The organism is Parabacteroides sp. (assembly GCF_977054455.1).
Window position 1 is genome coordinate 1 of sequence record NZ_CDRTCT010000009.1, and the last position, 115343, is coordinate 115343.

Here is a 115343-nt window from a genome sequence, read left to right on the forward strand (position 1 = left end):
AAATTGTCCGCTTCCAACATTAATACTTTATCGGGTTTTTGAAATGCTAATATCGCCATGGAAATCAATTATTATTTAGAATACAATTCTACGATCAACTGCTCTTTAATGTTTTCAGGAATGTCAGCTCTTTCCGGCAGATGCAGTAATTTTCCGCTTAAAGAAGACTGATCCCATTCGATCCAAGGATACTTGCTGTGGTTGAATCCTGACAGTGCGTCGGCAATCACTTCAAGAGATTTGGATTTTTCTCTAACACCAATAACCTGACCGGCTTTTACAGAGTAAGAAGGAATGTTCACAACCTTACCGTCTACTGTAATGTGACGATGAGAAACCAACTGACGGGCGGCAGCACGCGTCGGGGCGATACCCAAACGGAATACTACGTTGTCCAGACGGCCTTCCAGTAACTGCAACAGCACTTCACCGGTAATGCCTTTTGAACGTGATGCCTTTTCAAACAGGTTTCTAAACTGTTTTTCCAATACACCGTAAGTGTATTTGGCTTTCTGCTTCTCACGAAGCTGGATTCCGTACTCAGAAGTTTTTCTCTTGCGGGCATTTCCGTGCTGTCCGGGAGGATAGTTCTTTTTTGAAAGAACTTTATCCGGTCCGAATATTGCCTCACCGAATTTACGGGCAATTCTTGTTTTAGGTCCAGTATATCTTGCCATTTTTTTATTGTTTTAATGTTCTGTTCTGAATCTGGAACCGTGCAGCCGCGACTACAGAGAGGATAAGGTCTTTGTGTAATCTATTCACAATTCCGGATTCAATGTTCAAGAAACTATAGTTAATTATACTCTTCTCTTTTTCGGAGGACGACAACCATTGTGAGGAAGCGGCGTAACGTCAACGATTTCCGTTACTTCAATGCCTGCACCGTGGATAGTTCTGATAGCAGACTCACGTCCGTTACCCGGTCCCTTTACGAATACTTTTACTTTTCTCAAACCAAGATCGTAAGCTACTTTTGCACAATCCTGAGCGGCCATCTGGGCGGCATACGGAGTGTTCTTTTTAGAACTTCTGAATCCCATCTTACCAGCGGAAGACCAACTGATTACCTGACCTTCGCTATTAGCAAGAGATACAATGATGTTGTTAAAAGAAGAATGAATATGAGCTTGACCGTAAGCGTCAACTTTTACGTTTCTCTTCTTTGCTGCGACTGTTTTCTTTGCCATATCAATTCTTATTATTTAGTAGCTTTTTTCTTATTTGCAACAGTTTTCTTCTTACCCTTGCGAGTACGAGCGTTGTTCTTTGTGCTCTGGCCTCTCAAAGGCAAACCAATACGGTGACGAACACCTCTGTAACATCCGATATCCATCAGACGCTTGATGTTCAGCTGAACTTCAGAACGAAGATCACCTTCTACCTTGTACTCAGCGCCAATGACTTCACGTACTTTTGCAGCTTGATCGTCTGTCCAGTCTTTTACTTTGATATCACGATCGATCCCTGCTTTATCTAAAATGGATTTTGAAGCGCTACGACCAATACCGTAAATATAGGTCAAGGCAATTTCTCCTCTTTTATTTTGTGGCAAGTCTACACCAACTATTCTTATAGCCATATTACTTACTTAAATTATTTTGCAAAAATAATAAATTATCCTTGACGTTGTTTATACTTAGGATTTTTCTTGTTAATTACGTATAAGCGTCCCTTTCTTCTAACGATTTTGCATTCGGGAGTACGCTTCTTCAAAGATGCTCTTACTTTCATATCTTGTTGTTTTTTTTATTTATATCTAAAAGCAATTCTACCTTTCGATAGATCATACGGAGACATCTCAACTCTTACTTTATCACCGGGAAGGATCTTGATGTAGTGCATCCGCATCTTCCCTGAGATATGAGCAGTGATTTCATGTCCGTTCTCTAATTCTACACGAAACATTGCGTTCGACAATGCTTCCACTATAACTCCATCTTGTTCAATTGCTGACTGTTTAGCCATATAAAATCAAATCAAATTAAATTGCGTTATTACCTAAAACTTCTTCTAAAAACTCGAATGAAGACAAGATCCGGGGACCTTCGGGACGGATCGCGATACAATGCTCGAAATGAGCCGAACACTTTCTGTCTTTCGTACGGACCGTCCAGCCGTCTTTCTCAAAAGCGACGTTCTTGCTTCCCATATTGATCATCGGCTCTATGCAGATACACATACCGCTGCGCAACAAGGGACCGCAACCGGGACGCCCGTAATTGGGGACTTCCGGCTCTTCGTGCATCTTACGTCCGATACCGTGACCGACCAGCTCCCTGACAACAGAGTAACCTTTCGATTCGCAATACGACTGTACGGCATGACTGATGTCTCCGAGGCGTTTGCCTTCGATGGCATGCTGGATTCCCAGGTAAAGCGATTCTTTTGTCGCCTTCAACAAGGCTTTCACTTTGGGATCGACTTCGCCCACACAAAAAGTATAAGCCGAATCGCCGACAAAACCATTCAACACCGTACCGCAGTCGACAGATATGATATCTCCCTCTTTCAGTATTGTCTTCGAAGAAGGAATACCATGTACAACCTGTTCATTCACGGAAGCACATATGGAATTAGGAAAACCTCCGTATCCCAAAAACGCCGGAACCGCACCATTATCTCTAATGAATTCCTCGGCAATCTTGTCGAGTTGAAGCGTATTGACACCGGGGGCGATATGTTTGGCCAATTCGCCAAGCGTCTTGCCCACCAGTTGATTCGCCGCACGCATCAACTCAATTTCTTCATCTGTTTTTAAATAGATCATTCTAATTAATAAGCGCCAGCTGCGCCTGCACGACCTTTAATTCTTCCTGACTTCAACAAACCGTCATAATGACGCATCAGCAAATGACTTTCTACTTGCTGCAGTGTATCCAACACCACACCAACCAGGATCAACAAAGATGTTCCGCCAAAGAACTGGGAGAACGCCATACTTACACCGGCGATCCGGGCAAAAGCAGGCATGATAGCCACTAATGCGAGGAAGAATGCTCCCGGCAAAGTAATACGGTCCATGATGGTATCCAAATAATCCTTGGTACTCTTTCCCGGCTTAACACCCGGAATGAACCCGTTGTTTCTCTTCAGATCATCCGACATCTGAGTGGGATTGATCGTGATAGCTGTATAGAAATATGTAAACAAGATAATCAGTACAGCAAATACGAAGTTGTACCAAAATCCGGTATTGTCCATAAACGCAGCTACGAAACCAGACTGTTCGCCTGTGCTTGAGAAACCAACAATTGAAATGGGAATAAACATGATTGCCTGGGCAAAGATGATGGGCATCACGTTCGCAGCATTCACCTTAAGAGGGATGTACTGGCGGGCACCACCATATTGTTTGTTTCCAATGATCCGTTTTGCATACTGTACGGGCACCTTGCGAGTACCTTGTACCAACAGGATAGCACCTGCGATAACCAGCAAAAGGAACAACATTTCAAACAAGAACATAACCAGACCACCGGTTTTCTCACTTGTTCTTGAAATAAATTCTTCGAACAAAGAGTGCGGCAGACGGGCTATAATACCAACTAAAATGATAAATGAAATACCATTTCCAACACCTTTATCTGTAATTCTTTCACCAAGCCATAAGATAAACATACTTCCAGCAGCTAAAATAACTGTAGAAGAAATAGTGAACCATATGCCTGCAGGCAGAGCTGCTCCGGCGGCTTTCAGCTGTACACTTAAGTTAACAAGATACGTCGGACCCTGGAACAGAAGGATCATGACTGTCAGATAACGGGTCCACTGGTTGATCTTACGACGACCACTCTCACCTTCTCTCTGCAATTTCTGGAAAGAAGGAACTGCAATTGCCATCAACTGCATTACAATGGAAGCGGAGATATACGGCATAATCCCTAATGCAAAAATAGAAGCATTAGAGAAAGCACCACCAGAGAACATATCCAACAACGCCAGCAATCCGCCTCTTGTCTGTTCCTGCAAAGCGGTCAACGCTTTAGGATCAATACCCGGAAGAACGACATACGTACCGAAACGGTATATAGCCACCAATAAAAGAGTGGTGAGGATCCGATTTCTCAGATCCTCAATCTTCCAGATATTCTTTATTGTTTCAACTGCTCTCATAACTTAGAGTTTAACAACAGTTCCACCTACTGCCTGGATAGCAGCTTCAGCACTCTTAGAGAAAGCGTGAGCTTCCACCTCAAGTTTAGCTGTCAAGTTGCCTTTAGCAAGAATCTTAACCAACTGGGAAGAGGAAATGAAACCAGCTTCGATCAGTTCGTTGATGCCAATCTTTGTGATCTGCAAAGCATCAGCCATTCCTTGTAATGTAGAAAGATTGATAGCTTTATATTCAACGCGGTTAATATTCTTGAAACCAAATTTAGGTAAGCGTCTCTGTATAGGCATCTGACCACCTTCGAAACCGATTTTCTGCTTGTAACCGGATCTTGATTTCGCACCTTTATGACCTCTTGTTGAAGTTCCTCCTAATCCTGAACCCGGACCACGGCCGATTCTTTTTCTGGTCTTGGTAGATCCTTCAGCAGGTTTTAAATTTGATAAATTCATATCGTATAATTTATTTTTCAACCGTTATTACTTTACTACTGAAACCAAATGTTTCACTTTCTCAACCATACCCAGAATAGCCGGAGTAGCTTCATGTTCTACTACCTGGTTCATTTTCTTCAGACCCAGTGCATCAAGAGTTCTCTTTTGGTCTTTCGGGCATTTAATTCTACTTTTTGTCTGCTTAACTTTGATAGTTGCCATAACTTATTATCCTCCCTAATTAACCTCTGAATACTTTTTCTACTGCAACACCTCTGTTCTGAGCAACCATCAACGGGCTTCTTAACTCACTCAAAGCGGCAATAGTTGCCTTTACCAAGTTGTGAGGGTTAGAAGAACCTTTTGACTTAGCCAAAACGTCTGTGATACCTACACTTTCCAATACGGCACGCATAGCACCACCGGCTTTGACACCGGTACCGTGAGAAGCCGGCTTGATCAGCACCTGAGCGCCACCGAACTTAGCCAACTGTTCGTGAGGAATGGTTCCTTTGTGAACAGGGACTTTGATCAGGTTTTTCTTTGCAGCTTCAACACCTTTTGCGATAGCTGTCGTTACTTCACCGGCTTTACCCAAGCCCCAGCCAACGATGCCGTCTTCGTTTCCTACTACGACAATAGCAGCAAAACTGAATGTACGTCCACCCTTGGTTACTTTAGTTACGCGGTTGATTGCAACCAAACGGTCCTTCAACTCTATGTCGTTGGTCGACTTAACTCTATTATTAACTCCTGCCATCTTCATTAAAATTTAAGGCCGCCGTTACGTGCAGCATCAGCTAATTCTTTAATTCTCCCGTGATACAGGTAACCGTTACGGTCGAAAACTACAGCCTGTACACCAGCTTCCTGGGCAACTTTGGCGATCTGTTCTCCAACCTTGGCAGCAATCTCCTTCTTCGGAGCCTTAACATCCATCTTCAAGGAGGATGCGGCAGCCAGAGTCTTACCTGTAGTATCATCTATAACCTGTGCATAGATTTGCTTATTGCTTCTAAACACAGTCAGGCGCGGACGTTCAGGAGTTCCTGAGATCTTACCGCGTACACCTGCTTTTATCTTTAATCTTCTTTCTTCCTTCGTTGTCATGATAATTTCAGTTTACGTAGATTACTTACCTGCTGATTTACCAGACTTTCTGCGAATTTCTTCACCCACGAACTTGATACCCTTACCTTTATACGGTTCCGGCATTCTGAATGAACGAATCTTAGCACAAATCTGTCCCAGTAATTGTTTATCAGCCGATTCAAGGATAATAAGAGGATTTTTATTTCTCTCTGCCTTTGTTTCAACTTTCACTTCTTTAGGCAACTGCATGTAGATGTTGTGAGTATAACCTAAAGAAAGATCTAACAGCTGACCTGTATTTGTCACACGGTAACCGACACCGACAAGTTCCAGTTCTTTTTTGTATCCTTCTGAACAACCGATCACCATGTTGTTGATCAGCGAACGATACAAACCGTGCAGCGCACGATGGTTCTTTTCGTCTGTCGGACGTGTCAGATGAATGATTCCATCTTCCAAAGTCACATTAATATCAGGATTCACAGCCTGAGTCATTTCGCCTTTGGGACCTTTTACAGTCACTACATTATCCTTAATGGTAACCGTAACACCGGCCGGTACATGAATTGGTAATTTTCCTATTCTTGACATTCTTCTTTCCTCCTAATTAATAAACATAACATAATACTTCACCACCGATCTTCAGATCACGGGCTTCTTTGTCTGTCATCACACCTTTGGAAGTAGAAAGAACGGCAATGCCTAAACCATTCAATACTCTCGGCATTTCCTTGTAACCAGTGTACTTACGCAAACCAGGGGTAGAAACTCTCTCAAGTTTCTTGATTGCATTTACTTTGTTTACCAAGTCATACTTCAAGGCAATCTTAATTGTACCCTGAGGACCATCTTCTACAAACTTAAAATTAAGAATGTAACCCTTGTCGAAAAGGATCTTAGTGATCTCTTTCTTTAAATTTGACGCCGGCACTTCAACAACTCTGTGCTTCGCTTTGATCGCGTTACGCAATCTTGTCAAATAATCTGCAATAGGATCTGTCATATATAAATGAATTAAATTGATCCGGCCACCCGGACAATATTTAAATTAAAAAAACTCTTACCAACTTGCTTTCTTTACACCCGGGATTAAACCATGAGATGCCATTTCACGCAGTTGAATACGAGAAATACCGAACTGGCGTACATAGCCTTTCGGACGACCTGTAATTTTGCAACGATTGTGCAAACGTACAGGAGAAGCATTTTTAGGTAAAGCCTGTAAAGCTTCATAGTCACCTGCTGCTTTCAATTCTGCTCTTTTAGCAGCATATTTAGCTACGAGCTTTGCTCTTTTCACCTCACGGGCTTTCATTGATTCCTTTGCCATAACTACTTAGTCTTTTTTTGCATTTTTAAAAGGCAACCCAAATTCTCTCAAGAGAGCATACCCTTCTTCGTCTGTTTTCGCAGAGGTCACAAAGGTAATATTCATTCCCAATATTTTGGTAATATTATCGATATTTATTTCAGGGAAAATGATTTGTTCCTGAATTCCGAGGGTATAATTGCCTCTTCCGTCCAGTTTGCTTTCGATTCCCTTGAAGTCACGAATACGAGGAAGAGCAACGCGAACGAGTCTTTCCAGGAATTCGTACATCTGTTCACGACGTAATGTCACCATTACACCGATCGGCATTTTCTTACGCAACTTGAAGTTTGAGATATCCTTCTTTGAAACTGTCGCAACAGCCTTCTGGCCAGTGATTGCAGACAATTCGCTGATAGCGATATCGATAATCTTCTTATCAGCAGCAGCCATACCCAAACCTTGATTGATAACAATCTTCTTCAGTACGGGAACCTGCATTACGGTTGTATAACCGAACTCTTTCGTCAAAGCAGGAACAATTCTGTCCTGATATTCTTTCTTAAGACTGGCAGTATTGCTCATTACTTAATTTCCTCCCCTGATTTTTTAGAATAACGCACTAAAGCACCTTTTTCGTCTAACTTACGACCGATACGTGTCGGCTTACCGGATTTCGGGTCAACAACGTTCAGGTTAGAAATATGAACAGGAGCTTCTTTCTTTTCAATACCTCCTTGAGGATTCTTTGCATTAGGCTTAGTATGCTTCGATACCATATTAATACCTTCTACAATGGCACGGTTGTCTTTTACGAGTACTTCCAAAACACGACCTGTCTTACCTTTGTCTTCGCCGGCATTAACAAAAACTATATCGCCTTTTTTGATATGTAATTTGCTCATTACTTTAAGTTTTACAAAATTAAAGCACTTCTGGTGCAAGTGAAACAATTTTCATGTTTGTTGCACGAAGTTCTCTGGCAACCGGACCAAAGATACGGCTTCCACGAATATCACCACCGGCATTCAACAACACGCAAGCGTTATCATCGAAACGGATGTATGAACCATCCGGGCGGCGAATCTCTTTTTTAGTGCGAACAATGATAGCCTTAGAAACAGCACCCTTCTTCACATCACTCGACGGGATTACACTCTTGATTGCTACTACGATTACATCCCCGACAGTGGCGTAACGTTTTCTTGTACCGCCCAAAACGCGAATACACAACGCTTCTTTTGCACCACTGTTATCTGCTACTACTAGTCTTGATTCTTGTTGTATCATGTTACTTAGCCCTTTCGATTATTTGAACTAATCTCCATCTTTTTGTTTTGCTCAAAGGACGAGTTTCCATAATCTTTACAGTATCGCCGATACCGCATTCATTCTTTTCGTCATGAGCATGATATTTCTTCGTCTTACTAACGAACTTTCCATAAATGGGGTGTTTTTCCTTCCATTTAATAGCAACTGTGATGCTCTTGTCCATCTTGTTGCTGGTAACCACGCCCGTTCTTTCTTTTCTTAAATTTCTAGTTTCCATCAGGCTCAATTATTTGTTGTTAAGTTCTCTCTGGCGCAATTCTGTTCTCATGCGCGCAATCATCCTGCGTTGTTGTTTAATCTGAGCAGGGTTTTCACTCGGAGAAATGCTGTGGTTGATTACTTTCTGATCGTAAGCAGCCACTTCAGCATCAATTCTTTCTATTAACTCCTTCGTGCTTAATTCTCTAATTTCTGCAATCTTCATAACAAATTACGCATTTTGATTAGCCATATCATAATCACGTCTCACAACAAACTTTGTTGTTACCGGAAGCTTTTGTGCTGCTAAGCGCAAAGCTTCTTTAGCAATATCAAAAGGAACCCCTTCGATTTCGAAAATCAAACGACCTGGAGTAACAGGCGCAACAAATCCTTCGGGATTACCTTTACCTTTACCCATACGTACTTCAGCAGGCTTCTTTGTGATGGGTTTGTCCGGGAAAATACGAACCCAAACCTGACCCTGACGTTGCATATAACGAGTTACCGCGATACGAGCAGCTTCGATCTGACGACCGGTAATCCATTTATTTTCTAACGCTTTTATACCAAACGAACCGAATGCCAGCTGGTTGCCACGCTGAGCTTCGCCCTTCATGCGACCTTTCTGCTGTCTTCTGAACTTGGTTTTCTTTGGTTGTAACATCTCTTCTTAAATTCTAACGTTTAACGATTAGCTTTCTTTCTCTTGAAGTTCTTATCTCTGCTGCCGCCGGCATTCTCATTTCTACGACCTGAATCTTTAGTTGCAGCGAATGAAGGAGCAAGATCTCTCTTACCATAAACTTCACCACGGCAGATCCAAACCTTAACACCGATCAAACCAACCTTCGTCAACGCTTCAGCCAAAGCATAATCAATATCTGCTCTGAATGTGTGCAACGGAGTTCTTCCTTCTTTATACATTTCTGAACGAGCCATTTCAGCGCCGTTCAAACGACCAGAGACTTGCACTTTAATACCTTCGGCACCCATTCTCATGGTAGAGGCGATAGCCATCTTGATAGCACGACGGTATGCAATTTTTCCTTCAAGCTGACGAGCAATATTGTTTGCAACGATAACAGCGTCCAATTCAGGTCTTTTTACCTCAAAGATGTTGATCTGAACCTCTTTGTCGGTAATTTTCTTCAACTCTTCTTTCAATTTATCAACTTCCTGACCACCTTTACCGATGATAATACCCGGACGTGATGTGCAAACTGTGATTGTAATCAACTTCAGCGTACGTTCGATAACGACGCGAGATACACTAGCCTTAGCAAGACGAGCATTCAGGTATTTACGGATTTTGCTATCTTCCAGCAAAGTGTCTCCGTATTTTTTGCCGCCATACCAGTTGGAATCCCAACCACGGATGATTCCCAAACGATTACTAACCGGATTAACTTTTTGTCCCATCTACAAATTAATTTTGACTATCGTTTTTACTAAGTGTATCAACAAACAGAGTTACATGGTTCGAACGTTTACGAATTCTGTATCCTCTTCCCTGAGGAGCCGGACGCATTCTCTTCAATGTAGTAGCGCAATCTACGCTGATTGAAGATACGCACAACTCTCCAGCTTCTGCTTTACGTTCATTTTTCTGTTCCCAATTGGCAATAGCTGAACGAAGCAATTTTTCTACTCTTGCTGCAGCTTCCTTGTTAGAAAACTTCAAAACACCAAGTGCACGGAATACTTCCATCCCGCGGATCATGTCTACAACGAGACGCATCTTGCGGGGAGAAGTCGGCACGTTCCGCAATTTAGCGAAGTACATGGTCTTCTGAGCTTCTTTTCTTACTTCAGCTGATATTCTTTTTCTAGCACCCATTTTATTGATTCTTTTTATTTTCAGATTCCTGAATTCCTGTTACTACCGATTATTTTTTCTTGTTACCGGCGTGACCACGGAACGTACGAGTAGGAGAAAACTCTCCCAGTTTATGACCTACCATGTTCTCGGTTACAAAAACAGGAATAAATTTATTTCCATTGTGAACTGCAATAGTATGGCCTACAAAGTCAGGCGAAATCATTGAAGCTCTTGCCCATGTCTTAACGACAGCCTTCTTTCCTGACTCATTCATTGCCAAGACTTTCTTTTCAAGCTTTACATTAATATACGGGCCTTTTTTTAGCGAACGACTCATAGTTTACTTAATTAATCAGATTATTTCTTTCTTCTTTCAATAATATATTTTGAAGAATGCTTCTTCGGAGCTCTTGTCTTCAAGCCCTTAGCATATAAGCCATTGCGAGATCTAGGATGACCTCCGGAAGCACGACCTTCACCACCACCCATCGGGTGATCAACCGGGTTCATAACAACACCACGGTTGTGAGGACGACGACCTAACCATCTAGAGCGACCGGCTTTACCTGATTTTTCAAGACCATGGTCTGAATTACCTACACTACCAATTGTAGCCTTACAAGCAGCAAGAATCTTTCTGGTTTCGCCAGAAGGCATCTTAATAATTGCATAATCGCCTTCTTTCGAAGTCAACTGAGCAAAAGCACCGGCTGAACGTACTAACTTAGCACCCTGTCCCGGACGAAGCTCAATGTTGTGAATAATAGTACCAACGGGAATATTTGCCATAGGCAAAGTATTACCTACCTCAGGAGCGGCTTCGCTACCTGAAACCACTGTCTGGCCAACTTCCAATCCGTTCGGAGCGATGATATAGCTCTTTGCTCCGTCTGCGTAATACAACAGTGCGATACGAGATGTACGGTTAGGATCATACTCGATAGACTTGACTGTTGCAGGAATGCCATCTTTGTTTCTCTTGAAATCGATAAATCTGTACTTTTGTTTGTGACCGCCACCAAGATAACGCATTGTCATCTTACCAGTGTTGTTACGACCACCTGTACTCTTCTTACCTACTACAAGAGACTTTTCTGGTGTACTTGCAGTGATTTTATCAAATGCACCAATAACTTTGTGTCTCTGCCCCGGTGTTGTGGGCTTTAATTTACGTATTCCCATTTCTTTTTTTAGATATTACTAAAGAAATCAATTGTTTCTCCTTCTTTCAACGTTACGATAGCCTTCTTAAAAGCTGATTGTTTGCCATTGATAATACCGGATTTGGTATAACGACTTTTCTGCTTTCCAGAGTAGTTGATGGTGTTAACATCAACTACTGTAACATTATACATGTCTTCAATGGCTTTTTTAATCTCTAACTTGTTGGCATCAGGAGAAACACGAAAACCATAGCGATTATCCATTTTTTCTGTAATCGCTGTTTGCTTCTCAGTTACTATAGGTTTAATAATAATTCCCATTTTTCTACTCCTTATGCGTTAAACAGTTTTTCAATAACAGCTACAGAACTCTCAGTCAATACCAAATTAGCAGCGTTTAACACACCGTATGTATTTAGCTCTGAAGCCGTTATGACATTTGCCTTCTCTAAATTTCTGGCCGACAAATATACGAAATTATTTTTCTCTGATAAAACCAAAAGTAACTTTCCGTCAGCCACTTTCAGATTCTTAGCAATCGTTACGAATTCTTTAGTTTTAGGAGCTTCCAAAGTGAAATCTTCTACCACCACGATTGCGTTATTCTTTGCTTTATAAGTCAAGGCAGACTTACGAGCCAAGCTTTTTACCTTCTTGTTCAATTTGAACTCATAATCTCTCGGTTTCGGACCGAATACACGGCCACCACCTACCAATACCGGAGAGTTGATGTCGCCACGACGAGCTCCACCACCACCCTTCTGGCGGATCAATTTACGAGTACTACCAGAAACTTCACTTCTTTCTTTAGATTTGTGAGTTCCCTGACGCTGATTAGCCAAATACTGTTTTACATCCAAGTAAATAGCATGATCATTGGGTTCAATGCCAAAGATAGCATCGTTCAATGTTACCTTTCTTCCGGTATCTTCACCTTTAATATTTAATACGCTCAGTTCCATTACTTTTCAATTAATAAGATTGAACCTTTTGCTCCTGGAACAGATCCTTTAACCAATAAAAGATTGTGTTCCGGCATCACCTTGATCACTTGCAGGTTCTGAACCGTTACACGTTCATTACCCATTTGGCCGGCCATACGCATGCCTTTGAATACCTTTGCAGGGTAAGAACAGGCACCGATACCACCGGGAGCACGCAGACGGTTATGCTGACCGTGAGTAGTCTGACCTACACCACCGAAACCATGACGCTTTACTACACCCTGGAAACCTTTACCTTTTGATGTACCTACTACATCAACGAAACCTGCATCTTCCAAATAATCTACAGTGATTACATCACCGAGCTTATATTCGGTTTCAAAATTCTTGAACTCGGCCAAGTATCTCTTGGGAGTTACACCTGCCTTTTTGAAATGGCCCATTTCCGGCTGTGTCGTGTGTTTCTCTTTTTTATCTTCGAAACCCAACTGTACAGCTTCATAGCCATCATTTTCCAAAGTCTTAATCTGTGTAACTACACAAGGACCCACTTCGATAACAGTGCATGGAAGATTTTTTCCCTCGGCACTGAAAACGGATGTCATTCCGATTTTTTTTCCTAATAATCCTGGCATTTCACTAATTTGTTAATAAACTTACACTTTAATTTCTACTTCAACACCGCTGGGCAACTCCAGCTTCATCAATGCGTCAACCGTTTTTGCAGTCGAGCTGTAGATGTCGATTAATCTCTTATAAGAAGAGAGTTCGAACTGCTCACGAGACTTTTTGTTAACGAAAGTCGAGCGGTTCACAGTAAAGATACGCTTATGCGTAGGCAGAGGTATCGGGCCGCTAACAACTGCACCGGTAGCCTTAACCGTCTTTACGATCTTCTCGGCAGACTTGTCTACCAGAGAATAATCGTAAGACTTTAATTTAATTCTGATCTTTTGGCTCATATCTATATATATGTTTCTAAATTATTTGATCAAATCAGCACGACCCTGTACTTCCGTCAATACCTGCTTAGCGATAGAAGAAGATACCTGAGCATAGTGTGAGAACTGCATTGAAGAAGTTGCACGACCTGAAGTGATAGTACGCAAAGCTGTTACATAACCGAATGTTTCGGCCAGAGGAACTTTAGCTTTTACGATACGAGCACCCGTACGGCTTGTTTCCATGCCTTCAACTTGCCCACGACGTTTGTTCAAGTCGCCGATTACATCACCCATGCTTTCTTCCGGAGTAACAACTTCCATCTGCATGATCGGTTCCATCAAAGCAGGACCTGCCTTTTCGGAAGCGCTCTTGAATGCCTGGATTGCACAAATTTCGAAAGACAACTGGTCAGAGTCGACCGGGTGGAATGAACCATCGATCAATGTTACTTTCAATTTATCCAACGGATAGCCGGCAAGGATACCGTTCTTCATTGCTTTTTCGAAACCTTTCTGAACAGAGGGGATGAATTCCTTCGGAATGTTACCGCCCTTCACTTCATCGATGAACTGCAGAGTACCTTCGAAGCTTTCGTCAGCCGGTTCGATACGAACGATGATATCAGCGAACTTACCACGACCACCGGACTGCTTCTTGTAAACCTCACGAAGTTCAACCGATTTTGTGATAGCTTCCTTGTAAGTAACCTGAGGTTTACCCTGATTACATTCAACCTTGAATTCGCGACGCAGACGGTCAACGATGATATCCAAGTGCAGCTCACCCATACCGCTAATGACAGTCTGGCCTGTTTCTTCGTTAGTCTGTACACGGAACGTCGGGTCTTCTTCAGCCAGTTTAGCCAATCCCATACCCAGCTTATCCAGGTCTTTCTGAGTCTTAGGCTCTACTGCGATACCGATAACCGGATCAGGGAAGTCCATTGATTCCAATGTGATCGGATGGTTTTCGTCACACAATGTATCACCTGTACGGATATCCTTGAAACCAACACCAGCACCAATATCACCACAACCGATAACTTCCATCGGGTTCTGCTTGTTTGAGTGCATCTGGAACAGACGAGAGATACGTTCCTTCTTACCTGAGCGTGTGTTGTAAACATAAGAACCGGCTGTTAAGGAACCGGCATATACGCGGAAGAAGCACAGACGACCTACATACGGGTCTGTTGCGATCTTAAACGCCAATGCAGTCAACGGTTCTTCGAACAACGGCTTACGGACAACAACCTTTTCAGGATCATTAGGATCAGTACCTTCGATAGCAGGATTATCTTCAGGAGAAGGCAGGAATGCACAAACTGCATCCAGCAACGTCTGAACCCCCTTGTTCTTGAAAGAAGAACCACAAGTCATCGGGTTGATCTGCATTGCCAAAGTACCCTTACGGATAGCAGCGTTGATTTCATCTTCTGTGATAGTTGAAGGATCATCGAAGTATTTTTCCATGATAGCATCATCGCATTCAGCCAGAGCTTCCAGCATCTTGTCGCGCCATTCTTCAGCTTCAGCCTGCAAATCAGCCGGAATTTCTTCCACGCTATATTCAGCACCCATTGATTCGTCGTGCCAGAAAATAGCCTTCATCTTAATCAAGTCTACCACACCCTTGAAAGTTTCTTCAGCACCGATAGGGATCTGGATAGGACACGGATGAGCCCCCAGAATTTCCTTCATCTGACGGATAACTTCGTAGTAGTTTGCACCCGAACGGTCCATCTTGTTCACATAACCGATACGAGGCACATTATATTTGTCAGCCTGGCGCCATACGGTTTCAGACTGCGGTTCCACACCACCTACAGCACAGAAAGTAGCAACAGCACCGTCCAGTACGCGAAGAGAACGCTCGACTTCCACTGTAAAGTCCACGTGTCCCGGAGTATCAATCAAGTTGATCTTGTATCTGTTACCCAGATAGTTCCAGAAAGTAGTCGTTGCAGCAGATGTGATTGTAATACCGCGTTCCTGCTCCTGGGCCATCCAGTCCATCGTAGCAGTACCATCATGCGTTTCACCGATCTTATGGGTCAGACCTGTGTAAAACAAGATACGTTCAGAAGTAGTTGTTTTACCAGCATCGATGTGAGCCATGATACCGATGTTTCTTGTAAACATTAATTGTTTATCGTTTGCCATAATTCTTTCTTAGCCTTTATAATTAAAATCTGAAGTGAGCGAATGCACGGTTAGCTTCGGCCATACGGTGCATATCTTCTTTTCTTTTGAATGCTCCACCCTGGTTGTTGAAAGCATCTACAATCTCTGCAGACAGCTTGTCAGCCATAGTCTTACCACCTCTCTTACGTGAGAAGATGATTAGGTTCTTCATTGAAATTGATTCTTTACGATCGGGGCGAATTTCAGTAGGTACCTGGAAAGTAGCGCCACCGACACGGCGGGATTTCACTTCGACTTGAGGAGTAATATTGTCGAGTGCAGCTTTCCAAATTTCGAGAGCGGACTTTTCTTCGTTAGGCAATTTGGCCTTAACTGTTTCCAAAGCGGAATAGAAAATTTCGAAGGCAGTATTTTTCTTGCCATCATACATCAAATGGTTAACGAATCTCGTAACCTTAACATCACCGAAAACAGGATCCGGGAGGATCTGTCTTTTCTTTGGTTTTGCTTTTCTCATTTTGTTTTCAAAAATTTCGTTCTTGTTTCTTGGTTGCCTTTAATACGTCTTCAACGGTTCCGCTGAACCATTTACTCAACCTTATAGCCTATCCAAATAACTCAAACCAGCTTTAATACTTAAATTTAAATTCTCAGTTTGAAGGGATGTAACTAATTACTTCTTCTTTCCTTTAGCTGCAGCAGCTGCCTGTCCCGGTTTCGGACGTTTAGCGCCGTATTTGGAACGTCTCTGAGTACGTCCGTTTACGCCTGCAGTATCCAAGGTTCCACGTACAATGTGATAACGTACACCAGGAAGGTCCTTCACACGACCGCCGCGAACCAATACGATTGAGTGTTCCTGCAGGTTGTGTCCTTCTCCCGGAATGTAAGAGTTTACTTCTTTTCCATTTGTCAAACGAACTCTCGCTACTTTACGCATTGCAGAGTTAGGTTTCTTCGGAGTTGTCGTGTAAACACGTACGCAAACGCCACGTCTCTGCGGACATGAATCCAATGCGGGTGATTTACCCTTTTCCACCAAAGTTTCCCTTCCTTTTCTAACTAATTGCTGAATTGTAGGCATTTCTTTTCTTTTTTAAACTTTGAATGTGTTATTATTATAATTATCTATTTCTTTATTTTGAGCTGCAAAGGTACACATTCTTTTCGGACTATCAACAAGTTGCGCCTTCTTTTTCGTGCACTTCACGCTAAAACGCTGCAAAGGTACGCATTTGTTCCCGTTTCACAAGACGCATCTTTTATCCATTTACAAATAATTAACAGTTATTTTTCCTTACAAGACCGGACAAGCCGGTCGGCCGGCTCCCTTCCTTGAAAAATCGGACAGGCATCGGATAAAGAATCGATGCCTGTCGGATTCGCGTTCGATGCCCATCGGATCGAGAGCGAATGGCTATCCGAAGAAGGTATCGCCCCCTCCAACCGATTATTTGAAACGTTTCTCCAATTCTTCATCCGTCAATTTCGAGATAATGGTCTTTCCATCGGGAGTCAGGTTCGATTCCTGACAGGAAAAAAGAGAAGCGAGCAAGTTATCCATTTCTTCTCCGGAAAGGAGTTTTCCCGGACGGATAGCAGCCGCTTTAGCCAGAGAAAGCGCCAGCGAAGCACAGATTTCCTCCTGCACTTCGCAGCCGGTCTCGATCGCACGGTCCACCATATTGCGGATCAAAGAGACCGGATCAAGATTCTCCACACCGGCAGGAAGACCGTTGATAGCATAGCTGTTGTTCCCCAGGTCCGTCAGATCAAAACCGATAAACCGCATATCTTCGAGCAAGACCGGCAAGGCAACGGCTTCGCCGGCGGTGAACTCGACAATCTCAGGGAAAAGGACTTGCTGGGAAGCCCCTCGCTGTTGCCTGATGTTCGCAATGTACTGGTCGAACAGAATGCGGACATGGGCGCGGTGCTGGTCGATCAAAGCCAAGCCCGACTTCAAAGAAGTTATGATATATTTTCCTTTATATTGGTAACAAGGGTTGGACACATCATTGAACAAACTGCCCGAAGCATCCTCGACAGCCCCTTCGTCCGCCTCGATGGCCGGTTCCGAAATATCAGAAGCCAAGAGTGTTTCGACCAATGCCGGATCCTGCCCTATGGCAGTCCGGTCTTCCTCGAAATCATTATAAAGCTTGGACCAGTCGAACTCCGGTTTCTTATAAGAAGAGGTTTCGAAAGGATTATACCCGGAATCCACCTGCACGCGGGGAGCTTTATAAGGAGCCGCTTCCTTCACCGGATTATACACCGGGATATCGATAGCGCCCTCCACATCGAAATCGATGGTCGGGATCGCACTGGACTTGGCCAACGCTTCACGGGTCGCAGCCATCAGGATTTGCCAGATCGGCTGCTCGTTCTCGAACTTGATCTCCGTCTTGGTCGGATGGATATTGACATCTATCGTCGCCGGGTCGAGCGTGAAATAGATGAAATAGTTCGGTTGCTCGCCTGCCGGGATCAGTTGCTCGTAAGCCTGCATGACCGCTTTGTGAAAATACGGATGCTTCATGAAACGTCCGTTTACAAAGAAATACTGCAAAGCCCCCCTCTTCTTCGCCGAATCGGGCCGCCCCACAAAGCCGGAAATCGTCACCAGCGAACTTTGCGCATCCACTGAAAGAAGTTTCTGGTTCAGCGTTTTTCCATATACATTAATAATACGTTGCCGCAAGCCGGACTCAGGCAGGTTGAATATCTCCGTGTCATTATGGTAAAGAGACAAAGCGACCTGCGGATTGACCAATGCGATCCGTTCGAACTCATTGATGATATTCCGGAACTCCGTCTCATTCGACTTCAGGAACTTCCGACGTGCCGGGACGTTGAAGAAGAGATTCTTGATTGAAAAAATACTTCCTTCGGTACAGGCATCCGGTTCGACGCTCTCCAAATCGGAACCCGAAAAAACAAGATGCGTCCCCAGCTCGGCACCTTTCAGGCGTGTACGAAGTTCCACTTGCGAAACCGCCACTATCGAAGCAAGCGCCTCGCCGCGGAATCCCATCGTATGGAGGGAAAAAAGATCATCGGCAGTAGAAATCTTCGAAGTCGCATGCCGCTCGAAAGCCATCCGGGCATCCGTCTCGGACATACCCTTCCCGTCATCGATCACCTGGACCAATGTACGACCGGCATCCTTTATATTCACCTGAATATGTCCGGCACCGGCATCCACCGCATTTTCCACCAACTCTTTCACGACAGAGGCAGGACGCTGGATAACCTCGCCCGCCGCTATCTGATTGGCGATACTGTCAGGAAGTAAATGAATTATATCGCTCATTACATAAACAAAACCCAAAACAAGGCTGCCAATACGACTGCCGCAAGCAACAATTTCATATTCTTATAAGTACGACTCCGGCGGTCATCACCTTTATCGCGGCTTTTCTTCAAATGCGAAGTACCTTCTATAAAGCTGCCTTTGATCTCTGCTTTATAATCTTCTGCGCTTAACTGGTCGTCCATGCCGATCTCGCGCTTCACCTTACGGATGCGATCTTCCATCGCCTCCTTGTGAGGATCCCAGTAGATCGGCTTGTGATCGAACTGGCGAGGCTTCCGCACATTATAAAATGAGAATAATGCCATAGTCTTTTATTGTTTGAAAATTCTTTGCTAATGTACGAATTTATTGCTTCTCTTAGGTGATTCCGCCGCTTTTCTTTTCACCACCTCGTAAATGTCATCCTTATCCTTCGGACGCAGATAGTCGAACCAATAAAAATCTTTCAACATCTTTTGGTCGGGCTTGAGGTCCGGGATCGGAGTCATGCTGCCGACCGGACTCGGCCAGATTTTCAATTTATCCAGCTTGTTATCTTTCACCCAGATCGTCAGGAACCCGCTCTTGGTTTCGTTCATCCCGACTTTCGCCCCATCCTTTTCCAACGGATAGAAAATGGATTCGGCATTTCCCGCCACATCGATCCGGCTGAGCGCCTGCCCCTCAAAATAGGCCTTCAGGTCGTTCCCCTTCAACTGGTTATAGTAACTCGAATCGACATGCTGCGCCGCAAAAGCGAACTGGATCACATGGGCATACTCGATCGTACTGTCATTCATATAAATGGCGATCGTATCGCCATACAATTGATATTGTTCGTTCCAGAGAACCGGCTCCGTGTACATATATAATACGGAGTCGCGCGTGTTGAACTGCATGGAGTCGCACACGCCCTGCATATCGGTCCGGTAGAAACGCACACCGTAAAAGGCCTTGATCTCTCGATAAGCAGAATCGACGGTCACCATCTGCAACGTATCGGCATGTAAGAACAAGGTGTCGCCTTGCGAATACTCAAGGAAGCGGGCGCTGTCGGTAGCAAAAGCATATCCGGTCTGTTCATTATAATAGCCATATTCGCCTTGGAGCGTCACATGCTGGGCCGTATCGACCAGGCTCATGTTCCCGTAAACCTCTCCCATGCCCGTATCCCGGTTGTAGAAGATGGAGTCGCCGACCAGGATCTTCTCTCCCGATTCAACCTGCGAGCGGTCCAGCAGAAGGGAGGTGTTGTTCACCGTATCATACCATCCTCTCGAAGTGTGGATCGTGCCGCTGTCCGAAACAATGACAGACGACCCCAAGATGGTAGCGATCTTGGATTCCGTATCATAATGCAAAGTATCGGAATACAACGTGAAATCGGGATTCTCAAGCTGCACGCTGTCATTGAACACAGCCAGCTTCGTCCCCGGAGAATATTGCCCGTAGAAAGAGGAGAGCTGATTGAGGGAATCCACGATCAATCCGCCTTCAAAATAATATCCGATATTCGGAATGCGTTCATAATTGAGGCTATCCGTGAAGAGCGTCACCTGCCCGTTCTCCATCCGGACATTCTCGCGCAGATAAGCGACCTGCGTGTTCCCGTCATAAAAAAGATAATCCCCGTAGACAAACAGGGTGTCACCCTGCTCCATCCTGACATTGCTGAACGCTTCGAGCGAATTGGTCTGCTCGAAGAAATAAGCGCTGTCGCAATACATATATGAACTGTCATGCCGGAAACACACATCGCCGTTCAGGATCTGCGCATCCGGCTTCACGGCCTTATCAAAGGACAACGTATTGGAATGGATCAGGTAGACTTTCGTTTTTTTGGCCGGGACGGTATCCGCCGCGACCTGCAAGCTATCGGTAGCCACCAGGCTGTCCACCGGGGCGGCCGTCACGTCCTGTGCGCTCATGATAATCGTATCTGCACGCACAATGCTATCTTGAGCCTGTGCAAAAGCACAGACCGTCAACAGAAAAAACAGGCCTGTTAAAATAAATCTATTTACACTCCTCATTCTTTAATCCAGCCGGGATACTGGAAGTCACAATTACGCCAGCCGTCGCTGATACGCACGTATGTGCTTTTCTGCTTCTTAATGATCCAGTCATGCAGCAACTCTTCCCGCTTCCGGGATTCGACGATCGACTTCAAAGCCTGATAGTCATCCGATATGTTTGCCTTATGCTGATCCACTCTGGCTTTCAGTTTTACAATAGCAACAATTTCCTTCTGCTTGTCGTTGATCATGGTGAAAGGTTTGGAGATATCGCCCACCTGCATCGTGTAGACCACCTTGCCGATTTCCTGCGGCAACTCGGACATTCCGAATTTCGGAGTGCTATGATTGTCACTTTCATAGTTCTGGTTCACCATCAAACCTTTATTATTTCTCGTGTCCTTGTCGGCAGAGATAAAAGTCGCCGCTTCCTCAAATGTGAATTTCTTTGCCGTCAAGTCGTTGTACAACGAGTCCATGCGCGTCATGCACTCGTTCAATTCCTTGTCCGAAACTTTCGGCTTCAGCAGGATATGGCGGCAGTTGATACGGTCGCCACGCTTTTCGATCAATTGGATAATATGATATCCATATTCGGTCTGCACGATCTGGGAAATCTTTTTCGGATCTTTCAGATTGAAAGCGACGTTGGCAAACTCAGGCAACAAACTGGTCTTGCCCAAAAATCCCAACTCGCCACCTCTTTTGGCCGATTCCGGATCTTCCGAATACAAACGGGCCAATGTCGAGAACTCATATTTCCCGCTGTTGATATCATCGGTAAACTGGCGAAGACGCGCCTTGATGGCATCCGTCTCTTCAAACGGGATCTTCGGTTCCATCGTGATGATCTGCACCTCTACCGTTGTCGGGATATTAGGCAGACTGTCTTTAGACAACTGACTGTAATATTTACGGACTTCGGAAGGCGTCAGCTTGATCTCACCGATCAGCTGGCGCTTCATCTGTTCCACGGTCTGTTGCTCCATGATCATTTCCTTGCGCTCGTCCTTCAGCTGGGAAATCTTTTTACCGAAATATTCCTCCAACTTTTCCTTGGAGCCCAACTGATTGATTGCTAAATTGATCCAACGGTCCGTTTCCTGGATCACCTGGCTTTCGCTCACTTCCACACTATCGATCTTCGCCTGGTTCAGGAACAGTTTCTGAACGGCCATCTGTTCGGGGAGCACGCAATAAGGATCACCGTCGAAACGCTGCCCCTCGTTTTGCAGATACAAACGCTGGCTCTCGATGTCCGAACGCAAAATCGCATCATCTCCTACCACCCACACAATTTCATCGATCACATTATCCTGTGCATACACCACACAAGATAAACAGGCAAGAATGAATACTGTTAAAATCTTTTTCATCATGTACTTCTCTATAAACTGCCGATCACGGTTCCGCGTAAAACTTGACGTCACCGCTCCTGACTGCGTCATTATATAATTCTTCTTCAAATTTCTTCAAAAATTCCACCTTGCGCAGATTCGTCAGCATCTCTACGATCTGCGCACTGGCATAGTCATAAGGCGCCACACTTCCCACAGGCAGATATTCCTTAATATTCAACAGATAGCAATATGTACTATCCGAAACTTCGACAAACTTGTTTGCCTTCAGGAAGTCATTTGCATTCGACACATGCACCGGAATATTATCCATCACCTGGTCGAAGTCCACCCATTTGTCGTAAAAGTAGTCATAAATACTGGCATTCTGCACACTATACTTCTCAATTTTTTCTAAAGAAGCCTCAGAAGTCGATCTATACCATCCCTTTACATCAGCGATCCCGGGGGCATCCACCGGGATTTTCAGGAAGAGGCCTTTCACCAAAGCCTTGTCCAACACAAACTTTTTCTGGTTTTCTTCGTAATAACTCAGCTTGTCGCTTTCCTGAAATTCGGAAGAAAGCCTTTCTCTTATCAACTGCTCCTGATACCGGTAACGGATCAGCGAATGACGGTATTCCTCCACCAGCTTATCCACTTCCGCCTTGTCCTCCCCCTCCAAGTTGCGCAAGGCCACATCGTAGACCAACGCATCCTTCACCCATTTCTTTTCCAGGCTTTCGGCGAGCAACATGCTGTCAGCCGAGGATAATCCGCGCGGGATCAACTGTTTCACCTCCGAACGTCCGAGCGTCCGGTCCTTCACTTTTACCAGCACATCCGCATCATCCGCAGGCTGCGTTCCCTTACAAGAACACAGCAAAGATACGAATGCTATAAAAATGAAGCAATATCTCATATAAAATTCTCTTTATTATTTCTTTGTCATTTTACTCACTTTCTTCACCAGCTTCCAGTTTATCGTCACCGGATATTTCTGATTCAGCCGTTCGATCCACTCGGCCTCCGCCTGGGCCTGTTGGTCCATCGGCTTGTTCCAGATTTCCTTATTACTGATGTCGAACAGCAGGATGCCATCCCGATATTCTTTCATAAGAAGTTCGAACTCCGGATGTTTTGCCGTCAGATTCTTACGTTCGGCAGTGGTCACGATGTCGCGGATAAAAAGGTCGTAAACTTCCTGCATGAAATCTCCCGCATACGATTTCGTTGAGAACGGGCAACGCTGTATATAATAAGCGAACTCGCTCTGGGGGAAATCCGTGCCATTCAGATGAAACAAGGTCTTGTTCATCTCTTTCGCCTTCTCGTAGAAAGCAGGATCGGACGGGAAATAGTCGTTGCACAAGGCTTGCAGTTCGGCGTATGCTTCGGGATAGAAACGATAGCCGTACTCTTTCTTCATCCGCTCGTCGAACGCTCCGTAATATTCGAAGTTCCGTTCCCCCTGCGCCATCTGGCGGGACCACCCTTTTTTCTTGTCATCGAAAGACGGAATGCCTTTCTTCTCGATCAGCCTTATGATGTGATAGCCGAAACGGGTTTGCACCGGCCGTGACAATTCCCCCGGAACGTTCAAGGCGAAAGCAGCCGCTTCGAACGGTTCCACCATCTCGCCGACACCGAAAGCAGGCAACTCGCCTCCCCGCTTGGCCGAACCGGCATCGGATGAATATTCTTTTGCCAACCCGGCAAAGTCCGCCCCGTCTTTCGCTTTCCGGTACACTTCTTCCGCACGCGCCAACGAGTCGGTGAGGACATGCGCCACACGCACCAGCCCCGGATTCTGTTTCCGGCTGTGTATTTTTATGATATGGAAGCCCATAGTTGTCCGGACCGGCAAGGAGACGGAACCGACGGGCATCGAATAAGCGACATTTTCAAAAGCCTTAACCGTCTGCATCGGCAGCAGGCAGTGTACATATTCATAACCGACATTTTCCTTATCGGCATCTTTCAGCTCGTTGCCGACAGCGGCAAAGTCCTCTCCCGCCTGAATGCGGTTATAAGCCTCGATCGCTTTCTGATAGACAGCAACCGTATCTTTCGACAACGTACGCTGCGGCAAACGGAACAAAATATGGCTCAGTTCCAGCACTTCGCCATACCGGTCATATACGGCACGCACGGCCGCTTCCTCTCCGTCCTTATCCGACAGATAACTTGAAGTCAATTGGGCCCGATAGCCATCCAATTCATCTTTGAACGCTTTCGTCTTGTCCAGTCCCAAATCTTCCGCTTCCGCCACTTTCAGCTTGAAGTTCTTGAACAACTCCACATAGGCGTTCACGGATTTACGGTCGGACAGGTTAACTTCGCTATTCTTTTGCGCAATAAAAATAAATTCATCCAAGGGAATCTGCTTTCCGGCAACCGTCATCACAACCGAATCGGCCGGAACTTGTGCATTTCCTGTCATACAAGCGAATACCAAAGATAATACAAGCAACTTCTTCATTAATCCTTCTTTTACCATATCACGATATCGTTTACAAAAATAACACTAATCTAACGGAGATGCAGCCTAAAAAGTACATTGTTCCGTTAAATTAGTGTTTTTTATCAAATACGCTACCATTCAATGTCTGTCACACCTTGTCCGAAAGATCAGCCAACCAACCGTAATTATCGAGAGTACTCATCAGGCAGGCCATATTCACCTCATTCATCAGGAAAGAAATCAATCCGGGAACACACAAGAATGAAATTGGAGAAAAAATAAACAAATAAAAAGCTGATAGCCACCGATAAGTTAACTATATTTGTCAGCAGAAAAGAAGTTACATGCAAAAAAACGACGACATAAAACTCAATTTCTGTCTGAATCCTCTCTCTTTTTTATATGGGGTTGGGGTATGGGTACGAAATCGACTTTTTGATTGGGGTGTTTTACATTCCCAACAATATTCTATTCCTGTGATTTGCATAGGGAACTTATCTGTAGGTGGAACGGGCAAAACTCCCCATACAGAATATATCATTCGTTTACTGAAAGATAAATACCGAATAGCAGTTTTAAGCCGGGGGTACAAAAGAAAAACATCAGGGTTTATTCTTGCCAATCCGGAAAGCACCAGTTTAGAGATCGGGGATGAACCTTTTCAAATGAAAAACAAATTTCCGGATATACTTGTAGCTGTCGATGCTAATCGCCGCCGGGGGATCCAAAATCTTTTATCCCTACCGGAAAAAGACAAACCTGAAGTGATCTTGTTAGACGATGCATATCAACATCGGTATGTGCGCCCCTCACTTTCGATCGTGTTGAGTGACTACCATCGTTTGTTTTATCATGACAAACTAATGCCTACGGGACACCTGCGCGAACCTATAAGCAATATAAACCGAACGGACATTGTGGTTGTTACTAAATGTGACGAAGATATGAAGCCAATTGATTTCCGTATTATTGAAGAAAATATGAAGTTGCGGGCTCATCAGTTACTTTTTTTCACCCATATTGTTTATGGAGAAGTCGAACCAGTATTCCCCTCAGATGCTCGTTCCTTAAACCATAAGAATATCAGGAAAGATGATGATATTTTATTGATATCGGGAATTGCGGCTCCCACTCCGTTTATTCGTAAGGCAGAAGAGTATTCAAACAAAGTGGTACCGATAATTTTTCCCGATCATCATACATTTAGCAAATCGGATTTCAAAAAGTTGGAGGCGACATTCGAAAGGATGACTTCACCGGGAAAACTGATTCTGGTGACAGAAAAAGATGCAGCACGTCTAAAAAACAATCCGCTTGTTCCGGAAAGTTGGAAGAAATTTTTATATTATCTGCCGATTGTAATCCGGTTTTGCAATGAGCAGAACTTTGATGAGACAATAAAAAAACATATCATCACATTCAAAAAAAATAGTATTTTACAAAACAAATATGAGCAACAGAACAGAAATATCAACATTAGGTGAATTCGGTTTGATCCGCCACCTGACTGACAGAATTGAAATAAAAAACGATAGTACGATAAAGGGCGTAGGTGACGATGCCGCAATCCTTTCCTATAAGGATAAACAAGTGCTTATCACCACCGACCTGCTATTAGAAGGTATTCATTTCGACCTGACTTATGTACCGCTAAAACATCTCGGATATAAATCGGCTGTTGTAAATTTCTCCGATATCTACGCAATGAACGGCCTGCCCAAGCAGATCACTGTATCGCTTGGCATCTCCAAACGTTTTTCTGTTGAAGATGTAGAAGATTTTTATGCCGGGCTAAAGTTAGCCTGCGATGTGTATGGGGTCGACATTGTGGGAGGAGATACTTCTGCATCTCTCACAGGACTTTGCATCAGTATCACTTGTATTGGAGAAGGAGAAAAAGACAAGGTCGTTCTTCGCAGCGGAGCCAAAGAGACGGATTTGATATGTGTTTCCGGTGATTTAGGAGCCGCTTATATGGGATTGCAGTTACTTGAACGCGAAAAGCGGGTATTTAAAGGTGAAAAAGATTTCACACCGGATTTTACAGGCAAAGAATATCTATTGGAACGCCAGCTAAAACCGGAAGCCCGTAAAGATATTGTCGAGATGCTTCATTGTGCTGGGGTTATCCCTACAGCAATGATGGACATATCAGACGGTCTTTCTTCCGAACTTTTACATATATCAAAAGAAAGCAATGTTGGATGTCGCATATATGAAGATAGAATTCCTATCGATTATCAAACTGCTGCGATGGCTGAACAATTTAATATGAACTTGGTAACCGCAGCTTTAAATGGCGGTGAAGACTATGAACTACTTTTCACTGTTCCTCTCACCGATCATGACAAAGTCTCTGAAATGAAAGGTATTAAAATAATTGGTCACATCACAAAACCCGATCTCGGTAACTACCTGGTAGGTCGCGATGGAGGCGAAGTCGAATTAAAAGCACAAGGTTGGAATTCTCTGGAAGAATAAAAATTCAATAAAAAGTCGCTCTATCTATTGCAAGATTCAAAAAAGTCCGTATCTTTGCACCCGTTAAACAAAACAACGGTGCCATAGCTCAGTTGGTAGAGCAAAGGACTGAAAATCCTTGTGTCCCCGGTTCGATTCCTGGTGGCACCACTTTGTAAAAATGCTAATTGCTAATAATAAAGCGGTTAGCATTTTTACTTTATCTCGATTCTTGAACATTGATACAGTTTTGATACCACACACAATATCAAGCATCTCGTACATCGACATGTCTACTGTATATTTCCCGTCTTTCAGACAGTAGTAACAGAAGATACTTCTTTAAGATAATGATTTTCTATTTGGCAATCTTTTGATTTCTAAAAGGCGTTCTATATCACTAAACAACACGGTATTTTTCAACTCAAACATAATCCACTTACCGTCATGATAAATAGTAGCTTCATCATATAATGTTTGTACTTCTTTTGAGAACAGTTCTCGTTGCATTTCAAATTTATCACGTTCTCCTTTGCCTAATATAACCATAAAGCCAAAGGAATTTTCTTTAGCGTATAAAGCGCAGAGAGTTTTTCCACCTCTGCGATACTTATATTCATATTTCCATTTTTTCCCGCCACTGTTCCACAACCGTTCCATCTCATACTTATGCTCAATTAAAAGACAGAGGGTATTCCATATTTGATAAAGTCCTTTTCCTATCAAAGACTCTATAACTTCCGGAGTAGGTATTTGAAAGTCTTTCTCCATGACAAATTGTAACAACTTGATTTATATGGCAAAATAGCTATTTTTTTATTTATTCAGTTATCTAAAAGGTTGCCCTACATCGACCGGCTTTATAGCCGGAATGCGGACAACCTTTTATAAAATATAAGTATATTACAAGTCTTTACTATTCTCCCCTACTGTAATTCGGAGCCTCCTGCGTTATTGCCACATCATGCGGATGGCTTTCCAAGACTCCCGCATTCGTGATACGCGCAAACTTGGCATTATGCAATTCGCCGATATTATGCGCTCCGCAATATCCCATTCCGGCACGTAATCCGCCTACCATCTGGTAGATGACTTCATACAACGAGCCTTTATACGGAACGCGGGCAGCAATGCCTTCCGGAACCAGCTTTTTCACATCGTCTTCGACATCCTGGAAGTAGCGATCTTTCGAACCTTTCTGCATGGCCTCCAACGACCCCATCCCACGGTACGACTTGAACTTACGCCCGTTGAAGATGATCGTTTCGCCCGGCGACTCTTCGACACCGGCCAACAAGGATCCCATCATGACGGAAGATCCTCCGGCTGCAATCGCTTTCACGATATCACCCGAATAGCGCAGGCCGCCATCGGCAATCAATGGGACGCCTGTGCCCTTAAGCGCCTTCGCCACATCGTAGATGGCAGACAGTTGGGGAACACCCACACCTGCAATCACGCGGGTCGTACAAATGGAACCCGGACCGATACCCACTTTTACGGCATCCGCACCGGCTTCAACCAAGTATTTGGCAGCTTCGCCCGTTGCGATATTACCGACCACACAATCGATATGCGGGTACTGGGATTTGATCTGCTTCAACACGTTGACAACCCCTTTGGAGTGTCCGTGGGCCGTATCGATCACCAGCGCATCCGCACCGGCTTCAACCAACGCAGCCACACGTTCGAACGTATTGAAGGTCACGCCTACGCCGGCAGCCACACGCAGGCGGCCTTTTGAATCCTTGCAGGCGGTCGGTTTATCTTTTGCCCGTGTAATATCTTTATAGGTAATCAGGCCGACCAGCTTGTTATGGCTGTCGACAACCGGAAGTTTCTCGATCTTATGCTGTTGCAGGATGCTGGCAGCAGCTTCCAAATCGGTCGACTGGTCTGCGACAATCAGGTTTTCTTTCGTCATCACCTCGTCGACCGAACGGTTCATATCCCGTTCGAAACGCAGATCACGGTTCGTCACGATACCCACCAGACAGCCCGATTCGTCGACGACGGGAATGCCCCCGATCTTATATTCCTTCATCATCCCCAAAGCATCGCCGACGGTCTTTCCTCTCGTAATGGTGACGGGGTCATAGATCATACCGTTCTCGGCACGTTTCACGCTCTGAACCTGCTTGGCCTGTTCTGCAATCGTCATGTTCTTATGGATCACACCGATACCGCCTTCGCGGGCGATCGCAATTGCCATCTTCGCTTCGGTAACCGTATCCATGGCTGCCGAAACCATCGGGATATTCAAAGCGATGTTGCGGGAAAACCGTGTCGTAAGATCGACATTCCGAGGGAGGACTTCCGAATAAGCCGGAATCAACAACACATCGTCGAACGTCAATCCGTCCATAACCACTCTATCTGCAATAAATGACATAGAACTTATGCTTTAAAATTATTATTATTTAATTTGCCATCTCCGACAGGAACTTAATACGGACGAGACGGATCTCTTCTTCCGTATAGTCGCCGCCCAATTCCTCAATGGCATCTTCCAGATCGTCCGTTTCCGAGTCCTTGAAATATTCATAAATGTCGTCGATATGGTCTTCGTCCATCACATCGTTCACAAAGTAGTCGATATTGATGCGGGTTCCGGAATAAACGATCGCCTCTACTTCGTCGAGCAGTTCGTTAAACTCCAACCCGTTCGTCATGGCAATCTCGTCTAACGCCACCTTACGGTCGATGCGCTGGATGATCGAAACCTTCAGTTTGGATTTGTTAGCAACGGTGCGGACGCGAAGGTCTTCGGGACGTTCGATCTCGTTTTCTTCCACGTGTTTCTTGATCAATTCAACAAACTCCTTGCCATATCTCTTTGCCTTACCAGCTCCGACACCCGGAATATTCTGCAATTCCTCCAATGTCACCGGATAGGTGGTGGCCATCGCTTCCAGAGACGGGTCCTGGAAAATAACGAAAGGAGGCACTTCCAGACGTTTGGACAGCTTCTTGCGCAAATCCTTCATCATCGAATAGAGGATCGGGTCGACGGCACAGGTCGCTCCACCACGTACGGGGACTTCTTCTTCCTCTTCGTCGAATTCGTTGTCCTCGGTAATCTTGAAAGAGACCGGTTTCTTGATAAATTCTTTTCCTTTATCCGTAATCTTCAACAAGCCGTAGTTTTCGATGTCCTTGGCCAGGTATCCCGCAATCAGGGCCTGACGGATAACGGCATTCCATCTCTTCTCATCTTCATCCGAACCGGAACCGAAAACTTCCAGTTCATTGTGTTTGTAAGATTGTATTTCGGAGGTCTCGTTGCCAACCAACATATTGACAATATATTCTGCCTTGAATTTTTCCTTTAACGTACTTATTACTTCAAGTACGGCGCTTAATAATTCCTTTGCTTCCACTTTCTTCTTGGGGTTCAAACAATTATCACAATTTCCACAATTTTCTTCCAGGTATTCTTCACCGAAATAGTGCAACAAGACTTTTCGTCGGCATACGGAAGTTTCGGCATATGCGGCAGTTTCCAGAAGCAGCTGCTTCCCTATCTCCTGCTCGGCCACCGGTTTCCCCTGCATGAATTTTTCCAACTTCTGCAAATCTTTGTAGGCATAAAAGGCGATACACTGGCCCTCGCCGCCATCACGGCCGGCTCGTCCGGTTTCCTGGTAATATCCTTCGAGGCTTTTGGGAATATCATAATGGATGACATACCGCACGTCGGGCTTGTCGATCCCCATGCCGAAAGCGATTGTAGCGACGATCACGTCCGCTTTTTCCAGCAGGAACGCATCCTGGTTGCTCGAACGCTGCTGCGTCTCCATGCCGGCATGATAAGGGAGCGCCTTGATGCCGTTTGCTTTCAGTATATCGGCAAACTCTTCCACCTTCTTACGGCTCAAGCAATAGATAATACCGGATTTCCCCTCGTTGGATTTAATATATTTGATAATCTCGCGGTCGATATTCGCCGTCTTGGGACGAATCTCATAATATAAATTAGGACGGTTGAAGGAGGATTTAAAGACAGAGGCGTCGATCATTCCCAGGTTTTTCTGGATATCGTGCTGCACCTTCGGAGTGGCTGTCGCCGTCAAGGCAATCAACGGGCGTTTGCCGATTTCGTTTATGATGGGACGGATACGACGGTATTCCGGGCGGAAATCATGTCCCCATTCGGAAATACAATGGGCTTCGTCTACAGCATAAAACGAAATATCGATTTGACGCAGGAACTCCACATTCTCATCCTTGGTCAACGATTCCGGAGCCACATAAAGCAACTTCGTCCGGCCGCTGCGGATGTCGTCTTTCACTTGGTCGATAGCCGATTTATTCAAGGAAGAGTTTATGAAATGGGCAACCCCGTCCTCTTCGCTGAAATTGCGCATGGCATCCACCTGGTTTTTCATCAGGGCTATCAAGGGAGAAATCACAATGGCCGTCCCCTGCATCATGAGAGAAGGCAGTTGGTAACACAAAGATTTTCCTCCTCCGGTCGGCATCAATACAAAGGTATCATTACCTGCCAACACATTTTCGATGATCGCTCTTTGATTTCCTTTAAAAGTTCCAAAACCAAAATGTTTTTTGAGCGCTTCCGTTAATTTATCCTTCTTCGCCATACTTATTCATATTTTAAAAACCGCCGATCAGGCCATCTGTAGACGGTTTACGTCCGATTTTTCAAACTTTTCCTTCGCATACTCCAGCGTAACATGGAGCTTCTTTTTATTTGCGGATGGCATACTGTACATGGCATCCATCATCACAGCCTCCACAATGGAACGCAAGCCGCGTGCTCCCAATTTGAATTCAAGCGCCTTGTCGACAATGAATTCGAACACGTCTTCGTCAAATGTCAGTTTAATATCATCCATCGCAAACAATTTGATGTATTGCTTGATGATCGAGTTCTTCGGTTCCGTCAGGATATTACGAAGCGTGCTCCTGTCCAACGGGTTCAAATAGGTCAAGATAGGCAGACGTCCGATGATTTCCGGAATCAGGCCGAACGATTTCAGGTCGGTTGGCGTGATATATTTCAGCAGATTGTTACGATCCACCTGCGCCGTGTTTTCGTTTGCGGCGTATCCTACGACACGGGTATTCAAACGCTGGGCGATTTTCTTCTCTATTCCGTCGAAAGCGCCACCACATACAAACAGGATATTCTTCGTATCCACGGCAATCATTTTCTGTTCCGGATGCTTGCGGCCTCCCTGCGGGGGCACGTTCACAATGGAACCTTCCAAGAGTTTCAGCAAGCCTTGCTGCACGCCTTCGCCGCTCACATCACGGGTAATAGAGGGATTGTCGCTCTTACGGGCGATCTTGTCTATTTCGTCGATAAAGACGATACCGCGTTGCGCCGCCTCCACGTCATAATCGGCCGCCTGCAACAGGCGGGTCAAAATGCTTTCTATGTCCTCCCCCACATAACCGGCTTCCGTCAGGACCGTCGCATCCACAATGGCGAACGGTACATGAAGCAGTTTGGCGATCGTACGGGCAAGCAGCGTTTTGCCTGTACCCGTAGCACCCACCATAATAATATTCGATTTCTCGATCTCGACATCATCCGATGTCACTTTCTGGATCAAACGTTTGTAGTGATTATACACTGCAACCGACAGATAACGTTTCGCGTCGTCCTGTCCGATCACATATTGGTCCAGAAAAGCCTTAATATCCTCCGGCTTCGGCAGGTCTTTCTTGTTCAACCCGAAAGAACTCCCTTTGCCAGGCATTTGTTCTTTTACTATTTCGTACGCTTGCTGTGCACATTCATCGCAGATAGCACCCGAGATTCCGTTAATCAACATATTAACGTCCCGGGCACTGCGCCCGCAAAACGTACAGCTATCGCCTGTTTTGGCCATTCCGTATTTGTTTTTTAAAAGGGGCTTTTGAGACAGCCCCTTACATTAATATTATTTGTTACGAACCAGGACTCTATCAACCATACCGTAGGCCAAGGCTTCTTCTGCCGTCATCCAGTAGTCACGGTCGCTATCGTGTTCAACCTTTTCATAAGGCTGGCCGGAATGAGTCGATATAATCGTGTAGAGTTCCTTCTTTACTTTCAGGATTTCACGGGCTGTGATCTCGATATCCGAAGCCTGTCCCTGCGCACCGCCTAACGGCTGGTGGATCATCACGCGGGAATGAGGCAACGCCATACGCTTGCCTTTCGTTCCGGCTACCAGCAATACCGCAGCAAAAGAAGCAGCCATGCCCGTGCAGATAGTCGACACGTCACTACTGATAAACTGCATCGTGTCATAAATGCCATATCCTGCATAAACAGAACCGCCGGGCGAATTGATATAAATTGAAATATCCTTGCCGGGATCGCTTGAATCCAGATACAACAACTGCGCCTGGATTACATTTGCCGTATAATCGTCAACCTGTGTACCTAAAAAAATGATACGGTCCATCATCAACCGTGAAAAAACGTCCATCTGAGCAACGTTCAATTGGCGCTCTTCGATAATCGTCGGAGATATGTAACTGCTGGTTATATTCATATAACTGTCCAGCGCGTTACTGTTCATCCCTAAATGCTTCGTTGCATACTTTCTGAAATCTTCCATAATCTATAGTCTTATTGTGTTGCCGAAAAGTCATAAAAAAAGGGATTCCCCTCTTACTTATCGGAATAACAAAGTTATAAATAAATTTCTGAAAGAAACAACTTATTTGCTGTCCGATAAGATATTTTTTCGAGAGAAAGCCCTTTTTAGATAAAAAAAGCAGCTACTGCTGCTTTTTCTGGTCGTTTTATTCTTCAAAAAGTTTATTGAACTCGTCGGCTGTCACATCCTTAGTATCCAGCTCGACCTGTCCTTTCAACCAGCCTGCCAGTTTTTCTTCAACCGCACGGTCGATGATATTCTGCAGCGTCTGCTTGTTTTTCAAAATGTCTTTAGCATAGTTAGCCAATATGTCTTCCGGCACGGAAAGCATTCCATACTGGGCGAACTGTGCTTTCGCTACACGTTTGGCGAAGTCTTCGATGTCAGCATCTTCCACTTTCAATCCGTTTTCCTTCACCAGATTTTCTTTGATCAACTGATATTTCAAATCTTCTATGATCTGAGGATATTCTTCGTCGATCTTTTCTTTCGTGTTCTTGTCATTGGCAACCAGCAACCAACGTTTCAGCAGGTCTTCAGCAAATGCCAGTTCACCGGCTTTCTGAACCAGCAGGTCACGGGCGTCAACCAGGAATTTGAAGTCGCTCTGCGGAGTAAACTGTTCAGCCAGAGCTTCACGGATCTTGTTCTTGAATTCTTCTTCGCTGGTGACGACACCTTCGCCGAAGACTTTGTCAAACAATTCCTGGTTCAGTTCTGCATTCTTATGACGAGTCACTTCTGTGATTTCAAAACTGAAATCGCCAGTGATACCGCTAACGGCTGCTTTGTCCACTTTCAGGAAAGAAGCGATTTCGGCTTCTGCACCTTCATATGCCTTGTTCGGATTGAATACGATTACGGAGTTCTTCTTTGCACCGATGAATTTGGCTTTTTCAGCTTCATCCTTAATATACATCGGCATCAAAACGGCATCTTCAACAACGATACCTCCTTCTTTCGGAGAACCGTTTTCCAGTTCGGCAACCGTACCTTTCACCAAGTCTTTTTCTTCTACATCCTCAACCTGGTCGTATGCTCCGAAGTTAGCCTGATAAGCCTCAACTTGTTTGCCGATCATTTCGTCGTCGATATTAACTTGGTAATAAGGAACTTTGTCATTTTTGGACAGTTCGATCTTGATTTCCGGAGCCAACGCTACATCAAAACAAAATTCGAAGTCTTCCTGAGTATCGAAGTTGATTTCTTTCTGTTCAGTTTCGTTAGGCAGCGGTTCACCCAAAAGGTTCAGTTTGTTTTCACGGATATAGTTGTACAGATTTTCAGAAACCAGTTTATTGATTTCATCAGCCAATACATGCTTACCATACATTTTCTTTACCATACCCATCGGGACCATACCTTTACGGAAACCCGGTACATCTGCTTTCTGACGGAAACTGCGAAGGCTCTTTTCAACCTTGTCTGCATAGTCAGCTTTCACTATTTCCAATTTCACAATGCCTTTTGTAGCATCAATGTTTTTAAACGAAACGTTCATTCTGAATGATTTATTTAATTAATAGTCTTGTTCGAATTTTAGGGTGCAAAATTAGACTTATTCTTTTAATCTCGCAAATTGTTTGCTTAATTTGTTATAACCGAGATAAATTTAGGAGCAATATTATTTTTTTCAAGCTAAAATGTTGTTTATCTAAAATAAATGCATTCCTTTGCGATGTGAAAGGGCATTAACCTTGAACGTACCTAACATTGTTTTTTATTTCTTCATTTACTCGTTACTTGTCGAATATCTCTCACTGTTACGAAATTCCGGTTTACAACTTTCATTAAGTAACAATTTTATTTTTTTAATTTTCTATTTTTATGAACATTTATGTTGGTAACCTGAACTATCGTGTTCGGGAAGATGATTTGAAACAAGTAATGGAAGAATACGGTACGGTTGAATCCGTAAAGATCATCAAAGACCGTGAAACAGGCAAATCAAAAGGCTTTGGTTTCGTTGATATGCCGGACGATGAAGCTGCCAAGAAAGCGATCGCCGAGTTGAACGAAGCTGAATTCGAAGGCCGTCAGATGGTAGTTAAAGAGGCCCGTCCTAAATAATTACTTTTCCAGGAAAAAATAAGAAACTTCTGCTTATCTTTGGGCAGAAGTTTTTTTATGCTTAAAAATATGTTCTTAAAAGGTATATATGCCGGAAGGCCGGCCATCTTCCAATTGATCGTCCTGCTTCTGCTGGTTCTCGCAGGTGCAGTTTTCTCATCGCTGATTGTTATGGGGTCATTCTACATGATCTATGGTTTGCAGACCGAGATAACGCAATATCCCGACATGATGCGTTTGCTACAACTTTTTTCAGCTATCGGGACATTTCTCTTCCCGGCATTGTCACTTGCGTGGTTGTGCAGCAACAATCCGAAAGAATATCTGTCGATCGGGAAAATACCTAAAGGACATATTTTGTTTCTTACGTTTCTAAGTGTCTTTTTACTTTCTCCTACCATCAGTCTGACCGGATTACTGAACAAGCAGATGGAATTACCTTCTTTTATGGGGCCTGTTGAAAACTGGATGCGGTCACAAGAAGAAACCGCCGAACGGTTAACCTTGACATTGCTGGCAGGGAAGGGGATCATAACCCTGCTTTTTAACCTGATCGTCATTGCCGTGGCTGCCGGAGTGACAGAAGAATTCCTTTTCAGAGGCGCTTTACAACGGATTATCGGGAAATGGACACATAATCATCATATCGTTATCTGGAGTGCAGCCATTATTTTCAGTGCTTTCCACATGCAGTTTTTCGGTTTCCTGCCCCGTATGCTGTTAGGCGCTTATTTCGGATATTTGCTCTATTGGAGCCGGAATATCTGGATACCGGTCTTTGCCCATTTCGTCAACAATGCATTTGCCGTAATCAGCATGTCGAACGCCCGGTTGAAAGATAATGAATTTATCACCGGGGATATCTCCACAGAAAATCTGCTGCCTTACACAATTGTAGCCATTATCACGCTTTATCTGTTTCATTATTGTACTAAACACATAAAAAAACAACTCGCAGACCAATAAAAAGTCAGAAATCTTTTTTGCGAAGCACAAAGTCTTTACCCAGATATTTTTCACGCACAATTTCGTTCTCGGCCAACTGCTCGGCTGTTCCCTGGAAAAGTACTTTTCCTTCGAACAGCAGGTAGGCGCGGTCACAGATGCTCAAAGTCTCGTACACGTTATGGTCCGTGATCAAAATCCCGATATTCTTGTGTTTCAGCTTCGCGACAATGCTCTGGATATCTTGCACGGCAATCGGGTCTACTCCGGCGAACGGTTCGTCAAGCATGATAAATTTCGGATCGATAGCCAGACAGCGGGCAATCTCGGCACGTCGGCGTTCACCTCCGGACAACTGGTCCCCTAAATTCTTCCGTACCTTATTCAAGCCGAATTCGGCAATGAGGCTTTCCAGTTTTTCTTTCTGGTATTCAGGAGTCGTCTCAGTCATTTCCAGTACGGAACGGATATTATCCTCCACCGTCATTTTACGAAAAATAGACGCCTCCTGGGCCAAGTAACCGATACCGTTACGGGCGCGTTTATACACAGGAAACTTCGTGATCTCCATATCGTTCAAGAATATCTTCCCTTCATTGGGAGTCACCAATCCTACCGTCATATAGAAAGTTGTCGTTTTCCCGGCTCCGTTCGGTCCGAGCAATCCCACGATCTCTCCCTGCTTCACATTGATCGAAACATGATTTACAACGGTACGCGTCTTATATTTCTTAACGAGATCCTCCGTACGGAGTACCATTTGTTGTTCGTCTGCCATATCCAATATCTTTACCGCAAAGAAACGGAATTAATTCCTTCTATACAAATTGTTTTGAATTTACAGAAAAAACGACTCGAAATACGAGTCAACCGACAATAAGCCAACTTCCCAAATTTCGCTCCTCCGCACTGAAAGAGACACCGACTTTTATCAACTTGCGGCCATCTGCAAAATAAGGGATCAAATAACCTTTTTCATCTATTTGCCGGAGCGCATCTTCGACACTACCATCAAGTTTAAATTCAAAAACATAGATAAAGTCAGGAGTACGGACTACAGCATCTGCACGTCCCCGACAACTCTGTATCTCAACATCGGCATATTGCCCTAACAGTTTGAAAACCAAGTAAAAAACAACCTGATAGTGGCGTTCGGTCTTTTCATTCAAAGCATACGGAAAATCGGCAAAAAAGGATTTCAAGCGAGTGAGAAAAGCCTCGGTTTCGCCGGCCCACAATTCATCGTTGAATTTACCGATATAAAACGGACCGTCAGCACCAGATACCGGCGTGTAAAGCGGAATCAGAAAATTCAGGAATCCATATTTCACTTCTTCATTCGGATAGCCCAATTTATAGAGGGCATAGCGGTTATTAAATCCTTTAATTGTCAGATAACCACTCTGATAAAGCATGGGGACAGGATTCCGGTAATCCGCACGATAATCGGTCAGGCTTGCAGCCGTCACTTCGATTCCTTCCAAATCACGGAGATCATAGTTCGTCTTCTTCAACAAATCGACTAAAAAGGTTGGTGTACCGGTAGCAAACCAGAAATTAGCCAATCGCTTTTTTGATAATGCACTTAATACACTGAAAGGATTGAACATGCCTTCCACAGCATCTTCACAGAAATAATAACCATCATACATTTGAGCCATCTTAGCAAGGATTCCGTCAAAAGAAAGTTTTTCCTTTTCCGCCAATGCCCATAACTCAGGTTCGAAATTTTCAGCAATTTCCCGACAGGTCAAACCGCAAAGTTCAGCATATTGCTCATCCAAACTAATATCATTCAACTGGTTTAATGTACTAAAGACGCCTACCTGGGCGAATTTAGTGACTCCGGTTATAAATATAAACCGTATATAAGGATCGGCACTTTTCAACACCGTATAAAAAGCAGTCAAAATGCGACGAAATTCATCCTGCAAATCCGTATCATGAAAAGTCTGTAACAAAGGTTTATCGTACTCATCAACCAAAATGACAACACGCTGTCCTGTTTTTTCATAAGCTGTACGAATCACATTCATAAAACGAATGGAAGAACTAATCTCGACCGACTCTATACCATATCGTTTTTCCCAATTAAGCAGCTGTTCATTCAACTTACCCTCCAAACGTGCTCCAGAGTCATATTTCTCCGCATTCAAATCCAAATGCAGCACCGGATATTCAATCCAGTCTTTCTCCAGTTGTCCTATCGCTAACCCTTCAAACAGCTCTTTCTTTCCCTGAAAATAGGCCTCTAATGTAGACAGTAAAAGACTTTTGCCAAATCTCCTGGGGCGGCTCAGGAAATAGGGCAAGCCGGATTCAGCCAACTGATAAACAAAAGCTGTTTTATCCACATACAAAAAGCCCTCCATACGAAGTTTTTCAAAACTCTGTATCCCAATCGGTAATTTACGCAACGTAACTGTACTCATATTTCTTTATTTTCAGAATAAGACAAATGTAAGAATATAATCTTGAATAATCGATTATATTCTATAAAACAAAATACTCAAAGGCTGTGTTTCCGAACAACTCGTCCATGCGTCCTTATTGACTTACAGCCCAGTTTAGTTTAGATACAAACCAGAAGTATCAAGCAGGAAATGAACAGTTGTTCCCAGATTTGCGTTATATTTGCAGACTGTAATTGAATAGAAACATAATAAATGATGAATAAAGCATTACATCAAGTAGGTGAGTATGTCATGTTGATGGGGAAATGCATCTCCGTTCCAAACCGGTGGAGCATGTTCTTCAAGCAGCTGATAAAGGAAATATACAAATTAGGAGTCGATTCGCTCTGGATTGTCATTATCATTTCCATTTTTATCGGTACGGTTATCGCCATCCAGATTTCGCTGAACATCAGTTCACCGCTTATCCCTAAATTCACGATCGGATACACGACACGTGAAATTATCCTGCTGGAATTCTCTTCTTCCATCATGTCGTTGATTCTGGCGGGTAAAGTCGGTAGCAACATTGCCTCCGAGATCGGGACCATGCGTGTGACGGAGCAGATCGACGCGATGGAGATCATGGGAGTCAACTCCGCCAATTTCCTGATCCTGCCGAAGATGGTCGGTATGATGACTTTCATTCCGGTATTGGTTATCTTCAGTATGTTCACCGGTATTTTGGGAGGTATCGCAGCCAGCCATTCCACGGGCACAGGTATGACTCCCGCCTCTTTCGAATATGGTTTGCAGTTCTATTTCAATGAGTTCTACATCTGGTACTCCATCATTAAATCCGTCGTGTATGCGTTTATTATTTCATCCATAGCCGCCTATTTCGGTTATAATGTGAAAGGCGGTGCACTGGAAGTAGGCAAAGCCAGTACGAACGCAGTCGTTATGAGCAGTATCATGATTCTGCTGGCCGACGTGATCTTAACCAACTTAATGCTGACATAAAAAATGGTAGAAGTAAAACATATCACCAAGTCCTTTGAAGGACGCGTTGTCCTGAATGACATCAGCGCCGTCTTCGAAACGGGAAAAACAAACCTGATTATCGGGCGAAGCGGCTCCGGGAAAACGGTTCTTATCAAAAATATTATCGGGTTGATGCGTCCGGATTCGGGAGAGATTTTGTATGACGGCCGTGACTTGACATCGATGGATAAGCACGAATTGAACATGTTGCGCCGTGAAATGGGTATGCTGTTCCAAGGATCGGCCTTGTTCGACAGCATGACGGTTTTGGAAAATGTCATGTTCCCGCTGGATATGTTCTCAAACGACACTTACAAAGACCGCCTGAAACGCGCCCAATTCTGTCTGGATCGTGTGAACCTGTCGGAAGCCGGCCATCTCTATCCGTCCGAGATCAGCGGCGGTATGATGAAACGTGCCGCTATTGCCCGCGCCATCGCCCTGAACCCGAAATATCTGTTCTGTGACGAACCGAACTCCGGCCTGGACCCCAAGACTTCGTTGATTATCGACGACCTGATCCACGATATCACCGCCGAATACAAAATGACGACTATCATCAACACGCATGACATGAACTCCGTCATGAATATCGGTGAAAACATTATATTCATCAAAGAAGGCGTAAAAGAATGGCAGGGTAACAGCAAGGAAGTCATCACTTCCAAGAACAAAGCACTGAACGACTTCATCTTCGCTTCCGACCTGTTCCGTAAGGTAAAAGAGGTCGAGGAATTCGAACTGAAGGAAGAAGGACAGAAAGCAAAATAAAAAGTACAATTAAATAACGAACAGCATAAATAGAGATTGATTTGTAAAAAGCAATCATCAGAAGTCGAAAAGCCCCGAAGACATCAATACCTCCGGGGCTTTTTTGTTTATAGCTTTCGCCCTTCACAGGGTTACGGCTATTTGAACTTTTAAATTCAATATACTTTAGTATTATTAATATTAAATCTGACCGCTTGTTCGCCTGTCGCAGGGTAATTGCCGTTGTTTTGTAGAGATGCACGGCCGTGCATCTCTACGTGACGGTGGCACGCGGCCAAACATTTTAGAATTATTTGATTATAAATTCAATCTTATTTTACGATTGCCTTTACAGCTTCTTCGCCTTCAACAGCTACTACGACCACGCCCTGAGGAGCAGAGATTATAGCGTTGTCGGATGTGATGACCGTGTTGGCAACAGTCTGGCCGAGGATGTTAGAGATAACAACCTTCTTGCCGGCAGCACCAGCGATTGTTACCTGACCTTCACCGGCAATAACAGTTACTTCAGATACTTCAACGCCTTCGTTGGCAGTAGGAGCTTCAGCATCTTCGACAGCGACTTTCAAAGCATCTGCTTTTTGAGCAGTAACAACCAATGTGCCATTGACATTCTGAACATATTTATTTTCGTTCAAGATGTTGTAGTAGCCTTCGTTATCCTTGTCAACCAGGAAGTTGAAACGGAAATAGTTGATACCTTTCTTCGGTTCGGCGATCGTAGCGGTTGCTTTGCCGTCCAGTGTCAGCGTGTCACCTGCAACGACCAGAGAATCTGCACCGTAGCGAACAGCATCACGGAACTGGATTCTTGTCTTGCCATCGTAAGTGTACTGTTCTTTGTCAATTGTCGCGTCCTTGGCAGAATCGGCAGCGACATACATATACAGTCTCTTGGCAGCAACAGCTTCCGTGTCTTCTGTACCTTCAACGGCAGCGATACCCTTTGTCACGTAGTAAGACGGAGTAACCAAGTCTTTACCTTCATTGTCAGTGTAACGTGCAGTATCCAACCAGAATGTGAAGTCAACCTTTTCGTAAGCAGCCTTCAAGTCGCCTTCGCGTGCAACGGCACCGAAATTGTCCTTGCCTACGGCAACGAGGTCACCGTTGATAGCCTTCAGCTGTACATGTTTCGGAGCAGTAAACAGACTTGCAGGAGTCGGTTCGGTTGCAACGTAGAACAGGTCATTTCTTACCTCCTTATCAGAAGATTCCAAAATACCGCTTTGGGCATTTACGGTTGCTTTCTGATCGTTAAATTCGTAAGAAAGAGCCTTGCTTGTAGCACTTGCATCTTGTTCCGGTTCAGCTTCAACCAATACGTATGTATCGGCATTGTCTGTTGCAATGAAATAGAAGGCTGTCTTAACTGCGTTATATTTCTTTGTTGCACCGTTTGCATCAGTATAAGACAGTTCTTCATTATACTTGTTTTCATCCTTTGTCAAGATGTAACCGTTTCCGGCTTCATTCAGAACCAAGTATTCGCCTTTGGCGGTCTTGATATAGTACGGCTGGTATTCCAGAGTGTCGATACCTGCTACTTTTGCACCGTACTGTACCGGAGCAACAGCTGCTTCCAAGTTATACAACACTTCGTCAGCTGCCACCATGATAGAAGAGTCGTTCTTCATGTGCAAATACAGATCCTTCATGTAAGGAGAAGCAGAGTGGATCATGAATGATTTGTTTACCAAGTCATATTCAGGAGCAAACTTGTAACCGATCTGCTTTTCAACATCTTTACCAGTGTAAGCGATATTAGCGTCAACCAACATCAAAGAGTCAGTGCCGATTACGATACTGTCACTACCTAATACGTCTGTCAAACCGGAAGCAGACCATGCATCGCCTGTACCACGGTTGTAGATCGTATAGCTACCCTTTGCAGCACCTGCCGTTTTCACGAATACATACTGGCTGTACGGGTTGAATGCCTGGCCTTCTGCCAAATATTCGCTCTGTGCAACCGGGCTTTCGTTGAAGAAGAAGCCTTCGCCTTTGTTTTCTTTATTGTCACGATACTTGTTCAAGTCTTTCAGGTAATAAACCTTCGTTACATCAACATCAGCAGTACCACCGAAGTCGGGGGCAGTTTTATAAGGCTGAACCAATGGTTCGATGTAACCGGTCATAGAAGTAGCAACTGTCAGAACCTTTGTATCGTTCAATTCACGCAATGCGATAGTGGCAGCATCTGTTCCGGCAGCACGTTGGGGCAGACCTTTGATAAAGAAGGCAGTACCGGATGCTTCAGCTGCTATACGTTGCAAGCCTTCGGCTGCTTTTACAAATGCCTTGAATTTGGCTAATTTCGTATTAGTCTTATTCGCATCATCTTTTACCCATGCTTGTGCAGCTGTCAGGACACCGCCGGCTGCATTCGCTGCAGTTCCTCCATTAGCTAACGCGTTGGTTGTAAATAAAGATCCTGCAAACTTCGCATTGTAACCGTCTGCGGTTCGAGAATCTTTTACAGCTTCAGTCAACCAGTTGGAAACTGCTGTAGCCAAGTTCTTCATGGCATTGCCCGTTTCTGCGTTTGCTTCCGTATAGCCAGGTATATCGGCTGCCTGAGCGCCTGTTACTGCAGCTACATCAGCCACCTGAACGCCATACTGCTTGCTACCGTCAATAATAGCAGACTTGTAATTCTTTGCCGGTTCTCCCTTTACCGTCAAAACGATAGAGTCGTTCATCGGATAGTACTTACCTGTAAACAAGGCAGCATTGATCGGTCTTGCATACTTTGTCAAATCGGTAGGATTATAGTTTGCTTCGTTATAAGTTCCACCTGTCAAAGCAGCCATACCTGTCAGATCCAAAGACAATGTATCTGCAACCAGAGCGTGGTATGCTTTTGCAGCAGTGTCATAATAAGCCGTGTCGACCATCAACAAATATGGGTTACCGCTCTTTGTTTTCTTGTCTTTGACTGCCAAGAAAAATGCATTGTTTGCGTTGTTTTTGTAAGCCGTCCATACATTGTCCGTTAAGATGTTCTTAGCATTCTTTACGTCCTTGCCATTGTTGAAATAAACTTTGCCATCTTTCAAGACTGTTGCGAAGTCAGAAGCGGCCAAAGTGATTTCGTCTGTTGCTGTCAGTGGAACGTAAGATACGATATTGCCCGGAGCCGTTACTTTATCCACACCGCCTTTAACTGCACACAGTTTCATGCTTGCATCGAAATAGAAAGTAGAGTCACCTTTTTGTGCATACAAACCGACATCGGCTCTCCATCCCCATTCAGCATTACCGTCACCGGAAATCTTTGCAGGAGCTACAGATTGGCCTTTGCCATCAGACGTTTTTTCACCATCGGTCTGCAATTTGACACGCAGCACCTGGCTTGCAGCCTTGTTTGTAAACGTGTAGATAGGATCACTTGCCACAACACCGGAAGCGGTTGTTTTTACGGTAACCGCCCATGTGAACCCTTTATAGCCTGCAATAGTAGTAGGCTTTGCACCAAGACTCAGGCTACCGCTTGTAATCGTCAAATAGCCACCTGCCACAGGAGTTGCTGCATCGGCTGTCAAGACGTTCAACAACACTTGCTCCTTGTTTTTGGGAGTAGTGGGATCCCCGCCATTTGGTGTAAATGTCGGCCCGTTATAAGCATCATTTGCAAACGCCGACATTCCACCTGCTACCAGAGCGATAGCCAAAAGAGTAGAAAATCTCTTGTTCATAATCATTATAAAATTAATTGTTAATAAAATAGAGTATAAAAATCCAACAACTAATTTCACGAAGGGGAGAACAATCCCCCGCGAATGATTATGCACGGGCATAAAAAAACGCGGGTCTGTTGTCTATTATTTAACTGAAGGCTCTGGTAAGCCTGCCTAACAATAATAGAACAATAGCCCGCGCCTTATACGATATAACACACTCTTCCCATAACAATGGTAGATGAACTTATACGTAACCAGCGCAAGCATTTACTGTCTATTATTCCGTTAGGCTAAAAATTTACCAGATTTACAGCTAAGAATAATCTTCGTAAAATGCTTACAATATGTAAACGATCCCGCGCTCTGTGAGCCGCTGCCCACTACGGAATCACTGCAAAGGTAAATAGGTTTTCCGAATCAGCAAGAAAAAGCGCTCATAATTTTCCAAAATACATGGATTACAGAACGAAACAATATCTTTTATACAACATATCCTCCGGTTTAGGGATAAAAAGGCATATGACCGGGCTGTCATATGCCTATGGTGCTTTTGCGGCTCACCCGATAATTATTAGGGATAAATTAATTCATTATTGAGCAGAAGTGAACCATAAATGATGATTTATCAGTGTATATATGGAGGCGTCCCGTAGGCTTTCTTTTTCCGTCTGCTTCAGCAGCCGGAAAAAGAGAGGATGAGGGGGGGTAGGGATTGCTGATACTGATACCTATACCTATATAACAAGCGGTATCGGCAATCCCAAGAGAAAGGCCTAAGCGGACGGGCGTCAAGCGGAGGACGAAGCCTCCGAAGCCTGCGCTGTCTGAGCGAAGCGAGTTTCGCAGGCGACAGCGGAGTCTTTGCCCGGAGTAGACCGGACGGTTAAGCCTTGATTTTTTGGTTACTTTTGGATCAAGCCAAAAGTAACAGATAAATGTTCAAATCTTCTTAGATTATCCTCTAAATATCCCCTGGTTATTTTATTTAATTAGGGTTCATACTGCCCAGATAGCTCTATAAATCAGCATATTGCTGCGAACCCCGTGAATGCAAGATAAAAAAGGCGGATAGATCGGTAGGATTGGCTGATCGTAAACAGGGTTCACAGCCTTCACAACAAATCACTGATCATTAAGTGTTTGCCACCTGTGAATCCTATTTTCAGTTTTGTCATATAGGGGATCGGATTGGTTCCTGTCCCATAAAATATAGGTTATAGGCTAAAAAATACAGCCTTTAGCCTGTCCGGGAAAAGCCTATAGGGTAACAGGAAAAAGGTAGGCATCTATTTGGCAACCGATGCCTGCCTTTTCGGAAAGGGATAGGCACCTATTTTCAAAATACCGATGATTCGATTTTAAAACATAGGTGTCTCGTCCTGACCCAGTTTGACACTATACCTCCCTGCCTCTTATCCGAAGCGGCAAATTTAAGTAAAAAACAAAGAGCGGCACCCGATGTCTCACCGGATGCCGCCCACATATTTAATTCAAATTATGACAATCAATATCCGAACAACTCTTCCTGCGTCAGCTTCTGGATCGGACCATATTGTGACAGGCCTTTCAGATCGAGATCCTTTTCATCGCCTAATACACAATAGATATAGGTACGCCCTTTTACCCATTTTTCCTGGAATGCCTTGATTTCGGGCAATGTCATTGTCTGCGCCTTCTCGAACAGTTCTTTACGGCTGTCCGTGTTCAGACCTAAATCCTGGGCATTCAGGTAAGACCAAAGAACGTCCGATTTGGTAATACGCTCCGTACGCAAACGGGTGATAAGAGCGTCTTTAGCCAAATTGAACGCTTTTTCTGATTCCGGCATATTATTGATAATTTCGTCGAAAGCCTTCAGGGCATCGATCATCTTATCGTTCTGAGTCGCGATAAACGTACGGTAGACATACGGATATTTCAGTTTGGACGGAGTAATCAGGAAAGCACCTGCGGAATAAGCCAAGCCACGCGATTCACGCATTTCCTGGAATACGATCGCGTTCATTCCGCCACCGAAGTATTCGTTATACATGTCCAATGTAGGCTGGATAGCCGGATCGAACTTTTCGCCCCGGTTAGAGACTGCCGAGAAATAAATCTGTTTAGCATCGTACTGTGCAAGCAGGACTTTATTTTCAGGAGTTTCCTGCTGACTGAACTCGATGGCTGCCGGAACCGGTTGCAACTGGTCGGGAACATTATGATATTGTTTGATGATATCCAGAACGGCCTGCGGTTTTTCCGGACCATAATACAAGATCTTATGATCGAATGAGTTGATCTTATGAATGCGGTCCACCAGTTCCTGCGGGTCCATCTGCTGCAACTCGGCAGTTGTCAGCACATTTGTGGCAGGAGACTTGGGGCCCCAGATCGCATACTGGATCAGCTTGTTGAAATTCTGTCCCTGATTCAATTTGGCATCAACCCGTTTTTTCAGGATATCACCGGCAAGATTTCCATAAGCTTCTTTATTAACCTGTGCATCGGCCAGGATTTCCTCAAACAGAGCCATTGCTTTCGGCATATTTTCCTTTAGGCCTTCCAGCATCACATACGTGCGGTCCGAACCGGGGAATACGTTGAAGTAACAAGCCAGTTTGTAGAACTCCTCATTGATTTCCTTCAAGCTCATTTTAGATGTACCCAAATACTTCATATATTCGAAAGCGGTACCCATTGCCTTATCGTTATTCGTACCCATATCGAATACATACATCAGAGAGAAGAGATCATTGGAAGTATTCTCCTTGTACAATACCGGGATATTGGATTGGGCAGTCAGTTTTTGCAAATCCTTACCATAATCCAGGAATACCGGTTCGATCGGAGCCACTTGTGAAGCCTGTATTTCTTTCAGGAACCTACTTGAGCTGTCGCGATTCATCACGATCGGAGTGATTTTAGGTTTGTCGATCTTCTTTTCGTTCGGATCTTTGCCTTGTTTCTTATAGATAAGCGCATAGTTGTCACCGAAATACTTGTTGGCAAAATCGACGATCTGCTGTTTCGTCACTTTGCTCATGCGATCTAACGAAGCGACTTCATCTTTCCAATCGACACCGTCGATGAAAGAAGAGACAAACATATCGGCACGGCCGTCGTTACGATCCATCCGGTACATCTGCATCAGTTTATAGTTATTGATCGCAGCCTCCAACAAACCTTCGTCAAACTCCCCTTTCTTCAGTTTCTCGATTTCAGCCAGGAAAAGATCTTTCACTTCATCCAATGTCTGTCCCTGCTTCGGACGGCCGTTAATAACAAAAGCATTGTAATCTGACATTCCGTATGTTCCGGCATAGCAGCTCAGCACTTTCTGCTGCTGGACCAAATCGACATCCAATAAACCGGCTTTACCGTTATTGATAATATCGCCTGTCAGGTTCAGCAAATCCTGGTCAGGAGAAGCAGCCCCAGGAAAACGCCAACCCAATGTCACGTTTTCGGCATCGACTCCCAACACTTCTTTGACAACCGGCGCCTTAATCGGAGACTCATGCGTCACCGGCAACTTCGGCAGGTTGGGGTTCGGTTTCAAGTGACCGAAATATTTATTGATCGTCCCGATCATCTGGTCCGGATCGAAATCTCCGGACAGACAGATTGCCATATTGTTAGGGACATACCAGGTTTTATGGTAGTTCTTGATATTCGTGATAGACGGGTTCTTCAGATTTTCCTGTGTTCCGAGGACAGTCTGCGTTCCATAAGGATGATCGGGGAAAAGAGCGGTCAGGACAGCTTCATACACTTTACGTCCATCACTGGTAAGAGACATGTTCTTTTCTTCATACACAGTCTCAAGTTCCGTATGGAAACCACGGATTACATTGTTTTCAAAACGGTCCGCCTGTATCTTTGCCCAGTTGTCGATCTGGTTGGAAGGAATATCTTCCACATAGACCGTCTGGTCAAAACCGGTGTACGCATTCGTTCCGGTCGCACCGATAGCAGACATCAGTTTATCGTATTCGTTCGGAATTGCCAACTTCGAAGCCTCATAGGACACACTGTCTATCTGATGATAAATAGCCTGGCGTTCCGCCTCATCGGTAGTCTTACGATACACTTCAAAAAGCTGTTCGATCTGATCGAGCATCGGTTTTTCCTGTTCGTAATTCTGCGTGCCGAACTGCTGAGTCCCTTTAAACATCAAGTGTTCAAAATAGTGCGCCAGACCGGTTGTTTCGGCGGGATCGTTCTTACCACCCACGCGAACGGCGATATACGTTTGAATACGCGGGGTCTCTTTATTCACAGTCATATACACTTTCAAGCCGTTATCCAGAGTATAGATACGGGCTTTCAGAGGATCGTTCGGGACCGACTCGTATTTGAACGGGGAAGTCTCTGCACATGCGGTAGCCAAAAGGAGAAGAAAGGCTAACTGAAGAAACTGAATCGTTTTACGCATAAATTTTAGATTTAGATAATTACAAGCATCAAATATATGAAATTTAAAATAAAAATAGCTCCCGCCCGAAAAAAAACGGAACAAGAACCGATTTTTTTCAGACGGGAGCTAATATAGGTTCGTACAAACGGTTATATTAAAGACCGAATGCTTCTTTTACCTTATCGACATAATCCAGTTTTTCCCAAGTAAACAGTTCCACTTCGCAGATGGTCGGTTCCGGATTGTAACGAGAAGTAAATGTTTTCGTCACAACCTGTGGTTTACGTCCCATGTGGCCGTAAGATGCAGTTTCCAGATAGATCGGGTTACGCAGTTTCAGACGTTCTTCGATTGCTTTCGGACGCATGTCGAACAGGTTCCAGATCTTTTCTGCTATCTCTCCATCCGTCATTTTCACATTGGCACGGCCGAACGTATTGACAAAAATATTCATCGGTTTAGCGACACCGATCGCATACGATACCTGTACCAACATTTCATCAGCTACACCGGCGGCTACCAGATTCTTCGCGATATGGCGAGCGGCATAAGCGGCAGAACGGTCTACCTTCGAAGGATCTTTTCCTGAGAACGCACCACCGCCGTGAGCGCCTTTGCCACCGTATGTATCGACGATGATCTTACGGCCTGTCAGACCGGTATCGCCGTGAGGACCGCCGATCACGAACTTCCCGGTCGGATTCACATGATAGATGATATCCTCATTGAACAAAGCCTGGACATGAGCCGGATACTGGGCTTTCACACGCGGGATCAGTATGCACTTCACATCCTCGGCGATCTTTTTCTGCATAGCCAGATCCGCTTCTTCCTGTGTGATACCTTTTGCCGTGATAAATTCATCATGTTGTGTAGAAACAACAATCGTATCGATGCGCAACGGTTTTCCGTTATCATCATATTCAATCGTCACCTGGCTCTTTGCATCCGGACGGAGGTAAGGCATCAGGTCGTTTTCATTCTTGCGTATCTCGGCAAGCTCCCACAACAGGCTGTGTGAAAGATCCAAAGCCAGAGGCATATAGTTTTCTGTCTCGTTAGTGGCATAACCGAACATCATACCCTGGTCGCCCGCACCCTGGTTATAGGGATCTTCGCGCTCGACACCACGGTTAATGTCGCCACTCTGTTCATGGATAGAAGAGAATACGCCACATGATTTCGCTTCAAACTGGTATTCGCTTTTCGTATAACCAATTTTTTCGATCACGTTACGGGCAACATCCTGTACATCCACGTAAGCACTTGATTTTACTTCTCCAGCCAAGACAACCTGTCCGGTTGTAACAAGGGTTTCGCAAGCAACTTTAGAGTTCTTGTCATAAGCCAGGAACTCATCCAGCAAAGCATCCGATATCTGATCGGCTACTTTATCGGGGTGCCCTTCGGACACCGATTCGGAGGTGAATAAATAACTCATCGTTTTTTTAATTGAAAATTGAAAATTGAGAGTTGAGAATTAAAAGGCGTAAACCCGATAAAGTCAACAGACAATTTACAATTGACGGTTAATAAATCAAATAAATGGATTGACGAGGGGAAATTTGCTATGCCGGACGGCAGTAATATAAAGGCTTGTTTTTAGCATTTTTTCCTGTGGTTGCAAGCAATACAAATCTATCCACATCAATTCGAGCGCAAAAATACAAAACAATTGACAATTGCAATTGATAACTGCCAATTATTTTTTCTTTTTTGTGTTACGCAACGCTTTTTTATACTTGAACTCCGCTTTCATCTTGGCAGAACCCGATTTATGCGTGCCACGCAGGAAATCAGAAAACTTGATCTTTTTCTCTCCGGCATTTTCGTCTTTTCCTTTTTTCTTAAAGACCATGCCACCACCGGTCAATATCTTTTCTATATCATTCATAATCGTTCTTTTAAATCTATTATACGTTCTTTCAACACAGGGTGCACGACAAACGGAGCTATTTCGGACAAAGGATCCATCACGAACTTCCGTTCATGCATAAGAGGGTGCGGCAAGGTAAGTCCCGGTATCTGCAAAACCTCGTCCTCATACAGAAGGATATCGATATCGATCACGCGGTCATGATAGACACCGTTGCTTTTTTCCACGCGGCCCAATTCCTTTTCGATCTGCTGGGTTATCTGCAATAATTCCAACGGAGAAAGAGAAGTCTTCAATTTAACAGCCGCATTCAAGAAAAAGTTCTCCGACGCGAACCCCCACGGCTCCGTTTCATAGAAACCGGAAAGGGCGAGAACATCTCCCACCCTTTCAGCTAACAACGCCGCGGCTGTTATCATGTTCCGTCGCTTATTCCCGATATTGGTTCCCAGACCCAGGTATGCAATCGCCATAAGCACCCGTTTTTACAGGATCAACATGGCGTCGCCATAAGCGCCGAAACTATATTTTTCTTTCAATGCGACCTCATAAGCATCCATGATCAGGTCGTATCCGCCGAAAGAGGCCGTCATCATCAACAAGGTGGAGAGCGGCATATGGAAATTTGTGATCATGCTGGACGCCACACTGAAGTCATACGGCGGGAAGATGAACTTATTGGTCCACCCTTCAAACTCTTTCAGGTGACCGTCCGTACTGACAGCCGTTTCGATAGCGCGCATCACGGACGTACCGACCGCACAAATCTGTCGGCCGTTATCCTTTGCCGTATTCACGATGTTGACGACATCTCCGTTCACGACCATTTGTTCGGAATCCATCTTATGCTTGGTCAGATCTTCCACATCGATTTCGCGGAAGTTGCCCAGACCGGAATGCAATGTCAGGAAAGCGAACTGGCAATCCTTGATCTCCAGACGTTTCATCAGCTCGCGGCTGAAATGAAGACCTGCGGCGGGAGCCACGACAGCCCCTTCCTCCGTCGCAAAAATATTCTGGTAACGATCTTCGTCATCCGGTTCTACCGGACGGTCGATATATTTAGGCAGCGGGGTTTCGCCCAATGCGTACAATGCCTTTTTAAATTCATCATGGTTCCCGTCATAAAGGAAACGCAAGGTACGGCCGCGTGATGTCGTGTTGTCGATCACTTCAGCCACCATCGAATCGTCTTCACCAAAATACAATTTATTACCGATACGGATTTTACGGGCGGGATCGACCAATACATCCCAAAGGCGGAGATCTTCGTTCAACTCACGCAACAGAAAGACCTCGATACGAGCGCCGGTCTTTTCCTTGTTTCCGTATAAACGGGCAGGAAAAACCTTCGTGTTATTGAAGATGAACACATCTTTTTCACCGAAATAGCTGAGCAAGTCTTTGAATACCTTATGCTCGATCTCTCCGGTCTTGCGATTGACAACCATCATTCTGGACTCGTCCCTGTTCTTTGCCGGATGGAGAGCGATCAGCTCCTGCGGTAAGTTAAATTTGAATTTCGACAGCTTCATAATATAAATTCTATTTTTATTTTATTCTTATCATTACTACTCCTCACAATCCTTCCCGATTGCGATATTTTCATCTAAAAAAGCATCGATATCATCGGGAGACATGCATTTGTCCAGCGTGATATCTCCTATACGAGTCCGTTCGAGAGCGGTCAGATGGGCGCCCGACCGGAGAGCGACACCGATATCACGTGCCAAAGCGCGGATATAAGTTCCCTTGCTGCAAACCACCCGGATCTTGATAACCGGCAGGTCACACTCCAACAACTCCATCTCATCGATCACAAGCGTCTTGGATTTCAATTCCACCTCTTCTCCCTTGCGTGCCAGTTCATACGCCCGCTTCCCATCCACCTTGCAAGCCGAAAAAACCGGCGGGATCTGCTGGATCGTTCCCACGAACGACTGTAACACCCTCTCTACTTCCTCACGGGTAATATGTTCTGTCGGATACACTCCGTCTATCTCTTTTTCCAAATCAAAAGAAGGAGTCGTTTCCCCCAACTTCAAGGTAGCGACATACTCTTTCGTCTGATACTGAAATTCATCGATCCTCTTGGTGGCCTTGCCCGTACAAACAATCATCACCCCTGTCGCCAACGGATCCAACGTTCCGGCGTGCCCCACTTTTATCTTTTTCACCTTCAGTTTCCGCGATAATTTATACCGGAACTTGTTCACCAGGTCAAAGGAAGTCCACTTCAAGGGCTTATTGAAATATAATACTTCTCCTGCTATAAAATCCATTCTTATTTAAGTAACGTACAGGCAATCGTAACCAAACCTGCAATTGCACAATAGATGGCGAAATAAATCAGTTTTCCCTTCTTTACGATATTGATCATCCATTTACAAGCGATACATCCCGATACGAATGCAGCCATAAAACCGACCACCAATGACAGTGCCGGAATATCACCCGCTACCGCCTCGCCTTTTACCGCTTTCATGACATCCAGCAACGCTTCTCCCAAAATCGGGGGAATAACCATCAGGAATGAGAACTGTGCCAGTTTTGCCTTATTGTTTCCCAATAACAAACCGGTTGCAATCGTTGTTCCCGAACGGGAAAGTCCCGGCATCACGGCACACGCCTGAGCCAAACCGATGATGAAGGCATCCTTCATCGAGATATTCTCTTTCTGGCGGGGTTTGGCATAATAGGAAAATGCGAGCAATGCGGCCGTCAGCAACAACATACAGCCGACAATCAACAGTCCCGATCCGAAAATGTCTTCCACCGTATCCTTGAAGAACACGCCTACGATACCGATAGGAATCATAGAAATCAGGATATTGATCACATAGCGCGTTTCTGCGTTCATCTTGAACTTAAACAGCCCCCGGAATATCCATTCGATCTCTTTCCACAAAATCACCAGCGTACTGAATACGGTCGCTACATGGACAACGATCGTAAAGGCCAGGTTTTCTTCTCCCTGAATCCCGAACAAAGCAGAACCGATAGCCAGATGCCCGCTACTGCTGACCGGCAGGTATTCCGTAAGTCCCTGAATAATCCCTAACACCAAGGCCTCAAACCAACTCATTCCGCAACTTCCTTATTTTTGCTGTTCTTCAAAATACCGAAAATCATCAATATGAAACCGATCACCGTCACAGCCGGAGCCACCACAATACGGCGGGAACTGAAAATCTCAGGATTGAAACCTGCCGGATCCTGCGAACCGCCGCCGCTCATCAACATAAAACCAATCGCGATGACAGCAACAGCAACAGCGATCAAAATAAAATTTTCTTTTCCAAAAGCAAAATCTCTCTTAGCCATACATTTATATATAATATAGTTTATCAACACCCATTCGTAAATACTTGTTCACCGCAAAGACAGTAGCCGTAACCGAAAGCAGGATTCCCATTACCAACACGCCGGCATAAACAATTATCAACGCTTTAATATCCAGCAGCTGAATGAAACCGGACAATTCGTTCTGCAAATAATACAACGCTCCCGTGAGCATTAATATTGCGAGGATGGACGCAAAAATGCCACTGACCACATTATACCGCACAAACGGCCTCCTGATAAAACCGGGCGTAGCCCCCACCAGCTTCATCGTATGAATCAGGAAACGTTTGGAATAAATCAGCAGACGGATCGTATTACCGATCAGCACAAACGAGATTGTCATCAGCATCACGGCAAGGGTAAGCAAGATCAGGCTGACCCGTTTCACATTGTCGTTCACCATCTGCATCATATCTTTCCGGTAAAGCAAATCGGAAACGGAAGTATAGTTTTTTATTTTCTTTTCAATCAGTTGCAGACTGTCGGCATTGGCATATTCCGAATGCAATTTCACTTCAATGGAAGCCTGTAAGGGGTTAAAGCCCAGAAAAGTTTCGGGATTTTCGCCCAGTTCCTCTTCGAGTTCCTTAGCCGCCTGCTCTTTCGAGATATATTCGGTCGATTTGATATAAGGCAACGCATCCAGCGCCTTCTGCATCTTCTTTATATCCGCTTCTTTCTGATTATCTTTTAGTACGATCGAGAATGAGATGTTCTCCTTCACATATACGGAAAGTTTGTTTCCCAACAATCCTATCAGAAATACAAGTCCCAACAGAAAGAGCACCAACGCGATACTTATAATGGAAGTCAGACGAGAATGAAATTGAGACATAACCTTATTGTTATTAAATAAAGCGAGGAGATGCATTCAGAGAATACACCTCCCAATTTTTCTGCAAAAGAACAAATAATTTATGAAATAGTGGTTACTTTACAATTCTTTAACTACAGTCAACGAGCATGGATGGATAAAAACAAACCGGGCGCCTTCCGCATAAGTCACATCCAGATAGATTTCACCTTTCAGCCGATCGGCTATGAGCCGGCAGATGGACAACCCCAACCCGGTTCCCTGCGCATATTCGTTCAACTTTTCGAACCGCTCGAAAATCTTCTCCCGCATATCCGGCGAGATGCCGCATCCCGTATCTGTCACCACAAAGCGGACCTGCCGTTGCCCATCCTCGACTTGCACCGACAACTCGATCTTTCCTTTTTCCGTAAACTTCGCAGCATTCGAAAGCAGGTTTATCAATAACTGCTGCAAGCGAAGCGGATCCGTAATCAATTGAAAAGACTCGTAAGGGCAATCCAATAGCAAGCCGACACCCGGCGAAACACGATGCGCCACGCTTTTGACCGCCTCCTGGACGCACTGCTTCAGATCGACTTCTTTAAAGACAAACTTCATATTTCCGGATTCTATACGAGAAAGATCGAGCACGTCATTTATCAGATTCAGAAGCAGATCCGAATTATTCCGGATCGTTTCAATAAACAACACCCGCTCCTCCTTCGAGTAGTCTTCGGCTGCCAGCAATTGGGAGAACCCCACGATCGCATTCATCGGTGTCCGGATTTCATGACTGATATTCGCAATAAACAAACTCTTCGAAGCATTGGCATGCTCGGCCTCCTCTTTTGCGACACGCAACTTCTTTTCCGAATCCAACAACGACTCTTTCTCCTGCTCTATTACCTTTTTCATCCGCAATTGCCTGCGGTATAAGCGATAGAAGACATACGCCATTCCGATCAACAGGAGCAGCAACGTAGAAAGGAAAAACAATTGCCTGTTCTTTGCCGAGAGCTTCGTCTTTTGCAACTCGATTTCCTTCGATTGCAGTTTCTGCCTGTTCTGATCATACAGCGAGTAAAAGCGGTTGATCTGGTTCGTAAACGTCATGTCGTGCTTATAGCCGACCACTTCCAACAGACGTTTATAAACCGCCAAAGCGCCCTCCATATCGCCCCCGCGCACCAACAGTTCCGCCTTTAAAAGAAGGACCTCTTCATATTCATCTGTTTCAAGGACAAGATTCACATACTGCAAGGCTTTCTTACGGTCTTCGGTCAATTCATAATACCGGGCTTTGACAAAATTCAGTAAATATCCGACATACGGATCTTCTTCGGCTCCCCCATTCGCATCCGCCTTTTCCAAGCAGCTATGCGCTTCCCCGGCATTGCCCATACTGATTGCAAGATCAGCTTTATACACAAGCAATTGGCAGATATTGGCATCGATCGGATATGAGCAGTCCAATTTTTCTCCTTCTATCTTCCATTTCTCCAACAAATCTTCATACCGGGCTATATATGTTTCACACTCAGGCAGTCGCTTCAGCCGTAGCAAAGACTCGAGAATATCGCCTACATATTGCATCTTATACCCGATATTGCCGTCCTCCTTGTCTAAAAGATCGAATCCCTCCTTATATATCACCACGGCATCGCTGTCTTTCCGCAAATACTTGTAAATGCCTCCCAAGATCTCGGCACTGCAAACAATACCGTATCGGTCTTGTTCGCCCCGCGCTTTATTATAGGTTTCGAGTGCGATATCTATGGCAACTCCATATTTCCCCTCCCAAAGGTTCGATTGCGAGATATAAGTCTTCATAGTATAGTAAAGTTCCCGGTATTCTTCGCTATCGGATGCTATCGCCTCGGTCCGGGCCATCAGATCGCAAAGGGCCTCCAGCCTGTTATTGTTATAATAAAAACGTCCCATGCTCGATATGGCTTCATACATCATAGCAGTGTCACGTGAATGTAAAATCTCATGAAGCGCACTGTCCAATGTCGCAATATCCGTCGTCGAATCGGCAAACAGGAAGCTGATCTCGTCCAAAACGGCACATTTAGCACTCAAGCTGTTTTCTTTTTCAAGCATAGCTCGCAAACTATCGATTTCTGTTGCTTTCGAAAGGGAGGCCAACAGTAGAAAAAGAAGCCAGGTCAAAATATATTTCTTATCAAGCATAAGATACCTCTATTATCCTACAAAAATAGGATACTCGGCTTAAATAAACGAATCCCCGACGATAATATTACCGCCGGGGATTGTTTTTTAACTGCTTTCGGCCTTCACAGGTGTACTGACAGAAGAACTTTATTTCAATACTTTAGTATTAATAATACGATCGCTTGTTCACCTGTCGCAGGATACTTGAACCTTACGGCCCGCACGACCTTATTTAGAATTATTTGATTATAAATTTGATTTACAATCGTTTATCTTACGATAGCCTTGACAGCCTCTTCACCTTCAACAGCCACTACAACCACACCTGCAGGAACTGCGATAGTAGCGTTGTCAGAAGTGATCACCGTATTGGCAACTGTCTGGCCCAAGATGTTTGTGATAACAACTTTCTTGCCGGAGGCACCTGCAACTTGTACAGAACCGTTACCAGCGATTACTTTCACTTCAGAAACTGTAATATCATCGTTAGCAGTAGCTTCATCTGTCGTTGTTTCGAAGTAGAATACACCGGACTGACCGATCTTTTCAGCAATAGCTGCACCTGTTCCATCTTCATGCTGGCCGTTTGCTGTCTCAACCTTGGCCAAAACAGGAATACCATTTTCAGATTTAACCCACATGCCTTCAAAGGCAGCAACAGCATCACAAGCAGATTCCAACAGGAACGGTTCGCTTGCTGTCTTATCGTAAGTACCGTCAGCGTATGTATTAGTCTTACGCAAAGAGAATGTATGATTTGTATTCAGATCACCCTTAATGCTGTGACGTTTAACATATACACCTTTATTAGTAGTTGCATCAACTGCCAACTTATTCGGATCCAATACGAAACCAGCTTTTGTGTATTTAGCATGGCTACCGTTGTCTTTTACAGTCATCAAATCGTTCAAAGTATAACCCGGATTCACGATGTAGAGATATTCTTCGTCACCATCTACCTGATGGATACCTTCAACGAAGCCCAGACGAGTATAGTTGTTGAACTTATACAAGTCAGCGTTATCCATCATATTAATGCTTGAACGGATAGAATCTTCCAAGTTTACAAGGAACCAGCCAGAAGTATAACCGTTGTACGGTTTGTAGTGAGTTTCGCCATCGTCTTCGGCATTTTCCTCGCTATCCCAGTAACCGTGAACCATTGTAGGATCATCGCAAACAAAACCGTCAGGAATTGAATCCACACGAACACCGAACAAATAACGTTGCATCAGAGCGTAGTCATTAACCACTTCGTCGACATAGAGAGCAGCATTCTTTTCTACATCCATCGTACGGCTTTCAAGACCCAAATAATGGAAATCTTTGTTGATATCCTGAATCATCTGCACATTGTTGTGGTCTTTACAGTCTTCGAACAGGTAATTCTTAGCAGCCAACTGCTGATAGATCTTAATGTTGCTATTCAACTGTACATCATAATCGGCTGCGACATTTATGTACTGCGGGCGAACTTCATGAGTTGTGTAGAATGCATCTGCAACATCGTTCGGCTCGTCATTCAAATCGTTGTCACGTACATTACCCATCTTGTAACCGGCTTCAACAGCAGCCTGCATCCAACCGTTTTTAACGTCCAAATCATAAATAGACGTGCTCAAGGTACCATCATAAGCAACCGGAGTTGTAGTCGGCTTGTTGATATCCACCAATACATAACAAGTATCCATGATTGCATTATTGTCGTCCAGACGAACCTGGTTGGCTTTCAGATAGAATACAGCCAATTTCTTGTCTACGTTGTTCAGCTCAGACTGTTTAACAGCACGATAGTAATAACGGCCATCGGCAGCTTTGACAGAAGCGATATACAAACGGTTGTTATCGATCAGATTATTATCTTTCACCTTGATCACATAAGCTTTTCTATGCAACTGAACCAAAGAAGTATCTAAGTCGCCAGCCTGGTTGACAAATTCGATTACGCTACCAAATTCATTATAGATCGCGCCTTGGTTAGTCGGCAGAGTAGCTTCAGCGATTTCATAATATGTAGGTGCGGATGCTTCATTGATATAAGACATTGTATCTATAGTGCTCTGCAGATACAGCTTATCATTCATGAAGTTATTCCACTTAATCTGATAGTTGTTTTCAATACCGTTGTTCAGTTCGTCTTTCGTAAACATCTTATAACCATGTTCGCGGGTATAAGCTACGGGATCAGTAACTTTTGTGAAAGTTAACGAGTCGGCAACACGCAGCAAATCCTGACCTCCAAACATACCGGAAGAAGCAACATAATTGCCAGAATGACCACCTTCACGGTTGATAAAGCGATAGTTTACTCCATCTTTAGAATACAACTGACCTTCAAAAACGACTCCCGGATATTCACGGTTCTGAATCTTCACATATTTAGCAGAGTCAGCCTCGCCCATCTTTTCACAACCCAACTGTTCTACAGTCCACATTGCAGACGGCATCAAGTCATAACGCTGGTTCATTGCTTCAGTATCATACATCAGATTACCAGCCATGTTCTTAACGATCCACATACCTTTGGCACGCTGTCTGTCATTATGATTAGCCAAGTTGATGAAATACAAACCAGATTTTTTGGTTGCACGGTTCAGGTATTCGAACGGACGGTCGATGGTTGTTTTAACTTTGAATTCTCCTTTACCATCTTTTGCAACTGTGATAACTTCTTTATCTACTCCCGGAATCGTTGCAGCTGTCAAAGAAACAGTTTTGGAAGTATAAGATGTATAATCATTTACCAATGTATTGGCCTTTGAGTAATCTGCAGTTCTTGCAAATGAAGTTGTAGCAGCAGATTCTCTCCAATATTTATTAGCATCCCATTCGAAGTCAGCCTGGACAGCTGCATTCAACGGTTCAATTACAATACTATCGTTCGTCGGGAAATAAGTGGCACGGAAATAATAACGTGCTTTCATAAACGTATTATCTGTTGCAATCGGCTTTTTCAGAGCAAACATAACAGCCGGAGAAACAGACGGTTTATGAGTATCATCCTGATAACGAGCTGTATCAGCCAGCAAATAAGTTCCCGCTGTAGTCTGGAAGTTCAGGTTGAACTTATTAACAAGCGGATTCAACGCATTTTCAGTTGACTTAGTGAAAGCAACACCGTCCGCATTCAAAGTATTAACATTATCACTACCATTCAATAGAGCATCTGTCAATCTTAATGCATTTTCTTTAGCTGTAAAATATTGATTCAAGAAAACACCTGCACCTTGCAACTCTCTGTTCATCTTGAAAGAGAAGCTATCAGCATTCATCTTCATATCAGCATCCATACGTGTATTGAACTGCTGAGCTGTCATAAAGAACGGAGCAGCAATAACCGGTTTCATTTCCAATACATCGGTCAAATTATTCAAATTATGTCCGGCATCCGCAGTATTGGCAACTTTAGCCTTTACTAATTTCCATTTACTTCTTTCACCATCAGGATAAGCAAAACCTTTATTTCCAGGATATTCCAATCTGTCATTTAATTTTTTTGCAGTTCCATATTTGGATTTATCACCTGCAGCCTCATAAGACAGATACATAACCTGATTGTCACTTTGATCATGCAGATAAGAATAAACCTTCTGGAATTCTAATACAGCATCATTGCTTGCATTCACTGTATACCACGACCATTCGGCAATACCAGCTCTTAATTCCGAAACAGAATCATTTTTGATTACGGAATGATCAAAAGTAAGAGCAAGTCCGGTTTCCTTATTGATATAAGTAAAATAACCACCGCTCACACCATCTGGTTTTGAGTACTTTATTTTCCATAAAGAAGCATTCAAAGGAGCTTTATCCTTTTTGACTGTACGCAGATAAATCTCACCAGTCTCATAGTCACGTTCCTGAACCAGAACATCCGGATAAGCTGTATCATCATTTTTCACTTCCAACTGATAATACAGGTTACGATCAATAGAATAGACATTTTTAGTCCATACACCACCTGTAGCCAGATTATATTTTCCGGCCGCAGTAGTAGCTGCAATTACTGCATTGTCCGTGTGATTTGATGGTGCGGACTTTGTCTCAAACGTACGATAAGCACCCTGCACTGTAGCATTAGATTGATCTTTCCAGTTTTGAGCGGAAACAGACCCTGCTACCAGCGCAAGCGCCATCAGAGTAGAAAACTTTTTGTTCATAATCATTTGAATTAATATTAATAATACATATACTAAAAGTTCAATCAGCATCACGTACATCCCTGTGTTTTCGTCTTTTAACTAAACTTCTGTATTTTGACGAGAGAAAACGTACGTTTTTTTTAGTCATTTTCACTGCACAAAAATACAACTACTTTTTAAACCTGCAATCCTTTCTCCCAATTATTTTTCCTTTTCTATATTCTTTCTTATCAATTAGATAGCTTAAGATGTACGAAAAACCGTCTTTCTGATACAAACCTTTCAGAAGCCCCCGAAAAATGACAAATAAAAACGTACGTTTTCTTTAGTCATTTTGAAATTGCCTCCTATTCCTCTATCCAACAAGCATTTATATCCATAAAATCGTACAAATCAAAGCAGTTACTATATATGTACGCGTGTACATTATACAAAATTCCAAATCATAGATAATCAAGCAGATATCGCCAAACACGACCTACATCGATTTTGCCCGAAAAGACCGGTAAAATGGCCGATTTCAGAAGACTACAAAAAAAAATGTTACTATTTCTTTAAGAAAGAACTGTTATTAACATTCTCATCAAGGAGAAGAAAGAGACTTTTCCTCGCTGTTACTTAAAATATGAGTTTGTAAGTTTGGAGAAATAGGACTGACCGGTAAGAAGGAGTGAAAAAATAATTCCTATATTTGTGTTAGTAATAAAAACAATGACGTATGGACCGGAAAAAGTTACCGATAGGCATCAGCGATTATAAGATGCTGATAGAAGAGGACTATTACTATGTAGATAAGACCGATTTTATCCGCCAGATCGTAGAAGAAGGAAGTTTTATCACGCTTCTTCCGCGTCCGCGCCGTTTCGGCAAGACACTGAACCTCTCCACGCTCCGCTATTTTTTCGAGAAGACGGAAGGTAATATATATCGTCCGCTTTTCAACGGGAAAAACATCGAACAGTGGAAAGACTTCGCCCGATATCAAGGGAAATATCCGGTGATACTGATCACGCTGAAAGATTGCAAAGGCGAGACGTTTGAAGAGATGCTTTTATTGTTAGCGCGTGAGTTGCAGTCGGAATTCATCCGTCACGATTATTTACGTGAACATATCGAACAAAAAGATTATCTGGATCAGTTCGTCCGGTTACAAAATCGGAAAGCGACTTCGGATGAAATGACCGGTTCACTCAGACTGCTTTCCGAACTGCTCACTTCTTACTGCGGCACGCCGCCACTTGTACTGCTCGATGAGTACGACACTCCGATCCATGTAGCTTTCGATAAAGGATATTACGAGCGTATGATCGGTTTCATGCGTAACTTCATGAGTTTGGTGTTCAAAGATAACAAGGATATCTTCCGCGGCGTCATTACCGGCATCTTGCGAGTCAGCAAGGAATCGATCTTCAGCGGGTTGAATAATATAACCGTGTTTTCATTGTTGGACCGTCCGATGTGCACAGCCTTTGGCTTCACCCAAGAAGAGACAGATACGCTGTTAAATGATTATTCTTTAAGTGAAGAGAAAGATGCGGTAAAACAATGGTATGATGGTTATTTATTCGGAGGATTGACAGTCTATAATCCCTGGTCCGTACTAAATTACATCATGTACGATGGTACTTTCGCTCCTTACTGGGTAAACACAGGTTCGGATGTTTTGCTCCGACACCTGCTTGCCGACGGTCCGTCGCAAATACGCATGGGAATGGAGTCACTCATACAAGGTGAACCCATCCATGGCGTGATCAACGACAAACTGGCATTCCCGGATTTGCTGTCAGAAGCATCCAATATCTGGTCATTCATGCTTTTTAGCGGCTATCTGAAAGCATCCGACCCGGTAAAGGACCATGACGACCTGATGGAATACACTTTACAAGTGCCCAATCGTGAGGTAAGAACCGTTTTCTTTACCATCATTCGCAGCTGGATCAACAATGGTCCGGTCAAGAACGAACGCTTAGAACTGATGTTACAAGCATTGAAAGAAAAAAATATGCCAATCTTCCAGCGCACCCTGAACGACTTTGTTGTCAACACATTGTCATATTATGACACAAACGGCCGTGAGCCGGAAAAGGTCTATCAGGCTTTTTTGCTGGGTATGCTTGTCAGTAGCGGCGCTTACGAAGTGAGCAGCAATCGTGAATCGGGACTTGGCCGGTATGATATCCTGCTACGTCCACGCGACCTGAACGGACAAGGCGTAATCATGGCATTGAAGCTTTATGATCCGGTGTACGACAAATCCGTCGAAAGTGTTTTAGACTCCGCTCTTCAACAGATTGAAGACAGACAGTATGCCGCCACGCTTCAGGCAGCCGGCATCACCGACATCCTCAAAATGGCTATCACATTCGACGGCAAACGAGTCTGGGTAAAAATGGCCGGATATAACAATTGTTTGCATCCGACACAGATGCAAAAATAAGATACGGATTCAAATATAATCCGTACATTTGTACATTATGAAAAATAATTTTGATTATCAAGAAGTTCCATACGACTTCGCGCATTGTTTCAACACACAATGTACGCAAGCGGACAATTGTCTACGCCACCTGGCAGCAGCCAACAGTACCTCCATCCGCAAATTCCTCCCGATCGTAAATCCGGCTCGTTTCCCAAAGGAAGGAGACGAGTGTCCTTTCTTCAAATCGCAAACTAAAAAACGAATTGCTCTGGGGATTACGAACTTGCTTGATAATGTGCCGCATAAAATGGCATTGCATCTAAGAAGGCAGATGGTCGGCCACTTCGGGAAAACACTTTATTACCGCTTCCTGCGCAAAGAGAACGAGTTGTTGCCCGAACATCAACTTTTTATCGAACAACTCTTTAAACAAAACGGGATCAACGAAGAACCGGTTTTCGATTCATACAGGGAAAGCTTCGACTGGTAAAAAGTTTCAGCGATTTTTTTTCATGAAACTAAAGTTTCAAACAGTTCCCCCCTTTGAAACTTTAGTTTCATCGGAGGAAACTTTTGTTTCACCGGTCGAAACTTTAGTTTCGCGCCTTGAAACTAAAGTTTCGACCGCAGACACTTTTGTTTCTGATATTGAAACAAGCGATCGGGCCAATAAAGATCATCCCTCCACCGGCTCTCCGAACAGAGTGGCGGACGAGGCGCGGTTGATGCGTACCTTTATGAATTGCCCGACATGATAATTCCTCTTGTCGAAGATCACAACCTTATTCTGGCTGGTACGGCCGAACAACTGTTCGCGCGAACGTTTGGAGAAGCCTTCGATCAGGACCTCGAACACTTTGCCGACATCACGCTTGTTGCTCTCTTCCGAAAGCCGGTTCTGCAAGTCGATCATGCCTTGCAGGCGGCGGACTTTCTCTTCTTCACTGACCGTATCGGGAAGATGCTGGGCCGCATAGGTTCCCGGACGCTCGGAATATTTGAAAAGGAAAGCGCTGTCGTAGCCCACTTCGCGCATCAGGGAAAGCGTTTCCTGATAATCCTCTTCCGTCTCGGAATGGAAACCGCAAAACAGGTCGGTCGAGATAGCACAGTCCGGCAGGATACGGCGGATCGCGGCGATACGGTCCAGATACCATTCGCGCGTATATTTACGGTTCATCACTTTCAAGATGCGGGAACTCCCCGATTGTGCGGGAAGATGGATCATCTTACATATATTATCGTGTTCAGCGATCACGTGCAGGGTTTCATCGCTCATATCCTTCGGATGCGAAGTGGTAAAGCGGACACGCATCTCAGGCACTTCCTCGGCCACGCGCTTCAGCAAAACGGGAAACGAAATTTTCTCTCCCTCTTTCTCAAAGAGATATGAGTTTACGTTCTGTCCCAACAAGGTCACTTCCTTAAAACCTTTATCGCGCATGTCGCGTATCTCGTTCAGGATACTCTCGATATCCCGGCTGCGTTCCCTTCCGCGGGTATAGGGCACGATACAATAGGTACAGAAGTTATTACATCCGCGCATGATTGAGACGAAGCCAGAAATATGCACACCTCCCAATTTCAGCGGGATCACATCCTTGTAGGTTTCCTGCGTGGAAAGCTCGACATTGATCGCCTTTTCGCCGTGTTCGACCGCACCCACCAGGTTCGGCAGGTCCATATAGGAATCCGGACCGACAACCAAATCGGCATGGTGCACTTCGATCAGTTCCTCCTTCACTCGCTCTGCCATGCACCCGAGCACACCGATCACTAACGTTTTCTTCTTTCTTTTTAAAGACTGGAAATACTGAAGCCGCCCGTAGATTTTCTGTTCGGCATTATCGCGAACCGAACACGTGTTGACGAAAATAGCATCGGCGTCTTCAATCTTGTCCGTCACCACATACCCATCCATTTTCATGATGGAAGCGACTACTTCGCTGTCTGCCACATTCATCTGACACCCGTAGGTCTCGATGAACAACTTCTTTTCTTCCGTTACGGCTGCGGATTTTAAGTCCGCGCCATTCTCTTGATTTGCCATCTTATTTGCTAATTACTGTTAAATATGAATGTTTTTGAAAAATAATTCATCAAATGCTTGCACAGTAAAAATACCACGCCTATATTTGTATTCGAAAAACGTAAATTTTTTCATAGTTAAGGTTTTGGTTAAATCGAATAAGGGTGGCTGTGAAGTTACCCTTATTTACTTTTATACCTATTATATGTATCCTTCCTTTCACTTCTAAATAATATTTCCTACATTTGGGAAGACAAAGAAAACACTTTTCTTCTGAGGATCCAAAGAAGCCGCAAGAATTCCTTGAAGATAACTTTGCATTATCAAGACAATGAAACAAGATCTCCGATATGGAGAACTCGTTATTAAATCCTACCTTCATCGTTAAATGATACTAATTCGGATATCATTTAACAATAAAGCCGCTTGTAATGATATTCAAATGAGTATCTTTGTAATGTGTCAATCAAGTGAAATTAAAATAATGAAATACAATGAATTGGAAAGATTAGTAAAGAAGTCCGGCTGCTATGACACAGGAAAGCAACAAGCAGGCCATCCGTTATGGTATTCCCCCAAAACCGGGAAAACGTTTCAAATGAGCAATCATGATAAACAAGAGGTCGCAACGGGAACATTAAAAGCGATCAAAAAAGCGGCGGGAATCTAATCCACCTGTTTTTATATCAAAGAGTATTAACTAAACAAGTGTTCGATATGGAAAGAGAAAAAAGGAAAGTAAAAGCGATCATAGAGAGAGCTAACGATGGAACATATAGCATATATATGGATGCCGATGACATGAACTATCTGGTAACCGGAACGGGAGAAACGGCCGAAGAAGCCATTAAAACATTTCTTGCCGGATATGAAGACACAAAGCGGTATTATGAAGACAAAGGGGATAATTTTGAAGAAGCAGAATTTGAATTTGTCTACGACATGGCTTCATTCTTGTCATATTTTTCAAAGGCATTCTCTTTGGCTGGTTTATCCCGCATTACGGGAATAAACAAAGGGCAATTAAGCCATTATATGACAGGTCGACGAAATCCATCACGCAGTACAGTAGAAAAAATTCAAGAATCCGTCAAATCGTTTGCAAACGATTTAAGCCAAGTGCATTTCATTTGATTGGCACTTTCATGGATCCGCAAGGCAAGGGCGGTATGTTAAGACTTCGAATCGCAAAATATTGATATTCAGAAAAAAGTTGTATTTTTGCCAAACTCTAATAAAGGAAACATAGTGTATCCTTGTTTGGAGTGCAAACAATAATCAAAGTTTATGGATAACGCAGGTGATTGGCTATATATTGTGTTCCTGATAATTGCAGGGATCAGCAGTTTGTTCAGTTCCAAGAACAAGAAAAAACGCCCGAAACAGATATTGGGGCAACCGGACAGGGAAATCATTACTAAGGATGAAAATGTTCCCGACAAAGGTTTCTGGGAGGTTTTGGAAGAGATGCAGAATCCGAAACCCGCCCAACATCCTGTCACCGTCTCCAAACCCAAAAGAGAACAGAAAAAGCAGCAGGCAGTAAAGCCCAAGCCATTCCTTACCGCCGAAAATACAACGGAAAGGCAATCCTTTGACGGAAACCGCCTTGTCGTCCCCTCGGCCGAAGAGGAAAATCCGCTAACCGATATCGAGTTCGACAATGCCGCCGAACTGAGAAAAGCAGTTATTTACACTGAAATACTTCATCGCAAGTATTAATCTATATTCTTTTTTAATACCTTTGCGCCGCACTGTTAACTGAAAACAGAATTACTAATATAACAACAAATAATATCATGGCTTTAAAATTTATCACAGCTGAAGAAGCAGCTTCATTCGTACATCACAACGACAATGTAGGCTTTAGCGGATTTACTCCCGCAGGATGCCCTAAAGTTGTGCCGGGCGCAATTGCCAAAAAAGCAATTGCCGAACATGAAAAAGGGAACCCGTTCCAGATCGGTATGTTTACCGGCGCCTCGACAGGCGACAAACTGGATGGCGAACTGGCTCGCGCCAATGCAATCAAATTCCGTACACCGTATCAGTCCAACAAGGACCTGCGCACCCTGCTGAACTCCCACGGCGCACAGTATTTCGACATGCACTTGTCTGAACTGGCACAGAGCCTGCGTTATGGCTTCTTGGGCAAGATCGACGTGGCCATCGTCGAAGCAGCCGATGTGACGGAAGACGGCGAAATCGTTCCGACAAGCGGCGTCGGTATCCTGCCGACAATCTGCCGCATGGCCGACCGTATCATCGTCGAGCTGAACTGCCGCCACCCGAAAGAAATCCGTGGAATGCATGATATTTACGAACCGGCTGATCCTCCTTACCGCCGCGAAATCCCCATCTACACCCCGTCCGACCGTATCGGTAACGACTGTGTGAAAGTCGATCCGGCCAAGATCGTCGGTGTTGTCAAGACCGACGAACCGAACGAAGGTGGCAAGTTCTCTCCGCTGGATGACGTGACAATGGCTATCGGCCAGAATGTTGCGAACTTCCTGGTCGGCGAAATCAAAGCCGGCCGTCTGCCGAAAGAATTCGTTCCGTTGCAGAGTGGCGTAGGCAATGTTGCCAATGCCGTTTTAGGCTGCATGGGCGAAAACAAGGATATTCCGGCATTCAACGTTTATACGGAAGTTATCCAGGACGCTGTTATTGCTTTGATGAAACAGGGACGCGTCAAGTTTGCCAGCGGTTGTTCACTGTCTGTCAGCAACGAAGTGATCCGCGACATCTATGCTAACCTGGATTTCTTCAAAGATAAGATTCTGCTTCGTCCGCAGGAAATCTCCAACAACCCCGAAGTAGCCCGCCGTCTCGGCCTGGTGGCCATCAATACGGCTTTGGAAGCGGATATATTCGGTAACATCAACTCCACTCACGTATCGGGTACAAGGATGATGAACGGTATCGGCGGTTCCGGCGACTTCACCCGTTCGGCCATGTTGTCTATCTTCACGACTCCGTCTACGGCGAAGGAAGGAAAGATCAGCGCATTCGTGCCGATGGTTTCCCACTTGGATCACAGCGAACATTCTGTCAAAGTCATCATCACGGAATATGGCGTTGCCGACCTGCGCGGCAAATCACCGATCCAGCGTGCACGTTGCATCATCGACAACTGCGTTCACCCGGATTACAAACCGTTATTGGAAGAGTATCTGGCAATGGGCATCAAGGGACACACTCCCCAGAACCTGAAATGTTGCTTCGCTTTCCACGAAGAACTGGCAGCCAGCGGCGACATGCACAATGTTGACTGGAGCAAATACAACAAGTAATCGTTGTATCATATATACAGAAAAGGAAGGTATGTCAAAATATAAAATAGAGCGCAGATGACACAGATTCAACAGATAACCGCAGATTTTTATTTTATTGATTTGCAATAATCAATCTGTGTGAATCAGTCTCATCTGTGTTATCTGTGCTCTAATATACAGATTAATGACACACCCCCCTTTTCTTTAGAAGTTCCGCCTCAACCACAAAGAGAAAAAACGATCGTAAACCATGTAAAAGTTTCCTTCTTTTGTTATGAAGTCCTTTTCCAACAGCCCTCTTAAAGCCGATTGAACCGAACTGCTTGACGGCAAGCTGTATTTATGGATAAATTTTCCGGAAGTCAATGCCGTTGCTTTCCCTTCTTTACAAATGGCAATCATCAGCTCTTTCTGCTTTTCCGGCAATTGATAAAGCAACTCAGAATAGGTAAAGGAATAAGAATCCAAAATGAAGTCCACTGCCTGTTCAATCATCTCGCCACCGCACACCTCTCCTTTCGGAGTCATTGCAAAAAGAATATTCAATATCTTTTGCAGATACCAAGTGATTCCTTCAAAACGATTATACAAAGAGTCAAAGACTGTAATATCAATATTCTTTTGCGCCATCCTGAAATGATGTTGTACAAACTCCATGTATTTCTGTTTATCGATTGCCGATAAATGCAGGATAGATACACTCTGATAAAAAGGACGGGCAGGACTAATAAACATTTCACCCATCAAATGACGTTGTGAACCGGCAAATATAAAATGAGCCTTGTCGCAATGCTGGACATAAGTACGCAACAAAGCCTCCGTATTCTTTTCCGGATATTGTGCAACCTGTTGAAACTCATCGATAGCAATAATACAAGGCTTATCAGATACAGCCAAATAATGAAAAATTTCATCCAAAGTCGTTTCCGGCGACTTGATATCGCCCAATTCCAAATTCCATTGCGGCATTCCCGACATATCCAATGAAAAACCGGCCTTTAAAGAGACTAAACTATTAACAAACAACTCCCAAGCCTTTTGTCCTTTCGGTTTTAAAGTCGCCAAAATCACTTTTCCCAACTGAAAAACGAACTCTCGGAGTGTCTTGGTCGCATAAATATCAATCAGGAAGGTATAATAATTCTCCTTTATTTCTTTCAAATGGAAACAATGCTGGATTAGCCCGGTTTTTCCCATACGGCGGGTAGAGATGATGGCTACATTGTTTTCATTGACCAGCCAACGAAGCAACTCTTCGGTCTCCCTCTCCCGATCACAGAAATATTCGGGAGCGATGTAACCACTTGTAACGAATGGATTATTTAACAAATTCATGTTGTTTTCTTTTTACGCAAAGATAATTATTATCTTATAATAATCATCATAACGTAATCAGATTCCGATTTGGAGTCCTACCCTAAAAAAAGCGGTGTGTCAAAACTCCTTTATCACGATCTTTAAGGCACGGATTTCACGGATTTACACGGATAAATTTATTATCTTTCCGTGTAATCCGCGTAATCCGTGCCTAAATTGTGTCTATTGTAAGCAGGATTTTCTTTTTGACACACCCTCCTTTTTAACGCAGAAAGGCAATAAGAGCCAGTGCGACCTTATCAAGGTTGTTTGCCGATATAAGCTAAAATACCGCCATCGACATACAGCACATGGCCGTTTACGAAGTCGGAAGCATCGGAGGCCAGGAACACGGCAGGCCCCATCAGATCTTCGGGAGTTCCCCAACGGGCAGCCGGAGTCTTGGCAACAATAAAGGCATCGAACGGATGACGGGAACCGTCAGCCTGTCTTTCACGCAAAGGAGCAGTCTGCGGAGTCGCGATATAACCCGGACCGATACCGTTACACTGGATGTTGTATTCGCCATATTCGGAAGCGATGTTGCGGGTCAGCATCTTCAATCCACCTTTAGCGGCAGCATAAGCCGACACCGTTTCGCGACCGAGTTCGCTCATCATAGAGCAGATATTGATAATCTTTCCGTGTCCTTTCTTGATCATGGAAGGGATAACTGCTTTGGATACGATAAACGGACCGTTCAGGTCGATATCGATCACCTGGCGGAATTCGGCAGCCGTCATTTCCACCATCGGGATACGTTTGATGATACCGGCATTGTTCACCAGAATATCGATTACGCCTACCTCCTTTTCGACTTGTGCAACGAAAGCATTCACCTGCTCTTCATTCGTCACATCGCAAACATAACCGTGAGCGTCGATACCTTCGGCTTCATAAGCAGCAATACCCTTATCTACTAACTCCTGTTTGATATCGTTAAATACGATAGTAGCACCGGCCTTGGCGAACGCAGTCGCAATCGCAAACCCGATACCGTAAGAAGCACCTGTTACAAGTGCAACCTTACCTTCCAATGAAAAATTTACCATAATAATAATATATTAATGTCCGAAACTCATTACTTCAAGTCAGAGATCAAAGAGAAATCCTGATCTCCATAATCCAGGTTTTCACCCCCCATCCCCCAAATGAATGTATAGTTGTGGGTAGCAGCAGCGCTATGGATAGACCATTCGGGAGACAAAACAGCCTGGTCGCCTTTCATCCAGATATGACGGGTTTCATCCACTTCGCCCATGAAATGACAGATAGCCTGGTCTTCAGGGATATCGAAATAGAAATAGGCTTCCATACGACGGCTATGCACGTGCGCCGGCATCGTGTTCCAGACACTGCCCGGTTTCAGTTCCGTCATACCCATCTGCAACTGGCAGGTAGGAAGAACCTGATTGACGATCATCTTGTTGATGTTACGGTCGTTGGACATTTCCAAAGAGCCCATAGCGGCAACCACAGCGTCAGCCTTCGTTACTTTTTTATCCGGATAGTTGCGATGTGCAGTCGTAGAGTTAAAATAGAATTTAGCCGGATTCTTGGCATCCTTGCTTTCAAATGTCACTTCACGGTCACCGGAACCCAGATAAAGAGCCTCCTTAAAATCGAGTTCGAAGACAGCATCCCCCGCTTTTACGACACCCGGTCCGCCCACATTGAAGATTCCCATTTCGCGACGAGTCAGGAAGAAAGGAGCTTTCAACGGATCGATTGCTTCCAGAACCAGCACCTCGCCAGCCGGCATGGCGCCACCGACGATCATACGGTCGTACATCGAATAGACCATATTCACCTCGTTAGGAGCAAACACCTTTTCAATCAGAAAATCACGACGGATACGTTTCGTATCATATTGCTTTGCATCTTCCGGATGCGCAGCATAACGCAATTCATAATTTGTTTTCATCTTCTTATAACTGTATTATTTTTTAATTCTTAATTTTTAATTCTTAATCACTTAATCGCATGGTCCGCCCGCACCTTCTCTCCGTTCCAGGCTTTCACATTCGTCCACTCCGTATAAGGAGCAGACCAGAACTCATCCGTTTCCGGCAGTCCTAAAGGCACTAAACCAAAAGTACAAAGATAGACGCTCCCCGTATTGATATAAGACTCGGAGATTTCGATTTGTTCACCTGTAAAGCCTACACGCAACCAACCGTTCTTGTCGAAATTTGCCGGAGACTTCAACTGGCGACGAATGACGGAAGTCAAAGCGCAACGCACCTGCGCCGGTTTCACCCGTTCGGGCAAAATATGCATCAAAGCCGCTTGTCCTAACGCATGGAAAGCACCGAAGCGGTAACAGATGGAACGGCCGACAACCGGAAAAGAACCTTCGGGAGAAATAAAACGTTCCAGTATCTCGGCATAACGAGCATGACGTTTCAACTGTGTATCCAAGAAATCAGCTCCCTCGATATTATGTTTCTTCATCACGACCAGCACGTCCGTCAGCATCGGATGGATCACGAAACTATTATAATAATCCATGTGAAAATCAACCCCATCACCATACATAGCATCCCCTTTATACCATTCGTCACGGAATTTTTTCACACCATACAGCATCCGTTCCATGTCGCATTCTCCGGTAAACTCCAACAAAGCAGCTTCGACAGTCGAAGCGAAAAGCAACCAATTGCTTTCAAAAGGCTTGATGTTACGGCTCCGCTTCAATTCGGTCACCATCCATTCTTTTGCCTGCGGATCAAGATTTCCCCAAAGCTGTTTCGGGGCACGCAATAATCCCTGAGCCAAAAAAGCAGCATCCACCAAAGGTTGCGACGGTTCACCGAAAACCAGATAGTCGGGAGCCTCTGGATTAACGGCATTCTTCAAGCCTCTTACCGTCAGATCGATATATTTTTCACGGAGCTTGCCTTCCAGCGTGTTGTCCGGTCCCAGTTCCAGCCAGGGAGCGATACCGCAGACCAGACGGCCCACCGCCTCCAAATGCGAGAAGCGATGACGGTTGCCCAACGATTCGTAAGGCATATTCTTCTTCAACGTATTATTGCTCAGATTGACAAGTACGGGATCAGCAATGCGTGTCAGGTTTTCCACCCAGAACGCACGATCTTCTTTGCCGGTTGTTTGCCGGGCGTTGCCCGTAAAAGGCAGACAGATCGTACATAGAATTAGTACGGCGATTTTCAATGAATTTCTCATGGTTTATATATTCAAATTAATTTCTTCAGTCTCATCAATGCTTCTACATAATAGTAATCGGCATAGCTAAGCGGCACGTCCACCTCGCTGTTTCCAGGCAGATGGCCGGTCGAATGCTTGAGCACAAAGTTACAGTTTGTTCCCTTTTCCGCCAAATATTCAGGGGATGATAAAGAACGCACCTGCTGTTCGGCAAAGTCCAGATAGCTTTCTGCCTCGTCCGATTTATCCAACCGGCTCAATTCGATCAAGGCTGAAGCCATGATAGCGGCAGCAGAGGCGTCGCGCGGCGCATTCGGGATATTGGGAGTGTCGAAATCCCAATACGGGACTTTATCGGCAGGCATATTCGGATGGTTCATCAGGAAACGGGCAATATGCTTGGCCTGTGCCAGATATTCGGGACTGCCGGTTTCACGCGCCATCATCGTATAGCCATAGATCGCCCACGCCTGTCCGCGTGCCCAGGCCGATTCGTCGGCATAGCCTTGATGCGTCATTTTGATATGGGGTTTTCCGGTGATCGTATCATACGAAACGACATGATAACAACTATAATCATCACGGAAATGATTTTCCATCGTCGTATTGGCATGCGTAACCGCAATATCATGGAAACGGTTATCGCCGGTAGCCTTGCTGGCCCACGTCAGCAATTCGAGATTCATCATATTATCGATGATAACCGGATATTGCCATTTGCCGTTATTGGTAAAGTCCCAGGAGCGGATCGCCTTGATCATCGGGTTGAAGCGGGTACTGAGCGAGCCGGCGCCTGTCACCAGCACATCCTTGTAACCGGGATCTTGTGTCAGGCGGTAACCGTTGCCATAACTGCAATAAAGCATGAAGCCTACATCGTGATTATCCGTCACATGCTGCACTTTTTCCAAGCGTCCGGTAAAAAGTTCGGCATACTTCTTCAATTCGGGAGTAGGATTGCTTTCATACAGGTACCAGAGTTCACCGGGGAAGAAACCGCTGCACCACCAATAGCAGTCGCTCGTTTCCAGTCTGCCGTCCTTGATGCTCTTAGGCAGCCGGCCTTCCTGCTGTTCCAGTTCTTTGGCCATAAGCAACGCCTGTTCGGTCGAGGCTTTCAAACCGCGGTCAATCACTTTCGCAAGAGGTTCTTCCTGCGGCGCATTACTACAAGACGACAACAACAGTGTGGTCGCTAACACAGATAAACTTAAAAGTTTGTTCATAATTGAATAATTAGAAAGATTTTGGACAAATATAGGGATAAGTTTACAAATTTCTGCGAATTACGATAGAAAACCGATCGGTATACATAACGAAGCCCCGAAAATGTCTTTTCATCTCCGGGGCTTGTTTTAGATGTATGCTTTCTCCCTTCACAGGGATACCGGCAACATTGAACTTTTAAATTCAATATACTTTAGTATTATTAATATTAAATCCGACCGCTTGTTCACCTGTCACAGGGTAATTGCCGTTGTTTGTAGAGATGCACGGCTGTGCATCTCTATGCGTCGGCACGCGGTCAAACATTTTAGAATTATCTTTTATACCTTTAGTTATTTCACGATAGCCTTTACAGCGTCTTCACCTTCGACAGCTACAACAACCACACCCTGCGGAGCTGCGATCACAGCATTGTCAGAAGTAAGAACGGTATTAGCAACTACCTGACCTAAGATGTTAGAGATAACCACCTTCTTACCGGCAGCACCAGCGATCTGAACACCACCTTCAGCAGCGATAACGGTTACTTCAGATACGGCTACGTCTTCGTTAGAAGTTGCATAATCCGGAGCTTTCAAGGTTGCAATCATATTTTCATCAGAATCAGATTTAGCAACCAACAGACCGTTAACGCTAACTACATATTGGTTAGTTAAAGACTTCATCACATAGTTATCAGTACCGTCGATCACTTCGAACTGGAATTTGAAGTTGTCGATACCACCTAACAATAAGCCCTTAGTAGCATCAGTAGAATGTTTAGTTCCGTTAGCACCGGCAGCTACTGTGTCAGGAGCCATCACGCCAGCTTTTTCATCAAAGTTGTTTACGATCAAAGTATCTACACCGTGACGGGCAGCAGTACGGAAGTACAGACGATAAGCATCATCTAATTTATACAACTTAGCCAGATCATCTGATTTCTTAGTAGAATCCTCGCTTGCAACTGTCAGATACAATCTTTCAGCAGATGCTTCTTCAGCTTTTGTTTCTTCGCCAGCAGCAGCTTTGATACCCTGAGAGATGAAGTAAGAAGCAGTGATGTCAGCTTTGTAGTTTACAGTATCGAACCACAATGTGAAGTTGTCATTAACGAACTTGTCAGCATCCGCTTTCAGGTCATTGCCCGGTTGAGCCATTACAGCCAGATTGTTCTTACCTACAGCCAGACGGTCGTTGTTGTTGTAGATGTTATAATGAGTCGGATTCGTGAACAATACAGACGGAGCATCCAATTCTGCTACAGTAAACAAGTCGCTCTTAGCAGCAGACAGAGCAGCAGGATAGATATCAGCATTCTGAGCGTTTACACTTACAGTATAAGCATTACTCCAAGTAGGAGTTGCACCTACACCTGTTGTATCAATCATCATATAAGTGTCAGCAGCACCCCAAGATTTGAAGTAGAATACAGAAGCTGTGTACTTCGGATCTTTTGTCAGGATATAAGCCGTATTATCTGAATTACGAGCAATAAATGCACCCTTACCTCCAGGTTTAGTTACAAACTTATAAGTATAACGATACAGTGTATCAATACCTGCAACTTCAGCACCAAACTTAGCTTCACCTACTTTTTCCAGATAGAACAAGTTTTCATCTTCAGCCAATGTGATAGAAGAATCTTTCTTTGCCTGCATGAACAAGTCTTTCATGAAAGGAGATGCAGAAGCAACTTTGAACTTCTTATTACCTAAAACAGCCGGGTCATAATATCCGTAACCGGTTGTAGCCCGTTTGTGCTTATCAACAGTAATCAGATTTTCAACAGAAGCACAGTTGGCATCTTCCAACAAGATAGTATCATTATTGACTACATAAGTATTAGCAACTTTTTCTTTGCCATCCATGACCTGAGTGAATGCACCTCCAAAGGTAATATTGTCAAATTCGCGGTTTTCAATAGTATACAAACCTTTAGCGTTACCAGCCTTAACAACCCACTGAGAAGAAGGAACTGCCACATTACCTTTAGCAGTCTGATATGCCTTTTCCGTTGTTGCACCAACTAAACTTTTAGCAACAACATACTTTCCTGCTTTATCTTTATCTGCTTTGCCTGCATACTTAATAAAGTACACTTTCTTAGCATCAATTTCAGCATTACCGCCCAATTCAGCAGTACGAGCAGTAGAATGAATGTTTGCAATTGTCAAGCCATTGTCACCAGCTTCTGACAAATTAGCTTGTGCATAGTTGACTGAATCGATAGCCAAAATCGTTACGCCTTCCAATGTTTTCAGAGCGACCATTGCACTATCCTGTCCGGCAACACCAAACATTTTAGTTACAGCATTAGATTCACGCCAGAATTTAACATTTTCCTTATTCGGTAATGCCACCGGTTTTATAATCAGGGAGTCATTTGCATATACGTAACTGATTTTGAACATTGCCAACGTATCATTTCTTGAATAATACGTTTTCTTATCTTTTACGTACGAAGGAAAACTATTTGTACCTTCTTTACCCTGTAGAGAATCGGCAACAACAAATTTGAATGATTTTGATCCCGCAATAAACGCAGTATCAACAGCCAAATACTGAGTATTATCTTTAGCATCTTTTACCTGAAAGAACAAAGTATCAGACTGAGAAATACCAGCCGCTTTGGCTACCCAAGTTTTTTTTGTCAATACATTAGTCTGTCCTTCAGAAACATCTTTTTTAGCAGTTCGACCTGTTGGAGCTACAAAATTGAAGCCTTTAATGTAATTATTGAAATCGTCTGCTGAAAGATTCATTTTTACATCAATCTTATAGGCTGCTACAATATTAGCATCAGTACTTAAAGTCGTGCTTTTTGTATTAGCTTCAATCAGCCCAACAAAACCAGTTTTTGCTTTTACCGTATAAGCAGAATCACCCACATTAGCAAACACACCTTTTGAAGTAGAATATCCCCATTCAGTGATAGCATCCGAGTCAGCACTGATATGTTTAGCACCTGTTTCAGCATCTAATGAAAGAAAAGCACCAGTAGCTCTATTCTGGAACTTATAAGTATTTGCAGCAGTTCCCTTTGTTACAGTTACTTTCCAAGCCATAGAGTCCAAACGAGCAATTGCAGTATCACCTTTTGCGACAACTGTAGAATCAAGTTTGCCGTTTTTAATGACTAAGGCAGAACTTGAAGACGTTTTCAAGAAGACAAAATCCCCAGTCTTAAGATCAGTATCACTTAAAACCTGAGCATTTGCCGACAATCCACCAGCTACCAGTGCGGCAGCCACAAGAGTAGAAAATCTTTTGTTCATAATTTAATAATTTAATTAGTAATAAAACCTATTTGTTATATAATGTATACAACCTTACGAATGTTAACGTGCGTATTTTGATAGCAAAAACGTACGTTTTTTTTCGTCATTTTTGGAGAGGTGCACGGAGGTTTGTGATGAAAAGGAGGTATGTTTGTACTCGATAAGCTATCTAATTGATAAGAAAGAATATAGAAAAGGAAAATTTATTCGGAAAAAGAATTGCAGGTTTAAAAAGTAGTTGTATTTTTGTAGCTGAAAAATGACGAATATAAACGTACGTTTTTTTCGTCATTTCATTTCTCACTTTCTACACTTCTAAATTCCAATCATTTACAAAAGACAAAAATACCATTTATATCTACTAAAATGGGGCTTTTTACCGTTCCTGCACTTACGCCATATTTATCTAACAACTAATCACTTACGGTTTTTTATTCAAGTAAAGCTATAAGCCCGAATCATCTCTTTTTGCAAAAATGCAGGAAAAACAAGGAAAATCTTATCTTTTAGAATTCTCTACACAACCGACATTCCCTTATTATCGATCTTCCGATATTTATCGGTGACAGGATTGACGATCTTCGTGGCAAGATGAGGTTGACTCAAAACTTGGCAGATAAATCATCATTTATGTTTCAAATCTGGGTAGAAGTGAATTATTTGCATAATGGTATATTGGAGTGCGGTTACTCTGTTACGGAATTCGTAAATCCGGAGAGTTTCAACCAAAATAAAGTTTGAAACTAAAGTTTCATGTAGTCGCATGCCTTGAAACTTTAGTTTCACTTACAGGAAACTTTAGTTTCATCGGTCGAAACTTTAGTTTCAAGCCGTGGAACTTAAGTTTCGACCGCAGACACTTTAGTTTCGTGGCAGGAAACAAATGAGTAGAGTGTTTATAGAGTGATATTCCTCTTGCGTAGGGGCTAAAAAGGGCTGTTTTGGGCGGTAATTTGCAAAAAGGGCGTTTTTTGCATTTTGACGGTTTTTGTAACAAGCTGATTAATAGGAATGTGCTAATTTATATAATGTACGCGTAGAGGGGCTATTTTTGGGGTGAAATTGGATGTAAAACCGAATGTAAAAGATTGAAATACAAAAAGATAAGAGGCTGTTTGAAAATGACTAACGAAAACGTACGTATTCGATTTCAAAAGACAAAAGTTAACAGACGTACGATAGAACTGAACTTTTTATAAACATTAGTATTAATATTAAATTTAGAATTATGAACAAAAAGTTTTCTACTCTTTTGGCAGGACTTGCATTGTTGGGTGCGATGAATGCCAATGCAGGGGATCCTGTAACATCCTTGAAGAAGACGGGTAACGGCTTGTACCAATTGAAAGCTACTGATGGAGTGTTAGCTATGACTCCTAATGGCGCTTTGAGATTGGAAGCTACTACTACTTCTGCAAATTTAGCAAGCACATTGTGGTGCATCGAAGTAACAGAAGAAGGTTATGGTAAAGCTCCTATCTTCGACTTTACAAACAAGGCAACCGGCCAGCGTTTGGATATCCAGTATGCAGGTACTTTGTTGGAAGGTTTGGGAGGAAGTACAGCTACTTATACTGATATACCTGGTACAGGTGCAGATTCTACCCGTGTAGGTGGTGAAGTTTCAGGCTGGGCTTATTTGAACCAATACACATCTATTCCGGCTGCAGAACAAGCAGGTAAGACTCTGTATTCTTATTTCAAAGCTGACTCCGTAATCGGTTTGAAAGCCAATAGTACAAACATTCAGGTTGTGAAGGAGGAGGCTGCTAAGGCTTATACAGATGCTGCCACAGGATCTCTTTTTACAAAGTTTGCTCTTGTTGAAGCCGACATGATCCGTTTGCAGGCTCCTGAAATCAATACGATTTTAGGTTTGCAGGCGGCTGATAAAGGCGTAGCTTTGACATTCACTCCGGACGAACAGGGTGAAAAGGTCACCGTAGCCAACCCGTTCAACGGAAAGAATGCTGGTAAGTTCTTGGCTGAAGCAACTACTGGTGCTGATGCTGCTGATTATGTATTCGTACTGACTACTGACAGTTCTTATCTGCGTGTCGATACTTCTATCGTCAATGCAAGCGGCGAAAGATTCCGTGCATTCAAATGGTCTGATCTGAGCTATGCTAAACGTCAGGCAAGTACAGCTGCAACAAAGCCGACTTCTGCTGCTGACTCTATTAGTAAAGTAACAGGTCTTGCTGATCAGTATAAGTTTGCTTTCTCTTATTATCCTTCAAAAGACAGCTTGGTAATCCAGGTTAAATCTGCAATGGATTATGATCCGGAAAACGCCACTAATGGTTCTAATTGGGTAGCTGATGCTGAAGCAACAGTGCTTCCGACAACAGCTGGTGGAAAAGGCACGAACAACTTCGTAACCGTTCAGGACTTGATCGAAAATAAAGTACGTATTGTTACTATCTATGACAAAAAGGAAACTAATATTTCCTTAGGTTTCAAAGGTTGTGAAGCCGGTTACAACGGTCGTACTTCTGTCGCCGACGGTCTGTATTTCATCATGAACCAGAAAGGCCAGTACTTGGCTTCTCCGATCCATAAGAATGGTACATTAGAATGGGTTACTGTTAAAGCAGACGAACAACTTCCTGCTCACATGCCGGCTTACCAGTGGGTTGTATTGAAGAAGAACACGGGCGATAAAGTGAAAGATTATTCTCCTGTAAGTGTAACGAACCGTGAATATCCGACTCAGACAACTCTGTCTCAGTTGATGAAGGCTGAAGGTGCTAAATACATGACAGCTTCTGATGCTCTTTATCAGGGTGAAGATTCTCTGGTCTTCGTACAGGTAAAAGAAGCTGAAGGTGTTAAGGGCAATGCTGCATTAATCGCTGAAGCTTATCAGGATACATTGTTAGGTTACAAGAACATTCCGGATGCCAAGTTCTTCTTGGATGAATATACATTCAAATATCTGCACCCGTATGCAACTGGCGAAAACAGTAAGTATTTGGCTAAGGGTGCCGGTAAAGATTCATTGTTGAATGTTTTGAATGGCAAGGATGCTTTCCGCCTGGTTGAAAAGAAATGGGCTACATTTGGTTATGCCGGTACTACGACTGAATTGAACAGAGCCGGTATCAAGAAACTTTATAGAGTTTCTTATTCTATCCAGTTGAAAGACGCATTCATGGGTGAAGCGGCTGAAGACAAATATGCAATGTCTAAATACTTCGGTGCTCCTGCTGACAGCTTCTTCTTCAAAGAGAATAATCATCATGAAGGCGAATGCTTCTATGCAATCGTAAAAGCTAATGATACGGATCTTGATGATGTAAAAGCCGGTGTAACGGATGATATTCTGGATGCAACAGTAAAAGTTCAGCCGCTGGGTGAAACAAGAACATCTGCATTTGCAATCAATCCGGACAACACTCCGTTGTATCGTCGTTTCAATAACGTAAACTTAGGTGAAAGCGCAACTGACGGCCGTGATAGCTTGAGATTCTTCGAAAATGTTCGTAAGGAATATCTGATGGACGAAAACAACCGTGAAGGTGGTTTGATGGATGCAAATGTGAACTACGTAGGTATGTGGACTGCCGATAAGGCAACAGGCTTGGCATTCCAAGTCGATACAGCTTGGGTCGGCCGCGGTCATGGTTATATCAAACCGCAGTACCTGATCTCTGTAAACCATAAGGATTTCGAAGGTGTAGCCGGTACTCCTTGTACGGAAGATGGCCCGCATATCACTCCTGACGGACAGATCACAACCGATTCTATGTTGTGTAAACATGCTCATCCTGCAATTCCTGGCTTCGAAAGAGCTAAATATTTGGTAAGCTTCCAGGATTCAGTTGATCTTGTAGGTCAGGATAAGCCTTATGCTGACATCGCCGATGGTTACACTCGTGTAGGTTTCGTTGAAGCTATCCGTATCGCTGATACATTGTGGGTATTGCCGGCAGAGTACAGAAGCGTGGCTAACGAAAAGATCGACTTCAAGGCATTGGCAAAGGTTGATTCTACTATGCGTGCTGATTACGGTGTAGGTATCAAGAACCTGTTGTCTGGTGACGATCACAAGAACTACACTTGGTCATTCCGTTATGTACATCCTGAAAATGCTAATAATGTAACAGCTGAAGGCAAAGAAAACTCATTCTTGTTCGAATCCAACAACTATGACGGTGAAAACATCGCTCCTGAAAATGCAGCATGGTTGAAGATCCAGAACGGTTGTGTTGTTCTGACAAAAGATCCTTCTGTGTTCTCCAATGCTAAGACCGGTGGCGACGGCGCCCTGATCTTCAACGTTGAAAACAAAGAAAACGACGAGTTGGCTACGGACAACGAAACAATCGCTACATCTGAAGTGGCTGTTATCGCCGGTAACGGAAACATCCGGATCGCTGGTGCTGCCGGCAAGAAGGTTGTTATCTCTAACATCTTAGGCCAGACAATTGCCAACACGGTTATCACTTCCGACAATGCTGCAATCGCTGCTCCTCAGGGTGTAGTCGTAGTCGCTGTCGAAGGCGAAGAAGCTGTTAAGGCGATCGTTAAATAATAACGACATATTCATCATAAAGTAGAGATGCGGGTGACCGTATCTCTACTCAGATTGAAATAAAGAATTTATAATCAATATAATGAATCATGCGTCCGGTCTTTACGACCGTTCAATTACCCCGCGAGGGCGAACAAGTGATACATTAATACTAAAGTAAAAAATAAGAATGCTGCCCGTACTTCTGTGAGGAAGGAGAGCAGACAAAAAACAAGCCCCGGTTGTATTCGTACTGCCGGGGCTTCGTTATTATTCAAATATAGGAATATCGAAAAACTATTTCTTGTTATAATGCCGCAAACCGTTCCTCCCCTTTTGCAGTCACCGCCGTGCATTCCATTTCGATCAGCCAGCCGGTCCGGCAGACCGGAGCACGGACGATGATATAAGGAAGGGTTGGATGGTGTTCGTCTATATACTGTTTGACGCGTGCATAATCAGCCGTATCGCGGATATAGATTATCGCCTGCATGATATCGTCTAAAGCGGCCTCCGCCTCTTTCAGCAGGGCTTCGATATTCTCGATCATGCGGGAAGCCTGTTTCATGATATCGCCGGCATGCACGATTTCCCCGTACCGGTCGATACTGGCCGTGCCGGAGATAAAGATATGGCGGCGGTCGCCGTATGTGACAGCCGTTCCCCTTTCGAACGTGACGCCATATTCATACGTGCGGTTCAGATGTTCGGGGGCGTATAGATAGCGGATTTGTTCAGGGCAAATACCGGAAACGGCATATGTGTCCATTGTCACGAACACCATCGGGTCGAAATAGCGGCCCTCGATCCCCGTACTGGCGATGAAATGAGTCTCTTCCGTCAGGTTCTGTGTCGCGAATACCTCTTTGCGGGCTTTTACCACACCCGGATAATTCACGTCTACATTCTGTACGAAGATCCACGTACGCAGGCAGTTGGCTGCCAGTGTGCAATTGGCTTCCGTCAGTTGAAGGATATAATCGCGGAAGATCAGGCGGGTCTGGTATTCCGAATTGGCTGCCCGGTTGCACTGGTTGGCGCCTAAAAGCTGGCTGTATGCCCCGTGACGCGCCTCGAACAACCCGCTCGGCAATACCTGTGTCTGCACACCGGTCTGCAACCAGGCCCACAACGCGATCTTCGTCCCGTTCATCGGAGCCTGCTGCACGATTGACAGTGCGCAATAAGGGGAAAGCCGTTCCCGTTCCATCAGTTCATCCGTCTGGTTGGTTACGTCGCTCAGGAAATAACGCCGGAAAATGGCGACCGGATTGCCGGGCAACTCTTCCACCGAACGGGCGTAGGCATCTTGTATATGTTGCAACTGAGTGTGAAAATCCTCCATACAATCCGTTTGTTGGAAGAAGAGATGGTATTCTGTTATACCTTTGGAAGATTGGAATGAGGAGATTTGCACCTCCGTCGTGCCGTATGTTTTCCTTATCAGGTTCATATCTGTATTATGTTTTGCTATAGGTTGTAAAAATAAAGCTATTTAATTGAAATTTGAAAATTGAGAGTTGAAAATTACTTAATAAAGTAAGGAACGGTATCAGGTACGGAAATGGCGGATACTCATTCCTTAGCTCCGTTATTGATCCAATCGTCGAGCAACGTCAGGGTGCCGGAGGTTGTAATGATGTTGGTATGATCGTATTTGAGAATGTTTTCGTGCAGGATGATGTGCAGGAAACTTTCCTCCGCGCTTCCCGGCTCGACCAGCTTCAGCCCCTTCTCGCTTTTATCGGCCACGACATCGACCAAAGCCTTGTGGCTTTTACCTTCCGTGAGGTACAGCCCAGCAGCCGGTGCCGTGCTTCCTCCATGGCAAGCCGTACAGGAACGGTTGAAGATTCCGGTCTGGATGCTGTTGAACATGCCGGCATCCAGGTTCCCGGCGTCCAGCCGTATGGTGTCCGCCTGTTCCGTGTAGTCGGCGGTATAAAAGCTGGCGACCCTTTTACGCAGCTTGTCGATGACACAAACTTCGATCTGTGTCACTTCGCCGGGAATACCGGCCAAGACCATGTCTATCGTTCCGTCGGCCGACTGGCTGATCCCTTTTGCCGTTTGTGCGAAAGCATTGTCGGGAGTGAATCCGGCCAGCACGACGCTGTAACCGCCCGGCCAGGAATCGGCCCCGCTGATTCGGGCGGTCAACTTCACCGTTCCTCCCTCCCTTTCCGCTTGGTTGTTTTCATCATAGATCTTGCCATCATCGCAGGAGATGGCAAGGCAGGAAAAGAACAACAGTCCGGAGATGAATGAATAAACTTTTCTGTTCATGACGTAAGGGTTAGAATGTGTACTGAAGTAAAACGGTTCCGGAATGCATGGCCAGTCCCAAGTCGTCGTTGTCGCGGTCAAGCTGCGTGTCATGTCCGGTACGTCCGATGAATTGATACATGGCTTGCAGTTTCAGGTTGCAGCCGGTGAAGAAATAGTTGAATCCGACGGCCGGCATATTCAGAAAACCGTTTGTGTCCAATCCGTTGCGGTTGAAGAAGTCATAGCGGGCTGTCGCTTGCAATTTGCCGGTGACGAAATAACCGCCTTGCAAGTAACCGCCTAAATAGTTATAGCTCTCGTTGATTTTCTGCCGTTTGGTAAAACCGACATTCATATAATAGATTTCAGCGCCGAGGTACAGGCGGTTCTTCAACATGGCGAATTCGGCTCCTGCCCGAAAGTCGTTCGTACTTTCGCTTTCGCTCTCCACATTCAATGAAGTGGAAAGACCGAACAGCATCTTGTCTTCCTTCAAACGGTTCGGACTGCCCTGGTTTGACGGCATGACTCCTTTCGGCATATAAGTGACGCGGCCGGCATACAGCAATGACGGGATATGCCAGTCGTCGCTGAACGTTTTGGACGCCACATTGACGGAGGTTCCCGTTCCGTTGAAAATCCCCACTTCGTAGCCGAACTTCTCCCTTACCAACCCGTGTACTTCCACTCCGAGGTCGAAACCCATGCCGATATTCGGTGTCACGGCATTAAGGGAATAAGGCAGGATGACGGATGAGGTGAGCGATGCCGGCAATGTCGGCATTAACGTCTCGCCCAGCGTAGTCAGGTAAGCGTGCGAGAACGGAGTCTTGAACTTGCCCACACGTATGGCGAAACTCTTCTTCATCTCTACGTCGAACCAAGCCTGCTGCAGGATGTTTCCCCCGCTTCCGGCGGCATTGATGGAGAGGTTGAATGTCACCCGGTCGAATGCCTTGCCCGTGAAACCGAGAATGGCGTAAGGGATCGAGAAACCGCTGTTGTGTATATTGTCCTGATTATAGGCAGGATCCAGTCCTTCATCGTCGTAGTAGTTGATGTTGGCGCTGGTCTGAACCAACATATAAGGTTTGAAAACGAAATCCCCCTTCTTGGTAGCGATCGCAAAACCTTCTTTGCCGTTTAATGAGACGACACCGTTTTCCGTATCTTCCTCATATTGGGCCCTGACGGCCAACGGCAGGAGTAATAACGCTGCAATTATGATGATCAGTTGTTTCATTTCAGTTTGTCTTATGGATAAATTATAAGGAGTTGAGGAATGCGATCACTGCCTCACGCTCTTCCTTGCTCATTTGTTTGAATAAATTTTTAGAGGCTTCCCCTTCGCCTCCGTGCCACATGATGGCTTCGGTCAGGTTGCGGGCGCGTCCGTCGTGGAGGAAATAGGTATGGCCGTTGACTTTCTCCTGCAGTCCGATGCCCCAGAGCGGCGTGGTACGCCATTCGTTTCCTCGTGCCAGGCCGCTGACATAATGGTCGTTCAGCCCGACTCCCATGATTTCCGATCCCATGTCATGCAGCAGGAAATCCGAATAAGGATGAATGGTTTGTCCGCCGAGCCACGGCAAACGCGTACCGTTGAGCAGGGTGGAACCGCCCGCCTGTGTATGCAACGTAGTGACGTGGCAAAGATGGCATTTGGCCTCGTAAAACTTTTGTTCTCCCAAAATGACCACAGGGTCGTTCAGGTTGCGTCGTGCCGGCACGCCGAGGCTTTGCATATAGAGGTCCACATCTTCCATATCGGCGGTCGATATGTCGAGCTGGTCGTACGAGAGTCCCATCATACTGCCCTGGTTGATCTGGACCTGCCCTTCGCAAATCTCTTCCGGATAGCGGCTGTTGGTCACACCCATATCGCTTGAGAACCCAAGTTCGACAGTCAGGTCGAGATGCTGTGCCTTGTTGCCGGAAAGGCCGACACCGGTGACGCCTTTCTCGGTGATATAGTTGCAACGTCCGCTGATGCCGTATTCCGGATAATGGCTTTTGGCTGCGAGCGCTTCGATTTCCCGGCGGTCGATCGCCATCATCTGTCCCATGCCGACGTGGCGTAGCGGGATGCGTACGGTGCAGAACAGATCTTCCGGGGCGATACTGTCTTTATACCATTCGGTTATCGCGTAATTGGGTTTGCATAGTTCGTAAGTCTCTCCGTCGGGGAAGGAAAAAGTCTGCTTGTCGTATGTGACGGACAACTTGCCTTCCGGTTTGACGCCATAGATGGCCTGGTCATGCAATACCCGTCCGTAGTCACGGAAGAAAGCGCCGTTGCGGCGGGAGATATAGACCAGCATGGAAGAGAAACCGTAGTTGCCCGAACCGCCGTTTTCCCACAATGTCGGTTTGGTCCTTCCGGCGTTGCGGTGGCAACTGCCGCAGGAGTAACCGGCATAGACAGGGCCAAGTCCGCCTCCGTCACCGTTGTTGCTGGTGCGTACGTCGTCGTAGAGACCGTCGCCGTTGTTGAAACGGATCGAGTTGGCTCCTGTTATCCAGTCGGCGTTCGTGTCATAGGCTACCGATGAGTTCAGGAAAATCGTTGAAGTCCCTGCCGACAGTGCATATCCGCTCGGGACATCTATTTTATCCATATCCATTTTATCTTCCTCTTCACACGCTGCGCATGCAAAGAGGAAGAATAGCGAGGATGTTAACAGGTAAGATGGCTTCATGTTTTCAAAGGATCGTTTATTTTGCTCCGTCAACAGTGCGGGGTTGTCCGTCTTTGAACAGGAGATATTCCAATGTATGGTAACCACGTACGCTCTGTGCTGTCCCGATGGCTTCATCTTCTTCGTCGAAGTTCCCGCTCCATTCCAGGTCATCCCAGTTCTGTGAGTTCAATACCTGTACGATACCGTTCTGATCCAAAGGCCAGCTGTCCATGTTCGGATCCAGGCCTAAGTTGGCAACGGGGCCGATAAGGAAGGCTTCGCTCTTTTCCCACGGTTCGCGTGCCGCGATCCATACGTTACAGGCCTTCTCGAAGTTGTCGTCGCTTGGGTTTTGCCTGAACTGGTTCACCGCATCCAGCAAAAGTTTGTTTTTTTCCTGTAAGTCTTTATAAGTCGGAAGAACGACCGCGTCGACAAACTGTTCGGCTATTGCATCCAGGTCATCGTCGTATTGAGGATCGCCGAAAGTCCGGTTTACATACGGTTTTACTTCGTTTAGCAACAGGTTGGCCAGTTCCATGCAAGTGTTCATGGCGGCAACGGCCTCTTCGCTGTCGATGTTGTTGCGGAAGGGTTGCGGAATAGCCTGGATCGTCTTTGCCGAAGCGAAAATCAGCGTTTTGATTTCTTCGTCGAGATCCGGGTTGGCAGAAGCAATCAGCTTTGAAAGCGAGTGTTCTGCAATGTCGCCTTCATCGTCGAAATCCTTGTAAGAGTTGAAAGCGCTCAGGTTCCCGTTCACTTTGGACACGTCGTTGTCGTCGATGCGGCCGTAGTATGTGTTGCGGATGGAGAAGATGTTGTTCGTATAGTCGTCGCGCGAGTGCCAGCTATACCATGATTCGACGGCGTAAAGGCCGCCTTCCTTGTCACCGCTTGTATATTTGGTGTACGGGTCCTTGATCTTGGCGTCACCCACTTCGTTGGCGATGTTCCACATGCCGCTTTCGATCATTTCCTCGATACACGAGAGCGGGCTTTGGTAAGCTCCGGCAGTCTGGTCTTTGAAGATCGTGGCATATGGGCCGTGTGAACCCTGTTCGTCGACATAGTCGGTTACCCAGGAATTGTAGAGTGTGGTCGCATCGTCGTTCAGCAGCATGGCCACGTTGTACATATAGTTGCCCCATGCACTGGCGTTCTCAGAACTGTAATCCAGGCTGACCGGATCTTTTCCGCTACCTTCTGGTTCCGGATCGTTGTTGTCGCTACATGCTCCCATCGAGAATGTCATGGCGAGCGATAGGGCTGCCAGACCGAAATAATTCTTCTTTTTCATTTTGTTGATAAGCTATTAAATTGTTTATGTTGTTTTTATTTGCTGAGGAACCAGCCGATGTAGGCGATAGCCAGGCTGAATTCGTTTTCGCTGTTGTATTTGCCGCCCCCTATTTTACGTGTCGTGTAGTCCGCTTTCACGACAAGGTTCGGCAGGGCGTACCAGTTGGCGCCGGCCGTCCACATGCTTACTTTGTTGCGTAAATCCATCGTGTGCTTGCCTTCGCCTTTCTCCTGCGGGTTGTAGTATTCGTAGCGGACGAACGGATAGATTACGGGTACGTTCCTATTGTCTTTGCAAACCGCACGCAGGTTGAAGCCCACTTCGCCACCGTAGCTGACCGCGCGTTTGGCGATCGGGGTTGTCTGTGTGTAAGGAGAACCGCCGCTCTGGTGGTTGTTGACGTTGCTGAGGTCGTCGGCTTTGCTCAGATTGCCGTATATCATGTTTGCGCGTGCGGTGACATATTTGTTTCTATATTGCAGGTCGGCCGTATAGATGCGCAAAGGGATGTTTCCATATTTGACGTAGGTTTCCGGTTTGTCTGAATTGGCTCCCGTATTGTGGCAATAATAGAAGGAACCGCCTATTTTCAATCCCGGTACTCCTAAATAGTTCAGGCGAGCCACGTAGCCCGGCGAGGTGAAGTTGTCTGTTTCGAACAGTCCCTGCTTGCCGCCGGCGACCCATGTGTTGCGGTCGAAACCGTTGGCGTTCAATCCGGCAACGACCAAAGCCCGGTAGTTGAAACGTGTGTAGCCCCGGCCGAACGTACCGAACACTTCGATGCCGTTTTCATGCCAGGTGGAAGGCAGCAGGGTCGTTTCGCCTTCCGGACGGGAAGTTCCGAAGAAGTTGATCGGCTCGTGATGCTCGTTGGTCAAACCGACCGGGACGATCAGGTGGCCGGCACGGACATTGAAGGCCGGATGGACAAGACGTGTGATGTGGAATTGTTCCAAAGCGACTTCGCCGCCTTTTTCCACTTCCATTTCGTATTCTCCGTTTTCCGTGTTTTCTATCTCATAGGCACTTCCCGTACCTCCTGCCTCAAATTCTATTTCTGCGCCTAATACCCATTGGGAATTGAACTTGTAATCGAAAGCCAAGACAAAACGGGGGATGGAGATCGAATTGCGGTGGTCTTTCTTGCTTCCGTTGTCCGTACCCCGGAAACGGTTGATGCCGTAATCCATAAAGTTCGCGAGGATTTCCCCATATCCGCCGAAGCGGAACTTGTCATATCCGGCGGCATAAATGTCTGCAGACTGTTTCACTGCGGATTTTCCTGTCGTTGTTTCTTCTTGTTCCTGTGCAAAAGCTGTCACGCAGGAGATTAGTAGAGTGATTGCTAATAAATGAGTTAACCTTTTCATTGCGTTTTTTAATTTTTGGCAAAATTAGAGGGGTTGCGAACGGTGTGCAATCGCAATTAGTAGGTAAAAACGCCCCGAAGTTACCTATTTGTAGGTATTATACTCAAATATCACCTTGAATAGGTAGCAAAGGGCGGTTTTTTACTCACATGCAGGTATTGTAACAGACGGCATGTGCCCTTATCTTTGCAATGTCATTAAGGAAGTAACACTATTAGTATAATCGCTATATCAAAACCTTTTGTTAATTATGTAAGCATATAAGATGATTAACGATATCGGAAAGTTTTTATTGGTTATTTTCGATATAAAAAAGAAGCCTCTCTGTGAAGAAAGGCTTCTTTTTTATCATAAGGTTTCCGCCTTGTTGTCCGGCTATGAGTTTTTTCTATCCCACTCTGACAGGAACCCGATCTGCGATTTCATAAATTACACAATCATTCGGCCTGTGCCGAAATAATCAGTCCCGGAACCATTCCGAACTTCGTCCTTTACATTCGTTTTAGGTAGGAGGAAAAGATGTATTTTTTGCACGACTGATCCGGTTGACTGTGCGGACGCTGTCGCTTTCAACACTGGTGACATCTCCCTCGCAGTTGGTGAAATAGATGTAATGTCCCATATCCATGAAACGATAGACCTTGCACCCTTCGTGTTCGAACAGGTATTCGACTCGATAAGTGGAATTGTTTACCGGTTTTTCCCGAGTAAGGGGTATTTGTGTGGCGCATGAAGAAAGCCATGTGCTGCAAACGAACGCTAAGCCCGCTGCAAATGTAGACAAACTTGCTCTTCTCATCTTCGGACATTTTTAATGTTAATATCCAAAGGTAACGATTAAAGGAACACATGGTATGATCGAAAGGTATTTTACCTACAATTAGGTATATTTTTATTGTTCCGGAAAACAAAACTTTGCTTCATATTGTCATTATAGACAAGTGTGTTTGCCGATAGAGATCCGTCTATCGGCAGATAAAAATTATCAATTTGAAAAATTCTTTCAATCAGTATCTTACGATTTACCTTTGCAGGGTAATCAAAAAATAGTAGTAACAAATTAAATAGTAAAAATCATGGAACCAATTATCAATTCACAAGTACCCGAATTCAAAGTTCAAGCTTTTCAGAATGGTAATTTTAAGACAGTAAGTAGCGAAGATATCAAGGGCAAATGGGCCATCTTTTTCTTCTATCCTGCCGACTTTACATTCGTATGCCCGACCGAATTGGTCGACATGGCTGACAAGTATGGCAAATTTCAGGAAATGGGTGTCGAAGTATATTCTGTAAGTACAGACTCACACTTTGTACACAAGGCATGGCATGATGCTTCCGAAACAATTCGTAAAATCAAATATCCGATGCTGGCAGACCCGACAGGCGTTTTGAGCCGTGCGTTCGGTGTGATGATCGAAGATGAAGGTATGGCTTATCGCGGTACGTTCCTGGTAAATCCCGAAGGAAAGATCAAGATCGCCGAAATCCACGATAACGGTATCGGCCGTAACGCAGACGAATTGCTTCGTAAAGTCGAAGCTGCCCAGTTCGTTGCTTCTCACCCGAACGAAGTTTGTCCTGCAAAATGGAAAAAAGGCGAAGCAACATTGAAACCGAGCATTGACTTGGTAGGAAAGATCTAAAGGCTATGTTAGACTCAGCAATGAAAGACCAGCTTTCGGGGATTTTCTCCGGGCTGGTATCCCAATATGTATTTGATATACAAGTCGCTCCCGGTCATGAAAGCCGCCAGGAGCTGATAGACCTGCTTAGCGATGTGGCCTCTTGCTCGGATCATCTGTCATGCAACATTGCCGATGGCGAAGGACTTCAATTTACAATAGTAAAAGACGGTATGCCTACCGGTATCCGGTTTCGGGCAGTACCCAACGGACATGAATTTACGTCCCTGCTGTTGGCTATCCTGAATAGTGATGGAAAAGGGAAAAATATACCGGACGAAAGTATCCGTGCCCGTGTCAGAGCGCTGAACGGCCCTATCAAGTTGACGACTTATGTCTCTCTTACTTGTACCAACTGTCCGGATGTGGTGCAGGCACTCAATGTCATGGCTACTCTCAACAACGGGATCACCCATGAAACGGTGGATGGCGCCATCAACCAGAAAGAAGTTGAGGCGATGAAAGTACAGGGAGTCCCTTCTGTTTTTGCCGATGGCAAACTGATCCATGTGGGCCGCAGTGATTTTGGAGAATTGCTTTCCAAACTCGAAGCCCGGTACGGGATTAGTGAAGGGGTTGTTGATAACTCTGTTGAAAAACCTGTTAAGAACTATGATGTGATAGTAGTGGGAGGTGGACCCGCCGGCGCAGCAGCGACTATCTATTCGGCACGTAAAGGCTTGAATGTAGCAGTTATAGCCGATCGTATCGGCGGACAGGTCAAGGAAACGGTCGGCATAGAGAATCTGATCTCTGTTCCGCAGACTACCGGACAGCAGTTGGCGAACGACCTTCTGGCACATATCAACGACTATCCGGTCGATATACTGGAGCATCGCCGTGTGGACAAAGTCGAACTGGACGGACCAGCGAAACTTCTGACCGCTTCTACCGGCGAACGTTTTTCTGCTCCTGTCGTTATTGTGGCGACAGGCGCGAGCTGGCGCAAGTTGAATGTACCGGGCGAAGCGGAATATATCGGAAGAGGAGTGGCTTTTTGCCCTCACTGCGACGGTCCGTTTTATAAGGGTAAACACGTTGCGGTTGTCGGCGGTGGTAATTCAGGTATCGAAGCGGCTATAGACTTGGCGGGCATCTGTTCGAAAGTGACGGTCTTGGAATTTATGGATGAACTGAAAGCCGATCAGGTGTTGCAGGAAAAAGTGAAGAGCCTGCCGAATGTGGAAGTATTCCTGCATTCCCAATCTTTGGAAGTGATCGGCAACGGCGATAAGGTGACAGGCCTTCGTGTAAAAGACCGTAAGACGGAGGCGGAGCGGGTGATCGACCTGGATGGCATCTTTGTCCAGATCGGCCTGGCTGCCAACAGTGGCGTGTTCCGCGACGTTGTCGAAACGAATAAACCGGGTGAGATTGTGATCGATACGTATTGCCGGACCAATGTCCCCGGTATCTATGCGGCAGGCGACGTCTCGACCGTCCCCTATAAACAGATCATCATAGCAATGGGAGAAGGGGCAAAAGCGGCTCTGTCTGCTTTTGAAGATCGTATGAGAGGTTTAATCGGTTAATATTTAGTATTTGCTATGAATGAAGGGGGGCATTAATCTGTATATTAGAACACAGATAACACAGAGGAGACGGATTCACACAGATTGATTATAATAAAAAACTGCGGTTATCTGTTGAATCTGTGTCATCTGCGTTCTATTTTTATTTTGACACACCTTCATTGCGTATAAAGTCTTGAAAATGCAAAATAACGTCCACCCTGTTTCTTGCCCCGTCCATCATTTCCCCCGCTCCCGTCCGGTAAGACAGGGGACGGGGGTATAGTATCGGGATCCAAACCGGTGCAAGTCATAATGGAGGCGGTGCTCCAATTTTTCCATTTTACAACGCTTTTTCCGGATACAAGGCATTCCACCATTCCGGCTGGTCTTTGAGCCATTTGGCGAACCAGGCGTAGATGGTTTTGTTCCATTCGGCACGTTTTTTATAGTCCAGTATCTGGTGGTTCTGTCCTACGACCTGGACGAAAGCGGTCGGTTTGCCTAACAGTTTCAGCGCAGTAAACATCTGGATGCTTTCGCCGATCGGCACGTTGGTATCGACCGTCCCGTGCAGGAAAAGGATCGGGGTATTGATCTTGTCGGCATTGAACAGCGGGCTTTGCAACGTGTACATATCCCGCGCGTTCCAGGGATAGCTGTTCGCACTTGCCAGGGCGCTGTAGGAATATCCCCAGTAGCCTTCGCCCCAATAGCTGGTGATGTCGCTGATCCCGGCATGGGAGATGGCGGCGGCAAAGATATCCGTTTTTGTTTGCAGGTATTGTGTCATGAAACCGCCGTAGGACGCTCCTATGCAACCGATCTTCCGGGCATCGACAAAGTTGTGTTCGATACAAAATTTCTTTGTCCCTTCGATGATCTCGTCTCCCGTACGCTGTCCCCATGCATTCACGTGGCGGGCGGAGAACTCCTGTCCGAAGCCGGTCGCCCCGCTGGGCTGGATGATATAGACGATGTAGCCCAATGCCGCATACACGTGCGACGGATACCGGTTTTCGAGCGAACGTTCCGTCGGGCTGGTTCCCCCGTAGTAATTCACGATCAGCGGGTATTTCTTGTTGGGATCGAAATGGGGCGGCAGATAATAGCGTCCGTAGATCGTATCGCCGGCAGCCGCCTGGAAATTCCAGTCGTGCACTTCGCCGAGGGTGATATCCTTCAAGATGCCGGCAGAAAGGTCTTTCAGGCAAACGGAGGTATTCTTTTTCAGGTTGACGGAATAGAGGCGTTGCGAGTTGGAGGCGCTTTCTCCGAAGTAGACCAGCTCGGGAGTTGTTTCGGCAATCGTGAAATCCGAGAGGATATCTTCTTGCAGCGGGATGGGGCTGATCTTCCCGGTTGCCGGATTCAGGACGTACAGGCGTGTGCAATCCTTATCTTCTCCCTGTAGATAGATTTGTTTATCGCTTTTGTTCCAAACGAAGTTTTGAACCGAAGGATCGAAGTCTTTGGTGACAGGAGTCACCTGTTTACTTGTCGGATCGTAGAGGAAGAGTTGCCCGTCGCTCATGTTGGAAGTCTGTCCCGGTGCGATCTTCAAGCCTGTTTTGTCAAAAGCTTCGCCGGAGGCGGCAATAGCCAGCATCTTGCCGTCGGGTGAGAATTGGGCATAGTTGACGAACGGGTCTTTCAGAAGGAGTTCCGTTTCCAATGTTTGCAGGTCCATCCGATAGAGCAAAGTAGTCGAAAACGGACGTCTCGTCAGCTCCCGTTCGCTGCAAGTGAAGAGCAGGTAGCGGCCGTCGTCGGAAATGTCGTTGACGGAAGTCGAAGTATGTCCGTAAGTAAGGCGTTGGAACACTCCGGTTGCCAGGTCGTACTTATGGATGAACGAACGGGTTCGCCATCCCGGCTGACGGTCGTCAGGCACAAGGATTTCCTGAAGGTCTTCCCCTTTCTTCGGCCCCTCTTCGGCGACGTTAAACAGCAGGAAGTCTTCTGTCGGAGCAAAGCTGAACCAGCCGTCGGGAAGGTTGCGGGCAAGGACTGATTCGGCCTGGGTTACCGGGTCGATCGTGACAAGTTCTTTTCCCTGCATGCCTTTGCGGGTATAATAAAGACGGTTACTGCGGGGCATCCAGCTGTAATGATTGCTGCCGCTTTCCATTAAAACCTGCCCTGTGGCCCGGTCGGTCACTTGCTGGAACGATTCGGTGTCGCCACCGGGATAAGTCGTCTGGTAGGCGGTCAACAGGTATTTGCCGTTGGGGGAAAGGCTGACGGAGCGGAAGCGTGTGCCATCGAAGACATCGTTCAAGGTGTAGCGTTTCTCCGGATCGGTTGTCGCTGTGACAACGGCTTTACCGTCTGTCTTAAAGAGGGCTTTTGGAGTATGATTCGTTTCGCCTGAGGCAGTGAGATATTTGATTACAACTTCGTAGCGGCGGGGTTCGAGCGTAAGCTTGAGTTCGCCGTTGGCGGGTGCTTGTTTCTCGTTGTCGATATACACCTCGTAATGTTCCGGCCCGCTGATCAGAAGGCTACCGTCCGTATAGCGGTCGCTGTTCAGATAAAAGGAGGCGAGGCTGACGGAGTAGTTTTTGCTTTGTCCGGCCGGAGTTGCGGCATCCAGCGTCCGGTTGCTTTCCCGGACGTTGTTGAAGGGGATGGCGGTTTTTAATCGCTCGGCATCTGTGAATTTCTTACTGTTCACGTCAAGGCTGTCGACGATGAACGGCCCTTTTATCTCATAAGGGCCTGCATACCTGAACTGCTTAACCGGCACTTCTTCGGCAAAAAGGTTGCAACAGATGCAAAGGGCGGAAAGGATAAGTATGTTTCTTTTCATGGGGAAATGTGTTAGAATAGCAAAACTTCTTTATGTTTTTTAGGCACGGATTTCACGGATTACACGGATTTTCTTTCTCTTCTCCGTGAAATCCGTGTAATCCGTGCCTTAATATCTACTTATTGCAGATTGATCTCGTCCACAAACAAGAACGCCGGATTACCCGCACCTCCGTGCCATGCCGGAAGTTTGTCGCTCTTGATGATGACTTCGACGTAGCGGGCTTTTACCGGGCCGAAGGAGATTTCCTGCGGGTAAAGGCCGTCTTTGTCGTCTTTGCCTAAAGACGGGATAACCTTGGAAGCTACCTCCTTGAAGTTCTGTCCGTCGTCCGAGACCTTTACGGTAACGCCTGCCGCTCCCATGATCCAGTCCCCTTTCACAACATTCGTGTTGAAGGACACTTTGCTGAACTCGGTCGGTTCTTTCAGGTCGATAACGGCATCCAAGTCCTTGCCCTGGAAGTCGAGCCAGCGTCCGGTCTTGTAGTTGTCGTTGCCGCTCAGGCCGTCGGTCAGTTCCGGGCCGCCGTTGAAGTCATATCCTCTGCTGGGAGCCACCTTCAATGTGACCGGCTTGGCTGTCGCCTTGTTGAAGTCGATCTTTTCAGAGAAGATACGGCTGTTTCCGGTCGGGCGGACAGCCACGGCTTTCACTTCTGCATTTTGCTTGATGCGGAGAGGGGCTTCGTATTTCGGGCTGGTTGCCGTCGGTTCGCTGCCGTCGAGCGTATAATGGATATCGGCGTTGCCTTCGGTTTCGAGCGTCACGACGATTTCGCCTTTGTCACCGTCGGTAGCGAAGGAGGCGCGGATGTCGAAGATATGTTTGGCGTAGTTGTAGCCCAAACGGTCGTAGAGTTCGGTCATGCGGACCAAACGCGGCAGGAACGCCTTGAAATCTTTCGGAGCGTCGGTCCATTGTATTTCAGCCAATGCATCCATACGCGGCAATACCATATATTCGACCTGGCTGAATGTCGGGATATATTCTGTCCAAAGGTTCGCCTGCACGCCGGTTACATATTTCCGGTACTCTTCCGGGATTCCGGCAGTCGGTTCGAACGAATAGACGCGTTCCAACGGCAGATAGCCGCCGATGGCAAGCGGGTCGTGTTCCGTGTCGGTAGACTGGTAATAGTCGAAATAGAGGTAAGAGTTGGGCGTCATGATCACATTATGTTTCTGCTTGGCAGCCTCGATGCCGCCGTCTACGCCGCGCCAGCTCATCACCGTCGCGTTCGGAGCCAGGCCACCTTCCAGGATCTCGTCCCAGCCGATGATATGGCGGCCTTTGCTTTCGACGAATTTCTCCATGCGTGAGATGACATAGCTTTGCAGGTATTCTTCGGCACTGTGCTTGCTGTCCGCTTTGATGCCTTCCGCCTTGATACGCGCCTGGCACTTCGGGCAACTCTTCCAACGCACTTTCGGGCATTCGTCCCCTCCTACGTGTATATATTCGGACGGGAAGAGGTCGATCACCTCGCCGAGCACGTCTTCGAGGAAGGTCATGGCCTTTTCATTACCGGCACAGATCACGTCGTCGGAAACGCCCCACTGGGTCCATACTTCATACGGTCCGCCCGTGCAACCCAATTCCGGGTAGGTCGTGATGGCTGCCAACTGGTGTCCCGGAAGGTCTATTTCGGGGATGATCGTGATGAATCGTTCTTGGGCGTAAGCGATCACGTCGCGGATTTCATCTTGCGTATAGAACATGCCTTCGCCATACGGTTTGCCGTCATATTGGCCGGAGTTACGGCCGATAACGGTTTCCTTGCGTTGCGCCCCGATCTTGGTCAGTTCCGGATATTTCTTGATCTCGATGCGCCACCCCTGGTCGTCCGTCAGATGCCAGTGGAAACGGTTCATGTTGTGCAAGGCAAGAATATCGATAAACTTCTTGACCGAATCAACCGGGAAGAAGTGCCGGGAGACGTCTAAATGCATACCGCGGTACGGAAAGCGCGGATAGTCGTTGATGCTGGCAGCCGGAAGTTCGATGTCCATCCCTTCGGCCACGGCGGGGATAGACTTGCGCAAGGTCTGCACGCCATAGAATATGCCGGCGTTGGATGCTCCGGCGATCTCGATGCCGTTCTCGCTGACCAGCAGGCGGTAACCTTCCGGGTTCCGGATGTCGGAAGCGATCGACAGATGAATGCCTTTGTCCGCATTCCCGGCAATCACTTTCGGTTCATATCCCGTAGCCTCTTTGACATAGGAGGCAAGGAAACGGGCGGTCTGTTCCATTTCCGCATCACCTTCCTGATAAGAGATCGGGGTAGACGGTTTCAACAGGAACGGGGCGCTGCCTTGTGTCACCACTTCTTGAGGAAGCGGGATAATGGCATAGTCTCCTTGTACTTTTTTTCCTCCCGAACAAGCCACGGCTCCGGCCAGGGTTGTCAGGATACATGCATACTTTGTTAGTTTGTTCATGCGTTTAAAATGTTATAAGTGAGAAAAATAATAATTCTTATTTGGTCCAGTAGTCCACGACGGTGACGGCAGATGCCTTGTCTCCTAATACTTTCCCGAAAGCCTTATGCGCCGGATGGATCAGGTAGGCGTCTCGGTCGGCATCCGAATGGAAAGTCAGGAAGAAACAGTGCGTCAATCCCTGTTGCAACCCTTCGGGACTGCAATCCGTTCCCCATTCGTACCCTTTGATCAGGTCTATCTGGGAAGGAAGTGCGCAGAAAGCATCTTCGACTTCCTTGATCTGTTGGGTGGAAACTTCGGGTTTGAAACCGAACATGACGACGTGGCGAAGCACTTTCTCCTGTTTGGGAGCATGGCAGCAACAAAGCATCAGGGCCGAGAATGCCACGATGGTCAGTGAAGCGAAGATTGTCTTTTTCATGATGATCAGGATTAATTTATGATTATATAAGGACAAAGATAAAGATAAATAGCAGACTTCCCTACCATACGACAGGCTTTTTCTTTCATCCGGCAGTTATCTTGTTTTAGTTTCATGTAAGGGAAACTTTTGTTTCCTGCCGATGAAACTTTTGTTTCACTTGCGGGAAAATTTATTTTCATGCAAGTGAAAATTTATTTTCACCCCATGGAAAAAAGTGAAACTTTTTGATCGGCCTTGAAAAAGTCGTTCACCTTTTTCACGGTAGTGCACCGGGTATAGGCATCGTGACAGTAGATGATCGCTTGCTTCTCTGCGGCCGCTTCTTCCAGCATCCGTAGTTTTTCGTTGTAGGAAACGACAGGACAGGTGTCGTATGCCGAGATCCAGAGAGGCGAAACGCTTGCCGCCAGCGGGATGACATCGCCCGCGAAGACATAAGTGCGCTCAGGTGTCGTGATGTAAGGTGCGATTTGTCCCGGCGTATGCCCGTCGAACAGCCGCAGGTCGATGCCGGGGCAGAGATCCGTGTCTCCTTCGATAAGGCGGAGCTTGCCGCTATCGCAGGCGGCTTGCATGTTCTCGATGAAATAGGAGTCGGCTTCGAGCGCGTTCGGGTGAAGGAAATTCTCCCATTGTGCACGGCTTACCCAGTGGGTGGCGTTCGGGAAAGTCATTCTATAGGAAGGCTTTCCATCCGGTCGTTCTTCTTTTTGTGTCGTATATCCGCAATGGTCGAAGTGGAGGTGCGTGAGTATGACATCCGTAACCTCCTCACAGGCAACACCCCGCCTTTGGAGTTCTTCCCTCAGATCGATCAGGTCGAAGAAGTTGTAATAGCCGAGTTGTTTCAGGTGTTTGTCGCCCGCCCCGTTGTCGACGAGTACGATCTTCCCGCTTCCGTCACGAACCAACATGCTGCGCATGGCCAAGATGCATCCGTTTTGATCATCGCTTGGATAACGGCGGTTCCAGGCGGTCTTGGGGATCGTGCCGAACATGGCGCCTCCGTCCGCATGGAAAAAGCCGGTGTCTATAAGTTGAATATCCATAAATTATACTTTTTCCAACAAAGATAGGGAAGTTTTTTCTTTCGAACCCGTGCGAAGGGTAAATGAAATTGTGTACATTTGCAGGCAAAATCTGAGTGATGCGAAAAGTTCATTTAATCTCCGTAACCGAGCCTCTGTTGTTTGACTTAGCCTTGGCTATTCACCAAAAAGGATATGAAGTAAGCGTATCCGGTGCCGGACTGGTTGATACGGTTCTTGCCAGACTGGAAAAAGAAGGTTGTACTTGTCATGGAGACGGATGGTTCCCGGAGAGATTAACTAAAGATATACATTTTGTGGTATTAGGGGCCGCAGTCCGGCAGGACAACCCCGAATTGATACGCGCAAAGGAACTGGGATTATTAGTGCTTTCGATACCTGAATTCATCTTTCAGCGGACGAAAGAGAAGACGCGGGTCGTTGTTGCCGGCAGCCGGGGAAAGAAGACGATCATCTCGATGATTGTCTGCGCCCTGAAGCGGCAGAAACTTGCGTTCGACTATGCGTTGACCAGCGAAGTCCCCTTGTTGCCCGACCGTGTGCATCTGAGCTACGAAGCCCGGATCGCGATTATCGAGGGGGACGAGCATGTCACGTCTGCTTTGGAGAAACGGTTCCAGCTGGAGTTCTATCGTCCGCATATCGCTATTCTGACCAATCTGATGTGGACTTCCGCGACCGACCATGCCACGCCGGAGGCCTACCACACGACTTTCCGTACGTTCGCCTCTTCTATCGAACGCGGGGGAAAGCTGATCTATTTCGATGGTGATCCGGTTGTCAAACAGCTTGCGCAAGAGGTTCGCGAAGACATCACAGCCATGCCTTACGACCAGCATGTCGTGGTCGAGAAAGAGGGAAAGACCTATCTGCAGACTCGCTACGGGGACTTCCCCGTCTATATTCCGGACCGCTTTTTCCTGATCAATCTGAATGCTGCCCGCCTGGCTTGCCGCCAGTTAGGTGTAAAAGATGCGGACTTTTATCAGGCGTTATCCGAATATAGTGTATCTTTGCAACCATGATTATAGCAAGACAAAAAAGAAAAGAAAATATAGCCGAATATCTGTTGTACATGTGGCAGGTGGAAGATCTGATACGTGCCAACAACTTCGATATGGATTCGATCCGCCGCACGGTTGTGGACCGCTACGACCAGCCGGACGATGTGAAGGAAGAGATTGCCAAGTGGTATGAGGAACTGATCGAGATGATGCGTTCCGAAGGGGTGATGGAGAAAGGACATATCCAGCTGAACAAGAATGTGATCATTGCCCTGACCGACCTGCACCTCCGTCTTCTGAAGTCGCCGAAGGAAATGGTGTACGGGGCAGCTTATTATAAGACACTCCCCTTTATCGTTCAGCTCCGTGCCAAATCGGGCGGTGAGGACTTGCCTGAGCTGGAAACCTGCTTCAACGCTATCTACGGTTTCCTGATGCTGAAGATGCAAGGGAAGGAAATCAGCCCCGAAACGATGGAAGGGATCAAACAGATCAGTTCGTTCCTGGCGCTACTGGCCGAGAAATATCGTGAAGATATGAACGGGGAACTGAAATTAGAAGAATAAGACAAGATGAAAACGATTTTAGTAACTGGTGCTAACGGGCAATTAGGCAATTCGATCCGTCAGCTATCTGCCGGATATCCGCAATTTGCGTTTGTGTTTACGGATGTCGATACGCTTGACATCTGCGATGCTCAGGCAGTGGATGCCTTTGTCAGGGAGAAGCAAGCCGACTACATATTGAACTGTGCCGCCTATACGGCTGTGGATAAGGCGGAGGAGGAGGAAGCGCTTTGTCTGCGTATCAACCGGGATGCCGTACGGAACTTAGGAGAAGCGGCGCGTGCGGCAGGAGCGAGAATGGTCCATGTCTCTACCGATTATGTGTTCGACGGTACGAACTATCTTCCCTATGTGGAAACGGACAAGACTTGTCCGGCTTCTGTCTACGGGCGTACGAAACTTGCCGGTGAACAGGCTTTGCAGGAAGTTTGCCCCGATGCGGTCATCATCCGTACGGCATGGCTTTACTCCGAGTTCGGTACTAATTTTGTCAAGACGATGTTGCGGTTGGGGAATGAACGGGAGCAGTTGTCTGTCGTGTTCGACCAGATCGGTTCGCCGACGTATGCGGGGGATCTGGCGGCGGCTATCCTGGCTGTGTTGGTGCGGGCCGAGGAAGGTGCATTCGTTCCGGGTATCTACCATTTCTCCAATGAAGGGGTTTGCAGCTGGTATGACTTTGCGGTGAAGATCATGGAGTTGGGTAATGCTCCCTGCCATGTCCTCCCGATCGAGTCCAAAGATTATCCCGCAAAAGCAGCCCGCCCGCATTTCAGCGTCCTGAACAAGGCGAAGATCAAATCAACCTATCGCATCAGCATACCCCATTGGGAAGCGAGCTTGCGGACTTGCATCGCCCGTTTGTAAGATGCGTATCTTGTTAGGGGAAGACATGCGTCTCGTCAGGCTAAGACGTATATCTTGTTAGGGCAAGACGGGCACCTTGTTGGAACAAGATGCAAATCGACAGAAGTAAGAATAATAAAACGAAATAAGATACATAACAATGAGTCAGTATTCAGAAGAGATTGAGAGAAGAAGAACGTTTGCTATTATCAGCCACCCGGATGCCGGTAAGACGACTCTTACCGAAAAGCTGTTGCTGTTCGGAGGCGCCATTCATGTGGCGGGAGCCGTCAAGTCGAACAAGATCAAGAAGACGGCGACTTCCGACTGGATGGAGATTGAAAAGCAGCGTGGTATCTCCGTCGCAACCTCCGTGATGGCTTTCGACTATTCCGGTCATAAAATCAATATCCTCGATACGCCCGGTCACCAGGATTTCGCCGAAGATACGTTCCGTACGCTGACGGCGGTGGATAGCGTGATCATCGTGATCGATACCGCAAAAGGTGTGGAAGCCCAGACCCGTAAGCTGATGGAAGTCTGCCGTATGCGCAAGACTCCTGTGATCGTGTTCGTCAACAAGATGGACCGCGACGGTAAGGACCCGTTCGACTTGCTGGACGAGATCGAAGAGGAACTGCATATCCATGTGCGCCCGTTGAGCTGGCCGATCGACATGGGACAGCGTTTCCGCGGCGTCTATAATATATATGAACAAAAGCTGAACCTCTATACTCCGAGCAAACAGTATGTGACGGAGAACATAGAGTTTAAGGATATCAACAGCCCGGAGCTGGAAAATTATATCGAGCCGGGACAGGCGGAAAAGCTGCGTTCCGATATCGAACTGATCGAAGGTGTTTATCCCGAATTTGATGTCGAGACATATCTGAAAGGGGATATCGCTCCCGTATTCTTCGGTTCCGCTCTGAATAACTTCGGGGTGAAAGAGTTGCTGGATTGCTTTATCAACATCGCTCCTTCTCCCCGCCCCGTATCGGCAGTGGAACGGGTGGTCGATCCGGAAGAGGATGCTTTCTCCGGCTTTGTCTTCAAGATCCATGCCAATATGGATCCGAACCATCGCAGTTGTATTGCTTTCGTGAAGATTTGTTCCGGACGTTTCGAACGGAATGCGCCTTACAAGCATGTTCGTTTTGGGAAGACATTCCGTTTTAGCAGTCCGACGGCTTTCATGGCACAGAAGAAGGAAGTGGTGGACGAGGCCTTTGCCGGCGATATCATCGGCTTGCCCGATACCGGCAACTTTAAGATCGGCGATACGTTGACTTCCGGTGAAGAGCTTCACTTCAAAGGATTGCCGAGCTTCTCTCCTGAAATGTTCAAATATATCGAGAATGCCGATCCGATGAAGGCCAAGCAGTTGAACAAGGGCATCGAGCAGTTGATGGACGAAGGCGTCGCCCAGCTCTTCACCAACCAGTTCAACGGACGTAAGATTATCGGTACGGTCGGACAGTTGCAGTTCGAAGTGATCCAGTACCGTTTGCTCCACGAATATGGCGCACAGTGTAAGTGGGAACCGATCAGCCTCTATAAGGCTTGCTGGATAGAAAGCGACAATGTCACCGCCCTCGAAAACTTCAAACGCCGCAAGGCCCAATATATGGCGCTCGACAAAGAAGGCCGTGATGTCTATCTGGCCGATTCCGGCTATGTGCTGATGATGGCGCAGCAGGATTTCCCGGATATCAAGTTCCACTTTACTTCGGAGTTTTAGTGGGAGAAGCATATAAAAAACGGGGAACCGGCTGAAGATTGATCTTCATCGGTTCCCCGTTTTCTTGTTTCTTTATGTTGTCAGTACGATTTATTCCTTATCTTCATCATCCCCTTTCAGCCATCTTCTGCCGGAGCGAGTACGTGAAGTCCACCAATACAGGATTAGTACAATAACTGTTCCTGTAATATTGATCATTGTCATCATGTCTATTTTCATTGTACTTATCGTTTTAATATATAATTAGCATATTTACTTAATGCAATAGTAAAACAAAAGCCTGAAAGAACTTTCATCCAGTTTTCCATATTACTTACATCCGAATAGAGAGGTAATATTCCTCCCAATACAATTGCGGCAAAAATAAGTTTTGCCAGATCATAGACGAACTTGCCTAAGTTCTCTATTCGTACCTTTTCCTTATACCTTAATTCTTCTCTGAATTTCTGTTGTTTGCTGAATGTTCCCATAGTTAGTTTATTTGGTTGCTATTCAAAAACGAATAGTAAGGACAAATATATAGTTTATCTTTGATAATCTGTAGATAATCTACAAAATCTTTTCGATTTCTTTTAAAGAGCCGACCGTGTAAGTCGGTATGAATCCTTTCGCCGGCAATCCTTCCGGATTCAGCCATAGCTGGTCGATTTTGGAATTGTGGGCACCGATAATGTCGGCTTCCCAACTGTCGCCGATCATGAGGCTTTCTTTACGGCGGGAGTTGGTGTTTTTCAGGGCGAAATCGAAAATGCCCTTATGAGGTTTCTGGATACAGGCGTCCTCAGAAAGGATCATCCTTTCGAAGTAGGGGGCCAGGCCGGAATTGCTGAGTTTCTTGAACTGGACTTCCCGAAAACCGTTGGACAGGATATACATGCGATAAGAGGGACGCAGGTATTCCAATAGCTCGATCGCCCCCGGCACCAACCGCGTCTTCCGGGTGGTACGTTGCAGGAAGTCGTTGTTGATCGCCAATACCGACTGTGTGTCTTCTATCCCCATCGGACGGAGCATATAGCGAAAACGTTCGATGATCAATGTCTGGCGGTCTATTTCATTGTTGCGGTATTGTTCCCATAGCAGGTTGTTATGCGGCCAGTAGATATCGAAGAAAGCCTCGCAGGAGGCATAATACCGGTCAAAGTGGTGAGCGGCATATACTTCTTCGAGGCATTCCTTATTATTATGGTACGTGTCCCAAAGGGTATCGTCCAAATCAATAAAAAGATTTTTATATTTCATCATCCAACTTCAATCACCAAATACTTGCCAAGACTCCAGAATGCTTTTTCGTCTGTGATCTTCAACGTCATATTGCCGTCTTCGTCCTTTACAAATTCGTAAGAACCTTCCGGGTGATTGGATTTCAGTTTTGCCTTACCTGCGAACAACGGGATTTCCTTCACTTCGCGAATATCGATAGAAATGAAATAATCTTTGTTGAAGCCGCTCTGTAGCACTTTGGATTTGGCAAACAAGCCGCCGCCGGAAAGGATTTTCTGGTCTTTCAGCTCTTTAGACGTGCCGAAGCAATAGTAGGCAGTATGAAGTTTCTTGTCCTGCTCCTGCAACTTCTCGGACTGGGCCGCAGTTGTAGTGGACAAGTCTTCCACATCTTCGTTCAAAGAAGCAACCATTTCATCCAATTCCTGGATGCGAACATTCTTCTTCGCCAGGTCTTCCTGTAGCGTGACAATCATATTGGCTTTCTGGTCAAGTTCGGAGGAAAGGCGGCTGATCGTCTTCCTTAAAGCGGCAGATTGTATTCCGCTTTTTTTCAGTTTCTCTTCCAACTCGCTGATCTGCTGTTTGTTCTTTTTCAGCGTTTCGCTGATCAACTGCATGTTTTCTTTGATCTGTTCGCGGCTGCTTTTGTTCAGATCCCCTTTTTGCTGCTGTATGTTGAGATAATTTTCTGCATCACGGATAGACTGGATATCAGCCTCTACGTCGTTGAGGGTACCGAGTATTTCATCCATCTCGGCATTACTTTTAGTGTTTTCGATTCTCAGAGAGTCGTTTTCTGCTTTCAGCTTCTTATATTCTGCTGAATTCTGTCCGCAGGAGGCCAGCATGGCTGTGCAAATCGTTGTTGCAATCAATACTTTCTTCATGTTCTTTCTGTTGTTACGTTAAACTTCTGTTCCTGTCTCTGTTTCTTTGTCCTTTTTATCTTTTAAGCCTGCTAATACTATAACAATTTCACCTTTCGGTTCGTTCACGGTAAAGTGAGCGATGACTTCTTCCAGCGTGCCGCGTACGGTTTCTTCGTGTATCTTCGATATTTCACGTGATACGGAAACAGGGCGGTCATTCCCGAAGAACTCGGCTAACTGTGTCAACGTTTTGACCAGCCGGAAAGGTGACTCGTAGAAAATGATGGTGCGATATTCCGTCGAGAGTTCTTTCAGGCGCGTCTGCCTTCCCTTTTTCTGGGGAAGAAAACCTTCGAAGCAGAATTTCTCGTTGGGCAATCCCGAAGCGACTAATGCCGGGACAAAAGCCGTGGCTCCCGGCAGGCATTCCACTTCTACACCCTGACGTACACATTCACGTACCAGCATAAATCCGGGATCGGATATCGCGGGTGTACCGGCATCCGATACCAATGCGATGTTTTCGCCGGCCTTGATACGGGCAGCCACCTGCTCGACCGTTTTATGCTCGTTGAACTTATGGTGCGACTGCATCCTGTTTTGTATTTCGAAATGTTTGAGCAGGATACCTGTAGTACGTGTATCTTCCGCCAGAATGAGATCGGCCTCTTTCAGCACGCGGATTGCCCGGAACGTCATGTCTTCCAGATTCCCGACGGGAGTGGGTACTACTGTTAATTTTGCCATACTTATTCTCCGTTCTTCAGAGAAAGCGTTTTTCAAGCAGCTTGATAAAGTCTGCTACCGCTTCATCTTCTATGTTCCACTTTAATTCGTTATTCAAATATGTGATCGAGTCTTCATACGAATGAAGATCGTTCAGGTCGTTGATCGCTTTGTTCATCCGTGCCTCATCCCCTCCGAACAGTTCGCGGCGGAAACGAAAACGGTCGTTCAGGCTGAATGCCTTACGGAAATCCGAAAGGTTTTTCTTTTCCAACAGGTCGTTGAGGAATAATCCGGGACGCTCTGCGGGGATTACTTTGCCGGGGGCTTCCACGACAGGAGCCTCCGGTTCTTCAACGGGGGTTGGCTCCGATTTGTGAGGGGCTTCTTTTTCTGCGGGAAGTTCCTGTTTGATTTCCGGTTCTTGGACAACAGGTTCCGTTTCTGCCGGAATTAGGACGGGAGCTATGGTCGGTGATTCCTGTACCGTCTGTACCGGGACGGCAACCGATGGGGGAATTGACTGGATCAAAGCCTGATGCTCTTCCATCTGTTTGCGTAGCATTTCGATCTGGGCCGTTTCCAAAGCATGCAGATCTTTCAGGATCTTATGCGTGAGGTCGAAAGTCTGGCCGAAAAAAGACACCGGATACACTTCTGCATCCCGCATCCCGGCAACCAATGTTTCAAGCTCCCGGATATCCAGAAGCAGGTAATCTATTTTTTCTTTATTTGCCATTATCATTATTATTGCAACAAAAATAGCTATTTCTTATATACGTAACGTATTTATTGTATGAAATATTGTTATTCCTTTCGTTACAAGGCTGCCGTCATGAAAAACGGTCATGCCCGTCTGGAGGGAAGAAGCGGCTTAATTGTGTCATACTGCTAAAGAATGACATACTAAAACTATTTTATCTCCCGTTAATTCTTTACATTTGCCACAAAATTATAGCGGTTATGACAGAATGCAAGGATGAACACATATTAAATTCCATTGATTATCCGGAGGATTTGCGCAAGTTGTCCCCCGACAAATTGGGAGAGGTATGTGCAGAGTTGCGTCAATATATAATAGATGTACTATCAGAGAACCCCGGACATCTCGGGGCAAGTCTCGGCACGGTAGAGCTGACGGTTGCACTACACTATGTTTTTAATACTCCCTACGACCGTATTGTATGGGACGTGGGGCATCAGGCGTATGGCCATAAAATACTGACCGGACGTCGGGAAGCCTTTCATACACTTCGAAAATTCAAAGGAATAAGCGGCTTTCCTAATCCCCAGGAAAGTCCCTATGACGCGTTTGTTGCCGGACATGCTTCAAATTCCATATCGGCGGCTATGGGCATGTCGGTCGCTTCTGCCCTGAAGGGGGAAAAGGACAGGCACGTGATAGCTGTGATCGGTGATGGGGCCATGACGGGCGGTTTGGCGTTCGAAGGCCTGAACAATGCGTCGGCTAATCCGAATAACCTGCTTATCATTCTCAATGATAACGATATGGCGATAGATCATGCAGTCGGTGGGCTGAGCCAGTATCTGGTGGATATCACGACCAGTCAGACGTACAATAAAATGCGCTATGACGTGTATCGGGGACTGCGTAAGATGAAGCTGATCAATAATGACCGCCGGGGAAACATCCTTCGCTTCAACAATAGCTTGAAAGCATTGCTCACCCAACAACATAATCTGTTTGAGGGATTCAGCATCCGCTACTTCGGCCCGATCGACGGGCATGATGTCGATTATATGATCAAGGTGCTGAACGATATAAAAGATATGGAAGGCCCGAAGCTGCTACATATCAAAACAAAAAAAGGCAAAGGATTCAAGCCGGCTGAAAAGTCGGCGACGGAGTGGCACGCACCGGGGCTGTTCAATAAGGAAACAGGAGAGCGGATCATTGTCCATAAGCTGAATGAGCCCCAGCTTTATCAGGATGTCTTCGGACATACCCTTGTCGAGTTGGCCGAACAGGACGAGCGGATCGTGGGAATCACTCCAGCCATGCCGACGGGATGTTCCATGACTTATATGATGAAAGCCTTCCCGAAACGGGCCTTTGATGTCGGGATTGCCGAAGGGCATTCGGTAACCTTCTCTGCCGGACTTGCCAAAGAGGGAATGATTCCTTTCTGCAATGTCTACTCTTCTTTCATGCAGCGGGCCTACGATATGGTGATACACGATGTCGCCCTCCAGAATCTTCATATGGTGATCTGCCTGGACCGTGCCGGTTTGGTAGGCGAAGACGGGGCGACGCATCACGGGGTGTTCGACCTCGCTTATCTGCGTCCGGTCCCGAACTTGATTATCTCGTCCCCTTTGAATGAGCTGGATTTACGGAACCTGATGTACACCGGATATAAGGAAAGTAACGGCCCGTTCGTGATCCGCTATCCGCGCGGTAAAGGAGAAATGGCGGATTGGAGGAATGAGATGCGTGTGCTTCCGATCGGGAAAGGCAAGAAACTCCGTGATGGGGATGATATTGCGATCTTGTCACTCGGTCCTATCGGCAACGAAGTGATAAAAGCCATAAAGGAGGCGGGTGACGGCATATCGATCGCCCATTACGATATGATCTATTTAAAGCCGATGGATGAAGAGCTGTTGCATGAAGTCGGTAAGAAGTTCAGCCGTGTAATCACTGTCGAAAACGGTGTGATCAGAGGTGGATTCGGCAGCGCTGTTCTGGAATTTATGGCGGATAACGGTTATACCCCGCAGGTGAAGCGGATCGGTGTGCCGGATGAGTTCGTCGAACACGGGCCGATTCCCGAACTGTATAAACTATGTGGCATGGATGCCAAAAGTATTGCAGGAGAAATAAGAAAGATGGTTATCGGAGGATAATGTATCCTCATAATTAATCTCTATATAAAATGAAAATTATTATAGCCGGAGCCGGTGAAGTAGGAACCCACCTGGCAAAAATGTTATCACAGGAGAAGCAGGATATTATCCTGATGGATCCGAATGAGGAGCGTTTGAATTTTACGAATTCAAGCATGGAGATCCTTCCTATGGTGGGGAATCCGACATCCATTCGGGACCTGGAAGAAGCCGGTATCAGAAAGGCCGACCTGTTTATCAGTGTCACGCCGGAAGAAACGACCAATGTGGCAGCCAGCATTCTGGCGTCTAAATTAGGGGCGCGTAAGACGTTGACACGTATCAACAATTACGAATACCTGCTCCCTAAAAACAAGGAACTGTTCGAAAAGATGGGGATCGATTCCATGATCTACCCGGAAATGCTGGCAGCTAAAGAAATTGTCACGGCCGTCAAACGCCCGTGGACCCGTCAATACTGGGAGTTGTTCGGAGGCGCCCTGATCCTGATCGGCGTAAAGGTGCGCGATAATTCCCGGCTTGTGAACAAACATCTGTCCGAACTGCTGAACGAACAGAAACTCTATCATATCGTTGCCATCAAACGGCAGAACGAGACCATTATCCCCCGTGGTACGGACCGTATAGAATCGGGAGATATCGTTTTCTTCACAACGACCAAAGGCCATATCGAAGATGTCCGGCTACATGCGGGCAAGCGAGATCCCGAAGTGAAGAAAGTCATCATTATGGGCGGCAGCCGTATCGCGATCCGTACCTGCCAGTATCTCCCGAACAATATCCGTGTAAAAGTAATCGAGACAAACAAAGACAAGAGCCACCGCATAGCCGAGGTCGTTCCCGGAAATGTCTTGATCATCAATGGGGACGGACGTGATACCGACCTGTTGATGCAGGAGGGGATCAAAGACGCACAGGCATTTATCGCACTGACGGATAATTCGAGCACGAACATCCTGGCCTGCCTGGCCGCCAAACGTGCCGGAGTATTCAAGACCATTGCCAAGATCGAGAATATCGACTACATACCTTTGGCGGAAAGCATGGATATCGGTTCGGTGATCAATAAGAAACTGATCGCCGCCAGCCATATCTACCAGTTCCTGTTGGATGCAGACGTGTCGAACGTGAAATGCCTTACTTTTGCCAATGCAGATGTGGCGGAACTTGTCGCCCGTCCCGATTCGAGGATTACCCGTAAGCAGGTAAAGGACCTGAACCTTCCGAAAGACTTGACGCTGGGCGGGTTGATCCGTGACGGCGAGCCGATGATGATCAAAGGTGATACGCATATCCAGGCCTACGACCACGTCGTGGTGTTCTGCCTGGATACGGCCATGCGTAAATTGGAGGACTACTTTAATTAATTGACAAGGGGCAATTGACAATTGTTATATGCTGAACATTCGTTTTATAATCAAGATGTTAGGGATGATGTTCATCCTGGAGACGTTGTTTATGCTGGCAGCGACGGCGGTCGCTTTCCTATATGAAGGAAACGACTTCTATCCGCTCCTCCAGTCGAGCGGTATCATGTTCGGAACGGGAGTCCTTTTTACGCTGATCGGGCTACGGGCCAACGAGCATACGGCCGGGCGGCGTGAGGGGATGCTGACCGTCACTTTGACTTGGGCTCTCTTCTCCCTCTTAGGGATGCTGCCATTCTATTTAGGCGGGTATATAGATAATGTGACGGATGCCTATTTCGAAACGATGTCCGGTTTCACGACGACAGGCTCTACCATATTGACCGACATCGAAGCGCTTCCGCACGGGATATTGTTCTGGCGAAGCCTCACGCAATGGCAGGGCGGTATCGGGATGATCGTGTTTACCGTAGCCTTGATGCCGATTATCGGCGGCGGGGCCACCCAGATGTTCAATGCCGAGACTCCGGGGATCACGCACGAACGTTTCCGCCCGCGTGTCACCCAGGTTGCCAAGCGCCTGTGGGGCGTCTACCTGTTCCTGACCATTGTCCTTATCGGCCTCTTGTGGGCGGGACCGATGAACCTGTACGACGCCGTCAATCATGCACTCACCTGCATTTCTACCGGCGGCTATTCGACGAAGAATGCCAGTATCGCCTACTGGGACTCCGCCTATATCGAATATGTCATTACGATCTTCATGTTTATCGGGGCGACCAATATCACCCTGATCTATTTCTTCTTCAACGGGAAGCCCAAGAAACTGTTTACGGATGAAGAGACACGCTGGTTCTTCTGGTTCGTGCTGATTATCACGGCGATGTCGACGGCCTGGATCATGTATAAGGGCATCGTGGACGATTTCGGCACGGCTTTCAGGGAGGCGGTATTCCAGGTTGTGACATTGGTGTCTACCTGTGGTTTCGCAACGACCGACTACATCCCGTGGGGACCGTTCTTCTGGCTGCTGGCATTGGTTCTGATGGTGGTATGCGGTTGCGCGGGTTCTACCTGCGGAGGGTTGAAGATGGGACGTTTCGTGATCCTGACCAAGAACCTCTTCAATGAGTTCAAGAAACAGACCCATCCGCATGCCATCATCCCGGTGCGGATGAACGGGCATGCCATATCCGGCGATGTCGTCCACCGGGTGCTGGCTTTTGCCTTTGCTTATATAGCCTTGATCTTTGTCAGTTGCATGGCACTGATGATCGACGGGATGGGGTTTGAAGAAACAATAGGCGCTGCCGTATCCTCGATCAGCAACGTCGGGCCTGGCCTGGGAAGTCTCGGCCCTGTCGGCAATTATGCCGAAGTGCCGACCGTATCGAAGTGGTTCTTGTCTTTCCTGATGATGGTAGGCCGTTTGGAGATATTCACGGTGCTGACGATCTTGTTGCCGGGGTTCTGGAAACAATAATACCAAAAAAGAGGGTTCGGATATACGCTTTTGTCTAATTTTGCGTTATAATAGGTACGAATCATAAAGACGTAAGATACATGATAGAATATATCAAGGGAGAGATAGTGGAACTGACGCCGGCCAGGATGATCCTGGAATGTGCCGGAATCGGTTATGAACTGAATATTTCCCTGAATACATATACTTTTTACAATGGGAAGCCCACCGGGAAGATTTACGTGTACGAAGTGATACGTGAAGATGCCCATCTGCTCTTTGGTTTTGCCGGGAAAGAGGAGCGCGAACTGTTTCTGATGCTGACTTCCGTGTCGGGAGTCGGTCCCAATACCGCTCGGATGATCCTTTCTTCCTTATCGCCTGCCGAATTGATCCGGGTGATTGCCGATAAAAACGAAACAGCTCTGACGGCAGTCAAGGGAATCGGATTGAAAACCGCCCAACGTATTTTAGTCGACCTCAAAAACAAGGTGAAGCCGGTAGAGGGAATGGCTGCGACAGGTGGCGCTTCTTCTGTCGCAGCCTGTGGTGCTGTCGCGGAAGAAGCCGTGGCGGCATTGGTTATGCTGGGATTCCAGAAAGCCGCTTCACAAAAAGCGGTTAACTCGATCTTGAAAAGTTCGCCTGCACTGGCTGTCGAGCAGGTCATTAAAACAGCCCTAAGAATGCTTTAATAATTGAAAATTGAAAATGGATAATTGAAGGTTTCCTTATCACAGGCTTTCAACTTGCCATTCTCAATTCTCAATTTTCAATTAATATGAGAAGGACACTAAAATTTATACTCTGGATAACGATTCTACTGTTTGGTGCAGGCCTGTATTCGATGAATACGGATTTCCTGGCCTACGCGATGTCGTTGCCGGACCCCGAGCTGCCGGTCATGCCGGACGATACGGTCCCGAAGGTGCGGACCCGCTTCCCGGTAGCCAAGACCGTGCCGGAAGAATACCGGGACCTGACCAAGCAGTCGCCTGCCGACCTGAAGACGCCGGACAATGTGAAGTCGGTGGTCGAATACGATATCAGGACCGGGACGTACGTGGTCCGTACCAAGTTAGGCGATGCCGACCTGACCACCCCCATCTCGTTGACTCCCGAAGAATACCAGGACTATAGTTTCCAGAAATCCGTCCAGTCCTACTATCGCCGGAAAAACGAGGAAGAGTTCCAGAAAGCGGCCAACAAGCAGTTCAGCCTGACCGACATGCAGTTCAATATCGGTGCGGCGGAGCGTATCTTCGGGCCGGGGGGCGTCCGGGTGAAAACGCAAGGATCGGCCGAAGTGGAATTAGGCTTGAAGCAGAATAAGACCAAGAACCCGTCTCTGCCGGAACGCGCCCGCAACCGTACCTTCTTCAACTTCGACGAGAGCGTGCAGTTGAATGTGCAGGCATCGGTCGGCAGCAAGGTCAATTTCGATATGAACTATAATACCGAAACCTCTTTCGACTTCGACTCCAAGAAGTTGAAATTGGCTTATACGGGTGAGGAAGACGAAATCATCAAGTCGCTCGAAGCCGGTAACGTGAGCATGACGACCAGCAACTCCCTGATCAACGGGGGAGCCGCCCTGTTCGGTATGAAAGCGGACCTACAGTTCGGGAAGCTGCGGGTCAACGCCTTGTTTGCCCAGCAGGAGTCGGAATCGAAGACGGTCAGCTCGAAAGGGGGCGTGCAGACGAAGCCTTTCGAACTGACGATCGACCAGTATGACGAGAACCGCCATTTCTTCCTGTCGCACTATTTCCGTGACCGCTATGACGAGGCGGTGAAGAACCTGAATACGATTTCCTCTCCCGTCACGATCAGCAGGGTGGAAGTTTGGGTGACAAACAAACGGGCGACTTACGACCAGGCGCGTAACGTGGTCGCTTTTGCCGATCTGGCCGAACATGCCAATATCTCGAATACGGCCCTCGTTTCTCCTTCAGGGGCGCTGTCTGTTCCTTATAATAATACGAATACATTATATAATACGCTTAACCAGCAATTTACCGGCGCCCGTGATATCAGCACGGTGAATCAGGCGTTGGGGGGAACCTTTGTCAACGGCACGGAGTATGAAGAAGTCGAAAGCGCCCGTTTGCTGGATGCATCCGAATATACGGTCAATACGAAATTGGGATATATCTCGCTGAAAACACAGTTGCAGGCGGACGAGGTGCTGGCCGTCGCTTACAATTATACCTATTCGGACGGGAAGACCTACCAGGTGGGCGAGTTCTCGACCGACAATCCTTCTTCGGCAGCCTCCTGCCTGTATGTGAAGTTGCTGAAAGGGATCACCATGTCGCCCGATATGCCTTTCTGGGACCTGATGATGAAAAACATCTATTCGTTAGGAGCCTATTCCGTCCAGAAGGAGAAGTTCAAGCTGAATATCATGTACCAGAGCGATACGACCGGTACATATGTCAACTATTTGCCGGAAGGGGCGATTGCCAACCAGATCCTGCTCAGGGTGCTGAACCTGGATAGCTACGATTCCAACAATCAGCCGCATCCGGATG

Annotated in this window: 105 protein-coding genes and 1 tRNA gene (1 of these 106 running past the window's edge); 25 read left to right on the forward strand and 81 right to left on the reverse strand. The window is 45.7% G+C overall.

The window, feature by feature from the left end; translation table 11 throughout:
• Nucleotides 1-71 precede the first annotated feature (71 nt).
• The 37 genes from rpsD to ACW6QF_RS05955 all read right to left on the reverse strand — a co-directional run bounded on the left by rpsD (nt 72) and on the right by ACW6QF_RS05955 (nt 24647).
• Nucleotides 72-677 carry a 30S ribosomal protein S4 gene (rpsD, locus tag ACW6QF_RS05775; RefSeq protein WP_008149909.1) on the reverse strand — a complete coding sequence of 202 codons (606 nt, stop codon included), beginning with the start codon at nt 675-677 and terminating at the stop codon, nt 72-74.
• 123 nt (nt 678-800) lie between these two features.
• Entirely contained in the window at nt 801-1190 is a 390-nt protein-coding gene (gene rpsK, locus ACW6QF_RS05780; protein WP_005634781.1) for a 30S ribosomal protein S11, read from the reverse strand.
• An 11-nt stretch (nt 1191-1201) separates the two neighbouring features.
• Nucleotides 1202-1582 carry a 30S ribosomal protein S13 gene (rpsM, locus tag ACW6QF_RS05785; RefSeq protein ID WP_005634778.1) on the reverse strand — a complete coding sequence of 127 codons (381 nt, stop codon included), beginning with the start codon at nt 1580-1582 and terminating at the stop codon, nt 1202-1204.
• Between the two features lie 35 nt (nt 1583-1617).
• Complete coding sequence (gene ykgO / locus ACW6QF_RS05790; protein ID WP_005645768.1) at nt 1618-1734, reverse strand: type B 50S ribosomal protein L36; 117 nt, start codon at nt 1732-1734, stop codon at nt 1618-1620.
• Nucleotides 1735-1749: 15 nt separating this feature from the next.
• The gene (gene infA / locus ACW6QF_RS05795; RefSeq protein WP_005634776.1) at nt 1750-1968 is read right to left on the reverse strand and encodes a translation initiation factor IF-1; all 219 of its coding nucleotides are present in this window, start codon (nt 1966-1968) and stop codon (nt 1750-1752) included.
• Between the two features lie 16 nt (nt 1969-1984).
• Complete coding sequence (gene map, locus ACW6QF_RS05800) at nt 1985-2770, reverse strand: type I methionyl aminopeptidase (protein ID WP_456087136.1); 786 nt, start codon at nt 2768-2770, stop codon at nt 1985-1987.
• Nucleotides 2771-2775: 5 nt separating this feature from the next.
• Entirely contained in the window at nt 2776-4116 is a 1341-nt protein-coding gene (secY, locus tag ACW6QF_RS05805; protein ID WP_298550423.1) for a preprotein translocase subunit SecY, read from the reverse strand.
• A gap of 3 nt (nt 4117-4119) precedes the next feature.
• Nucleotides 4120-4566, reverse strand: a complete 447-nt coding sequence (rplO, locus tag ACW6QF_RS05810; RefSeq protein WP_298550421.1) for a 50S ribosomal protein L15 — start codon at nt 4564-4566, stop codon at nt 4120-4122.
• Nucleotides 4567-4593: 27 nt separating this feature from the next.
• Complete coding sequence (gene rpmD, locus ACW6QF_RS05815; RefSeq protein ID WP_005651341.1) at nt 4594-4770, reverse strand: 50S ribosomal protein L30; 177 nt, start codon at nt 4768-4770, stop codon at nt 4594-4596.
• Between the two features lie 19 nt (nt 4771-4789).
• Nucleotides 4790-5308: a 30S ribosomal protein S5 gene (rpsE, locus tag ACW6QF_RS05820; protein WP_115498103.1), complete on the reverse strand. Its 519-nt coding sequence runs from the start codon at nt 5306-5308 to the stop codon at nt 4790-4792.
• A 5-nt stretch (nt 5309-5313) separates the two neighbouring features.
• The gene (gene rplR / locus ACW6QF_RS05825) at nt 5314-5658 is read right to left on the reverse strand and encodes a 50S ribosomal protein L18 (protein ID WP_005634763.1); all 345 of its coding nucleotides are present in this window, start codon (nt 5656-5658) and stop codon (nt 5314-5316) included.
• Nucleotides 5659-5679: 21 nt separating this feature from the next.
• The gene (rplF, locus tag ACW6QF_RS05830) at nt 5680-6231 is read right to left on the reverse strand and encodes a 50S ribosomal protein L6 (protein WP_008149927.1); all 552 of its coding nucleotides are present in this window, start codon (nt 6229-6231) and stop codon (nt 5680-5682) included.
• 16 nt (nt 6232-6247) lie between these two features.
• Nucleotides 6248-6643 carry a 30S ribosomal protein S8 gene (gene rpsH, locus ACW6QF_RS05835; protein ID WP_005634758.1) on the reverse strand — a complete coding sequence of 132 codons (396 nt, stop codon included), beginning with the start codon at nt 6641-6643 and terminating at the stop codon, nt 6248-6250.
• 57 nt (nt 6644-6700) lie between these two features.
• The gene (gene rpsN / locus ACW6QF_RS05840) at nt 6701-6970 is read right to left on the reverse strand and encodes a 30S ribosomal protein S14 (protein WP_005634756.1); all 270 of its coding nucleotides are present in this window, start codon (nt 6968-6970) and stop codon (nt 6701-6703) included.
• A gap of 6 nt (nt 6971-6976) precedes the next feature.
• Nucleotides 6977-7534 (reverse strand): 50S ribosomal protein L5, encoded by a 558-nt coding sequence (gene rplE / locus ACW6QF_RS05845; RefSeq protein WP_298550416.1) that lies wholly within the window; start codon nt 7532-7534, stop codon nt 6977-6979.
• Complete coding sequence (rplX, locus tag ACW6QF_RS05850) at nt 7534-7854, reverse strand: 50S ribosomal protein L24 (protein ID WP_298550414.1); 321 nt, start codon at nt 7852-7854, stop codon at nt 7534-7536. The genes rplE and rplX overlap by 1 nt, the downstream gene beginning before the upstream one ends.
• Nucleotides 7855-7873: 19 nt before the next feature.
• Nucleotides 7874-8239, reverse strand: a complete 366-nt coding sequence (gene rplN, locus ACW6QF_RS05855) for a 50S ribosomal protein L14 (protein ID WP_005634749.1) — start codon at nt 8237-8239, stop codon at nt 7874-7876.
• 1 nt (nt 8240) lies between these two features.
• Nucleotides 8241-8498: a 30S ribosomal protein S17 gene (rpsQ, locus tag ACW6QF_RS05860; protein WP_115497989.1), complete on the reverse strand. Its 258-nt coding sequence runs from the start codon at nt 8496-8498 to the stop codon at nt 8241-8243.
• Between the two features lie 9 nt (nt 8499-8507).
• Nucleotides 8508-8705 (reverse strand): 50S ribosomal protein L29, encoded by a 198-nt coding sequence (gene rpmC, locus ACW6QF_RS05865; protein ID WP_298550409.1) that lies wholly within the window; start codon nt 8703-8705, stop codon nt 8508-8510.
• Nucleotides 8706-8711: 6 nt separating this feature from the next.
• Nucleotides 8712-9146, reverse strand: coding sequence for a 50S ribosomal protein L16 (gene rplP, locus ACW6QF_RS05870; RefSeq protein WP_005634742.1), 435 nt, complete (start codon nt 9144-9146; stop codon nt 8712-8714).
• 20 nt (nt 9147-9166) lie between these two features.
• Nucleotides 9167-9901 (reverse strand): 30S ribosomal protein S3, encoded by a 735-nt coding sequence (gene rpsC, locus ACW6QF_RS05875; protein ID WP_298550407.1) that lies wholly within the window; start codon nt 9899-9901, stop codon nt 9167-9169.
• Nucleotides 9902-9908: 7 nt separating this feature from the next.
• Entirely contained in the window at nt 9909-10319 is a 411-nt protein-coding gene (rplV, locus tag ACW6QF_RS05880) for a 50S ribosomal protein L22 (protein WP_298550405.1), read from the reverse strand.
• A gap of 49 nt (nt 10320-10368) precedes the next feature.
• Nucleotides 10369-10638 (reverse strand): 30S ribosomal protein S19, encoded by a 270-nt coding sequence (gene rpsS / locus ACW6QF_RS05885; protein ID WP_005634738.1) that lies wholly within the window; start codon nt 10636-10638, stop codon nt 10369-10371.
• Between the two features lie 20 nt (nt 10639-10658).
• Nucleotides 10659-11483 carry a 50S ribosomal protein L2 gene (gene rplB / locus ACW6QF_RS05890; RefSeq protein ID WP_308572795.1) on the reverse strand — a complete coding sequence of 275 codons (825 nt, stop codon included), beginning with the start codon at nt 11481-11483 and terminating at the stop codon, nt 10659-10661.
• A gap of 8 nt (nt 11484-11491) precedes the next feature.
• Nucleotides 11492-11785: a 50S ribosomal protein L23 gene (gene rplW / locus ACW6QF_RS05895; RefSeq protein ID WP_186930212.1), complete on the reverse strand. Its 294-nt coding sequence runs from the start codon at nt 11783-11785 to the stop codon at nt 11492-11494.
• A gap of 11 nt (nt 11786-11796) precedes the next feature.
• On the reverse strand, nt 11797-12426 hold the full coding sequence (gene rplD / locus ACW6QF_RS05900) for a 50S ribosomal protein L4 (RefSeq protein WP_298550400.1): 630 nt from the start codon (nt 12424-12426) through the stop codon (nt 11797-11799).
• Nucleotides 12426-13043: a 50S ribosomal protein L3 gene (gene rplC, locus ACW6QF_RS05905; protein ID WP_298550397.1), complete on the reverse strand. Its 618-nt coding sequence runs from the start codon at nt 13041-13043 to the stop codon at nt 12426-12428. Before rplC ends, rplD begins: the two co-directional genes overlap by 1 nt.
• A 21-nt stretch (nt 13044-13064) precedes the next feature.
• Nucleotides 13065-13370, reverse strand: coding sequence for a 30S ribosomal protein S10 (gene rpsJ, locus ACW6QF_RS05910; RefSeq protein ID WP_005634728.1), 306 nt, complete (start codon nt 13368-13370; stop codon nt 13065-13067).
• Nucleotides 13371-13391: 21 nt separating this feature from the next.
• Nucleotides 13392-15518, reverse strand: a complete 2127-nt coding sequence (gene fusA / locus ACW6QF_RS05915; protein ID WP_456087194.1) for an elongation factor G — start codon at nt 15516-15518, stop codon at nt 13392-13394.
• Nucleotides 15519-15537: 19 nt separating this feature from the next.
• The gene (gene rpsG, locus ACW6QF_RS05920; RefSeq protein WP_008149961.1) at nt 15538-16014 is read right to left on the reverse strand and encodes a 30S ribosomal protein S7; all 477 of its coding nucleotides are present in this window, start codon (nt 16012-16014) and stop codon (nt 15538-15540) included.
• Nucleotides 16015-16170: 156 nt separating this feature from the next.
• A complete protein-coding gene (gene rpsL, locus ACW6QF_RS05925) occupies nt 16171-16581 on the reverse strand; it encodes a 30S ribosomal protein S12 (protein ID WP_005634721.1) in 411 nt (136 codons plus the stop codon).
• Between the two features lie 366 nt (nt 16582-16947).
• Nucleotides 16948-18813, reverse strand: a complete 1866-nt coding sequence (mutL, locus tag ACW6QF_RS05930; protein WP_456087137.1) for a DNA mismatch repair endonuclease MutL — start codon at nt 18811-18813, stop codon at nt 16948-16950.
• Nucleotides 18813-19121, reverse strand: coding sequence for a hypothetical protein (locus ACW6QF_RS05935; RefSeq protein ID WP_456087138.1), 309 nt, complete (start codon nt 19119-19121; stop codon nt 18813-18815). Before ACW6QF_RS05935 ends, mutL begins: the two co-directional genes overlap by 1 nt.
• 27 nt (nt 19122-19148) lie before the next feature.
• Nucleotides 19149-20828 (reverse strand): OstA-like protein, encoded by a 1680-nt coding sequence (locus ACW6QF_RS05940; protein WP_456087139.1) that lies wholly within the window; start codon nt 20826-20828, stop codon nt 19149-19151.
• On the reverse strand, nt 20825-22189 hold the full coding sequence (locus ACW6QF_RS05945; RefSeq protein WP_298550389.1) for a peptidylprolyl isomerase: 1365 nt from the start codon (nt 22187-22189) through the stop codon (nt 20825-20827). Before ACW6QF_RS05945 ends, ACW6QF_RS05940 begins: the two co-directional genes overlap by 4 nt.
• Before the next feature lie 22 nt (nt 22190-22211).
• Entirely contained in the window at nt 22212-23069 is an 858-nt protein-coding gene (locus ACW6QF_RS05950; RefSeq protein ID WP_298550388.1) for a peptidyl-prolyl cis-trans isomerase, read from the reverse strand.
• A gap of 15 nt (nt 23070-23084) precedes the next feature.
• A complete protein-coding gene (locus ACW6QF_RS05955; protein ID WP_456087140.1) occupies nt 23085-24647 on the reverse strand; it encodes a peptidylprolyl isomerase in 1563 nt (520 codons plus the stop codon).
• Between the two features lie 308 nt (nt 24648-24955).
• Here ACW6QF_RS05955 and lpxK point away from each other — a divergent pair, with 308 nt between their 5' ends.
• The 3 genes from lpxK to ACW6QF_RS05970 all read left to right on the forward strand — a co-directional run bounded on the left by lpxK (nt 24956) and on the right by ACW6QF_RS05970 (nt 27242).
• Nucleotides 24956-26095, forward strand: coding sequence for a tetraacyldisaccharide 4'-kinase (gene lpxK, locus ACW6QF_RS05960; protein WP_456087141.1), 1140 nt, complete (start codon nt 24956-24958; stop codon nt 26093-26095).
• Nucleotides 26061-27092 (forward strand): thiamine-phosphate kinase, encoded by a 1032-nt coding sequence (thiL, locus tag ACW6QF_RS05965; protein WP_298550382.1) that lies wholly within the window; start codon nt 26061-26063, stop codon nt 27090-27092. Before lpxK ends, thiL begins: the two co-directional genes overlap by 35 nt.
• Before the next feature lie 77 nt (nt 27093-27169).
• Nucleotides 27170-27242 (forward strand) — tRNA-Phe (locus tag ACW6QF_RS05970).
• A gap of 171 nt (nt 27243-27413) precedes the next feature.
• On the opposite strand, the gene ACW6QF_RS05975 is transcribed toward ACW6QF_RS05970, so the two are convergent.
• The 6 genes from ACW6QF_RS05975 to tig form a co-directional block, all read right to left on the reverse strand.
• Entirely contained in the window at nt 27414-27842 is a 429-nt protein-coding gene (locus ACW6QF_RS05975; protein ID WP_298550380.1) for a DUF3788 domain-containing protein, read from the reverse strand.
• A gap of 145 nt (nt 27843-27987) precedes the next feature.
• Complete coding sequence (gene guaB / locus ACW6QF_RS05980) at nt 27988-29463, reverse strand: IMP dehydrogenase (protein ID WP_456087142.1); 1476 nt, start codon at nt 29461-29463, stop codon at nt 27988-27990.
• A 28-nt stretch (nt 29464-29491) separates the two neighbouring features.
• Nucleotides 29492-31672, reverse strand: coding sequence for a DNA helicase RecQ (recQ, locus tag ACW6QF_RS05985; protein WP_298550376.1), 2181 nt, complete (start codon nt 31670-31672; stop codon nt 29492-29494).
• A gap of 27 nt (nt 31673-31699) precedes the next feature.
• Nucleotides 31700-32929, reverse strand: a complete 1230-nt coding sequence (clpX, locus tag ACW6QF_RS05990; protein ID WP_298550374.1) for an ATP-dependent Clp protease ATP-binding subunit ClpX — start codon at nt 32927-32929, stop codon at nt 31700-31702.
• Between the two features lie 51 nt (nt 32930-32980).
• Complete coding sequence (gene clpP, locus ACW6QF_RS05995) at nt 32981-33646, reverse strand: ATP-dependent Clp endopeptidase proteolytic subunit ClpP (RefSeq protein ID WP_298550372.1); 666 nt, start codon at nt 33644-33646, stop codon at nt 32981-32983.
• Between the two features lie 187 nt (nt 33647-33833).
• Nucleotides 33834-35189 carry a trigger factor gene (gene tig / locus ACW6QF_RS06000; RefSeq protein ID WP_456087143.1) on the reverse strand — a complete coding sequence of 452 codons (1356 nt, stop codon included), beginning with the start codon at nt 35187-35189 and terminating at the stop codon, nt 33834-33836.
• 326 nt (nt 35190-35515) lie between these two features.
• Here tig and ACW6QF_RS06005 point away from each other — a divergent pair, with 326 nt between their 5' ends.
• Together ACW6QF_RS06005 and ACW6QF_RS06010 are read left to right on the forward strand one after the other, a co-directional pair.
• Entirely contained in the window at nt 35516-35758 is a 243-nt protein-coding gene (locus ACW6QF_RS06005) for an RNA recognition motif domain-containing protein (protein WP_298550368.1), read from the forward strand.
• 69 nt (nt 35759-35827) lie between these two features.
• On the forward strand, nt 35828-36724 hold the full coding sequence (locus ACW6QF_RS06010) for a CPBP family intramembrane glutamic endopeptidase (protein ID WP_456087144.1): 897 nt from the start codon (nt 35828-35830) through the stop codon (nt 36722-36724).
• Between the two features lie 4 nt (nt 36725-36728).
• On the opposite strand, the gene lptB is transcribed toward ACW6QF_RS06010, so the two are convergent.
• Nucleotides 36729-37481 carry an LPS export ABC transporter ATP-binding protein gene (gene lptB, locus ACW6QF_RS06015; protein ID WP_036658357.1) on the reverse strand — a complete coding sequence of 251 codons (753 nt, stop codon included), beginning with the start codon at nt 37479-37481 and terminating at the stop codon, nt 36729-36731.
• Nucleotides 37482-37569: 88 nt separating this feature from the next.
• Entirely contained in the window at nt 37570-39135 is a 1566-nt protein-coding gene (locus ACW6QF_RS06020; protein ID WP_456087145.1) for an ATP-binding protein, read from the reverse strand.
• Between the two features lie 237 nt (nt 39136-39372).
• Here ACW6QF_RS06020 and ACW6QF_RS06025 point away from each other — a divergent pair, with 237 nt between their 5' ends.
• Nucleotides 39373-40119: an MlaE family ABC transporter permease gene (locus ACW6QF_RS06025; protein ID WP_298550601.1), complete on the forward strand. Its 747-nt coding sequence runs from the start codon at nt 39373-39375 to the stop codon at nt 40117-40119.
• Nucleotides 40120-40122: 3 nt separating this feature from the next.
• Nucleotides 40123-40911 (forward strand): ABC transporter ATP-binding protein, encoded by a 789-nt coding sequence (locus ACW6QF_RS06030; RefSeq protein ID WP_303141296.1) that lies wholly within the window; start codon nt 40123-40125, stop codon nt 40909-40911.
• Between the two features lie 311 nt (nt 40912-41222).
• Here ACW6QF_RS06030 and ACW6QF_RS06035 read toward each other — a convergent pair whose 3' ends face one another.
• From ACW6QF_RS06035 to ACW6QF_RS06090, 12 genes are all read right to left on the reverse strand, one after another.
• Nucleotides 41223-44609: a DUF6383 domain-containing protein gene (locus tag ACW6QF_RS06035; protein WP_456087146.1), complete on the reverse strand. Its 3387-nt coding sequence runs from the start codon at nt 44607-44609 to the stop codon at nt 41223-41225.
• Nucleotides 44610-46098: 1489 nt separating this feature from the next.
• Nucleotides 46099-49011: a M16 family metallopeptidase gene (locus ACW6QF_RS06040; RefSeq protein WP_456087147.1), complete on the reverse strand. Its 2913-nt coding sequence runs from the start codon at nt 49009-49011 to the stop codon at nt 46099-46101.
• Between the two features lie 136 nt (nt 49012-49147).
• The gene (gene metK / locus ACW6QF_RS06045; protein WP_298550344.1) at nt 49148-50434 is read right to left on the reverse strand and encodes a methionine adenosyltransferase; all 1287 of its coding nucleotides are present in this window, start codon (nt 50432-50434) and stop codon (nt 49148-49150) included.
• Between the two features lie 261 nt (nt 50435-50695).
• A complete protein-coding gene (locus ACW6QF_RS06050; protein ID WP_008150011.1) occupies nt 50696-50887 on the reverse strand; it encodes a hypothetical protein in 192 nt (63 codons plus the stop codon).
• Nucleotides 50884-51342 (reverse strand): 2-amino-4-hydroxy-6-hydroxymethyldihydropteridine diphosphokinase, encoded by a 459-nt coding sequence (gene folK / locus ACW6QF_RS06055; RefSeq protein WP_456087148.1) that lies wholly within the window; start codon nt 51340-51342, stop codon nt 50884-50886. Before folK ends, ACW6QF_RS06050 begins: the two co-directional genes overlap by 4 nt.
• A 12-nt stretch (nt 51343-51354) precedes the next feature.
• Nucleotides 51355-52404 carry a tRNA preQ1(34) S-adenosylmethionine ribosyltransferase-isomerase QueA gene (queA, locus tag ACW6QF_RS06060; RefSeq protein WP_298550338.1) on the reverse strand — a complete coding sequence of 350 codons (1050 nt, stop codon included), beginning with the start codon at nt 52402-52404 and terminating at the stop codon, nt 51355-51357.
• A gap of 36 nt (nt 52405-52440) precedes the next feature.
• Nucleotides 52441-53151, reverse strand: coding sequence for a tRNA pseudouridine(55) synthase TruB (gene truB, locus ACW6QF_RS06065; protein WP_298550337.1), 711 nt, complete (start codon nt 53149-53151; stop codon nt 52441-52443).
• A 2-nt stretch (nt 53152-53153) separates the two neighbouring features.
• Nucleotides 53154-53954: an undecaprenyl-diphosphate phosphatase gene (locus ACW6QF_RS06070; protein WP_456087149.1), complete on the reverse strand. Its 801-nt coding sequence runs from the start codon at nt 53952-53954 to the stop codon at nt 53154-53156.
• Nucleotides 53951-54193, reverse strand: a complete 243-nt coding sequence (locus tag ACW6QF_RS06075; protein ID WP_298550334.1) for a DUF3098 domain-containing protein — start codon at nt 54191-54193, stop codon at nt 53951-53953. Before ACW6QF_RS06075 ends, ACW6QF_RS06070 begins: the two co-directional genes overlap by 4 nt.
• Before the next feature lie 4 nt (nt 54194-54197).
• Nucleotides 54198-55049 (reverse strand): cell division protein FtsX, encoded by an 852-nt coding sequence (locus tag ACW6QF_RS06080; protein WP_374044459.1) that lies wholly within the window; start codon nt 55047-55049, stop codon nt 54198-54200.
• A 99-nt stretch (nt 55050-55148) separates the two neighbouring features.
• Nucleotides 55149-57203: an ATP-binding protein gene (locus tag ACW6QF_RS06085; protein WP_456087150.1), complete on the reverse strand. Its 2055-nt coding sequence runs from the start codon at nt 57201-57203 to the stop codon at nt 55149-55151.
• Nucleotides 57204-57454: 251 nt separating this feature from the next.
• Nucleotides 57455-60940 carry a DUF6383 domain-containing protein gene (locus ACW6QF_RS06090; protein WP_456087151.1) on the reverse strand — a complete coding sequence of 1162 codons (3486 nt, stop codon included), beginning with the start codon at nt 60938-60940 and terminating at the stop codon, nt 57455-57457.
• A 1105-nt stretch (nt 60941-62045) separates the two neighbouring features.
• On the opposite strand from ACW6QF_RS06090, the gene ACW6QF_RS06095 reads away from it, so the two are divergent.
• Both ACW6QF_RS06095 and ACW6QF_RS06100 read left to right on the forward strand, forming a co-directional pair.
• Nucleotides 62046-63764, forward strand: a complete 1719-nt coding sequence (locus tag ACW6QF_RS06095) for an AAA family ATPase (protein ID WP_456087152.1) — start codon at nt 62046-62048, stop codon at nt 63762-63764.
• A 37-nt stretch (nt 63765-63801) separates the two neighbouring features.
• Nucleotides 63802-64236, forward strand: a complete 435-nt coding sequence (locus tag ACW6QF_RS06100; RefSeq protein WP_298550324.1) for a DUF6078 family protein — start codon at nt 63802-63804, stop codon at nt 64234-64236.
• Between the two features lie 186 nt (nt 64237-64422).
• On the opposite strand, the gene miaB is transcribed toward ACW6QF_RS06100, so the two are convergent.
• On the reverse strand, nt 64423-65796 hold the full coding sequence (miaB, locus tag ACW6QF_RS06105) for a tRNA (N6-isopentenyl adenosine(37)-C2)-methylthiotransferase MiaB (RefSeq protein ID WP_456087153.1): 1374 nt from the start codon (nt 65794-65796) through the stop codon (nt 64423-64425).
• A gap of 463 nt (nt 65797-66259) precedes the next feature.
• Here miaB and ACW6QF_RS06110 point away from each other — a divergent pair, with 463 nt between their 5' ends.
• From ACW6QF_RS06110 to ACW6QF_RS06125, 4 genes are all read left to right on the forward strand, one after another.
• Complete coding sequence (locus ACW6QF_RS06110) at nt 66260-66445, forward strand: type II toxin-antitoxin system HicA family toxin (protein ID WP_298550320.1); 186 nt, start codon at nt 66260-66262, stop codon at nt 66443-66445.
• Nucleotides 66446-66492: 47 nt separating this feature from the next.
• Nucleotides 66493-66909 carry a helix-turn-helix domain-containing protein gene (locus ACW6QF_RS06115; RefSeq protein WP_456087154.1) on the forward strand — a complete coding sequence of 139 codons (417 nt, stop codon included), beginning with the start codon at nt 66493-66495 and terminating at the stop codon, nt 66907-66909.
• Nucleotides 66910-67062: 153 nt separating this feature from the next.
• On the forward strand, nt 67063-67497 hold the full coding sequence (locus ACW6QF_RS06120) for a hypothetical protein (protein ID WP_456087155.1): 435 nt from the start codon (nt 67063-67065) through the stop codon (nt 67495-67497).
• A gap of 77 nt (nt 67498-67574) precedes the next feature.
• Nucleotides 67575-69071, forward strand: a complete 1497-nt coding sequence (locus ACW6QF_RS06125; protein WP_298550315.1) for an acetyl-CoA hydrolase/transferase family protein — start codon at nt 67575-67577, stop codon at nt 69069-69071.
• Nucleotides 69072-69257: 186 nt separating this feature from the next.
• On the opposite strand, the gene ACW6QF_RS06130 is transcribed toward ACW6QF_RS06125, so the two are convergent.
• From ACW6QF_RS06130 to ACW6QF_RS06155, 6 genes are all read right to left on the reverse strand, one after another.
• Nucleotides 69258-70388, reverse strand: coding sequence for an AAA family ATPase (locus ACW6QF_RS06130; protein WP_456087156.1), 1131 nt, complete (start codon nt 70386-70388; stop codon nt 69258-69260).
• A gap of 281 nt (nt 70389-70669) precedes the next feature.
• The gene (locus tag ACW6QF_RS06135; RefSeq protein ID WP_298550311.1) at nt 70670-71461 is read right to left on the reverse strand and encodes a gluconate 5-dehydrogenase; all 792 of its coding nucleotides are present in this window, start codon (nt 71459-71461) and stop codon (nt 70670-70672) included.
• Between the two features lie 29 nt (nt 71462-71490).
• Nucleotides 71491-72333: a 5-dehydro-4-deoxy-D-glucuronate isomerase gene (gene kduI, locus ACW6QF_RS06140; protein ID WP_298550309.1), complete on the reverse strand. Its 843-nt coding sequence runs from the start codon at nt 72331-72333 to the stop codon at nt 71491-71493.
• Nucleotides 72334-72380: 47 nt separating this feature from the next.
• Nucleotides 72381-73598, reverse strand: a complete 1218-nt coding sequence (locus ACW6QF_RS06145) for a DUF2264 domain-containing protein (RefSeq protein WP_298550308.1) — start codon at nt 73596-73598, stop codon at nt 72381-72383.
• 11 nt (nt 73599-73609) lie between these two features.
• Nucleotides 73610-74806 carry a glucuronyl hydrolase gene (locus ACW6QF_RS06150; RefSeq protein WP_456087157.1) on the reverse strand — a complete coding sequence of 399 codons (1197 nt, stop codon included), beginning with the start codon at nt 74804-74806 and terminating at the stop codon, nt 73610-73612.
• A gap of 333 nt (nt 74807-75139) precedes the next feature.
• Entirely contained in the window at nt 75140-78064 is a 2925-nt protein-coding gene (locus ACW6QF_RS06155) for a DUF6383 domain-containing protein (RefSeq protein ID WP_456087158.1), read from the reverse strand.
• A gap of 1231 nt (nt 78065-79295) precedes the next feature.
• Between ACW6QF_RS06155 and ACW6QF_RS06160 the strand changes: the two genes are divergently transcribed.
• Nucleotides 79296-82604: a DUF6383 domain-containing protein gene (locus ACW6QF_RS06160; protein WP_456087159.1), complete on the forward strand. Its 3309-nt coding sequence runs from the start codon at nt 79296-79298 to the stop codon at nt 82602-82604.
• 286 nt (nt 82605-82890) lie between these two features.
• Here ACW6QF_RS06160 and ACW6QF_RS06165 read toward each other — a convergent pair whose 3' ends face one another.
• The 7 genes from ACW6QF_RS06165 to ACW6QF_RS06195 all read right to left on the reverse strand — a co-directional run bounded on the left by ACW6QF_RS06165 (nt 82891) and on the right by ACW6QF_RS06195 (nt 91007).
• On the reverse strand, nt 82891-84036 hold the full coding sequence (locus ACW6QF_RS06165) for a Rid family hydrolase (protein ID WP_456087160.1): 1146 nt from the start codon (nt 84034-84036) through the stop codon (nt 82891-82893).
• A gap of 122 nt (nt 84037-84158) precedes the next feature.
• A complete protein-coding gene (locus ACW6QF_RS06170; protein ID WP_456087161.1) occupies nt 84159-84869 on the reverse strand; it encodes a hypothetical protein in 711 nt (236 codons plus the stop codon).
• 10 nt (nt 84870-84879) lie between these two features.
• Complete coding sequence (locus ACW6QF_RS06175) at nt 84880-86094, reverse strand: porin (RefSeq protein WP_456087162.1); 1215 nt, start codon at nt 86092-86094, stop codon at nt 84880-84882.
• Between the two features lie 22 nt (nt 86095-86116).
• Entirely contained in the window at nt 86117-87550 is a 1434-nt protein-coding gene (locus ACW6QF_RS06180; protein ID WP_456087163.1) for a di-heme oxidoredictase family protein, read from the reverse strand.
• Between the two features lie 16 nt (nt 87551-87566).
• A complete protein-coding gene (locus tag ACW6QF_RS06185) occupies nt 87567-88832 on the reverse strand; it encodes an imelysin family protein (RefSeq protein ID WP_456087164.1) in 1266 nt (421 codons plus the stop codon).
• A 35-nt stretch (nt 88833-88867) separates the two neighbouring features.
• On the reverse strand, nt 88868-90208 hold the full coding sequence (locus ACW6QF_RS06190) for a hypothetical protein (protein ID WP_456087165.1): 1341 nt from the start codon (nt 90206-90208) through the stop codon (nt 88868-88870).
• Nucleotides 90209-90710: 502 nt separating this feature from the next.
• Nucleotides 90711-91007 carry a DUF4884 domain-containing protein gene (locus ACW6QF_RS06195; protein WP_456087166.1) on the reverse strand — a complete coding sequence of 99 codons (297 nt, stop codon included), beginning with the start codon at nt 91005-91007 and terminating at the stop codon, nt 90711-90713.
• 277 nt (nt 91008-91284) lie between these two features.
• Here ACW6QF_RS06195 and ahpC point away from each other — a divergent pair, with 277 nt between their 5' ends.
• Nucleotides 91285-91851, forward strand: a complete 567-nt coding sequence (ahpC, locus tag ACW6QF_RS06200) for an alkyl hydroperoxide reductase subunit C (protein WP_456087167.1) — start codon at nt 91285-91287, stop codon at nt 91849-91851.
• A gap of 5 nt (nt 91852-91856) precedes the next feature.
• Nucleotides 91857-93422, forward strand: coding sequence for an alkyl hydroperoxide reductase subunit F (ahpF, locus tag ACW6QF_RS06205; RefSeq protein WP_456087168.1), 1566 nt, complete (start codon nt 91857-91859; stop codon nt 93420-93422).
• 322 nt (nt 93423-93744) lie between these two features.
• Here the strand turns inward: ahpF and ACW6QF_RS06210 are convergent, their stop codons facing one another.
• The 4 genes from ACW6QF_RS06210 to ACW6QF_RS06225 form a co-directional block, all read right to left on the reverse strand.
• Nucleotides 93745-96213 (reverse strand): prolyl oligopeptidase family serine peptidase, encoded by a 2469-nt coding sequence (locus ACW6QF_RS06210; protein ID WP_456087169.1) that lies wholly within the window; start codon nt 96211-96213, stop codon nt 93745-93747.
• A gap of 119 nt (nt 96214-96332) precedes the next feature.
• The gene (locus tag ACW6QF_RS06215) at nt 96333-98657 is read right to left on the reverse strand and encodes a glycoside hydrolase family 20 protein (protein ID WP_456087170.1); all 2325 of its coding nucleotides are present in this window, start codon (nt 98655-98657) and stop codon (nt 96333-96335) included.
• Nucleotides 98658-98694: 37 nt separating this feature from the next.
• The gene (locus ACW6QF_RS06220; RefSeq protein ID WP_456087171.1) at nt 98695-99081 is read right to left on the reverse strand and encodes a Dabb family protein; all 387 of its coding nucleotides are present in this window, start codon (nt 99079-99081) and stop codon (nt 98695-98697) included.
• Between the two features lie 200 nt (nt 99082-99281).
• Nucleotides 99282-100133 (reverse strand): MBL fold metallo-hydrolase, encoded by an 852-nt coding sequence (locus tag ACW6QF_RS06225; RefSeq protein WP_456087172.1) that lies wholly within the window; start codon nt 100131-100133, stop codon nt 99282-99284.
• A gap of 98 nt (nt 100134-100231) precedes the next feature.
• Between ACW6QF_RS06225 and ACW6QF_RS06230 the strand changes: the two genes are divergently transcribed.
• The 4 genes from ACW6QF_RS06230 (at nt 100232) to ACW6QF_RS06245 (ending at nt 104290) form a co-directional block, all read left to right on the forward strand.
• A complete protein-coding gene (locus tag ACW6QF_RS06230) occupies nt 100232-101158 on the forward strand; it encodes a Mur ligase family protein (protein WP_122298488.1) in 927 nt (308 codons plus the stop codon).
• Nucleotides 101155-101703, forward strand: coding sequence for a DUF4924 family protein (locus ACW6QF_RS06235; protein WP_293732832.1), 549 nt, complete (start codon nt 101155-101157; stop codon nt 101701-101703). Before ACW6QF_RS06230 ends, ACW6QF_RS06235 begins: the two co-directional genes overlap by 4 nt.
• A 6-nt stretch (nt 101704-101709) precedes the next feature.
• A complete protein-coding gene (gene rfbD / locus ACW6QF_RS06240; protein WP_456087173.1) occupies nt 101710-102570 on the forward strand; it encodes a dTDP-4-dehydrorhamnose reductase in 861 nt (286 codons plus the stop codon).
• 139 nt (nt 102571-102709) lie between these two features.
• Nucleotides 102710-104290, forward strand: a complete 1581-nt coding sequence (locus ACW6QF_RS06245; protein WP_456087174.1) for a peptide chain release factor 3 — start codon at nt 102710-102712, stop codon at nt 104288-104290.
• Between the two features lie 90 nt (nt 104291-104380).
• On the opposite strand, the gene ACW6QF_RS06250 is transcribed toward ACW6QF_RS06245, so the two are convergent.
• The 6 genes from ACW6QF_RS06250 to ACW6QF_RS06275 all read right to left on the reverse strand — a co-directional run bounded on the left by ACW6QF_RS06250 (nt 104381) and on the right by ACW6QF_RS06275 (nt 107851).
• Nucleotides 104381-104509, reverse strand: a complete 129-nt coding sequence (locus ACW6QF_RS06250) for a hypothetical protein (RefSeq protein WP_293731162.1) — start codon at nt 104507-104509, stop codon at nt 104381-104383.
• Between the two features lie 5 nt (nt 104510-104514).
• Nucleotides 104515-104760: a DUF6722 family protein gene (locus ACW6QF_RS06255; protein ID WP_186931464.1), complete on the reverse strand. Its 246-nt coding sequence runs from the start codon at nt 104758-104760 to the stop codon at nt 104515-104517.
• Between the two features lie 79 nt (nt 104761-104839).
• Nucleotides 104840-105532, reverse strand: coding sequence for a YjjG family noncanonical pyrimidine nucleotidase (locus ACW6QF_RS06260; RefSeq protein WP_456087175.1), 693 nt, complete (start codon nt 105530-105532; stop codon nt 104840-104842).
• Entirely contained in the window at nt 105532-106404 is an 873-nt protein-coding gene (locus ACW6QF_RS06265; RefSeq protein ID WP_298549738.1) for a Cbp1 family collagen-binding glycoprotein adhesin, read from the reverse strand. Before ACW6QF_RS06265 ends, ACW6QF_RS06260 begins: the two co-directional genes overlap by 1 nt.
• A gap of 18 nt (nt 106405-106422) precedes the next feature.
• A complete protein-coding gene (gene rsmI / locus ACW6QF_RS06270; protein WP_217803036.1) occupies nt 106423-107133 on the reverse strand; it encodes a 16S rRNA (cytidine(1402)-2'-O)-methyltransferase in 711 nt (236 codons plus the stop codon).
• A gap of 16 nt (nt 107134-107149) precedes the next feature.
• Complete coding sequence (locus tag ACW6QF_RS06275) at nt 107150-107851, reverse strand: hypothetical protein (protein WP_456087176.1); 702 nt, start codon at nt 107849-107851, stop codon at nt 107150-107152.
• Nucleotides 107852-108075: 224 nt separating this feature from the next.
• Between ACW6QF_RS06275 and dxs the strand changes: the two genes are divergently transcribed.
• The 5 genes from dxs to sov form a co-directional block, all read left to right on the forward strand.
• Nucleotides 108076-109980 (forward strand): 1-deoxy-D-xylulose-5-phosphate synthase, encoded by a 1905-nt coding sequence (gene dxs, locus ACW6QF_RS06280; protein ID WP_456087177.1) that lies wholly within the window; start codon nt 108076-108078, stop codon nt 109978-109980.
• Nucleotides 109981-110009: 29 nt separating this feature from the next.
• Nucleotides 110010-111347 (forward strand): Trk system potassium transporter TrkA, encoded by a 1338-nt coding sequence (trkA, locus tag ACW6QF_RS06285; protein WP_298549732.1) that lies wholly within the window; start codon nt 110010-110012, stop codon nt 111345-111347.
• 28 nt (nt 111348-111375) lie between these two features.
• Entirely contained in the window at nt 111376-112830 is a 1455-nt protein-coding gene (locus ACW6QF_RS06290; RefSeq protein WP_456087178.1) for a TrkH family potassium uptake protein, read from the forward strand.
• A gap of 80 nt (nt 112831-112910) precedes the next feature.
• The gene (gene ruvA, locus ACW6QF_RS06295; protein WP_456087179.1) at nt 112911-113504 is read left to right on the forward strand and encodes a Holliday junction branch migration protein RuvA; all 594 of its coding nucleotides are present in this window, start codon (nt 112911-112913) and stop codon (nt 113502-113504) included.
• Between the two features lie 86 nt (nt 113505-113590).
• Nucleotides 113591-115343, forward strand: partial view of a T9SS outer membrane translocon Sov/SprA gene (sov, locus tag ACW6QF_RS06300; protein WP_456087180.1) — the beginning only. 5717 nt of this gene lie beyond the right edge of the window; the window shows 1753 of its 7470 coding nt (coding positions 1-1753); the start codon lies at nt 113591-113593; its stop codon lies beyond the right edge, outside the window.

Excerpts from the sequence above, each read along its gene's own strand:
- rpsD (WP_008149909.1), bottom strand. The coding sequence starts at position 677 with ATGGCAAGATATACTGGACCTAAAACAAGAATTGCCCGTAAATTCGGT.
- rpsK (WP_005634781.1), bottom strand. The coding sequence starts at position 1,190 with ATGGCAAAGAAAACAGTCGCAGCAAAGAAGAGAAACGTAAAAGTTGAC.
- rpsM (WP_005634778.1), bottom strand. The coding sequence starts at position 1,582 with ATGGCTATAAGAATAGTTGGTGTAGACTTGCCACAAAATAAAAGAGGA.
- ykgO (WP_005645768.1), bottom strand. The coding sequence starts at position 1,734 with ATGAAAGTAAGAGCATCTTTGAAGAAGCGTACTCCCGAATGCAAAATC.
- infA (WP_005634776.1), bottom strand. The coding sequence starts at position 1,968 with ATGGCTAAACAGTCAGCAATTGAACAAGATGGAGTTATAGTGGAAGCA.
- map (WP_456087136.1), bottom strand. The coding sequence starts at position 2,770 with ATGATCTATTTAAAAACAGATGAAGAAATTGAGTTGATGCGTGCGGCG.
- secY (WP_298550423.1), bottom strand. The coding sequence starts at position 4,116 with ATGAGAGCAGTTGAAACAATAAAGAATATCTGGAAGATTGAGGATCTG.
- rplO (WP_298550421.1), bottom strand. The coding sequence starts at position 4,566 with ATGAATTTATCAAATTTAAAACCTGCTGAAGGATCTACCAAGACCAGA.
- rpmD (WP_005651341.1), bottom strand. The coding sequence starts at position 4,770 with ATGGCAACTATCAAAGTTAAGCAGACAAAAAGTAGAATTAAATGCCCG.
- rpsE (WP_115498103.1), bottom strand. The coding sequence starts at position 5,308 with ATGGCAGGAGTTAATAATAGAGTTAAGTCGACCAACGACATAGAGTTG.
- rplR (WP_005634763.1), bottom strand. The coding sequence starts at position 5,658 with ATGACAACGAAGGAAGAAAGAAGATTAAAGATAAAAGCAGGTGTACGC.
- rplF (WP_008149927.1), bottom strand. The coding sequence starts at position 6,231 with ATGTCAAGAATAGGAAAATTACCAATTCATGTACCGGCCGGTGTTACG.
- rpsH (WP_005634758.1), bottom strand. The coding sequence starts at position 6,643 with ATGACAGATCCTATTGCAGATTATTTGACAAGATTGCGTAACGCGATC.
- rpsN (WP_005634756.1), bottom strand. The coding sequence starts at position 6,970 with ATGGCAAAGGAATCAATGAAAGCCCGTGAGGTGAAAAGAGCAAAGCTC.
- rplE (WP_298550416.1), bottom strand. The coding sequence starts at position 7,534 with ATGAGCAATACTGCCAGTCTTAAGAAAGAATATCAGGACAGAATTGTT.
- rplX (WP_298550414.1), bottom strand. The coding sequence starts at position 7,854 with ATGAGCAAATTACATATCAAAAAAGGCGATATAGTTTTTGTTAATGCC.
- rplN (WP_005634749.1), bottom strand. The coding sequence starts at position 8,239 with ATGATACAACAAGAATCAAGACTAGTAGTAGCAGATAACAGTGGTGCA.
- rpsQ (WP_115497989.1), bottom strand. The coding sequence starts at position 8,498 with ATGGAAACTAGAAATTTAAGAAAAGAAAGAACGGGCGTGGTTACCAGC.
- rpmC (WP_298550409.1), bottom strand. The coding sequence starts at position 8,705 with ATGAAGATTGCAGAAATTAGAGAATTAAGCACGAAGGAGTTAATAGAA.
- rplP (WP_005634742.1), bottom strand. The coding sequence starts at position 9,146 with ATGTTACAACCAAAGAAAACCAAGTTCAGAAGACAGCAGAAAGGTCGC.
- rpsC (WP_298550407.1), bottom strand. The coding sequence starts at position 9,901 with ATGGGACAAAAAGTTAATCCGGTTAGTAATCGTTTGGGAATCATCCGT.
- rplV (WP_298550405.1), bottom strand. The coding sequence starts at position 10,319 with ATGGGTGCTAGAAAAAGAATATCAGCTGAAGTAAGAAAAGAAGCTCAG.
- rpsS (WP_005634738.1), bottom strand. The coding sequence starts at position 10,638 with ATGAGTCGTTCGCTAAAAAAAGGCCCGTATATTAATGTAAAGCTTGAA.
- rplB (WP_308572795.1), bottom strand. The coding sequence starts at position 11,483 with ATGGGAATACGTAAATTAAAGCCCACAACACCGGGGCAGAGACACAAA.
- rplW (WP_186930212.1), bottom strand. The coding sequence starts at position 11,785 with ATGGGAATTATTATTAAACCTATAGTAACTGAGAAGCAAACAGCGATT.
- rplD (WP_298550400.1), bottom strand. The coding sequence starts at position 12,426 with ATGGAACTGAGCGTATTAAATATTAAAGGTGAAGATACCGGAAGAAAG.
- rplC (WP_298550397.1), bottom strand. The coding sequence starts at position 13,043 with ATGCCAGGATTATTAGGAAAAAAAATCGGAATGACATCCGTTTTCAGT.
- rpsJ (WP_005634728.1), bottom strand. The coding sequence starts at position 13,370 with ATGAGCCAAAAGATCAGAATTAAATTAAAGTCTTACGATTATTCTCTG.
- rpsG (WP_008149961.1), bottom strand. The coding sequence starts at position 16,014 with ATGAGAAAAGCAAAACCAAAGAAAAGACAGATCCTCCCGGATCCTGTT.
- rpsL (WP_005634721.1), bottom strand. The coding sequence starts at position 16,581 with ATGCCTACAATTCAGCAATTAGTTAGAAAAGGAAGGGAAACTTTGGTG.
- mutL (WP_456087137.1), bottom strand. The coding sequence starts at position 18,813 with ATGAGCGATATAATTCATTTACTTCCTGACAGTATCGCCAATCAGATA.
- ACW6QF_RS05935 (WP_456087138.1), bottom strand. The coding sequence starts at position 19,121 with ATGGCATTATTCTCATTTTATAATGTGCGGAAGCCTCGCCAGTTCGAT.
- ACW6QF_RS05940 (WP_456087139.1), bottom strand. The coding sequence starts at position 20,828 with ATGAGGAGTGTAAATAGATTTATTTTAACAGGCCTGTTTTTTCTGTTG.
- ACW6QF_RS05945 (WP_298550389.1), bottom strand. The coding sequence starts at position 22,189 with ATGATGAAAAAGATTTTAACAGTATTCATTCTTGCCTGTTTATCTTGT.
- ACW6QF_RS05950 (WP_298550388.1), bottom strand. The coding sequence starts at position 23,069 with ATGAGATATTGCTTCATTTTTATAGCATTCGTATCTTTGCTGTGTTCT.
- ACW6QF_RS05955 (WP_456087140.1), bottom strand. The coding sequence starts at position 24,647 with ATGGTAAAAGAAGGATTAATGAAGAAGTTGCTTGTATTATCTTTGGTA.
- lpxK (WP_456087141.1), top strand. The coding sequence starts at position 24,956 with ATGCAAAAAAACGACGACATAAAACTCAATTTCTGTCTGAATCCTCTC.
- thiL (WP_298550382.1), top strand. The coding sequence starts at position 26,061 with ATGAGCAACAGAACAGAAATATCAACATTAGGTGAATTCGGTTTGATC.
- ACW6QF_RS05975 (WP_298550380.1), bottom strand. The coding sequence starts at position 27,842 with ATGGAGAAAGACTTTCAAATACCTACTCCGGAAGTTATAGAGTCTTTG.
- guaB (WP_456087142.1), bottom strand. The coding sequence starts at position 29,463 with ATGTCATTTATTGCAGATAGAGTGGTTATGGACGGATTGACGTTCGAC.
- recQ (WP_298550376.1), bottom strand. The coding sequence starts at position 31,672 with ATGGCGAAGAAGGATAAATTAACGGAAGCGCTCAAAAAACATTTTGGT.
- clpX (WP_298550374.1), bottom strand. The coding sequence starts at position 32,929 with ATGGCCAAAACAGGCGATAGCTGTACGTTTTGCGGGCGCAGTGCCCGG.
- clpP (WP_298550372.1), bottom strand. The coding sequence starts at position 33,646 with ATGGAAGATTTCAGAAAGTATGCAACGAAGCATTTAGGGATGAACAGT.
- tig (WP_456087143.1), bottom strand. The coding sequence starts at position 35,189 with ATGAACGTTTCGTTTAAAAACATTGATGCTACAAAAGGCATTGTGAAA.
- ACW6QF_RS06005 (WP_298550368.1), top strand. The coding sequence starts at position 35,516 with ATGAACATTTATGTTGGTAACCTGAACTATCGTGTTCGGGAAGATGAT.
- ACW6QF_RS06010 (WP_456087144.1), top strand. The coding sequence starts at position 35,828 with ATGTTCTTAAAAGGTATATATGCCGGAAGGCCGGCCATCTTCCAATTG.
- lptB (WP_036658357.1), bottom strand. The coding sequence starts at position 37,481 with ATGGCAGACGAACAACAAATGGTACTCCGTACGGAGGATCTCGTTAAG.
- ACW6QF_RS06020 (WP_456087145.1), bottom strand. The coding sequence starts at position 39,135 with ATGAGTACAGTTACGTTGCGTAAATTACCGATTGGGATACAGAGTTTT.
- ACW6QF_RS06025 (WP_298550601.1), top strand. The coding sequence starts at position 39,373 with ATGAATAAAGCATTACATCAAGTAGGTGAGTATGTCATGTTGATGGGG.
- ACW6QF_RS06030 (WP_303141296.1), top strand. The coding sequence starts at position 40,123 with ATGGTAGAAGTAAAACATATCACCAAGTCCTTTGAAGGACGCGTTGTC.
- ACW6QF_RS06035 (WP_456087146.1), bottom strand. The coding sequence starts at position 44,609 with ATGAACAAGAGATTTTCTACTCTTTTGGCTATCGCTCTGGTAGCAGGT.
- ACW6QF_RS06040 (WP_456087147.1), bottom strand. The coding sequence starts at position 49,011 with ATGCGTAAAACGATTCAGTTTCTTCAGTTAGCCTTTCTTCTCCTTTTG.
- metK (WP_298550344.1), bottom strand. The coding sequence starts at position 50,434 with ATGAGTTATTTATTCACCTCCGAATCGGTGTCCGAAGGGCACCCCGAT.
- ACW6QF_RS06050 (WP_008150011.1), bottom strand. The coding sequence starts at position 50,887 with ATGAATGATATAGAAAAGATATTGACCGGTGGTGGCATGGTCTTTAAG.
- folK (WP_456087148.1), bottom strand. The coding sequence starts at position 51,342 with ATGGCGATTGCATACCTGGGTCTGGGAACCAATATCGGGAATAAGCGA.
- queA (WP_298550338.1), bottom strand. The coding sequence starts at position 52,404 with ATGAAGCTGTCGAAATTCAAATTTAACTTACCGCAGGAGCTGATCGCT.
- truB (WP_298550337.1), bottom strand. The coding sequence starts at position 53,151 with ATGGATTTTATAGCAGGAGAAGTATTATATTTCAATAAGCCCTTGAAG.
- ACW6QF_RS06070 (WP_456087149.1), bottom strand. The coding sequence starts at position 53,954 with ATGAGTTGGTTTGAGGCCTTGGTGTTAGGGATTATTCAGGGACTTACG.
- ACW6QF_RS06075 (WP_298550334.1), bottom strand. The coding sequence starts at position 54,193 with ATGGCTAAGAGAGATTTTGCTTTTGGAAAAGAAAATTTTATTTTGATC.
- ACW6QF_RS06080 (WP_374044459.1), bottom strand. The coding sequence starts at position 55,049 with ATGTCTCAATTTCATTCTCGTCTGACTTCCATTATAAGTATCGCGTTG.
- ACW6QF_RS06085 (WP_456087150.1), bottom strand. The coding sequence starts at position 57,203 with ATGCTTGATAAGAAATATATTTTGACCTGGCTTCTTTTTCTACTGTTG.
- ACW6QF_RS06095 (WP_456087152.1), top strand. The coding sequence starts at position 62,046 with ATGGACCGGAAAAAGTTACCGATAGGCATCAGCGATTATAAGATGCTG.
- ACW6QF_RS06100 (WP_298550324.1), top strand. The coding sequence starts at position 63,802 with ATGAAAAATAATTTTGATTATCAAGAAGTTCCATACGACTTCGCGCAT.
- miaB (WP_456087153.1), bottom strand. The coding sequence starts at position 65,796 with ATGGCAAATCAAGAGAATGGCGCGGACTTAAAATCCGCAGCCGTAACG.
- ACW6QF_RS06110 (WP_298550320.1), top strand. The coding sequence starts at position 66,260 with ATGAAATACAATGAATTGGAAAGATTAGTAAAGAAGTCCGGCTGCTAT.
- ACW6QF_RS06115 (WP_456087154.1), top strand. The coding sequence starts at position 66,493 with ATGGAAAGAGAAAAAAGGAAAGTAAAAGCGATCATAGAGAGAGCTAAC.
- ACW6QF_RS06120 (WP_456087155.1), top strand. The coding sequence starts at position 67,063 with ATGGATAACGCAGGTGATTGGCTATATATTGTGTTCCTGATAATTGCA.
- ACW6QF_RS06125 (WP_298550315.1), top strand. The coding sequence starts at position 67,575 with ATGGCTTTAAAATTTATCACAGCTGAAGAAGCAGCTTCATTCGTACAT.
- ACW6QF_RS06130 (WP_456087156.1), bottom strand. The coding sequence starts at position 70,388 with ATGAATTTGTTAAATAATCCATTCGTTACAAGTGGTTACATCGCTCCC.
- ACW6QF_RS06135 (WP_298550311.1), bottom strand. The coding sequence starts at position 71,461 with ATGGTAAATTTTTCATTGGAAGGTAAGGTTGCACTTGTAACAGGTGCT.
- kduI (WP_298550309.1), bottom strand. The coding sequence starts at position 72,333 with ATGAAAACAAATTATGAATTGCGTTATGCTGCGCATCCGGAAGATGCA.
- ACW6QF_RS06145 (WP_298550308.1), bottom strand. The coding sequence starts at position 73,598 with ATGAGAAATTCATTGAAAATCGCCGTACTAATTCTATGTACGATCTGT.
- ACW6QF_RS06150 (WP_456087157.1), bottom strand. The coding sequence starts at position 74,806 with ATGAACAAACTTTTAAGTTTATCTGTGTTAGCGACCACACTGTTGTTG.
- ACW6QF_RS06155 (WP_456087158.1), bottom strand. The coding sequence starts at position 78,064 with ATGAACAAAAGATTTTCTACTCTTGTGGCTGCCGCACTGGTAGCTGGT.
- ACW6QF_RS06160 (WP_456087159.1), top strand. The coding sequence starts at position 79,296 with ATGAACAAAAAGTTTTCTACTCTTTTGGCAGGACTTGCATTGTTGGGT.
- ACW6QF_RS06165 (WP_456087160.1), bottom strand. The coding sequence starts at position 84,036 with ATGAACCTGATAAGGAAAACATACGGCACGACGGAGGTGCAAATCTCC.
- ACW6QF_RS06170 (WP_456087161.1), bottom strand. The coding sequence starts at position 84,869 with ATGAACAGAAAAGTTTATTCATTCATCTCCGGACTGTTGTTCTTTTCC.
- ACW6QF_RS06175 (WP_456087162.1), bottom strand. The coding sequence starts at position 86,094 with ATGAAACAACTGATCATCATAATTGCAGCGTTATTACTCCTGCCGTTG.
- ACW6QF_RS06180 (WP_456087163.1), bottom strand. The coding sequence starts at position 87,550 with ATGAAGCCATCTTACCTGTTAACATCCTCGCTATTCTTCCTCTTTGCA.
- ACW6QF_RS06185 (WP_456087164.1), bottom strand. The coding sequence starts at position 88,832 with ATGAAAAAGAAGAATTATTTCGGTCTGGCAGCCCTATCGCTCGCCATG.
- ACW6QF_RS06190 (WP_456087165.1), bottom strand. The coding sequence starts at position 90,208 with ATGAAAAGGTTAACTCATTTATTAGCAATCACTCTACTAATCTCCTGC.
- ACW6QF_RS06195 (WP_456087166.1), bottom strand. The coding sequence starts at position 91,007 with ATGAGAAGAGCAAGTTTGTCTACATTTGCAGCGGGCTTAGCGTTCGTT.
- ahpC (WP_456087167.1), top strand. The coding sequence starts at position 91,285 with ATGGAACCAATTATCAATTCACAAGTACCCGAATTCAAAGTTCAAGCT.
- ahpF (WP_456087168.1), top strand. The coding sequence starts at position 91,857 with ATGTTAGACTCAGCAATGAAAGACCAGCTTTCGGGGATTTTCTCCGGG.
- ACW6QF_RS06210 (WP_456087169.1), bottom strand. The coding sequence starts at position 96,213 with ATGAAAAGAAACATACTTATCCTTTCCGCCCTTTGCATCTGTTGCAAC.
- ACW6QF_RS06215 (WP_456087170.1), bottom strand. The coding sequence starts at position 98,657 with ATGAACAAACTAACAAAGTATGCATGTATCCTGACAACCCTGGCCGGA.
- ACW6QF_RS06220 (WP_456087171.1), bottom strand. The coding sequence starts at position 99,081 with ATGAAAAAGACAATCTTCGCTTCACTGACCATCGTGGCATTCTCGGCC.
- ACW6QF_RS06225 (WP_456087172.1), bottom strand. The coding sequence starts at position 100,133 with ATGGATATTCAACTTATAGACACCGGCTTTTTCCATGCGGACGGAGGC.
- ACW6QF_RS06230 (WP_122298488.1), top strand. The coding sequence starts at position 100,232 with ATGCGAAAAGTTCATTTAATCTCCGTAACCGAGCCTCTGTTGTTTGAC.
- ACW6QF_RS06235 (WP_293732832.1), top strand. The coding sequence starts at position 101,155 with ATGATTATAGCAAGACAAAAAAGAAAAGAAAATATAGCCGAATATCTG.
- rfbD (WP_456087173.1), top strand. The coding sequence starts at position 101,710 with ATGAAAACGATTTTAGTAACTGGTGCTAACGGGCAATTAGGCAATTCG.
- ACW6QF_RS06245 (WP_456087174.1), top strand. The coding sequence starts at position 102,710 with ATGAGTCAGTATTCAGAAGAGATTGAGAGAAGAAGAACGTTTGCTATT.
- ACW6QF_RS06250 (WP_293731162.1), bottom strand. The coding sequence starts at position 104,509 with ATGAAAATAGACATGATGACAATGATCAATATTACAGGAACAGTTATT.
- ACW6QF_RS06255 (WP_186931464.1), bottom strand. The coding sequence starts at position 104,760 with ATGGGAACATTCAGCAAACAACAGAAATTCAGAGAAGAATTAAGGTAT.
- ACW6QF_RS06260 (WP_456087175.1), bottom strand. The coding sequence starts at position 105,532 with ATGAAATATAAAAATCTTTTTATTGATTTGGACGATACCCTTTGGGAC.
- ACW6QF_RS06265 (WP_298549738.1), bottom strand. The coding sequence starts at position 106,404 with ATGAAGAAAGTATTGATTGCAACAACGATTTGCACAGCCATGCTGGCC.
- rsmI (WP_217803036.1), bottom strand. The coding sequence starts at position 107,133 with ATGGCAAAATTAACAGTAGTACCCACTCCCGTCGGGAATCTGGAAGAC.
- ACW6QF_RS06275 (WP_456087176.1), bottom strand. The coding sequence starts at position 107,851 with ATGGCAAATAAAGAAAAAATAGATTACCTGCTTCTGGATATCCGGGAG.
- dxs (WP_456087177.1), top strand. The coding sequence starts at position 108,076 with ATGACAGAATGCAAGGATGAACACATATTAAATTCCATTGATTATCCG.
- trkA (WP_298549732.1), top strand. The coding sequence starts at position 110,010 with ATGAAAATTATTATAGCCGGAGCCGGTGAAGTAGGAACCCACCTGGCA.
- ACW6QF_RS06290 (WP_456087178.1), top strand. The coding sequence starts at position 111,376 with ATGCTGAACATTCGTTTTATAATCAAGATGTTAGGGATGATGTTCATC.
- ruvA (WP_456087179.1), top strand. The coding sequence starts at position 112,911 with ATGATAGAATATATCAAGGGAGAGATAGTGGAACTGACGCCGGCCAGG.